The sequence below is a fragment of the Thioalkalivibrio sp. AKL10 genome, assembly GCF_000381845.1.
Classification (GTDB): Bacteria; Pseudomonadota; Gammaproteobacteria; order Ectothiorhodospirales; family Ectothiorhodospiraceae; genus Thioalkalivibrio; species Thioalkalivibrio versutus.
This window is the reverse complement of record NZ_KB907146.1, coordinates 20,001-114,758: the sequence shown is the minus strand read 5'-3', so window position 1 is coordinate 114,758 and position 94,758 is coordinate 20,001. Positions and strand designations below refer to the sequence as shown.

Here is a 94,758-nt window from a genome sequence, read left to right as displayed (position 1 = left end):
CCCCGGCCCGCGCAGCGGGCCGGGGTCGCGGCAGTCGGGCGTGTTTCTTGGGTACTTCTTTGCACGAGCAAAGAAGTACCTCGCGGCGCGCTGGCGAGTCAGCGCCTGGCAGGCGGTCAGACAGAGGCACGTAAACACCCGATGCCGAACCATGGCCAGCCACATCGAGGCAGGCGGCTGGACGGAGCCACGTAAGCGCGGGGCGGTGAACCCGGCCCGACGGGGCGCGGCAGGGGGCGACGCTACAGGGCGTCGAGGACTTCGGAGAGGCGCGAGACGGGAATGACTTCCATTCCCTTGATCGGCTTGCGTGGGGCGTTGGCGGCCGGCGCGATGGCGCGGGTGTAGCCATGCTTGGCCGCTTCGCGCAGGCGTTCCTCGCCATTCGGGACCGGGCGGATCTCGCCGGCCAGGCCGACCTCGCCGAACGCCAGCAGCTCCTGCGGCAGGGCGCGATCACGGAAGCTGGAGAGCGCGGCCGCCAGCATCGGCAGGTCGGCGGCAGTCTCGGTTACGCGTACGCCGCCCACCACGTTGATGAAGACGTCCTGGTCGAACAGGGCCACGCCGCCGTGGCGATGCAGCACGGCCAGGAGCATGGTCAGGCGGTTCTGTTCCAGCCCGACGGTGATCCGCCGCGGCTGCGAGGCATGGCTCTCGGCGACCAGCGCCTGCACCTCGACCAGCAACGGGCGCGTGCCCTCGCGGGTCACCATGACGACGCTGCCGGGCACCGGCCCCTGGTGACGTGACAGGAAGATCGCGGACGGGTTGGAGACCGCCTTCAAGCCGTTCTCCAGCATGGCGAACACGCCCAGCTCGTTCACCGCGCCGAAGCGGTTCTTCACCGCGCGCAGCATGCGATAGCGCCCGTCCGGGTCGCCCTCGAAATAGAGCACCGTATCGACCATGTGTTCCAGCACACGCGGGCCAGCGAGCTGGCCGTCCTTGGTCACGTGCCCGACCAGGATCACGGTGATGCCGCGCTGCTTGGCCATGCGCACCAGGGCCGCGGCGCTTTCGCGCACCTGGCCGACCGAGCCGGGGGCGGACTGCAGCGCAGCGGTGTAGAGCGTCTGGATGGAGTCGATTACCAGTACGCGCGGGCGCTCGCGTTCGCAGGTGGCGATCACGTTCTCGACCTGGGTTTCGGTCAGCAGGCGCAGCCCGTCGACCTCCAGGCCCAGGCGCCGGGCGCGCATGCCGATTTGCTGGGCCGATTCCTCGCCGGTCACGTAGAGCGTGTCGCCGATGGGCAGCATGGCCAGGGTCTGCAGCAGCAGGGTGGACTTGCCGATGCCCGGGTCGCCGCCCAGCAGCACCACTGACCCGTGGACCAGGCCGCCCCCCAGGGCGCGATCCAGCTCCGATAACCCGGTGCTGGTGCGCGGTACCTCGGCCAGCTCGACCTCGCCCAGGCGGGTAATGCCGGCGACCGCGCCGGCGTACCCGCCGCGCGGGCCGGCGCTGGCCGTCGGAGCGGCCTCCTCCAGGGTGTTCCAGGCGCCGCAGTCGCCGCACTGGCCGGCCCACTTGGGGCTGATCGCGCCGCAGGACTGGCATACGTACTGGGTCTTGCTCTTTGCCATCAGGGGGCCTTCTGCGGTGGGGCTTCCGGCAGGTCGGGCGCGACTACGCGCACGGTGCGGATGGTGTTGTTCTTGATCTGGGCGATGTCCATCACCACGCCGTTGATCTTCACGCTCACGGGCGCTTCGGGGATGCTCTCCAGGTGTTCGACGATCAGGCCGCTGAGGGTCTTCGGGCCGTCCTGTGGCAGGTCCAGGCTCAGGGCCCGGTTCAGTTCACGCAGGTGAATGCCGCCGTCGACCATGACCGAGCCGTCGTCCTGACGCAGGAGGTCGTCGCTCATCGCCGGGGAGTCGGTGGTGAACTCGCCGACGATCTCCTCTAGCAGGTCCTCCAGCGTGATCAGCCCCTCGATATCGCCGTACTCGTCCACCACCAGGCCGATCCGCTTCTTCTGTTGCTGGAAGTTGATCAGCTGACGGTTGAGCGCCGTACCTTCGGGAATGAAGTAAGGCGGGGTCAGGACCTGACGCAGATCGTCGGGGGCGAACGCGTCACGCTCGACCAGTGGCAGGACGTCGCGGCGATGGACGAAGCCGACGATGTGGTCCAGCTCGCCCTCCACCACCGGCAGGCGGGTGAAGCTGCCGTGGATCAGTTGGTCCTCGACCTCGTTCCAGGGTTCGTTCAGGTCAATCACCACAATCTCGTTGCGCGGGATCATGATGTCCTCGACCGTGGTGCGCTCCAGATCCAGCAGGTTCAGCAGCATGCGCTGGTGGTTGGCCGGGATCAGCGCGCCGGCCTCGGAGACCACGCTGCGGAGTTCATCGGTGTTCAGTGCGGCGCGCTGGTCGGCATTCATATGGACGCCGAACAGGCGCAGCACGCCGTTCGCCATCAGGTTGATCATCCAGACCACCGGCCACATCACCTTGATCAGTCCAGAGTAGACCCAGGCGGCGGGGTAGGCCACGCGTTCGCTGTGCAGCGCGGCGAGGGTCTTCGGTGCGGTCTCGGCGAAGATCAGCAGGGTCAGGGTCAGCACGCCGGTGGCGATGGCCACGCCGGTATCGCCGAACAGGCGCCACCCGATGAAGGTGGCGATCTGCGCGATCATGATGTTGACGAAATTATTGCCCAGCAGGATCAGTCCGATCAGTCGATCCGGTTTCTCCAGCAGCCGCGCGGCGCGCTGGGCGCCGCGATGGCCGGTCTGCGCGCGGTGGCGCATGCGATAGCGGTTCAACGCCATCAACGCCGTCTCCGAGCCGGAGAAGAACGCCGACAGCAGGAACAGCACCACCAGGGCGCCGAACAGGACGTACAGCGGGATCTCTTGCAAGGGTGCGGCCTGCGGTCAGGGGTGGGCGGACGGGCGGGGCTGCATGCTCGGGATCATTTCAGGCAAGGCCCGCGGGGGTGTCAAGCCGTGGTTACCGCGTTCAGATGCGTCCGAGGATGACTTCCAGTACCAGCTTGGAGCCGAAATAGGCCAGCACCAGCACGACAAAGCCGCCGGTGGTCCAGGCCAGTGCGCGGGTGCCGCGCCAGCCGAGACGCCAGCGGCCAATCAGCAGGGTGGAGAAGATCAGCCAGGCCAGGATCGACAGTGTGGTCTTGTGGACCAGGTGCTGGGCAAACAGATTGTCCACGAACAGCAACCCGGACAGCAGGCTGAGCCCGAGGAACAGCCAGCCGATGAAGATCATCCGGAACAGCCACACCTCCATCGAGAACAACGGCGGCAGGGCGCGCACAAAGCCCGAGGCGTGATGGTTGTGCAGGGCCCGGTGCTGGGCGGCCATCACCGCCGCCTGTGCGGTGGACAGCGCGAGGAACGCCCAGCCCAGTGCCGAGAACAGGATGTGCAGGTCGATCCCGGCCGAGGTGGTATAGCGCGTATCGCCGTCACACAGGAGAGCGGTGAGGGCGGCCAGCGCGGTCAGCGGCAGGATCACGACCCCGAGGATGGCCAGGGGGTGGCGCCAGCTCGTCAGCCATAGCAGTGCGGCCACCAGCCACAGCGAGGCCGACAGCGCATTGCCCAGGCACAGGTTGAGTCCCGTATCGGTCAGCACCATCGGCAGCAGAGCGCCCAGGTGGGCGAGCAGCGCGAGCCCCCACAGGGCCAGGGGCCCCCGCGGCTGGCCCTGTGTCAGCGGCTGCCGGCGGGCGGTGACAACCAGGTAGCCCGCGGTGACGAGATACAGCACGACGGCGAGGAGTCCGATGGCAATGATCATGACGCCGGATTATCGCCGCTCCGCGGGCGGATTGCACATGGTGACGGCCGTTCCGGCGCCAGTTCGGGTGCCCCGCTGTGATCTCTCGACCGGTTGCCCGGCGGTGGGCCTGCATCCCGGAGCGCGAGAGCGGTATACTGTGCGGTCCCGTGGTCGGTGGATGTGCGCCGACCGCCGCTGATTCAGACGAGGACGCGTGATGTTCGACGGCCTTTCCAGCCGCCTGCAGGAGACCATGAAGCGCCTGAAGGGTCAGGCGCGGCTCACGGAGGACAATGTCCAGGACGCCCTGCGCGAGGTGCGCATGGCGCTGCTGGAGGCCGACGTGGCCCTGCCGGTGGTGCGCGAGTTCATCAAGGACGTCAAGGAAAAGGCGCTGGGCAAGGAGGTCATCGGCAGCCTGACCCCCGGCCAGGCCCTGATCAAGGTCGTCCATGACGAACTGATCGCGACCATGGGTGGCGAGAATGCCACGCTGAACCTGGCGCAGCAGCCGCCCGCCGTGGTGCTGGTGGCCGGCCTCCAGGGCGCCGGCAAGACCACCAGTATCGGCAAGCTCGCGCGCCTGTTGCGCGAGCGCGAGAAGAAAAAGGTCGCAGTGGTCAGCTGTGACGTCTATCGTCCGGCGGCAATCCAGCAGTTGGAGACCCTGGCCGGCCAGGTCGAAGTCACGTTCTATCCCAGTGATACCAGCCAGAAGCCCGAGGCGATCGCCAGGGATGCGGTCGCCCGCGCCCGCCGCGAGGGCATCGAGGTCCTGCTGGTGGATACCGCGGGCCGCCTGCATGTCGACGAGGACATGATGGCCGAGGTCCAGGCCCTGCATCAGGCGATCGACCCGATCGAGACCCTGTTCGTGGTCGATTCCATGACCGGGCAGGATGCGGCGAACACCGCACGCGCCTTCGGCGAGGCGCTGCCGCTGACCGGCGTGGTGCTCACCAAGGCGGACGGCGATGCCCGTGGGGGTGCGGCCCTCTCGGTGCGCCAGATCACCGGCGTGCCGATCAAGTTCATTGGCATGGGCGAACGCCCGGATGCCCTGGAGCCGTTCCACCCCGAGCGCATCGCCTCGCGCATCCTCGGCAAGGGCGACGTACTGTCGCTGGTCGAGGAGGCCAGTCGCCAGGTCGACCAGGATCAGGCCGAGAAGCTGACCCGCAAGTTGAAGAAGGGGCGCGGCTTCGACCTGAACGACCTGCGCGACCAGCTGGGCCAGATGCAGAAGATGGGCGGCATGAGCTCCATGCTCGAGAAGCTCCCCGGCGGCGGCAAGCTGCCGGATGCGGTGAAGAATCAGGCCAACGACAAGGAGATCGGTCGCATGATGGCGGTGATCTCGTCGATGACCGAGCGCGAGCGCCGTCACCCGGAGGTGATCAAGGGCTCGCGCAAGCGCCGTATTGCCGCTGGTTCCGGCACCCAGATTCAGGATGTGAATCGTCTGCTCAAGCAACACACCCAAATGAGCAAGGCGATGAAGAAATTCTCCAAGGGCGGCGCATCGAAGATGATGCGGGCCCTGGGGAGCAAGATGGGCGGCATGGGGGGCATGGGGGGCCCCGGCGGCGGGATGCCGTTTCGCTAGCAGAAACTACCTAAAGCACGTGCGTGCGGCGGCCTGGCGCACAAGGGAGACCTGAGCTCTCCCTTGTGTTGTCGGTCGAATTCGTTATAATCGCGCGTTTTCTCGAGAAAACGGACTCACGGGGTTCAACACTACATGGTTACGATTCGCCTGCTACGCCGCGGCGCCAAGAAGCGCCCGTTTTATTCGATCGTGGTTACCGATTCCCGCGCTCGTCGCGATAGCGGCTACAAGGAGCAGATCGGTTTCTTCAACCCGGTGGCCCGCGGTCAGGAAGAACCGCTGCGCATCGATCTGGAGCGCGTGGACCACTGGCTGGGTCACGGCGCCGGCATGTCCGAGCGTGTGAATCACCTGGTCAAGGGTTACCGCAAGCAGCAGCAGTCCGCGGCGGCCTGAGGGCGCCCGGCCGTTGTACTGACGCTTGGCTGCGGTCATGAATGAGGCGGATGAGCGTATCCGCGTCGGGCGTGTGTCCGGGGTCTATGGCGTCAAGGGTTGGGTGCGGGTCTTTTCCGAGACCGCGCCGCGCGCCGCGATCACCGACTTCCCGCAGCTGTGGATGCAGCACGGGAGTGATTGGCGCCTGGTTGACGTCGAGGGCGGCCGCGGCCATGGCCAGGGCGTCGTGATGAAGTTTCACGAAGCCGCGGATCGCGATGGGGCGCACCGGTTGATTGGTGCCGAACTCGCGATCGAGCGGGCCTGGTTGCCACCGGCCGAGGATGGTGCCTACTACTGGGCCGATCTTCTGGGCATGGCTGTCGAGAACAACGACGGCGCGGTGTTGGGAACCATCTCGGGTTTTATCGAGACCGGTGCCAACGACGTGCTGGTAGTCCAGGGGGATCGGGAACGCCTGATCCCCTGGGTTCGCGACCAGTACGTGCTGGACGTGGATCTGGAGGCCCGCCGCGTGCGGGTCGACTGGGACCCGGAATTCTGAAGCGGCGCGGATGCGTTTCGACGTCATCTCGCTGTTTCCGGAGCTGGTCGCAGCGGTTGGCGAATCCGGAGTGACCGGGCGGGCCGTGGAGCGCGGTCAGCTGGAACTGAGATACTGGAATCCGCGTGCCTGGGGCGCCGGTGTTCACCAGGCAGTGGACGACCGGCCATATGGCGGGGGTCCCGGCATGGTGATGCAATACGCGCCGCTGGCGTCCGCGCTGAATGCGGCGCGGGCGGATGCCGAAGCCACGCCGTACGTGATCGCACTGACCCCGCAGGGGCAGCCGATCCGGCAGGCGATGCTGCGTGAACTGGCCGGGCGGCCGCGGGTCGCCTTGGTCTGCGGGCGCTACGAGGGTATCGACGAGCGCTTTATCGAGGCGCAGGTCGACGCGGAGTGGTCGCTGGGCGACTTCGTGCTCTCGGGCGGCGAACTTGCGGCGATGGCGGTGATCGATGGCTGTGCCCGCCTGCTACCCGGGGTTCTGGGGCATGCGGATTCCGCCGAGCAGGACTCGTTCAGTGCGGGGCTTCTGGATTGCCCGCACTACACGCGCCCGGAGACGGTCGCCGGGCGTACCGTGCCGCCGGTCCTGAAGGGGGGCGATCATGGCGCGATCCGGCGCTGGCGCCGCCGCGAGGCACTGGGCAGGACCTGGGCCCGGCGGCCGGACCTGCTGGCCCGGCTGGAACTCGGGGCCGAAGATGCGGCCCTGTTGGACGAATACCGTGCGAGTGGCCATACCGGCGGCTCGCGCACCGAAAGCGATGATTGAGGTCGAGCAATGAATAACGTCATTCAGGAACTGGAAGCCGAGCAGATGAAGTCGGATGTGCCCGCCTTCGGGCCCGGCGATACCTTGGTGGTGCAGGTCAAGGTTCGCGAAGGCGACCGCGAGCGTCTGCAGGCCTTTGAGGGCGCGGTGATCGCCGTGCGCAACCGCGGCCTCAACTCCGCCTTCACCCTGCGCAAGGTCTCCTACGGCAACGGCGTGGAGCGTACCTTCCAGACCCACAGCCCGCAGATCGCCGAGATCAAGGTGAAGCGCCGCGGCAAGGTGCGTCGTTCCAAGCTGTACTACCTGCGCGACCGGACCGGCAAGGCCGCCCGCATCAAGGAAGACGTCAAGGCCGCGAAGTAACGCGACCGGCCGGGGTTCGGCGCATGGCCGAACCCCGGCCACCCCTGGCGTTTCACTATTCGATGTCGGCAGGTCCGATGACCCGCAGCCAGCGCTGTCTCCTCCCCGGAGTCGCGCTGGCTTTTGTGTGGCTGGAATCCGCCGATGGCGAAGTCCTGGCCTGCGACTGGCAGGATCCGGACGACCCCGAGGACCTGGTGCCGTTGGTGGATATCCCGAGCGCGGACCTCCAGGCGCCGCGCTTTGACCCGGAACGCTACGGTCGTGACGCCACGGCCTGGCGCCCGACGTCGGCTGTACCCCCCGGCAGCGCCCATGCGCGCCGGGTGTGGGCCGCCTTGTCGGAGATCCCGGTGGGCGAGGTGCGCACTTACTCCGAGATCGCGACCCGCGTCGGTTCTGCGCCCCGTGCGGTGGGGCAGGCCTGTCGCGCCAACCCCTGGCCCTTGTTCATCCCCTGCCACCGCGTGGTGTCCTCGCGTTTTCGCACCTCCAGCGATGTCGGCGGTTACGCCGGCGATCAGGTTGGAGAGCTGGCCCAGGTGAAACGCCTGCTGCTGGTCCATGAGGGTGTTCTGGGTCGCGATTGACCCTCGGGCGGTTTGTTCGCAGCTCTCCGCTCCCTCCCCGTACTCGCACCTGCGTTGGGTGCTTTTCTCTTTCTAGCCCGCTATTCCGTGGAGGCTGCGTTAGCCCGCCGTGCTCGGGCTGGCCATGGTTCTCGGATATTCGCACGCGACATCAGGGGTTTGTCGCTCAGGGCGCGCCTGAACTGCGCCCGAAAAAAATCTGGAAAGGGGGGAATAATAAAGGGGAAACCATCGTCTGCCCCTCGGTGTTGATCCCCAAGAACCGTTGCAAAACAGCCTTTTAGCAAACGCTAATATAGTCTTTTGTGTTGACAGCGCGGACTCGGGTTCAGCACTCTGCTACACAGGTCCGGGCCAGATCAGTCCCGGGCTCAATCGAAAAAAAACCCGTGTGATGGAGGTTTCCATGTTCAAGAAAGCATTGCTTGCGTTGCCCGTAGCAATGGCTGTTGGGGCTGCGGCTCAGGCCGGCGAATGGCAAGACCCCAATGATGTCCTGCAGAACCTGCTGCAGAACAACCCCGATTCCGCCTACCTGCATCAGAGTGAAATGAACATCATGATGATGCCGGACAACCCGGCCCTGTGGCTGGTCGAGGAAGGCGAGGACCTGTTCTACGCCCAGCGCGGCCCGAACAACGTCTCCCTGGAAGGCTGCGACTTCGGCAAGGGGCCGGGCGAGCTGGACGGCGCCTATGTCGAGCTGCCGCGCTACTTCGAAGACACCGGCAAGGTGATGGACTTCGAAATGCGCCTGGTGCACTGCATGAAGGAGCTGCAGGGCTTTACCAGCGATGATGCCGCCGTCGGCCAGCGTCACGGCAACGGCTCCGACATCATGAAGCTGACCACCTACATTGCCCACCAGTCCTCCGGTATGGCGTGGAATCCGCCGCTGGATCACCCGGAAGAGCAGGCCATGCGCGATGCGGGCGAAAAGCTGTTCTTCCGCCGCGGTGGCGCGATGGACTTCAACTGCGCCAGCTGCCATGGCGATTCCGGCAAGCAGATCCGTGCCTCCGTGCTGCCCGAGATGCGCAATGGGCAGGAATGGACGAAGGCTGTTTCCTGGCCCGCCCACCGCGCCGGTCACGACAACGTGCGTAGCCAGAACCACCGTATCCGTGGTTGCGTGTGGCAGATGCGCCACGCTGGTATCAAGCACGATACCCCGGTCAACACCGCCCTGATCTCGTTCTGGAACGATGCGGCGCGTGGCGAACCGGCCATCCTGCCCGACCTGAAGCGGTAATCTACGGACGCAATAGGAGACACCAAGTATGTTTAAAAAGAATGCTGTTGCGGCCGGCATGGCCGCGTTCGCATCCGTCGCCCTCGCCGCTGGTTGCGCCGTTGCCGATGGAAGCAAGGGTTCGGATGTCGACATCACCGCGATGAGCGCTGACGAGCTGGCCGAGCATCTCATCTTCGAAACGGACAGCTTCCGTGACCAGGAGATGCAGGAAGGCGGTTCCTGGCGTGATCGCATGACCCAGGACGAGCTGCAGAAGGCCTGCTCCATGGAAGGCGATCCGGATGGCGAAACCGCCGGCCGCGTCGTGGCCATGGCGCGTGCCGGCTACGAGCGTCCGGAAGGCGGCGTGGAGCTGGGTGACTGGCGCAAGGGTGCCGAACTGGCGAACTCCGGTTATGGCTACCGCCAGGGTCACAACACGGACAACCACAGTCAGCGTGAGGCGGGCGGCAACTGCTACAACTGCCACGTGTTCGACCCGCGGGTTTCCGAGCAGGGGACCATCGGCCCGAGCCTGCAGAACTACGGTGCCAACCGTGGTACCAGCGAAGCGGTGCTGAATTACGTGCACGAGGTGATTTCCAATCCTCACCAGTACTTCCCGTGCACCGAGATGCCGCGGTTCAACTCCGACCGTCACCAGCTCCTGAGCGACGAGCAGATTAGCCATATCATGGCTTACCTGCTGGATCCGGAGTCGCCGGTCAACAACCAGTAAGCCACACGCTGGTTCTAGGGCAGCCTTCCGGGGCTGCCCTTTTTTGAACCACCGCGGGAGGGCTCGCGGTGGTTTTTCCTGACGGACCCGCGCATGGGTCTATCTACTTTGCGGCCATGGGCCGTTGATCCGGGACCTGTTCTCCATCGGGCCTGGAGGCAGCCGGGCCTACGCCTGGAAGACGCCGGCACGATGATCGGCAAGAAGCGGCAATAGCCGACGCAAGAGGAGACATCAGGGATGCTTAGGAACAAGACAGTTGGGGCGGGCTTGGCCGTTCTGGCGTCCACGGTGCTGATCGCGGGTTGCGATGGCTGGATGGGCGAAACCAGTGGCGAGGTCGACATTACGGCGATGAGCGCCGACGAATTGGCAGATTACCTCGTGCTGGAAACGGACAGTTATCGTTTCGAGCAGGAGGCGCAGGAAGGTGGGTCGGCCCGTGATCGCATGGTGCAGGATGGCATTCAGGCCGCCTGTTCGATCGAGGGCGATCCGGATTCCGGGACCGCAGGCGAGGTGATCGCCATGGCCCGCGAAAGCTACGAGGCGCCGCCGGGTGGTCCGCGCCTGGGCAACTGGCGCCGTGGCGCCGAGTTGGCGCGCTCCGGGTATGGCTACCGTATCGGTCATCGAAACGATGACCATGGTACCCGCGAGGCAGGCGGTAACTGTTACGCCTGCCATCAGATGGATCCGGCCGAGGAGCTTTACGGCACCCTGGGCCCGAGCCTGGCCGGTTACGGGGCCACCCGCGGTAATGACAGTTCGGTGGTGAATTACGTGCACCAGGTGGTGTCCAACCCCCACCAGTACTTCCCGTGCACCAAGATGCCGCGGTTCGGACGCAACAACTTCCTCAGCGAGGAACAGATTGCACACGTCATGGCGTATCTTCTGGATCCGGACTCGCCGGTCAACCAGTAAGCCGTTCACACGGTCGAGGGCGGTCCTTCCGGGCTGCCCTTCTTGAGCCACCGCGGGTACCCTCGCGGTGGCTTTTTGTTTGAGGGACGCATGCTCAGCTACCAACATGACTACCACGCCGGCAATTTTGCCGACGTCCACAAGCACCTGGTCCTGTGGCAGGTTCTGGAATCGCTGCGTGGGCGCGAGAAACCCTTCGTGGCCGTGGACCTGCACGCCGGCGCCGGGGGCTACGACCTGACCAGCGCGCGGGCACGCAAGACCGACGAGGCCACCTCCGGTATCGCACGCCTGTGGTCTGCGGATCCGGTCTGGCCATCCGCGGGACGCACGTTCTTGCAGACGCTGCGGGGGATGCAGCCGAAGCCCCCGCGCCTTACGGAATATCCGGGGTCCCCGTTGCTGATTCAGGCGCGGTTGCGCGAACGCGATCGCCTGATCGCGTGCGAACTCCATCCGGAGGCCTATGATCGGCTGCAGACGCGCCTCGCCGGCGATTCACGCTGCCATGTGCACAAGCGTGACGCGCGCGAGGCCGCGCGAGCGCTGTTTCCGCCGGAGCCACGCCGCGGTCTGGTCCTGCTGGACCCGTCCTACGAGCGCAAGTCGGAGTATCGCGAGGTGGCGGAGATGGTGGCGACCATCCGTCGGCGCTGGAACACCGGGATCATCCTGGTCTGGTACCCCATTCTCGCAGGCCGGCCGGATCACCCGATGCGCGAACAGTTACGCGCCGAGCTGGACGATCCCTGGCTGGTCAGCGAGTTGCGTATCGCTGCCGACCCGGAGCGCCACCTCGGGCTGGCGGGCTCCGGGATGCTCGTGCTGCGTCCGCCGTGGCAGCTGGAGGAGCAGCTTCCGGAGCTGCTCGCGCCGGTCTGGGCACTGCTGGATCCGGAAGGAGCGGGCGGACTTTACCAGGCCGCGGTCCTTGAAAACGGGACAGGCGACCCTACCTTACGACGTGTCGAGAACAATCAAGGGACACGCACGCCATGACCGAAACCCAGACCGAACCCAGCACCGAAACTCGCCGCTTCGAGACCGAGGTCAGCCAGCTTCTGCAGCTGATGATCCACTCGCTTTATTCCAATCGCGAGATCTTCCTGCGTGAGTTGATCTCCAACGGCGCCGATGCCTGTGACAAGCTGCGTTTCGAGGCCCTGGCCCAGCCGGACGCGATCCCGCAGCCGGCGGAGCTGGTGATTGACGTCGAGGTGGACGCGGAGGCGCGGACCGTTACGGTGCGCGACAACGGCATCGGCATGTCACGTGACGAGGTGGTCGAACATATCGGCACCATCGCACGCTCGGGTACCAAGGCGTTTCTAGAGAAGCTGACTGGCGACCAGAAAAAGGATTCTCAGCTGATTGGTCAGTTCGGGGTGGGTTTCTACTCGTCGTTCATCGTCGCCGACCACGTGCGCCTGGAGACGCGCCGCGCCGGCAGCGAACAGGATGCGGGTACCCGCTGGGAGTCGCGTGGCGATGGTGAATACACCATTGCCCCATGCGAGCGCACCGAGGCCGGGACCGAGATCACCCTGACCCTGAAGGAAGACGCTGGCGAGTTTCTCGAGCCCGTGCGTCTGCGCCACATTATCGGGCGCTACTCGGACCATGTGGCGTTCCCGATCCGCATGCGCAAGCAGGACGAGGAGGGCAACTCTACCGACGACTGGGAGACCGTGAACCGTGCCAGCGCGCTGTGGACCCGCTCGAAGAGCGAGATCAGCGACGAGGAATACCGGGAGTTCTACAAGCACGTCGCGCACGACTTCGAGGATCCGGCCGCCTGGACCCACAACCACGTGGAGGGCCGGCAGGAATACACCACGCTGTTCTACATCCCGAAGCGCGCGCCGTTCGACCTTTGGGATCGCGATGCCCGCCACGGTGTAAAGCTCTACGTGAAGCGGGTGTTCATCATGGACGACGCGGACAAGCTGCTGCCCAACTACCTGCGTTTCGTGCGCGGGGTGGTGGACTCGGCGGACCTGCCGCTGAACGTCTCGCGCGAGATCCTGCAGGACAACCGCCTGGTGGACTCGATCCGCTCCGGTTCGGTGAAGAAGATCCTGGGGCTGCTGGAAAGCATCGCCAAGAACGAGCCCGAGGCGTACGCCGAGATCTGGCAGAACTTCGGGCGGGTGCTGAAGGAGGGCCCGGGCGAGGATTTCGCCAACCTGGAGGCGATCGCCAAGTTGCTGCGCTTTGCCAGCACCCATAACAGCGACGACACCCAGAACGTCGCGCTGGCGGATTACCTCGAGCGCATGAAGGAGGGCCAGGAGGCGATCTACCTGATCACTGCCGACAATGCCTCCGCCGCGCGCAACAGCCCGCACCTGGAGATCTTCCGCAAGCACGGGATCGAGGTCCTGTTGCTGTCGGACCGGGTCGACGAGTGGCTGCTGTCCCACCTGCGCGAGTTCGACGGCAAGCCCATCAAGAATGTTGCCAAGGGTGACCTGGACCTGGACAAGATCATCGGCGAGGACGTCGAGCAGAAGGACGAGACCGGCGAACAAGCCGCGGAGGGCGACCTGGGCGATCTGCCGGAACGACTGCAGCAGGCCCTGGGCGACCGCGTGGAGAGCGTGCGGCCCTCGCGGCGGTTGGTGGAGTCCCCGGCCTGTATCGTGCTCGGCGAGCACGAGATGGCCCTGTACCTGCAGGAACTGCTCAAGCAGGCCGGCCAGGAGACCTTCTCCGGCAAACCGGTGCTGGAGGTCAACCCGGGCCATCCGCTGGTCGCACGCCTCAAGGCCGCGGAAGGCGACGAGTTCAACGACCTGGCCTCCTTGCTGTTCGAGCAGTCCCTGCTGGCCGAGGGCGGGCAGCTGGAGGACCCGAGCGGCTTCGTCGCCCGGTTGAACCGACTGCTGTTGCAGAAGGCCGCCTGACCCGGCGGACACCCACCCGCCGGAAACCGCGTGTCCGGCGGGTGGACCTGACGTGGAGCGATATTCCGCGTTACCCTTAAAAGTTCATGTATTAAGAGGGCAAAGCCCATGCAAGTCGCGCAGAACGCCGTGGTGGCCATCCACTACACCCTGACCAACGATGCTGGCGAGAAGATCGACAGCTCCGAAGGCCGCGAGCCGCTGGCCTACCTGCACGGACAAGGCCAGATTGTCCCGGGCCTGGAAAAGGAGCTGGAAGGCAAGGCCGCCGGTGACAAGGTCCAGGCGAAGGTCTCCCCGGAAGAAGGCTATGGCGAGAAGATCGACGCCATGGTTCAGGAGATCCCAATGGAGGCCTTCCAGGGCGTCGAATCCGTCGAGCCGGGGATGCAGTTCCAGGCGCAGACCGAGAACGGCCCGCTGACGGTCACCGTGACCAAGGTCGAGGGCGACACCGCCACGGTCGATGGCAACCATCCGCTGGCCGGCGAGACCCTGAACTTCGACGTCGAGATTGTCGAAGTCCGCGAGGCCTCGGCCGAAGAGCTGGAGCACGGCCACGCCCACGGCGAGGGCGGTCACCAGCACTGATCGCGCCTGGCCGGCGATACCGCCGGCCTAGCCGCCGTTTTCGACCCGCCCCGGTGCCGCCGGGGCGGGTTTTATCGTTTTGGACCCGAGGAAAGTTGACCCGGGCTGCTGCGTATCGATCCGGAGCGAATGGCGCTATATGCGACTGGTATTGCAAACCATTCGCATTAAGGGTAGGGTGCGCTCTGTTCGTGGGCAGTGACTTGGCAATCCGCCGGCCAGCCGCGATAGTCGGATTCCGGGAGATGCGTGACCCATACGCGCCGATGTGCGAGCGGGTTAGCTTCTCTTCGGTCAAGGCGTCTATACATTCGTGTCCTGCGGCGAGCTAGCTCATCCATGACCCACCGTTTTTCCATATCCCCTTCCGGCAGTCGTCGTGCGTTGGCGCTGGGCGTGGCCGTGAGCTTCGCGCTGCACGGCGGGATACTGGGCTCGCTATGGGTGATGCGTGATGCCGCACCGGAGTTGGCTGGCACCCGGGGCGGGGGCATGGAGGCACACTGGGTCGAACTGGACGCAGTGTTGCCTGACCCGACCGGGCAAGAAACGGCGGTCGTTGAACCCGACGCCGTGACCGGGACACTTGAGGAACCGGAACCGGAACCGGAACCGGAACCGGAACCGGAACCGGAACCGGAACCGGAACCAGAGCCGGAACCAGAGCCGGAACCAGAGCCGGAACCAGAGCCGGAACCAGAGCCGGAACCAGAGCCGGAACCAGAGCCGGAACCAGAGCCGGAGCCGGAGCCGGAGCCGGAGCCAGAGCCGGAGCCGGAGCCAGAGCCAGAGCCAGAGCCAGAGCCAGAGCCAGAGCCAGAACCGGAGCCAGAACCGGAGCCAGAACCGGAGCCAGAACCGGAGCCAGAACCGAGTCGTTCGGGCGCGTCCGGGCCGGCCGAAGACCAGGAGCCGGCGACGGAGGCGGCCCCCGGTGGTCCGGTGGGCCAAGAGGACGAGCCCTTCGAGGAGCCGGGGTTCGGGGCGGAGTACCTGAATAACCCGCCGCCGGACTATCCGCGAATCTCGTTGCGCCGAGGGGAGGAGGGTACCGTCCTGCTGCGAGTCCGGGTCTCCGCGCAGGGGCAGCCGCTGGACTGGTCGGTGGAGGAGAGCAGCGGCCACCGGCGCCTGGACGATGCCGCCGAGGCGGCGATCGAGCATTGGGAGTTCGAGCCTGCCCGCCGTGGGGGACGCGCGGTGGAGGGCGTGGTGCTCGTACCGATGGATTTTTCGATTCGATGACAAGGCCGGCGCATGAGGCGCTGCGCAGCCGGGGATGATTGCATGAACGAGTTCGATGTCTTCTACGTGTTTCGCCATGGTGACCCGGTGCTGGTCGCGGTCTTCGCGATCCTGCTGCTGATGTCCGTGGCGACCTGGGCGATTGCCGCGAGCAAGCTGCTGACGCTGATTGGCGTGCGTCGCGACAACCGCGCCGCGTTGGCGGCCTTCGATGCCAGCCAGACGGCGCCGGCCTTCCACGATGCGATCCACGACCAGCGCGGCCCGCTGGCGGTGATCGGTCAGGAGGCGTTTGCCGCGTTCGACGACTACCGCGGGGTGCGTGATGGGTCGGACAAGGCCGAGCAGCGCCTGGACGACCACGTGGTGCGCCGGATTCGCCAGGCGATGGACCGGCAGCTGCTGCGCATGCAGGCCGGCAATATCGTGTTCGCCTCGGTCGGGGCGCTGGCGCCCTTTGTCGGACTCCTCGGTACCGTCTGGGGTATCCATGGCGCCCTGATCGACATCTCACAGGAGTCGTCGGTGTCCATGGATCTGGTGGCGGGCCCGCTCGGCGAGGCCCTGGTGGCGACCGCCGCCGGCCTGGCCGCGGCGATCCCGGCGGTGGCCTTCTTCAACATCTTCAATCGCTCCCAGCGCCTGTTGCATCAGGACTTCGAGGCCTTTGCACACGATGTGCATGCGCTGCTGATGCACTCTGACCTGAAGCCCGGCAATGCTCGCGAGGCGCGTGACCGTCGCACCGATCCGCATGCACTGCCGGACGACGGCCTGCACCAGGAGGGCTAAGCCATGGCCTTCGGACGCATGGGCGACACCAGCGAACCAATGTCGGACATGAACGTGATCCCGCTGGTGGACGTGATGCTGGTGCTGCTGGTGATCTTCATCATCACTGCACCGGTGATTACCCACTCGGTGGACCTGGATCTTCCTCAGGCCACCAGCGAGCCGGTGGACGAGCTGCCGGACAGCGTGACGCTGTCCCTGGACGGAAGCGGCGACCTGTACTGGAACAACGAGTCGGTCTCGCTGGAGCGTCTCCCGGCGCGCCTGCGCGAGGCGCTGGAGACACAACCAGACATCGCGATCTATCTGCGCGCGGATCGTGACACGCGTTACGAACGCCTGGCCCGGGTGATGGCCGAGGTGCGCCAGTCCGGGGTGAGCCGCATGGCCTTCGTCTCCGAACCGGAGGGGGAACAATGAATTCCGGAACGCATCCACCCGGCAAGCCGGCTGTCCGCCAGGATCCGGGTCCGCGCGAGATTGCCAGCGAACAGCTGCTGGGCCCCGCGCGGAAGATCCGCATCTGCCACCGCGGCGAGTGGTACACCCTGCGCCGGACCGCCAACGACAAGCTGATCCTGACCAAGTAAACCCCGTGAAACACCGGCCGCGGTCCACACCGTGGCACCTGCCAGCCAGGGGAGCCTCTCCCTCAGCCAGCCTCCAATCCGCCACCGATCCGCGGCGCCCCGGCGTCCGTGTCGGTGTTGATGCTGGCCAACTCAAGGGAGACAACCATGGCTCGAAACCATCTGGCAAGCCGCCGAATCGCACGACCCGCCGACCACTCGCGCAACTCCGGGGTATGGAGGCGACGTGCCGTCGTACTCGCAATTGCCGGGGCCGTGGGGATTCCCGCGCTGCATGCCGACGAGGCCGCCCCGACAGCCGGCTCCGGAACCGAGGCCTGGCTGGCGCCGGTGCAAATCCTCGGAGACGTGACCGCGACGCAGCGGCTGCCCGGCTCGGCGGCCGTGGTGGGTCGCGAACAGCTGGAAACCGAAGGGACCACGGACATCCACCAGGCGCTCAAGACCGTGCCCGGCGTGTATGTGCAGGAGGAAGACGGGGCGGGTCTGCGCCCCAATATCGGGATCCGTGCGGCGCCTCCGGGCCGCAGCAGCAAGGTGACCCTGATGGAGGACAACGTGCTGATTGCCCCGGCACCGTATTCCAACCCGGCGGCCTATTATTTCCCGACCACGATGCGGATCAACGAGATCGAAGTGCTCAAGGGGGCCCCGCTGTTGCGCCACGGGCCGCAGACCACCGGGGGTGTGATCAATCTGGTATCCACGCCCATCCCCCGGGAACGCGAAGGTTCCATCGAGACGGTGGTGAACGATCGGGGCGGCACCGACGTGCACGCGATGTTCGGGGATCGCTCCGGTGACTGGAGCTACATGGTCGAGACCGTCCAGCGCAACGGGGCCGGCTTCAAGGATATCGATCGCAGCCACCGCGATACCGGCTACGACATCCAGGACTATGTCGGCAAGCTGCGCTGGGATGGCGAGCGCCAGAGCATCGAGGCCAAGGTCCAGTACTCGGAGGAAACGTCCAACGAGACCTATCTTGGCCTGACCGACGCGGATTTCGCGCGTGATCCCAACCGGCGCTATGGCCTGTCCGAGATCGATCAGATGGAGAACGACCACCTCGGTCTGAGCGTCACGCATGACATCGACTGGTCCGAGCGCGTGCGCATGACCACCACGTTGTACCGCAACGAATTCGCCCGAAACTGGTTCAAGCTGGGCGGAGGTGGCGCATTCATTGACGACGCCAATCGGGGCGATGCGAGCGCGCAACGAATCCTCCGGGGCGAGGACGATGTGGCGGGACTGACTTACCGCAACAACAACCGCGAATATGTCTCCGAGGGCATCCAGACCGAACTGGGCATGGACTTCGGGGACCACTGGCTGCGCGTGGGTGCCCGCTACCACCAGGACGAGATGGATCGCTTCCAGCCGGACGACATCTACGATCAGGTGAACGGTTCCCTCGTCTATCAGGAGACCATCCAGCCGACGGGCAGCAACAACCGGTTCGAGGATGCGCAGGCCTGGAGCTTCTGGCTCGCCGACGAGTGGTACGTCAGTGACCGGCTGACCGCCAACCTGCTGCTGCGCTACGAGGATGTCGAGACCTCGCGGACCCAGTATGCCGACACGCAGCGTAACGTCGTGGATTCGCGGCGCTCCAATTCGAGCAGCGTCTGGCTGCCCGGGGCCTCGCTCACCTACGACTTCACGGATCGCTGGCAACTGCTGGCGGGGGTTCACCGTGGGTTTGCTCCCCTGGGGGGCGGTGCGACCGAAGACCAGGACCCGGAAACCAGCACGAACTGGGAACTGGGCGCCCGGTATCAGGGCGACCATGCGTTTGTCGAGGCGATTGGTTTCTACAGCGATTTCTCCGACTTCGTGCAGAACTGCTCGGTGGCGACGCCCTGCTCGGACGGTTCCACCTCCGGGACCTTCACGACCGGGGAGGCGGTCATCTCCGGACTGGAGCTGCGGGCTTCCACGGGGATGGACCTGGGATCCTTCCACGCGCCCCTGGAGGCCAGCTACACCTACACCAGCGCCAAGGCCAGCGCGGACAACCCGGCCTCGGGGCAGCAAGAGGGCGATCGCTTGCAGGGGGTCCCGCGCCACCAGTTCAGCCTTCGAGGGGGCCTCGAGCACGCGAGTGGCTGGAACCACTACGCGGTCGTGAAGTACATCGACGCGACCTGCAACAGCGATGGCTGTAACCGGAGCACGGGCGCATTCGACCGCACCGAGTCGCTGACCACGATCGACCTGGTGAGCCAGTATCCCCTGGGCAGGAACACCGACCTCTATGCCCGGGTGAGCAATGTGCTGGATGAGCAACAAATCATCTCCCGCTCCCCGGACGGTGCCCGGCCCAACGAACCGCGTACGTTCTCGGTCGGGTTGACGCATCGGTTCTGAGCCGGTGTCTCTTGCATCGAAGACCGCACCTTCCTCGGGTGCGGTCTTCTTGTATGGGAAACCGGAATCGGCAGCCCGTCACATTCTGGAGGGCGGGTTTCCGGCAAGACGGATCGTATGTTGGGCTTCCCGGTCGAACGCCCCGAGTGTCCCCGGTTCGACGGGTAACTGTCGGGTACTGGGGGCGAAGCGAGAAAGGACCCTTACGGTAAAGGAGAACACCATGTGGAAATCGCGACTGACGATCCTGATGCTTGCCCTGATGATGGCGCTGGGCAGTGCCACCCTCGCGGGGTGTGACAATCAGGGCCCGGCGGAAGAGGCCGGCGAGAACATCGATGACGCCATGGACGATGCGGGCGATTCGATGGAGGATGCCGGCGACGAGATGGAAGACACCTTCAGCAACTGATTTCCTGCCCTGCAGTACGTGAAAGCCCCGGCACGCGCAGCGTGTCGGGGCTTTTTTGTGGCGGACCAGCGCCAGCTGGTCGCCTGGGTGACGGATCCGGGGCAGGATCAGAGGCGGTCGTCACCCTCGGGTTCCAGGGAGCCGCCCTGCTCGTCCATGCCGTCATCCATCGGGGGCTGCTGCATGTCGCCTTCCGGCGGCTGCTGTTGCTGCATGCCGTCTTGGGGCGGCGGGGCGCTCTGCATGCCACCTTCACCGGTCTCGGGCTGTTCCTGCATCTGTTGCTCTTCGAACTCGTCCATGCCCATGTCGCTGTCGGAGCAGCCCATCAGGAAGACGAGGGGTGCGATGGCCATGGCGGCCAGGATCTTGGTGGAATGTTTCATGGAAACTCCTGTGTATCCGGGGTGAATGTGAACGGAAAAATGACGTTCAATCCAGTTGACCGGAATACCCCCTCATATGTTGCGAGAAGTTCATCACACTCCACCGTTTCGGTGAGGCGATCGTGGCGCTCATCACGTATCCCCGTGCGGTTTGTCGACGCATCACGAACCCGCCGCTACAGTGATGCCCAGGCAATTCACGGACCGTAGTGATGGCGCAATCCTCCCAACCCGACCCCCTCCTCGATCAGGCCCGCTCGGCCTGGGCCCGGGGCGAACATGACGCTGCGATGACCCTTTGGCGCCAGGGTGCCGAGGCGGGTGATCCGCAGTGCGCGTTTAATCTTGGCGTGCTGCTGGACGAGGGGCAGTACCTGCCCCGGGATCCGCTCGAGGCCGCGCAGTGGTACCAGCGCTCAGCCGAGGCCGGCTTCCCGGATGCGGCCTTCAACCTGGCGGTGCTGTTCGAGCAGGGTGATGGGCCGGAGGCGAATCCCAACGAGGCCGCGCGCTGGTTCCATATTGCCGCCGAGCGCGGGAACGCCCAGGCCATGTTCAATCTGGGGCTCAAGTTCGACGAGGGCCGGGGCCTGCCGCAGGACCCGGAACAGGCGGCACAGTGGTACCTGCTGGCGGCCGAGGCCGGTGAGGGGCGTGGTGCGGCCAATCTCGCGCGTCTGTTCGCGATGGGCGAGGGCGTGGAGCGTTCCGACGTGTCGGCGTTCAAGTGGTATGCGATCGCGGCGGAGATGGGGGTTGCGAGCGCCGCGCGGCACCGCGAGCGGGTCGCTCGCGAGCTGAGCCCGGAGCAGCGCCTGCATGCCGGTGAGCGTGCGCAGGAGTGGTTGCAGGGCCATTCGTCGCCCCGTCTGCAATAGCGGGTCGGGCGCTTGCGCTGGGGTGCCCCTGAGACTGAGAAAGGGGCAAGGCGTTGCGGTTGGCGTTGGGCTAGATCACTACGTTCAGTTCGCGGCGCGGCTCTTCGGCCGGGCCGGCCAGGCTGACCGCGAGTTCCACGCGACGGCGCAGGGCCTCGACACCACCACCGCTCAGCGGGCCGCCGTCCGCCGGCATGGCCTCGGCGGAATCATTGCCGCTGCGGAACGCCTCGATCTGGGCCGCCACGCGGGCGCGGGAGGCCATCTCCTGGTCCGATCGCGGGAAGGCCAGTCCCTGATCCTGTTCGGTATCACCGCGCCGGTTGTCGTCCTGTTCCGGGCGGTCTTCGAACGGCCGGCGGGCCGCGCCGGCCTCCGGATCGTTCAGCGGGCGTTCGAAATCCGCCGGGGTGGAGAGTTGGCCCAGGCCCAGCCGGTCGCTTCCGGTCGGGCGTGTGCCGATCGGTATTGCAGCTGAGGGGTTGGAGACTGGGACTTCCATCGTGTGACTCGTCGAGCCCCCTGATCGTTACGTGGCCTTGTCGCCTGGATTCAGGCGCGCACATCCAGCAGTGAGCCGATCATTCGATCTTCGGCCTGCAGGGTCTTCACCGAGGCCTCGATCTGATTCTGGCTGGCGATCATGCCGACCTGGGCGCCCATGCCCTCGCGACTGCCCGCATTCTCGGTGGCCACCGTATGTGCCTGCTGGCGCATGCTGGTCATGCCCTTCTGAATGCCCGCGAGGGAGGTGCTGCCGTCGATCATCGTTTCGAACTCGTTATGGTTTTCGGTTGCAACCCTACGACCGAATTATAGATCAATTAGTTGCACTTCACCGGAAGCCTATCCAGGAAGGCGTCAGGAGGTGCCGAGCAAGCCTTGCAGGCGGGCTTGAACAGCCTCGCGGGCGCCGGCCTGCCGTGCCTGCCATGCAGCCAGATGCTCGCGGCGAGCCTGCCGATCAATCCCTTCCGCCAGACGGGCAAGCACCTCTTCGGCCACCTGTTCGGGGTCCTCGCCGCGGGCGACCAGGCCGGTGTGTTCGGCCGCGATGCGCAGCCGGGTGGCGGCGTCCGGATGGCGCTCGTGCTGCGCCGGGCCGCAGATCACCGCGCTGCCACAGGCCAGTGGCAGCCCCAGGTCCGGAGGGGTCTCGCTGGCGGCCAGGGTGCCACCCGGCAGGGTCACGTCGGCGCAGGTGTAGGCGGCGTGCAGGGTCTCCGGGTCCTCGATGTAGTAGACCCGGTTCTTGCGCGGCACGAAGGACGTCATGAAGCGGTTGTGGCGGATGATCGGCAGGGAGTACTTGATCGCGTCGCGATAGACCGGCTCGTGGCGTGCCGGGTCGGCCGGGGCCAGCAGCAGGATGGCGGCGCTCTTGCGCAGGACCGCGAACAACACGGCGAAGGCGAAGGCCTCCTCGCCCGGGCCAGTATTGGGCGCCAGCAGGATCGGGTGACCCTTCTCGTGGTACTCGCGAAAACGCTCGCAGAACCCGTCATCTCCGGATGGCGCGGGCGGCAGTTCCACCGCGCCGGCGATCGGATCGCCGATCACCTCGACCGGGCCGGAGGGGGTAGCGGCCTCGCGTGCAGCGAAGACCGCATTCCATTCGACGCCTGCCGCGCCGTCACCCTCGGCATTGATCCAGATGCGTGGCACGTGGACCGCGCCGAGGGTGGGCCCCAGGTCCAGATCGCCAGCGTGCAGGGGGCCGATGACCAGGATGGCGCGCGGTTGGAGGCGCGCCAGACGTGTGGCGGCCAGTTCGGGGCGCATCGCCAGGGCCGGGAGGCCGTCGATCAGGTCCTCGGCCTCGCGGTCCTGGCCACAGTCGGTGACGCCGAGGGCGATGGGGCCGACGGACCCGGCCAGCTCCTGCAGCCAGTCGGCGGCGGTCTCCAGAGTGGCCCGCGGGGCCAGGACCAGGATGCGCCCGCTGCTTTCGCCGGGGACGGAGCGGGCGGTGATCCAGGCAGACAAACGTGCGAACATGGTGGGCTGTTATCCGGTCGTCGGGCGAGCGCCGCATTATACGAGGCGCCGCACAGCGCCCGCCACGGGCGGGCTACATGTTGTCTCTAGGGGAATCGCGGAATGGGCATACGCTGGATCATCGGGCTGGTGGTGATGGGGGTCATCCTGGCCCTGGCCATGTGGGTCTATTCCAACCCGGGCGGGATGCGCAGCCAGCAGTTCTCCGACCTGCCCTGGCAGATCGAGGTGGGGGACCGTCAGCGCACGCGGGTGCTGGGGGTCGTTCTGGGCGAGACCACCATGGCCGATTTGATGCACCGCCTGCCGGTGCCGGATATCCGACTGTTCGTGGACGCGGACGGCTCGCGTTCGCTGGAGGCCTATTACGTGAATGCGCGCATCCCGCCGTTCGAGGCCAATCTGATCCTGCGCCCGGATCTGGACGAGGCCGCGCTGGACCGGATTCAGTCCGAAGTCACCTCCGAGCGCCCGATGCCCAGTGGCGCCCGGCGCTACGGGCTGAGCGACAATGCCCTGACCTCGCTGGGCAATGTGCCGATCGTCGAGATGAGCTACATCCCCCGCGCGCAATGGACCGAGGACCTGATCACCCAGCGCTTCGGCGAGCCCCGCGAGCGGATGCGCATCGCCTCCGATCACAGCTACTGGCTCTACCCCGAGGAGGGGTTGGTTATCCTGGTCCCGCGGCGCGGCCGCGTGCTGATGCATTACGTCACCCAGGACCGCTGGGGGCAGACGGTGGAGCGCCTGCGCGACGAGGGGCGGCGCCGTCTGGGCGAGGATCACGGGGATCATGAGTGAGTCGAACCCGACGGATGACCGCCCGTTCTGGGAGCGCCCGCTCGAGAGCCTGACCCATGCCGAGTGGGAGGCCCTGTGCGATGGCTGCGGGCGCTGCTGCCTGCACAAGCTGGAAGACGAGGACTCGGGCGAGCTCGCCTTCACCTGGCTGGCCTGCGATCTGCTCGACTGCGAGACCGGCTACTGCTCCGACTACGCGAACCGCCGCGACTTCGTGCCGGACTGCATCCAGCTGACCCGGAAGGACCTGCCGCACTATCACTGGCTGCCACCGACCTGCGCCTACCGGCTGCGCTTCGAGGGCCACCCTCTGCCAGCCTGGCATCCCCTGCTGAGCGGCGATCCGGAGACGGTCCGCCGCGCCCGCGTTTCAGTGGCCGGGCGCGTGATCCGCGAGCAGGACGCCCCGGACCTGCCACTGATCGACTACGTCGTGGACTGGCCCGGCGAGGTGCCCGAGTCCGCGCGCCTGTGGCGCCCGGTGGTCCGCCTGCCGCGGGAGTAGCCATGCCGGCGGTGGTGGACCTGTTCGTCTACGGGACGCTCAAGCGCGGTTTTGCCAACCACCGTGCATTCTGCGAGCGGGCCCTCCGGATCCGCCCCGCGTCGATCGAAGGCACGATCTTTGACCTGCCGGTGGGCTACCCGGCCGTACAGATCCCCGGTGACAGCATCCTGCTGGAGGCGGGCCCCGATCCCGTGCGTGATGCAGGCCGCCAGCGGCTCGTCCGGAACCCGGTGCCACCCGGGCGGGCCGGGGATGCCTGCGGCCGCGTCCTGGGCGAATGGATCCGCCTGCCCGACCCGGCCTGCACCCTGCCGCCAGTGGACGCCCTCGAAGGCCTGCGCCGCGACGGCCGTGGGGAATATCGCCGCGCGCTGGTTCCCGCCTGGACGGAGGAGGGACCCCGGGCCCTCTGGGTGTACTGGATGCCGCAATTGCCGCCCGATGCGCGCTACCTGCCGGATGGGGCCTGGCCGGCGCGGTCCTGATCCGGGCGGCGCGTTCATTGTGGTCCCGGGACGCCGGCGGCCCGCTCCGAAAGCGGTAGGATGCGATGAGCGCAGCGAATCGCATCGGGTGGCCCATGGGGTGAGTGCCACGTCTTGAACGATGCGATTCGCTGCGCTCATCGCATCCTGCGGTTTCCCTGGTATTCGTGGTTCCGGGGAGGCGCTAGCCGGCGGAGGCGAGGAGTTCGCGGGCGTGGGTGCGGGTGGTCTCGGTGAGCTGGGTGCCGCCGATCAGGCGGGCCAGGGCCTCCACGCGGCGTTCGTCGTCCAGCGGCTGGATCGCGGTGCGGGTGCCGTCCTTGGCGTGGCTCTTTTGTACCTCCAGCTGGTGGTGCGCCTGGGCGGCGACCTGGGCCAGGTGGGTCACGCACAGGACCTGATGGCGCTCGCCCAGGCTGCGCAGCTTGCGCCCGACCACCTCGGCGACGGCGCCACTGATGCCGCTGTCGACCTCGTCGAAGATCAGCGTGGGCACTGTCTGCTGCTCGCTGGCCAGTACCTGTAGCGCCAGCCCGATGCGCGAGAGCTCGCCGCCGGAAGCGACCTTGGCCATCGGCTGCGGCGCAGCACCGGGGTTCGCGGCCACGCGGAATTCAATGTGGTCCACGCCGTGGGCCTGCGGCTTGTCGGCGGGCTCGACCCCGATCTCGAAGTGGCCGCCAGCCATGCCCAGTTCCTGCATGGTCTCGGTGACCGACTGGCCGATGCGGCTGGCGGCCTTCCGGCGGGCCTGAGTGAGTTTCGTGGCAGCGGCATCGAAGGCCTCGCGGGTCTGTTGTTCGCGGGCCTCCAGGGCCTCGACGGTCTGATCGCCGTTTTCCAGGGCATCCAGTTCCGTTTGCAGTTCATCGAACAGGCCCGGCAGGGCCTCGGGGTCGATCCGGTGCTTGCGCGCCAGGCGCAGGTATTCGCTGACGCGAGTATCCAGCTCGGCGAGGCGTTCCGGGTCCAGCTCGATGCCGTCGGCCAGGCGGCGCAGGTGGTCGCCGGCCTCGTCGATCTGGATGCGGGCGGATTCCAGCAGCTCCACCGCCGGACTGACCCGTTCGTCGTGTTGCGCGGCGTCCTGCAGGGCGTGCAGGACCTGGCCCAGCTGCGTGTCCAGCCCGCTGTCCTCCTCGATCTGCTGGCTGGCGGTCTGCAGGGCGGTGAGTACCTCGGTGCCGTGGGCGAGCTGGTTTTGTTCGGTCAGCAGTCGGGGGTATTCGTCCTGTACCGGGGCCAGCTCGGCCAGCTCTCCGCTCTGGAAGCGCAGCAGGTCGAGGCGGTCGGAGGTGTCGGCCTGGGCCTCGCGTGCCTGGTCCAGGGCGCTCGCCGCAGCGCGCCAGGCGCGGTGGGCCTCGCGGACATCGCCCGTCGGGTTGCCGTCGAGGAAGCCGTCCAGCCAGTGGCGCTGGGTATCGCGCTGCAAGAGCTGCTGATGCGCGTGCTGGCCGTGGATGTCCACCAGCCATTCGCCCAGGGTGCGCAGCTGACCCACCGCGACCGGCCGCCCGTTGATCCAGGCGCGGCTCTTCCCCTGGCGGGTCAGCACGCGGCGCAACAGGACGTTTTCGTCGTCCGCCTCGGCCAGGTCCTGTTCGGCCAGCCAGGCGCTGGCCGGGCCCTTGGCGGGCAGGGCGAACTCGGCCGACAGATCGGCCTGTTCGGCACCCTCGCGCACCATGCCGGCGTCGGCGCGGTCGCCCAGCAGTTGGCCGATCACGTCGATCAGGATGGACTTGCCGGCCCCGGTCTCGCCGGTCAGGGCGCTCAGGCCGGTGTCCAGCTCCAGTTCCAGCCGGTCGATGATCGCGAAGTCGCGGATGCTGATCAGATGCAACATGGGATCAGGGCTGCTCGCCCCAGCGCAGCTTGGTGCGGAGCACGCGCAGGAAGTGGTGTTCGCGGGGGTGGATCAGGGTCAGGGCCTGTTCGCGGCGATGGATGCGCAGCAGGTCGCCGGGGGCGAAGTCCACGTTCTCCTGGCCATCCAGTGCGACCTGGGCTGGCGAGCGGCTGCCGCTGGACAGGCGGATCTCGATGGTGGAGCGGCCGCTGACGACCAGCGGGCGGTGATTCAGGCTGTGCGGGCAGACCGGCACCAGCACCATCGCGTCCAGCTGCGGGGTCAGGATCGGCCCTCCGGCGGACAGCGCGTAGGCGGTGGACCCGGTGGGGGTCGCGATCACCAGGCCGTCGGCCCGCAGGCGTCCGACGTCCATGCCGTCGATCGCGGTGTCGAATTCGATAATGCGCACCACGCTCAGCACGTGGAGGACGACGTCATTCAGGGCGATCCCGCGGTGGATGGTGACGCCGTCGCGGATCAGCTCGGCCTCGAGCATGGCCCGGGGTTCGCGCTCGAAGGCGCCATCCAGGACCTCGCCCAGTTCCTCCGGGGCGGTGTCGGGGGAGACATCCACCAGGAAGCCGAGCCGGCCGAGGTTGATCCCCAGCAGCGGGGTGTCGGCATCCGCGGTGACGCGGGCCGTGGCCAGCAGTGTCCCGTCGCCGCCGATCACGATGAGAAGGTCTACCGCGTGGGCCAGCTCGTCCAGCGGCAGGAGCCCGACGCTGTCCGGCCGCTCGAAGCCGTCGATCTCCTGTTCCATGAAGACCTGGCGGCCGCGCTCCTGCAGCAGACCCACCAGGGTCGCGACCAGGGGCGCGGTACGCGAGTCGCTGGACTTGCCGACCAGTCCGACCTTGTTGAAGTCTGGCATCATGCCGGCATTATCCGGAAAAGGGACCGCGACTGCACCCGGGGTTTCTTGACCTGATTCCTGCACGATCCAAGACTGAACCCTTTAAGCACTCGACCGAGTGGAGCGCTGACGATCCATGGAAAACGCAACGATCAATCTGGACGCCAGGGCCCGCACCCTGTTGCGGACCCTGATCGAGAGCTATATCCGGGATGGCCAGCCCGTCGGTTCGCGCACCTTGGCCCGGACCTCTGGCCTCAGTGTGAGCGCCGCCACCGTGCGCAACGTGATGGCGGATCTCGAGGATATGGGGCTGATCCATTCGCCGCATACCTCGGCCGGGCGCATACCGACCCCGGCCGGCTACCGGCTGTTCGTCGACAGCCTGCTGGAGGTGCGCAATCCCTCGCCGGAGGATATCCGTGCGATCCAGTCGGGGTTCGATCCGACTGCCAGCACCCAGGACCTGATGGACGCCACCAGCAACCTGCTGTCGCGGGTCACGCGCATGGCCGGGATGGTGCGCCTGCCGCGGCATCGCAACGTGGCGCTCAGTCAGATCGAGTTCCTGCGCCTGGGCGAGGGCCGCATCCTTGCGATCCTGGTGATCGACGGCAAGGAGGTGCAGAACCGGGTGCTGGAACTGGACCGTGACTTCAGCCAGGACGAACTGCAGCGCATGGCGAACTACCTGAATGCCCATCTGGCCGGCAAGAGCCTGCATGCGGTGCGCGCCGAGCTGTTACGCGAGATGCGTGACGTGCGCGACGACCTGGACGCAATGATGCTGGCGGCGATCGACCTGGGCGAGAAGGCGGTGGGCGACGAGGACCCGGACGACGTGGTCGTGGCTGGCCAGACCCACCTGCTCGGCTACGAGGAGCTGGCGGACATGGCCCGCCTGCGCCAGTTGCTGGAGGCCTTCAACGAGAAGCAGGAAATCCTCGGCATCCTCGACCAGTGCATCCGCGGCGACCGGGTGCAGATCTTCATCGGCCGCGAATCGGGGCTCGACTGGTTCGAGAACTGTTCGGTGGTGACTGCGCCCTACAGTGTCGACGGCGAGGTGGTGGGCGTGCTCGGGGTGATCGGTCCCACGCGGATGTCCTACGACCGGGTGATCCCGATCGTGGACGTGACGGCCCGCCTGCTGGGCTCGGCGCTGGGCGATCACCCGGTGGATGATTCGAAGTAGCGGGCCCTTGAAACCGGGGGGAATGCCCCCAGCATCCAGATAGACAACCCAATCCACCCTGTCCGCCGGTGATCGGCGCGGCGGGCGATTTTGTTTTTCATTGATTTGCGAGGCCAGCATGTCCGAACAGCGGGAATCCCAGGAACAGCCGGAAGAACTCGAGACCCGGAACGACGAGGCCCCCGAGGCCGAGGGTGGCACGGATGATCGGCTGCAGGAGCTCGAGGCCCTGGCCGAAGAGCGCCGCGACCAGGCCCTGCGGGCCCAGGCCGAGCTGGAGAACCAGCGCCGCCGCTTCGAGCGCGAGCTGGAGAACGCGCACAAGTACGCAATGGAGAAGTTCGCTGCCGAAATGCTGGAGGTGGGCGACTCGCTGGAACTGGGGCTGCAGGCGGCGCGCGAGTCCAAGGATGTCGAGCGCATCATCGAGGGCGCCGAGCTGACCCTGAAGAACCTGACCCGGGTGTTCGAGAAGTTCGGCATCCAGTCCGAGGACCCGACCGGCCAGCGCTTCGATCCGGAGCGTCACCAGGCGATGTCCATGCAGGAAGACCCGGAGAACCCGCCGAACACCGTGGTGGCCACCATGCAGAAGGGGTACCGGTTGCAGGACCGCGTGCTGCGCCCGGCGATGGTGGTGGTCTCCAAGGCGCCGACCTCGCCGAACATCGACGAAAGCGCCTGACACCGTCTTTTCGGGCCGGTTTTCGGGGTATCGGACACGCTGCCCCTTGAAAACCCGGCCCGGGGCCCCAGATTCCCGTACAAGTTGGCAGAGAAACACGCTCTGCAGCGCAAAATTTTTCGCATCAGGAGATTTCAGTCATGGGCAAGATCATTGGTATTGACCTCGGGACCACCAACTCCTGCGTCGCCGTAATGGAAGGCGACCAGGCCAAGGTCATCGAGAACGCGGAAGGCACCCGCACCACCCCGTCCATCGTCGCGTTCAGTGACGACGGCGAGGTGCTGGTTGGCCAGTCCGCGAAGCGCCAGGCGGTCACCAACCCCCAGAACACCGTGTTCGCTTCCAAGCGCCTGATCGGTCGCAAGTTCCAGGAAGACGAGGTCCAGAAGGACATCAAGCTTGTTTCCTACAACATCGTGAAAGCCGACAACGGTGATGCCTGGATCGAGGTGCAGGGCAAGAAGATGGCCCCGCCGGAGATCTCCGCGCGCGTGCTGCAGAAGATGAAGAAGACCGCCGAGGACTATCTCGGCGAAGAGGTTACCGAGGCGGTCATCACCGTCCCGGCGTACTTCAACGACTCCCAGCGTCAGGCGACCAAGGACGCCGGCAAGATCGCCGGGCTCGAGGTCAAGCGCATCATCAACGAGCCGACCGCGGCCGCGCTCGCCTATGGCATGGACAAGCAGCGCGGGGATCGCAAGATCGCCGTGTACGACCTGGGTGGCGGTACCTTCGACGTCTCGATCATCGAGATCGCCGAGGTGGATGGCGAGCACCAGTTCGAGGTGCTGGCGACCAACGGCGACACCTTCCTCGGTGGCGAGGACTTCGACAACCGTCTGATCGACTACCTGGTCGACGAGTTCAAGAAGGACCAGGGCATCGATATCAAGGGCGATCCGCTGGCGATGCAGCGCGTGAAGGAGGCCGCCGAGAAGGCCAAGATCGAGCTGTCCTCCAGCCAGCAGACCGAGGTGAACCTGCCGTACATCACCGCCGACAACACCGGGCCCAAGCACCTGGCGCTGAAGATTACCCGCGCCAAGCTGGAGAGCCTGGTCGATGACCTGGTCAAGCGCTCCATCGAGCCGTGCAAGGTCGCGCTGAAGGATGCCGGCCTGTCCGCCTCCGAGGTGGACGACGTGATCCTGGTCGGTGGCCAGACCCGCATGCCCAAGGTGCAGGAAGCGGTGCAGGCGTTCTTCGGCAAGGAGCCGCGCAAGGACGTGAACCCGGACGAGGCCGTTGCGGTCGGTGCCGCGGTGCAGGCCGGCGTGCTGGGTGGCGACGTCAAGGACGTGCTGCTGCTGGACGTGACCCCGCTGTCGCTCGGGATCGAGACGATGGGTGGCGTGATGACCAAGCTGATCGAGAAGAACACCACGATCCCGACCCGGGCCAATCAGGTGTTCTCCACCGCCGAGGACAACCAGACGGCGGTGACCGTGCACGTGCTGCAGGGTGAGCGCGACATGGCCAGCGCCAACAAGTCGCTGGGTCGCTTCGACCTGCAGGACATCCCGGCCGCGCCGCGTGGTGTGCCGCAGATCGAGGTCACCTTCGACATCGACTCCAACGGCATCCTGAACGTCTCGGCCAAGGACAAGGCGACCGGCAAGGAGAACAAGATCGTCATCAAGGCCTCCTCCGGCCTGTCCGACGAGGAAGTCGAACAGATGGTCAAGGACGCCGAGGCCCACGCCGAGGACGACAAGAAGTTCCAGCAGCTGGTCCAGGCGCGCAACCAGGCTGATGGCCTGGTGCATTCGGCCGAGAAGTCCCTGAAGGATCTGGCAGACCAGGTTTCCGACGACGAGCGCACCGCGATCGAGTCGGCGGTGGCCGAGACCAAGACCGCGATGGAAGGCGACGACCCCGAGGCCATTGAGCAGGCCGCGCAGAAGCTGGCCGAGGTCTCCGGCAAGCTGGCCGAGAAGGCCTATGCCCAGGGCGCGGACGCCGCGGGCGAGGCCGGGGCCGAGCAGGCCGAGGGTGGCCAGCAGGGCGACGATGTCGTGGACGCCGAGTTCGAGGAAGTCGACGACGACCAGAAAAAGCAGGGCTGATGCCACAGCCGGCGGGACGCTATGGCGTCCCGCCGGAACTGTTTGAACGCCGCGCCCGGGGTACTCGTTACTCCGGGCGTTTGCGTGAAGGCATTCCGCGTTCGCGCGCACGAATCAGCAGGGAATGACCATGTCACAACGCGACTATTACGAGGTGCTGGGCGTCTCCAAGGACGCCTCGGCCGCCGATATCAAGAAGGCCTTTCGCCGCCTGGCGATGAAGCACCACCCCGACCGCAACCCCGGGGATGCGGAGGCCGAGGCCAAGTTCAAGGAGGCGCGCGCCGCCTATGACGTCCTCAGCGACGACCAGAAGCGCGCCGCCTACGACCGTTACGGCCATGCCGGCGTGGACGGCTCGGCCGGGGGCTTTGGCGGGGGCGCCGGGGCCTCCAACTTCAGTGACATCTTCGAGGACATCTTTGGCGATATCTTCGGAGGTGGCGGGGGCGGCCGCGGGCAGCGGGCCTATCGTGGCTCCGACCTGCAGTACAACCTGGACCTGACCCTGGAAGAGGCCGTGTTCGGCACCGAGGTGAAGGTCCGTATCCCGACCACCGTCAGCTGCGAGGCCTGTGATGGCTCGGGCGCCGAGCCGGGGACCTCGCCGGAGACCTGCCCGACCTGTAATGGGGTCGGCCAGGTGCGCATCCAGCAGGGCTTCTTCTCGGTGCAGCAGACCTGCCCGCGTTGCGAGGGCGCGGGCAAGGTCGTCTCCAGCCCCTGCAAGTCCTGCCACGGCAAGGGTCGAGTGCAGGAGCAGAACACCCTGGACGTGAAGATCCCGGCCGGGGTGGACAGCGGTGACCGCATCCGCCTGGGAGGCCAGGGCGAGGCCGGCATGAACGGCGGCCCGCCGGGTGATCTGTACGTGCAGGTGCGGGTCAAGCCGCACAAGTTGTTCCGGCGCGAGGGCTCGGATCTGCACTGCGAGGTGCCGGTGTCGTTCGCCACGGCCGCTCTGGGCGGCGATTTGGAAGTGCCGTCGCTGGATGGCCGGGTCAAGCTGAAGGTCCCCGCGGAGACCCAGACCGGCAAGCAGTTCCGGGTCGGTGGCAAGGGCGTGAAGTCCGTGCACGGCGGTGGGGTCGGTGACCTGATCTGCCGCGTGGTGGTGGAGACGCCGATCAACCTGACCAAGGAGCAGAAACAGCTCCTGCGCCAGTTCGAGGAGTCCACCCAGGCTGGCGGTACCAAGCACAGCCCGCAGGCTCACTCCTGGCTGGACGGTGTTAAGGGGTTCTTCGAGGACCTGAACTTCTGGTCCAAGTAGTCCCGCAGGGCAAGGACGATGCTTCGCACAGGCCCCGGTTTTCACCGGGGCCTGTTGCGTTGGGGGCGTGCTCAGCCCTCCATGCAGCCCCTCGCTCTGCGGACTCGATTTTCGTGCCAGACGACAGACACGGGGTTCACGGAGGAAAACGCTGTGCAGGAAGACGGGATGGGCGGCGGCATAAGCGCCGCCGGTTCCTCACACCCCTGGATCTAGCTGTGAATCGCCCTTGACCTGCCCGGCGCCGTGTCCTCTGCGCGTTCTGTGGGAGAAGCCGGAGTCCGCGAAGTCCGCGAGATGGGGGCTCAGGTCGAGGTGAAATCGAAGGTGGGGGCGGGCATCGGTGCCTGCAGGAAGTAGCCCTGAACGAGGTTCACGTTCAGGCTGTAGAGCACGGCGAGCACGCTGGCGTCCTCGACATAGGGCACGATGACCTGCTTGCCCTTGGCATGCGCGGCATCGGTATGTTCGCGGATCAACTGCTGGTTCTCCTCGCTCTCGGCCAGGTTCTTCACGTAGGACGGGTCCAGCTTGATGTGATCCGCCTCCAGATGCTGCAGGAGCTGGAACGGGTTCAGGCCGCTGCCGAAGTCGTCGATGCACAGATGGCCGTGCATTTCCTGCAGCCCGCGGGCGACGTGGATCGCCGGCTTCAGGTGGGTAACCACGGTGGGTTCCTTCAGCTCGACGACCACGTTGTCGGCGGGGATGCGCATGCCGTGCAGGTCGTCGTGCAGCCAGCTGACCACGGAGGGGTCGCCCAGGGAGCCGTTGGTCAGTTTGAGGAAGAACTGGGTGGTCGGGTCTTTCTTCAGCTGTTCCGCCAGCATCTGCAGCGCAGTCTTCAGGACCCAGCGGTCGATGGGTGCCGCCATCTCGGTGCGCTCGGCACTGGGCAGGAAGGCATCCGGCTCGTGGATATGCCCCTCGGCGTCACGCAGGCGCACGAAGACCGAGTAGCGCGGGCGATCGGCACCGTGCAGGTTCACGATCGGCTGATACAGCAGTTCCAGGCGATCGTGTTCCAGGGCGTCCTGAATGCGCAGCTTCCACTGCTGGTCGTTCTGCGCCTGGGTCATCTCGCCCTCTGCGGGACGGAAGAAGCGGTGGTTTCCGCCCCCGGCCTCCACGGCCTCTTGCAGGGCGCGGTCGGCGTGGGTCAGCAGTTCTTCGGTATCCACCGCCGTCTCGTCGGCGATCACGATGCCGGCCGACAGGCTGCAGTTGGTCGAGGCGTTGCCGAGTTCGAAGACACGTCCGGTGACTGCTTCCATCAGACCGTGGATGCGGGCCTCCACCTCGTTGCGCCGGGTGTCGGGGACCACGATCCCGAAGTGCTCGGCCTCCAGGCGTGCGGCGATGGCCGGGTCGGGAAAGTGATCCTCGATCAGCTTGCCGATATCGGCAAGCAGCAGATCGCTCGCGGACATGCCGACGTTGGCCCGGATCTCGGGGAAACGGTCCACCGCAAGGGTGACCAGGGCGAAGGGCTTTTCCGATTGCGCGGCCTGGCTCTGCGCGGTCTCGATCATCCCGGAGAAGTGCTGGCGGTTGTAGAGCCCGGTGACCAGGTCACGCTGCGAGAGGTAGTCGATCTTCTCGGCCAGCTCCGGGTCCTCCTGGGCCGAGTCCAGCAGCACCTGGGTGCAGGCCTCCCCCTCGACGCTGGCGGTGGACAGACGCAGGTTGGCCTCGAACGGCGTGCCGTCAAACGCCTGCAGCTGGAAGGCCTGATGGGTCTGGTCACCTTCCTCGCCACTCTGGAAGCGGCGCAGCAGGCCCTTCAGTTCGTCGCGGCTCTCCGGGGCGATCAGGTCCATCAGCGGCAGGCCTTCCACTTCCTCCGGATCGGCAATCCCGAAGCGCTCGCGCCAGGACGCGTTGGCATAGATGTGCATGCCCTCGTGGACGTAGGCGATGGCGTCGCGCGAGTTGTCCAGCAACAGTTGGCAGCGGCGTTCGGACTCCTGCAGCGATGCGTCCATGCGCCCCATCCGCTGGCGCAGCTGGAACTGCTCGGCAGCGCGCACCGCAAGGATGCCGGCCAGTTCGTGCAGTTCGTGATCGACGACGGCATAGGCGCCGGCCTCGTAGTCGTCTATGCGCGCGGGTTCGGGGCGCTCGGTCATGATGACCAGCGGGGTACGTCGACCGGATGCGTGCAGCGCCGCGTCGACGTGTTCCCGGGTCAGGGCCAGGCCGGGTTCGATCAGGACGATCACGTCGAAGCGCCGGCCCTCCAGCGCCTCGGCCAGGGCGTCGCTACCGGATACCTGCTCCGGCCGGATCGCGCTGCCGCGGGTCCGGATACTGCTGATGACCTCTTCAGCCCGGTTCGGGTTGCTGGTCACGAAGAGCGTGCGAATCGTTTCGTTCATGGGGCTAGTCGTCGCGGTTGCGGGTGGTGAATGGCGGTCCGTCGTCATCCGCGATGGCCGGTCCGTCGGCGGTGTCGGGCGTCTCGCCAGCCGGTTGGCGGACCTCCAGGGCCGTCATGCGGCACCCGACCTCGGTAAACAGCGTAGTGCCCGTGCGCTCGCTGTCCAGTTCCAGAACACGGGCGCGCCTGTTCAGCCAGCAGACGACACGTTGTTCATGATCGAACACCTGCGCCGGCAGGAACAGTACCGCCCCGTCGGCATCGGTGCGCTGCGGGGCGAACAGTCCTGATTGCGGGACCCCCGCCGCCATGCCATTGCGGAAATCCTGAATCTGCATGGGCAGGCAGCGATCGGCGAGAAATTCCACGCCGATGCTGATCAGGCTGCCGGCCCGGTCGTCAAAGCGAATCCAGCGCAGGACCCCGATGGTCCAGCGATGACCATCCACGGCACGCAAGCCGACGAGATCCCCGATCAGCAAGGGCTGTTGGGGGCTGTCCAGGCGCAGACGCACGCCGCCGGCGCCGATGTCGTCCACCTGCCAGTGTTCCGGGGGGTGACGCTTGGTGATCGGTCCCGTGGATTCATCGCGGGCGGCGATCTCGAGCCCGCGCCCGACATCCTCCCAGGCGGTCGCGGCGGTATTCGGCGAGTCGTCCGCAAGTGGCTGCAGGTCACGCTCGCGGACGGAGCGGTGCGGGCTGTCTACCAGGGCGAGATCCGAACCGCGCAGCGCGGCCTTCGACATTTCGAACACGCTGACGCCGCGGTCGCGTTCGTGCAGGGACTTCAGGCCGGTCTCCGGCGCTTCCGCTGCCCTGGTGGTCTCGATCTCGGCCTCACGCCGGCTGCCCATCTCCATCAGCAGAAAATCATGGATACGTTCCAGGCCCATCACGCAGATCCGCTGCAGATCGCTGGCGCTTTCGCGACTGTGACGGCGGGTCGGCAGGTTCGACCACAGGCGCAACAAGTGTTCGGCCAGCGGCTGTCCCTCGCCGCGGCCGCGCGGTTCCAGGTCGTCGGGGCGTTCACGAAGGGCGTCCAGCGCCGGCGTCAGCTCAATGAAGCAGGCGGGTTCGGTCGCCGGCGTCCCGCGCAGGGCCAGGCCCGGGGCGTGGTCGCGGTCGAGATCGCAGCGCAGCACGGGAAGGTCGGGGTGTTGTTCCGGGTCGGGGGCGGGGGTGCAGGCAAGGGGCAGGGTGTTGGCCCAGCGAGCCAGCAAGTCCATTTCGCCCATCTTCATCGCATTGGGGTCGGTGCTGCCCAGTATCATCAGCCGTGCGCTCATGGCTTCGATGCGGTCCACCTCCAGCGGGCCGAAGCGCTTGTCGGTGGCGGGCCGCTCGTCGGCGATTCCCTGCTCACGCGCCAGGCGCAGCACATCGAACAGCCGCTGCCAGTGGCCTGGTGGCACGGACTGGTACAGCCGCCAGTGGTGCATGCTCAGGGTCCCAAGCAGTGCGACTGCGGCCTGCAGGGGCGCCGTCAGGCGTTCCGCATGCCGGTTGTTGTGCGGGTCCACGCGTTCGCGGACCACCAGCAGCTCCGCGGTGAGGAGGGCGCGCACGGCGGCGCTGTAAACATTGGCACGCTTGCGGCTGCGGTTCCCCAGCGGCAGGGGCCGCTGGCGCAGCAGTCGCTCCATGGCCGGGAGTAGCGGCAGGAGATGATCTTCCAGTATTGCGACCAGCGTGGCTCGGGTTCCGGGGCGAAGTACGATCGCGTTCAGCCCGTCGAGGGCCTCGCGGATGCGCTGGATGCCGAGCTCCGGCTCGCTGCCGGGCAGCTCCGCACACCAGGCGTCCAGTGCTTGCGGGGTCTGGTGGGGGAAGCTGTCGGGACCGGCCGGTTGGGTGGGCAGCTCGGGCAGGGCTTGCAGCATGGGCGTGTCCAGTGGTTGCTGGGCCGGTTGCAGGATTCTGGCGCTACTTTAGCAGCAAACCGCGCAATCGGTGTGGGTGCCAGTGGGGCTCATTCATGCGCAGGAAACGGTGTCTGCAGGGTCTTGCCGGGTTCTCCGGCGATCTCGCGCGCCAGTCGCGGGACCAGGTAGCCCGGCAGGCGGGCGTGCAGGGCGCGGTAGAGTTCGCGCGCGCGGGCGTCCGGTACCTCGAAGTGGGCTGTGCCGCGGGTGCGGTCGAGCTGGTGCAGGTAGTAGGGCAGCACGCCCAGGCGGAAGCCGGCCTCCTGGAGTTCAATCAGGGTCTCGGTGTCGTCGTTGATGCCGGCCAGCAGTACTGCCTGGTTGAGGAGCGTGACCCCGGCGGCGCGCAGGCGATCGATCGCGGCATCGGCCGGTGCGGCGAACTCGCGCGGGTGATTCGCGTGCAGCACCAGGATGTGCTGCAGACGGCCCTTGCCGAGCCAGGCCAGCAGGCGGTCGTCGACCCGTTCCGGCAGCACCACCGGCAGGCGTGTATGGATGCGCAGGCGCTCGAGGTGCGGGATGTTTCCGAGCCGGCCCGCCAGCTGTTCCAGGCGGGTATCCGACAGGCTCAGCGGGTCGCCGCCGCTGAGGATGACCTCGCGGATGTCCGGATGCGCCGCAATGTAGTTCAGCGCAGGTTCCCAGTCGTCCCGGGCCGGATTGTGGTCGGCATAGTCGAATTCGCGGCGGAAGCAGTAACGGCAGTGGATGGCGCAGGCCCCGGTGGTCAGCAGGAGGGCACGGCCGTGGTATTTGTGCACCACGCCGGGGGCGGCCAGCGCGTCGTGGTCGCCGACCGGGTCACTGACGAACCCCGGGGACTCGATGGCCTCGCGCGCGTCCGGCAGGGCCTGCAACAGCAGGGGATCCCGCGGGTCGCCGGGATGGATGCGGGCCAGGTAGCTCTCCGGGATGCGGGTGCGAAACAGCCGGTGCCCGGCCTGCATGCCCGGCAGGGCCTCGGGCGGCAGTCCCAGGCGTGCGGCCAGGGTCTCGGGATCGGCGATCGCGCGCGCCAGCGCCTGCTGCCAGGCCGGCGTGGATGCCGGCTCGGGTGGCTGGGTTCCGCGCGGCTCGCGCGTTATCATGACGGGCTTTGTGGGCATGAATCGTTTCCGGACGGGGCGGCATGTCCGCGCCACGCATCATCGAGGGACAGCGCGCAATGGCAACCTACAGTACCAACGAATTCAAGGCCGGTCTCAAGCTCCTGCTGGACGGCGACCCGCAGGCCATCGTGGAGAACGAGTTCGTCAAGCCGGGCAAGGGCCAGGCCTTCAGCCGGGTCAAGCTGCGCAATCTGCGTACCGGCCGGGTGCTGGAGAAGACCTTCAAGTCCGGCGAGTCGGTGGAGGCCGCCGACGTGATGGATACCGAGATGCAGTATCTCTACAACGATGGCGAGTTCTGGCACTTCATGGTGCCGGACACCTTTGAGCAGTATGCCGTCGGCGAGGCCGCACTGGGTGATTCCGGGCAGTGGCTGAAGGAGCAGGATATTTGCACCGTGACCTTGTGGAACGGCGAGCCGCTGTCGGTGGTGCCGCCGTCCTTCACCGAGCTGAAGATCACCCAGTGCGATCCGGGCCTGCGCGGTGACACCGCGCAGGGCGGCACCAAGCCGGCCACGCTGGAAAGCGGCGCGGTGGTCAAGGTTCCGTTGTTCGTCGAAGAGGGCGAGACGGTGAAGGTGGATACCCGCAACGGCGAGTACGTCTCGCGCGTGTGAGCCGGACCCCGGCAGGCCCTGCGACATGACCGACTGGCGTCCGGGTGCGGCGCCGGCCCGCGCGGCGCGCGCCCGCCTCCTGGCCGGGCTGCGGGCGTTCTTCGCGGCCCGCGGGGTGCTCGAGGTCGAGACCCCGATCCTGAGCCGGGGCGCGCCGCAAGATCCAATGCTGGAGAGCTGGGAGGCACAGGCCCCCGGCGGCGAGCGCGGCTACCTGCAGACCTCGCCGGAGTACCCGATGAAGCGCCTGCTGGCGGACGGCGCCCCGGATATCTACCAGATCGCACGGGTGTTCCGCGGGGGTGAATCCGGCCCGCGGCACAACCCCGAATTCACTCTGCTGGAGTGGTATCGCCTGGGCCTGGACCACCACGCACTGGCGCGCGAGGTGGTGGCCCTGATCGCGGACCAGGCCGCGCAGTCTCCCGACTGGCACGCGCCCCGGGGGCGCGAGGCGATCGCCTATGCCGATCTGTTTCGCTCGACTTTGGGGGTGGACCCGGCGGAGACGAATGCCGCGGAGCTGGAACGGGTCGCGGGGGACCACGGGCTGGTCATCCGCGGCGGGCTGGATCGGGACGGCTGGCTGGATGCCCTGATCAGCCTGGTGATCGCGCCGGGCTTCCCGCCGGACCGGCTGACAATCCTGTTCGACTACCCCGAGAGCCAGGCCGTGCTCGCGCGCCCTTGCGCGGACCGGCCGGGCTATGCCGCCCGTTTCGAGCTCTACTGGGGCGACCTGGAGCTGGCCAACGGCTATCACGAGCTGATCGACCCCGCAGTGTTTCGCCAGCGCCGCGAGCGGGACATCGCTCAGCGCCGCGCGCGCGGCCAGCCCCTTCCGCCCGTGGACGATCACCTGGAGGCGGCGCTGGAGTCGGGTCTGCCGGACTGCGCGGGCGTGGCCCTGGGCGTGGACCGGCTGTTGATGCGTCTGTTGGGGGTGTCGCGTATCGATCAGGTGATCGATTTCCCCTGGGCGTGACGAAGCCCACCCGGAGGGCTTGTCGCGGCCGGGATGGCGGCACACTATAGGGGCCGTTGCCGAAGGCTCTCATGCAGGATGGCTGGTCTCAATGTCCCCTTGTCGTTTTTCGCGTCGCCCCGGGCCCCGGTCCGGACCTTCCTGGTGTTTCGTATCCGTCGCTCTGATCCTCTTGTTGTGGCTGGCACCGCTGGCCGCACAGGCCCAGTTCGAGCATCTCCCGGGACCGCTGCAGCGGGCGATCGAGAGCCAGCGTCTGCCGCCGGCAAATGTGGGCCTGTGGGTGCAGCGGATGTCCGATGGCGCGGTCCTCGCGCGCCTGAATGCCGATCAGCCGTACAACCCGGCCTCTACCATCAAGCTGGCTACCTCGCTGGCGGCCTTGCACGAGTTGGGGCCGGAGTACACCTGGACCACCGAGGTGTGGGCCACGCGACCGGTGCGCGACGGTGTATTGCGCGGCGATCTGGTGATCCGCGGGACCGGCGACCCCGGCATGGTCAGCGAGGAGCACTGGCGCATGCTGGGGCAGTTGCGTCAGACCGGGCTGCGGCGCATCGAGGGCAACGTCATCCTCGACGCCTCGCATTTCGAACTGCCTCCGGGCCATCCGGCCGCATTCAATGACCAGCCGCTGCGGGCCTACAACCAGCTGCCCTATGCCCTGCACGTAAACGCCAACGCCCAGCGCTTCCGTGTGCGGCCGGAGCGGCATGGGAACGGGATTGACGTGACCGTGGATCCGCCGCTGCCGGGGCTGACGATCGAGAATCGCCTGCAGCCGTCGCGTGGCAGCTGCGGGGCCTGGCAACGGGGCATTCGCTTTGACGCCGATCCCGAGGCGCAACGCGTGACCCTGTCCGGCGAGTACCCGGTTAACTGCGGGGACTACGAACTGCTGCGTACGGTCCTGACGCCGGAGGCCAATCACGCCGAGATGTTCCGTCTGCACTGGTCGCAGTGGGGCGGTGAGCTGACCGGCGACATTCGCCCCGGCGTGCTGCCGGTGCTGTACGACGAACCGATCCTGCGCCATACCTCGCGGCCGCTGGCGGATCTGATCCGGGTCTCCAACAAGTGGAGCTCCAACGTGATGACCCGCCACCTGCTGCTGACCCTGGGGGCGCGTCACTTTACCCCGCCGGCCACGCTGGAGAAGGGTCAGCAGGCCCTGCTGGAGTCGCTGCGCGGGTTGGGGGTCGAGGTGGGTGGCATGGTGGTCGACAACGGGTCGGGGCTCAGCCGCGAGACCCGCATGACCGCGCGCCAGCTGGGCCAGATCCTCGAGGGCGGATGGCAGCACTCGCACCGTCCGGAATTCCAGTCCTCCCTGGCCCTGGCCGGGCTGGACGGGACCCTGCGCAATCGCTTCCGCAACGGCAGCCAGCGCGACCTGCGCGGGCAGATGCACCTGAAGACGGGGCACCTCAACGAGGTCTCTGCGGTCGCCGGCTACGTGCGCACGCAAGGCGGGGACGACCTGGCCGTGGTGGTGCTGGTCAACGACCCCCGCGCGCATCAGGGCCTCGGCCGGAACCTGCAGGATGCCGTCCTGGAGTGGGCCCACCGCCTTTGACGCCCGGCGTTTATCCACCACGAAGCGCGCACGAAGGGTTAGGTTCGCGCGCTTCGTGGTGAGAAGGCCCTGATTGACCTCAGGGTGAGTCGAGCTTCCAGTTGGACATGATCGGGAGGCGCGAGACATCGACCTCCAGGGCCGTCAGCCAGTGTGCGACCATGCGGTTGGAGTTGTTGCGCAGGGTGTAGGCCTCGGGGTGTTCGACAAAGGCCATGTCCCATTCTGTCGATACCTTGCGGTCATCGTGGCCCGCCTGCCAGATTTCCTCCAGCGCCTCGCGCAGTGCCGTAACCCTGGCCCCGGGGACCGTCAGCAGATGCAGTTCCTCCAGCGGCACGCGCAACTGGGTTGCCGTCGCGTCCTCCAGGTCGGAGCCGGTCAGGGATTGCCGGCCGAGGCCCGCCCGTGTGGGCAGGAACAGCCCGGCCAGCCCCTGCAGGGGGTTGATTCGCCGCTCGACGTAAAACGACCAGTCGCCGTAGGAATAGCGCAGCCAGGCGTCCGGGGTCGCGGTCGGCAGGACCAGACTGGAGTGATGGCCGTGGTCCAGGAGTGCCACAGTGACCGGGTCTTCCGGTTCGGCCGGCGGCTGCAGGGTGACTGCGGCGCAGCCTTGCAGGAGCCACAGGGCGATTACGGCCAGCATCAGATGCTCGAGGCGGAACGTGCCTCGGCCGCGCGGCCTGCAAATGCTGGAATGGCGCACGGGTTGGTCAGTGGTGCTCGAGCTTGCCCAGCTCCGAGAGGATCGAGAGCACCAGCGACTCGCCCTGGGCGTCCATGCCGCGGCACAGCACATCCGGGTCACGCTCGCCGTCCACCAGGCGCTTGGTGATGCCACCCAGACGCGCCATGTTGCCCCCGGCCCGGCTCATCTGTTCGGCCATCTGCGACAGCCAGTGCAGCGACTGGGCGTCTCCGTGGGCCGCGCCGTGGATCATCTGGGCCAGCCCCGGTGCGGCCTGCGCCGGATCGCCGCTTTGCTCGGGATCCGGCAGGGTGGAGGGATCCTGCAGGCCGGCCAGGATCGCCGTCAGGATCACCGTGTCCTCGTCGTCCAGCCCCTGCAGCAGGGACGTGTCGCGTTCGCCTTCGAGCACGCGGCGGATGCGCAGGATCAGCTCGCCCCAGCCGGCCTCGTGGGCCTGGTTCAGCACTGGCTCCAGTTCGCGGCGGGTCTCCGGGTTCTGGGTGGCCTGCACCACCAGGTTGATCAGGCCGGCCTGGGCCTGGCGGATCTGCTGGGCATGTTGCGGTTCGATCATGGTGGGTCTGGCTCTTGGTTGTACGGCGGATTGAAACGGCTTCCGGGGGCCTTCCTGCGTGGTTCCGGTGTCCCTGTTGTGGCGAGGTTAGCATGCCCGGCAGTGCGTTCGGCGAGGGCCTGCGGCACAATGGCGGCTCCATTTTCAGAGGATGTCGTGGTGGAAGAACAGACAGCAGTGGGGCTGTGGGTGGCCCTCGGGATTCTGGCCATCGTGGTTGCCGCCCTCGTGGGTTTCTGGGTGGGCCGCGTCACCAGTGACGAGCGCAAGCTGATCCGCGAGCTGGAAGAGGAACTCGACCGGCGCATGCAGGAACTGACCCGCTACCGCAGCCAGGTCAACGACCATTTCGATCGCACGGCCACGCTGTTCGCGACCATGGCGGGTTCCTACCGCGACCTCTACCACCACCTGGCGCAGAGCGCGGAGGAACTGGCAGACAAGCCGACCCGTGATCGCCTCGAGGACCGGGCCGGGCAGTTGCTGTCGCACATGACGCGCCGTGACTACGGCGCCGGTCCCGGCGAGGCGGCCGGCGGCGCCAACGAATCGGACGCCCAGGACGACGAGCCGACCCCCAAGAGTTCCGAGGGCGAGGCACGCAAGCCGGACGAACGCCCGCGCCCCGACTGACCCGTGACCGCGGAGTCGGTTTGGGATCACCGCGGCGCACAGGAAGGGACGAAGAAAACCTGAAAAGCATCACCCGGTCGGTGTAAAGACTGGATGATGGGCAAGACCGCAACGGAGGCGCAAGACGCTTCCGTCACCGCATTCCTTCCGATCTCCCCGCCTTCATGCGCTTCGTGATGAAAGGCCCTTTGCCCTGGAGCGTGCGCACCGCGCCGGGGTGTGCCCGACGCGCTGCGGGGTGGGATCAGAGGGCGGAGATCTGCGCCCGGATCTGGTTGTCCAGATTCTGGATCCAGTTGTTGTAGTTCGGGTGGATATTGCCGTCCGCGTAGTTCAGGTTGGTGCTGTCCTTGTAGCGAATGCTGTATTCACCCGCCGCATAGGGGATCTCCACTTCGGCGACGTGGTCGCGCAGCGCAAGTCGCCCTTCGAGAAGCCCCGGTTCCACTTCTTCCATGCGCCAGCCCAGCGCTGTTCCGGCGGTGCGGATGGCGCGTTCCATCTGTTCGGCGCTGGGGCGTTCACCCGCAACATCGGTGACCGTGGTATCGCTGACGTTGTGCACGGGGACCGTGCCGCGGCAGCCGGCCAGCGCGATCAGGCTGGCAAACAGGATGACCAGCAACGTCCTGGTATTCATGGCGTTTTCCTTCTGGGATGGGTGCGTCGAGAGTGTAGACATGCGTGCCGGTGGTTTCCAAGGGCGCGGCCCGGAGCGGCACGCCGGGGCCTTCAGCGCACCAGGCCCCGCGAGCGCAACAGCCCCAGCGGGCGCATCCCGCGGCGCAGCAGGTGGCCGGCGACCATGGCGATGATGCGCAGGGTGTCCGCGGTCGCGCGGTAATGGCTGGGGCGGTGGTTCTCCGGGTAGATACAGCGTACCGGGACCACCCGCACCGGGAATCCCAGCCGCTCGGCGACGATCAGGGCCTCGCTTTCGAACACGAAGCAGCGCGCCCGGTGATGACGCAGCTCGAGGCGTCGCAATAGCGCCGCGGGATACAGGCGGAACCCCGACTGCGAATCCTGCAGCGGTTGCCCCGAGGCCCAGGCAATCCAGAAGTCCGCCATGCGGTTGCCGAACAGGCGCAGCGGCGGGGTATGTTCGCGGCCCTTGAGTCGGGCCCCCAGGATCAGCCGCTCGGGGGTCTCGCGCCAGGCGGCGATGAGGGCCGGGATCTCCGTGGTGTCGTGCTGGCCGTCGGCGTCCAGGGTCACCACGGCATCGGCCCCGGTGGCCAGGGCATGCTGCATCCCGGCCCACAACGCGGCCGCCTTGCCGCCATTCTCGGGCTGGCGCAGGACCTCCGCCTGGTCCTCGATCAGGCTTGCGGTCGCATCCTCGGAGCCGTCGTCCACCACGATCACCCGGTCCACGTGGGCGCGGGCGCCAGTGACGACGTCTTCGATGGTGGCGGCCTCGTTGTGGGCCGGGATCAGGGCAACGACGTGGCTCATGGCGGAGTCAGGCGAGGGCGCCGTTGACGCCGATCACCTGACCGGACACGTAGCTGGCGCCCTCGCTGGCGAGGAAGCCGACCACACTCGCGACCTCCGCGGGCTGGCCGGCACGGCGCATGGGTACGACGCTGCGGATACGGTCGGCATCGAAGCTCGAATCGCTCATCGGGCTTTCGATGATCCCGGGGGCGACCGCGTTGGCGGTAATCCCGCGCGAGGCGACCTCTTGGGCCAGCGAGCGAATGGCACCATGGAGCCCGGCCTTGGCCGCTGCATAGTTGGTCTGGCCGCGGTTGCCGATCTGCCCGGCGACGGAGGAGATCGCCACGACCCGGCCCCAGCGGGTGGTGATCATCGGCAGCAGCAGTGGCTGGGTGACGTTGTAGAAGCCGTTCAGTCCGACGTCGACAGGTCGGTCCCACTGTTCGCGGCGCATTCCGGCCAGCGGCGCATCGTCATGGATGCCTGCGTTATGCACCAGGATCTGCACCGGTTGCTCGGCCGCCAGGGGCTCCAGGGCCTCGCGGCAGGCCCCCTCGTCGGTGATGTCGACCACCAGCACGCGGGCCTGGCCGCCGTCGGCGCGGATGGCCGCGGCTGTTGCTTCGGCCGCGTCGGCATTGCGATGGGCGTGCAGGATCACCTCATGGCCAGCCGCGGCCAGGGCTTGGGCAATGGCGGCGCCGATGGCGCCGCTGGCTCCGGTAATCAGGGCGCGTGCAGTCACGGGGTCTTTTCCTCGTCGGCGGGTTGCAGGATCACCGTCGCGCGGGCGCTCAGCACCGGCCGGCCACCGGCGGTGACCCGCAGGTCGTAGATCGAGCTGTGGGTATCCGACAGGATGCGTTCGGCGTGGATCTCCAGCGGGTCGTCGAGGCCGTCGAGACGTTGGACCCGCAGTTGCAGGTTGCGCACGGCCGCCAGGTAGCCGGCCCGGGGCGGGCCGCCATCCGCCAGCAGTGCCCCGTGCACGGCCATGCCCTGGGCGCCGTATTCCAGTGCCCCCAGGGCATGCAGGCCGCCTTCCCCGCGCAGCGGGTTGGCCGGATCCCGGTGGCTGTCGGCACGACAGTGGATGGCGTCGTCGGACCAGGCCTCTACCGAATCCAGCAGGCACATCGCCCCGGCGTGCGGCAGCAGCCGGCAGATGGCGTCGTGATCTAGGGTTTCGGGTCGCGATGGCATGCGCGGGATCTTCCTGATCCGGGCGATTGTTCAGGGCTCGATGCGGATGCTCAGCGACCGGCCCAACGGGGCGTCAAGCGTAACATGGCCGGCCGTGCCCCGGGCCAGTTGCTCCAGCAGCGGCAGGGCGCGTGCCACCGGGTTGCTCGCGCGCAGGGCCTCCAGTTCGTCTGCCCCGCAGCGATCGGCGGTGGCGGGTCCCTTGAGGTCCATCTGCAGCCGCCAGGTGGCGCCCTCCACCGGCCCCAGGCGCAGGGCGACCGCGAACGCATGGTGGATTGGGCGCACGCGGATGAATGTCTCCATCGACGGTACGTCGTAGCAGGTGAGCAGCACCTCGCCACCCTCGCACTGTTGCAGCGTCGCGGCCTCCAGCAAGCCGGCGGCCACCGTGGCGTTGTAGCCGGATACGGCGGTCGCCGGGGCGGGGTTGCGGGTGGCGATCGACCAGTTACCGGCCGGGGCGTTGTGCACCGAATTGTGGAACTGGACCGGCGAAACCACCGGCTCCGGCTGGGTGAGCGCGTCGCAGATGCGATCGATGATGTCCATGTCGCCGGAGGACGAGGCGAACACGCTGCGCAGTTGGCTGCGATCGCTGTCGGTTGTGGCCTCTTCCGCCACCTTCAGGGCCAGGCGAATCGTGGTCGTGGTGCGTCGACGCTCGTTGGCGGGGAGCAGCCGCACGGGTGGGATATTGATCGCATCACCCGCCAGAGGCGCCGTGCCGGCGAGGATGGCGCGGGCGGTCTCGAAGTCGTCCAGTCCCGGGCCCAGCAGTCCGACCGCATGCAGACCGATGGTGTTCATTGCGGTGCCTCCAGCAGCAGGCTGCAGTTGTTTCCGCCGAACCCGAAGGCGTTGACCAGGACCCGCCGAACCGGGCGGTCCTCGGTCTCTGCCCGTGCATCCAGGCCCAGTTCCGGGTCCGGGTGCCGCAGCCCGGCGGTCGCCGGCACGAAGCCGCCGGCCAGGCTGGCCAGTGCCTGCGCGACCCCCACCGCGCCGGCGGCCCCGAGGGTATGCCCGGTCAGGCCCTTGCTGCCCACCGCGCGCGGGGTCGGGCCCAGGCGGTGGATCAGGGCGCGGGCCTCGGAACGGTCGTTGGCCGGGGTCGCGGTGGCATGCATCAGCACATAGTCGATCTCGTCGCCTTGCCGCCCCGCACGGTCCAGGGCTTGCTGTAGTGCCGTCGCGGCCCCCAGGCCTTCCGGGTGCGGGGCGGACATGTGGTGGGCATCGCTGGATTCGCCGTAACCGGTCAGCCGTGCGCCTTGGGCATTCGCGGAGGGGCGCTCCAGCAGGAAGAAGCCGGCGGCCTCGCCGATGGAGATCCCGGTCCGGTCGCGATCCAGTGGGGTGCAGGGCTGCGCGGCGACCAGCTGCAGGGCGTTGAAGCCGTACAGCGTCATGCCGCACAGGCTGTCGACGCCGCCGACCACGGCGGCGTCGCACAGTCCCGCCGCGATGTAGCGCCGGGCATCGGCAAAGACCTTGGCGCTGGACGAGCAGGCAGTGGAGACCACCATGGCGGGGCCGGACAGGCCGAGGCGGGTGGCAACAAAGTCGGCTAGCGAGAACATGTTCTGGGTGTGCTGGTAATCGTAGTCCGGTGGCAGGGCCCCGGTCTGCGGGTCACGACGGTGGTACGCGGCCTCGGTGGCGGCGATCCCGGAGGTGCTGGTGCCCAGAAAAACGGCTACCCGATCGGCCCCGTGGCGCTCCACTGCAGCCGCCACCGCCTCGGCGAAGCCGTCCTGGCGCAACCCCAGCTCGGCCAGTTGGTTGTTGCGACACAGGAACGGGGCCAGGGCGCCCTCGAGGGCGATGGCTTCCACACCCGGCACGCGGCCGATGTAGGTGTCCAGCGTGACGCTTTCCAGGTCGCAGGGGCGCAGGCCGCTGGTGCCGCTGCGCAGGGCCTCGGCGTTGGCGGCGATCCCGGTGCCGGCGGCACTCGTCAGGGTGTGGGCAGTGATGACCAGGGGGTCCATGGACGGGCGTATCTGCGGGTTGTGGCCGGAGGGGTTCCCGGGTGGATTGGGCCAGTTCGGCGTTGCTTCAGGCAGTTTGCCGGCGGCTGGCCTCGGGGGCCAGCAGGGCCGCTGCGAGGAAGGAAAATACCACGCCCAGCACCACCGTGAGGCCCATGGCCTGCAAGACCGGAAGGCTGGACAGGGCCAACAGACCGAACACCACCAGCGTGGACAGCGCACACACGCTGACCGAGCGCAGGTTGCGCAGGCGCGCCGTGGCATCCCGCAGCGGGCGGCTGAAGAACACGGCGTAATCCAGACACAGCCCGGTGATCAGCAGTAACGCGATCAGGTGGAACAGCGACAGCTGGATGCCCAGCAGGATCAGTGTGGCCAGGGTCAGCAGCAACCCGGTGCCCACCGCGGTCAGGATACGCAGGCTGCGTCCCGGCGCCCGGGTGACGACCAGCAGCAGAAGGGCCACTGCGACCATTCCCAGCGCGAGCCGTTGCAGGGCCTCGACGCGAAAGCCGATCACCAGTTCCTCGGAGGCGCGGAAGAAGTCGATGTGGCGGATACCCACCCCGTCCAGTTCCGGCACGCTGGCCAGAGGTGCGTCTTCGGCCCAGCGGGTCAGGGCATCGGGGTCATGGACGCCCTGCAAACGCACCCAGGCGATCCAGCCAGTGCCGTCATCGCGGGGCTGGAGCAGGGGTTCCAGGGCATTGCGCAGCGGCCCGTCGGGAAGGCCCTCGGGTTCCAGAAGGTCTTGCTGGCGGGCCGTCTGGATGTCGTTCACGAAGGGCTCGAAGGCCCCGTCGCGGAACCCCAGCCCTGCGCTCGCCACCTCCAGGCGTTCGCGCAGGGTATCGGGTTCCGGCAACGCGGCCTGACGCTCGTGCTGCAGTGCCCGGCTGGGCAGGACGTTCGCGGCATGGCTGAAGCCGTCCAGGACCTCGGTCTCGCGCAGGGTCTCCAGGCCCGGCGTCAGCGCCTCGCTGCCGCGCAGGGCCTGTTCCGGCGTGTCGCCGCTGACCAGCAGGGCATGGCGGACGTCCGGCAGCCCCAGGGCGCTGCGCAGGTCCTGGTCGAGCGCAACCTGGTCCTCCGGTATCGGGTGCAGGGCGGACAGGCGATCCTCCCAGGGGAAGGGGTCGGCAGTCGCGACCACGGCGATCGCGGCCAGGGCCAGCAGGGCGAGGCCCCAGCGCGCGATGGCAGGGGGCTGGGCGAGACCCGTGGGCAGGGGCAGGCGCAGCGGCGGCAGGCCCTCGCGCTGCAAGCGGGCGGGGACCAGCGTTGGCAGGATCCAGCGGGTGACCACGGCGGCCACGGCCACGCCGGTCAATACGAACAGCCCGAGCTGGGCCATGCCGGAGAACCCGGTCATTGCCATCAGGGCATACACCAGTACCGTGCTGCCGGCTCCCAGGGCAATGGCGGGCCACAGCTCGCGCGCGACCTGCGGGAGGCGCCCGCCGTCGGCCCGTCCGTCGCCGGCCGGTTCACCATCGCCTCGTTGCGCATGGGCGAACAGGTGCAGCGGGTAGTCGAGGGCAATGCCCAGCACGGTGATGCCGAAGGCCAGCGCGATCCCGTGCAGGTGTCCGAAGACCAGCGTAACCACGGCCGCGGCGATCAGGATGCCGCTGGCCAGGGGCACGGCCGCCAGCCAGACCGGGTGCGGATGGCGGAACACCGCCAGCAGCAGGAGGGCCAGCGCGACGCTGGCCCCCGCGGTGATCCAGGTGACCTCGCCGCGGATGGTGGCGCGGGAGTCCACCGCGATCACCGCCGGGCCGGCAATCTGCAGCTGCAGATTCGGTTCGGCGAGGTCGCTGAAGGCCGCGTGCGTGCGTTCGATCAGGGCGGCCTGGGCATCCAGGTCCATGCCGTCGGCCGTGCTGCGCAGCACCAGCAGGGCCCGTCCCCGGTCGGGGGTGACCCAGACGCCTTCGGCGCCGGTCGTCGCCTGGCCACCGCTGGCGGCGAGCTGCTCCAGGACGACCCGCGTCTCCGCGGTGGGGTCGCGCGGAATCAGTTCCCGCGGCAGTTCCGGGACGGCGCTGGCGAGGTCGTCGCGGCGGGCCTCCAGGTGTTCGCTCAGGCGGTCCTGGCTGAAGTGTTCGGCATCGACCCGGGGGCTTAGCAGGTAGCGATGCTCGATCAGGAAATCCAGCGCCGGGTCGTCGGGGTCGAGGCGGCCGTTGTGGATGCCGGCAACATCGGGGGCATCGTCCAGGGCCGCGACCAGTGCATCACTGGCTGCCGCCCGCTCGCGGGCCTCGCCACCGGCGATGGCCAGCAGCAGCATGCGTCCGGCGGGGCCGGCCCCGGGGTCCAGGGCGATCCCGTCCGCGCTGACCGGGTCCGGGGCAAAGCCCTGGAGGTCGGTGACCAGTTCGCCGCGCAGGGTCAGCGTCAGCGTGGCCAGGAGCAGGGCGGCCAGCCAGAGCGTCAGGGCAACGCGGGAGGGGTGTCGGCGCAGCAAGGGCTAGTGGTCCTTCAATGGGATCATTACGGGTTCAGTTGGTCTGTCAACGTTCAGGGCAAGGCGCGGCTCGCAGGCAATGGTCATAGCCCTTTACAAGAGCCGGAACGCGGCCATGGGCGTTGACAGACCAACCCTTCGGGCGTTCCTGTGGCGCTCCGCTGCGGCGTTGCGGCGCTTGCCAAGGGCTGCGGCCATTGCCTGCGCACCGCGCCTTGCAGCGAAACGCCACAGGAGCGCTGAACCCGCAATGATCCCATTGAAGGACCACTAGTCCGCGTACTGCGGCGGTTCGAAACGCATGCGGCTGTGGTGGCCGCCAGCCTCGATGGTGACCAGTTCGCGCAGTTCGCCGCCGGCGCCTCTCAGGGTCAGTTCGGGGACCATGCGGCGCAGGGCACGATCCCGCGGGACGAGTTCGAGGGTCCAGGCGTCGATGTCCCCCGTGACGTCGATCTCGAAGTCGGCCTCCAGCGTCTCGCGGTCGCCGGTCAGCAGGGCACGGAACAACCCGGCCAGGGTGGCCAGGGCAGGCTGTTCGTTGAGGTCGATCTCGCGGCTGGAACCGCGGCGTTCCAGGGTGAGGGTGTCGCCCTCGATGTGCACGGTCTCGCCACGCGGGCCGTCGACCTGGCGGGTAAGGGTATCGGGGGGCTCGAAGGCCAGTGAGCCCGAGCGGGTCTCCGGGAATTCCAGCATCGGGTCGTCGCGGCGTTCTTCGAACGCGAGGGTCGCCGCGCGCTCGGTGGTCAGGGCTTCGAGCAAGGCGCCGAGGGTGTCGTTGGCCAGGGCCGAAACAGGGACGAGCAGGCCCAAGGCCAGGATCAGCGTAATGCCGGACTGGCGGATACGCGGGCCAAAGCCATGGGCTCGCCTATTTGGATGCATCGTCCCAGAAATCATAGAAGTTGAACCAGTTGTAGGGGGCCTCGCGCACCCGCGCCTCGAGGCGATCGGCGTAGCGCTGTACCCAGTGTGCCAGGGCTGCATCGCGCTGCCCGCGCGGGGCCTCGATGGTCTCGGCGAAAGGTTCAAAAAAGATATCGTAGCGGTTGCCCCCGCGATAGAGCCCGAAGCACAGGATCACCGGGACCTTGAGCACCGCGGCCAGCAGCAGCGGGCCTTGCGGGAACAGCGCAGTGTCGCCGAGGAAGTTGCAGGCGACCATCTTGTCGCTCTCGGCGACGCGGTCGCCCAGCGTCGCGATCAGCTCGCCGCGATCCAGGCACTCGCGGGCCTGGATCAGGGTCTCGGTACGCCCCAGCGGGATCACCGAGGCGGCGACCTCGGGGTTCAGGGCCTCCAGGACCTGGGTGATGCTCTGGTTGTGGTCGTTGTACATCAGGACCTTGACCGGAAAGTCGTACTTGCCCACCGCCAGCGCCCGTAGGGCCTCGAAGCTGCCCAGGTGCGCGCCCAGCAGGATCGCGCCGCGGCCACTGTCCACGTGTTCCAGGAAGGTCTCGCGGTTGTGTACCTGGATGTCCAGACAGGCGTCCTTGCCGGCGAGCAGGAAGACGCGGTCGAGGATGACCGCCGCAAAGCAGTGCAGGTGCCGGGCCAAATCGCCCAGGCGCGGTTCGCGCCCCAGGACCCGGCGCAGGTAGTTGCGACTGTGGCGGCGAGACTTTGGTGCGAACAGTAGGAAGTAGGCCGTGATCGGATAGAGCAGGGTGCGGCTGGCGCGGCGCCCGAGATTCAGGGCCACCCAGAGGATGATGCGCAGGGCCAGGGGCGAGCCCCGTTCCGCCTGCTGAAACCAGCCGCGGCTCATGCGTCCGCGGTGTCGTGAGTCGTGATCAGTTGGCCGGCACAAAAGGTGACGGGGGCCTCGCCATCCGCCGCGAGTACGCGGAAGGCCTGACGGCCGCCGTGCCCGGGCGGATCGATCTCGACCCGGAATGCCGTCTCGGGTCCCAGGGGTGCAAGGAACTTGACCTGGGGGAGGGCCTCGACCGGCCCGAGACCGTGGGCGTGGGCCACTGCCGCGACCTGGTCGAGGATGACCACGCCGGGCACCACCGGGTGACCGGGGAAGTGTCCGGGAAGGGATGGGTGACCGGCCCCGATGCGGCGAATGGTGGACTGGATGAGGGTCTGCATCAGGGCGGGCGGCTCAGGCGCACTGGCCGTGGTGGGCGAGCAGGTCCAGCAGGATCTGGCGCGGCAGCTTGCCGGTGGCCGAACGCGGCAGGTGCTCGACGCGGACCAGCGGGCGCGGCAGGAACAGCGGGTCCATGCACTCGGCCAGTGCGGCCTGGATTTCGGCCGCGCTACGATCCGGTGCCACCACCAGGGCGGCCAGCCGGGTCACGCCGTGCGCTTCCTGATCGGTGCCCGGCGGAATGAACACCCCGTCGAGTACCCCGGGGATTGCGTTGAGCCGGCGGTTGAGATCGGCCAGGGAGGCGCGTTTGCCGGCGATGTTCAGTTGATCGGCGAGGCGCCCCTCCATGCGGAAGTGGCCGACGTCCCGGACCTCGATGTGGTCCGGAAGCGGGACCGCTTCGGGGTGCTGGGGTCCCTGGACGCGCGCGAGGCCGTCGTCATTGCGGCGCAGTTGCACCCCGGGGTAGGCCGTCCAGTCGGATTCGCGGGTGGTGCGGCGGGTCGCAATGGCGCCGGCCTCGGTGCAACCGTAGATCTCGTCCAGCCGGCAGCCGAACACCCGTTCGGCCTGGCCGGCCGTTTCCGGGTCCAGGGGCGCGGTTGCGCAGAGGATGCGTTCCGGGGTCGGCCACTCCAGCCCCGCACGCAGGCAGGCGCTCAGATGAAAAGGTGTGGTGACCAGAACGGCCGGGGTGCAGTCCGCCAGTGCGGCACGGATGTCCTCGGGGTAGAACGGGCGTCCGGCGAGCAGGGTGGCGTGCCCCAGCAGGGCGTACAGGAGCGTGGACTCCAGACCGTACATGTGCTGCGGCGGGACCGTGCCGATCAGGGTCGGTCCGGAGCCATCCACCAGATCGAAGCATTCCAGCGCCTGGCAGGTGACAGCATGCAGGGCCTCCCAGCTCCGCGCATGGGCCGTGGGGGTGCCGGTGCTACCGGAGGAGAAGGCCAGAACGGCGGTCTGGTCGGCGGGGATCTCGGGGATCGCCCCGGTGGCCTCGCCCGCTTCGCCGCAGGCGGACACCCGCAGGATCGGGATTGCGATCTCGGCATCCGGGCCGTCGACCAGGGCAGGCGCGTCCGGGTATTGGCTGGCGATCTCGGCCAGGGTAGTGCTCCCGCGGTTCGGGGGCAGCAGATTGACCTGGCCGCGCAGCAGAATGGCGGCAAAGGCGACCGCGAAGTGGTAGCGGTCCTGGCACAGGTTGAAGGCCGCCCGCGCCTGCGGCAGGCGTGCGGCCAGCGCCTGCGCGTCGGCGAGGAAGGCGGCGCGCGAGATCGCCCGATCGCCGATGCGCGCCAGCGGGGCGGGCGTGTCGGCGATCAGTGGTCGAGTGACCTGCGGGGTATCTGTCACGGGTGCCTCAGCATCCGGTGGTGATCGACCCGCGCCAGCTCCATCAGATAGGCCAGGAAGCCGTTGTGCGGCTCGTCGCGCAGGAGCCAGCGGCGCAGCGGATACTCCAGCAGGAACAGGCCGGCCAGCAAAAGGTAGTTGATCCCGTTGGCAAACAGGGCCCAGGTGGTGGCGGTGGCGAACAGCGCCAGCCAGGCGGACACGATCGCCAGTCCGGCACACAGCAGGGCCCAGGTAATGGTGAGGTTGCGCGTGTAGCGGTGCACCGCGGGGGTGTCGGAGGCCCCCATGGCCAGGGCATAGCGCGTGATCAGCGGGGTGGAGTCGCTGCGTAGCGAACGCGCGAACAGAAGCGACAAGAGCCCCATGATGAGTACCGGCAATGCGTACAGCAGCCAGGTGGCCATCCCGCCGAGGAGCAACAGGCTTATGCCCACGGCCAGGCTCGCGGCGAGCACGCCACGTCCGGCGGCGGCCAGCGAGGCCCATGCAGCCACCAGGATCAGGCTGGCCAGGACCGCCAGCGGCACCAACGGGATCTCGAAGGTCACGCCGAGGACGACCGCGACCGGATAACTCAGGGCCACGCAGGCGGCGAGTGGGGTGTTCACGATGTGGCTCGGTTGGCCTCGATATGGGCGCTCAGCGCACGCAAGGACGCGAAGATCTCGCGGTTGTTTTCGTCATCCGACCGGATCTGGACGCCGTAGGCGCGGGAGATGGCCAGGGCCAGCTCCAGGGCATCGATGGAATCCAGCCCCAGCCCTTCACGGAACAGCGCATCTTCCGGCTCGATTTCCTCCGGCGCGACCTCCTCCAGATTAAGGCTGTCCACGATCAGTTGAGCGACTTCCTGTTCGAACGCTGTTTGTGATGGCACGTGTTCCCCCGGTGCAGTGATGTGCGCATTTTGTGATCGCCTCCGAACTTGCCGTTCGCGCGAGGGTCACCCTGCTGTGGGCGCCGATGATACCCACACCCGAGGGGCCGTGGTACCCTCGCGACCAGACCGGGTCGCCTTATCTGGGGTTGCGGGCGGGCAAGCGGAGACGTGATTTGAGACAACCGGGACAGGAAGCCGTAACCGACGGGCGCTGCCAGGTGGTGGTGATCGGAGGAGGCCCCGCCGGCTCCACGGTGGCCTCCCGACTGGCGCAGAAGGGGCGCGACGTGGTGCTGCTGGAAAAGGCCCGGCATCCACGCTTCCACATCGGCGAATCCCTGCTGCCGATGAATATGCCGCTGTTCGAGGAACTGGGCGTGGCCGAGGCCATCGCGGCAATCGGCATCCCCAAGCACGGGGCCGAGTTCACCATCCCCGAGGCGCCCGACGCGCCGCGAACCTATTATTTCGAGCGTGCCCTGAATGAGGATACGCCTGCGTCGGCATGCGAGGTGCGGCGTTCGGAGTTCGACCACCTGCTGCTGGAAAACAGCGCCCGCCTGGGTGTGCGGGTGCTGGAAGAGGTCACTGTGTTCGATGTCGCCCTGGCCGATCCCGCCAAGGGCGGGACCCAGCAGGTCACCGCGCGCGATGCTTCCGGCAACACGCTGGAGTTCGAGGCCGATTTCGTGGTCGACGCCTCCGGTCGCGATACCTTCCTGGCGCGCCGTCTGGACCTGAAGGCGCGCAACCCGGAACACAACAGCGCCGCGATCTTCGGGCACTTCAACAACGTGCCGCGGCGTGCCGGGCGCGATGCCGGCAACATCAGTATCTACTGGTTCCAGCACGGCTGGATCTGGATGATCCCGTTGCGCGACGGGGCGATGAGCGTGGGCGCGGTCTGTTTTCCCGAATACCTGAAGACGCGCAAGACCAAGCCCGAGACGTTCCTGTGGGACACGCTGAAGCTTTGCCCGCCGGCCTTCGAACGCATGCAGGGCGCGGAGCTGGCTGGCCCGGTCAACGCCACCGGCAATTTCTCCTACCGCTCCAGTCAGGCCCACGGCCCGGGTTATCTGCTGGTCGGCGATGCGTTCACCTTTGTCGACCCGGTGTTCTCCAGCGGGGTCTATATCGCGATGTCGGGGGGCTTCCGCGCCGCCGATGCGGTGGATCGCTGCCTGGAGCATCCGGCGCGCTCCGCACGCTATCTGCGTGCTTTTGAGCGCGACGTGCGCCGTGGCGTCCGCCGTTTCTCCTGGTTGATCTATCGTTTCAACAGCCCGGTGATGCGCAAGCTGTTCATGGGTCCGCGCAATACCTTCGGGATGGAGCAGGCGGTGATCTCGCTGCTGGCCGGGGATGTCTACCGCAATACCCGTGTGCAGTGGTCCCTGCGCGCCTTCAAGACGGTGTACTACGTGCAGATGGCGCTGAACCTGCCGCGGGCCCTGGCCTTCTGGGCGCGGCGCCGGCGCAACGCGCGGCTGCACTTCACCGGCGGCACCACGCCCGAAGACGAGGCCTGAGAAGGCTCCCGTGGACGAGGTGCGCGTCGGACTGGGTCGCATCGGGCCGGACGGCCTGGCGACCTTTGCGCTGTCGAATCTGATCATCCTGGCCACCGGCGGCTTGTCCTGGCTGGCGCTGTGGCTCTACACCGTGCACTGGTCGCGGCGGCGGCGCTGCCCCGGGCGCGGGGACTGCATCCTGGTGCTGGGGCAGCAGCTGGAGTCGGGGGCGCCCGGTCCGGGCTATCGCCTGCGCCTGCTGCGTGCCGTGCGTCTGGCGCGCCGGAACCCCGATGCCCGGATCCTGGTGCTGGGCGGGCAGACCTCCGTTGGGGCTCCCAGCGAGGCCGCCGCGGGCGCGGCCTTTCTGCAACACCACGGGATCGCGGCGACGCGCATCCGTACCGAAGACGCCTCGCGGCATACGCTGGAGAATCTGCGCAATGCGCGCGATCTGCTGACGGCGACGGCGGAGGCCGGTGATGCGCCCCTGGTGCTGGTGACCAGTCGCTTCCATCTCGCCCGGGCGGTTGCCATCGCGCGCGGCATGGGATTGCGCGTCTGCCCCTGTCCGGCGGAGCCGGGCTCCACCGTATCGGCGGCGCGACTGGCGCGCGAATGCTGGATGCTGCACTGGTACCACACCGGCCGCACCCTGGCGCGCCTGATCCGCCACCGGGGTATGCTCGAACGGATCAGCTGATGTTCTTCAAGCGCGAAGCGCACGAAGACACGAAGGCGGGCAAGAGCGATCAACAGGGATTCAAGGGGTATGGGCCCGAGGCTATTACCGCCTTGGGTGCAGCCGGTCCTCAGTATGGCCCGTCAGCCTGGATCCTTCCCGTCTCCCGTCAATGCTTTTCCGGTCTGCTGCGTGTGCCTCGTGGTGAACAGCGCCCTCACATCGCGCGGATGCGTTCGCGCTGGGCGGCCAGCTGGTCGCGGGTGGCGTGCATCTCGGCGACGCGGTCGCGTTCCTTTTGCACCACGTCGGCCGGGGCGCGGTCGACGAAGCTCGCGTTGGAAAGCCGCTGCTCGCTCTGTTCGAGGTTCTTGTCGAGCTTGCCGATTTCCTTGTCCAGGCGCGCGAGCTCGGCGTCCTTGTCGATCAGCCCGGCCAGCGGGATCAGCAGCTGCATGTCGTCGACCAGGGCCATCGCGGATTCCGGGGCCTCGTCGGCCGTGTCCAGCCAGGTGACGCTCTCGGGCTTGGCGAGGAACTCCAGCAGGCCGCGGTGGCGGGTGTAGCGCTCCTGGTCGGCGTCGGTCCAGTTCTTTACCAGCACCGGCAGCGGTTTGGCGGGGGCGATGTCCATCTCCGCGCGGATGCGGCGCAGCCCGGTGATGAAGTCCTTCACCCAGTCGAGCTCGGCCGTGGCGGTCGCGTCACGCGGGAAGCCGTCGCGGCCGGGCCAGGGGCGCTGCACCAGGAATTCGATGTCATCCGTGATGCCGGCATGCGGTTTCACGTTGGTCCAGATGGCCTCGGTGATGAACGGGGTCACCGGGTGCAGCAGGCGCAGCAGGGCCTCGAGCACGGTGACCAGGGTATTGCGTGTGGCGCGCTTGACCGCCTCCGGCGTGGCGTCGTCGTTCAGCACTGGCTTGGTCAGCTCCAGGTACCAGTCGCAGTAGTCGTGCCAGGTGAACTCGTAGAGCGTCTGCGCGGCGAGGTCGAAGCGGTAGGCATCGAGCTGCGCCGTGGCGGTCTCGGCAGTGGCGGCCAGGCGGTCAAGGATCCAGCGGTCGGCCAGCGTGCGGTGCTCCGGGGTATCGGTCGCGGCGGAGCAGTCGTGGCCCTCGACGTTCATCAGCACAAAGCGCGAGGCGTTCCACAGCTTGTTGCAGAAGTTGCGGTAGCCCTCGATGCGGCCAAGGTCGAACTTGATATCGCGCCCGGTGGTGGCGAGTGCCGCCAGGGTGAAGCGCAGGGCATCGGTGCCGAAGGCGGGGAAGCCGTCGGGGAAGGCCTTGCGCGTGGCCTTCTCGATCTTCTGCGCCATCTGCGGCTGCATCAGGCCGCGGGTGCGTTTGGCGACCAGGTCGTCGGCGCTGATGCCGTCAATGAGATCGATCGGATCGATCACGTTGCCCTTGGACTTGGACATCTTCTGGCCTTCCGAGTCGCGGATCAGGCCGGTGACGTAGACCTCGCGGAAGGGCACGTCCCCCATGAAATGTTCGCCCATCATGATCATGCGGGCGACCCAGAAGAAGATGATGTCGAAGCCGGTGACCAGCACGCTGGTCGGGTAGAAATCCTGGAGCTCCTGAGTATTCTCCGGCCAGCCGAGGGTGGAGAACGGCCACAGCGCCGAGCTGAACCAGGTGTCCAGCACGTCTTCGTCCTGTTCGAGCACCACGTCTGCGCTCAGGCCATGCTTTGCGCGCACCTCGTCCTCGGAGCGCCCGACGTACACGTTGCCGTCGGTGTCGTACCAGGCCGGGATGCGGTGGCCCCACCAGATCTGGCGCGAGATGCACCAGTCCTCGATGTTGCGCATCCATTCGAAGTAGGTCTTCGACCAGTTTTCCGGCACGAAGCGGATGCGGCCGTCCTCCACTGCCTTGATCGCCGGTTCGGCCAGCGGGCCGGCCTTCACGTACCACTGGTCGGTCAGGTAGGGCTCGACCACGGTGCCGGAGCGGTCGCCGCGCGGGACCATCAGCTTGTGGTCGTCGATCTTTTCGAGCAGTCCTTCTGTATCCAGGTCGTCGACAACCTTCTGCCGGGCCTGGTAGCGGTCCAGCCCGCGATAGGCGGCCGGCACGTTGTCGTTCATGCAGGCGTCGATGGTCAGGATGTTGATCACCGGCAGGTCGTGGCGCTGCCCCATCGCGTAGTCGTTGAAGTCGTGCGCCGGGGTGATCTTCACGCAGCCGGAGCCGAACTCGGCCTCGACGTAGTCGTCGGCGATGATCGGGATCTCGCGCCCGACCAGCGGCAGCCGGATGGTCTTGCCGATCAGGTGCTGGTAGCGCTCGTCCTCCGGATGCACTGCGACGGCGGTGTCGCCCAGCATGGTCTCCGGGCGGGTGGTCGCGACGGTCAGATGGCCAGAGCCGTCGGCCAGCGGATAGCGGAAGTGCCACAGGTGGCCGACCTCTTCCTCGGACAGGACCTCGAGATCGGAGAGCGCGGTGTGCAGCACCGGGTCCCAGTTGACCAGGCGCTTGCCGCGATAGATCAGGCCCTCCTCGTGCAGGCGCACGAAGACCTCGCGCACCGCGTCGGACAGCCCGTCGTCCATGGTGAAGCGCTCGCGCGACCAGTCCATGGAATCGCCCAGGCGGCGCATCTGGCGGGTGATGGTGCCGCCGGATTCGGCCTTCCAGTCCCAGACCGCCTCGAGGAACTTCTCGCGCCCGAGGTCGTGGCGGCCCTTGCCATCGGCGGCCAGCTGGCGTTCGACGACCATCTGGGTGGCGATCCCGGCGTGGTCGGTGCCGCCCTGCCACAGGGTGCGGTCGCCGTGCATCCGCCGATAGCGGATGAGGGTGTCCATCAGGGTGTGCTGGAAGGCATGTCCCATGTGCAGGGTGCCGGTCACGTTCGGTGGCGGCAGCAGGATGCAGTAGTTGGCCTCGCCCGTCGCCGGCGGCGCGAAGACGTTCGCGCCCTCCCAGCGGTCGTACTGGGTCTGTTCGATGCTTTTCGGGTCGAAGCTCTTGTCCATGATCGCGGGCGCGCTCGGGTCGGAGTGTAGGGAAAGCCGCGCATTATAACGGCGCGGCGCGCTGGCCGCCCGGGGGATATGCCGTTGGCCGGCTGTCTGTCGTGCAGGCTGGTCCTGGTTCGTCGTCCGGAGTTTACGGTGGCTTCGGTCCGCCGCTTGCCGAGCGCTCTCTCGCGAGCGCACCGCGAGGTACTTTCTTGCTTGCCCAAGAAAGTACCCTTCGAGGCGCACCCGGATTCCGCCCGGGAACCTTGCTCCAGGGCCCTCGGGCCGGCGGCGCTGAACTCGCTACGCTGCGTTTCGCTCAGACATCCAGCGCCCCATGTCTATTGTTAACTGGCCGGCCCATCACGCCCTCCGCGAGGGGCTCCATACGGGGGAGAAGGTCAAAACAAACGGTACCCCGTAGGGTGCCGTTGAGCGCAGCGAAACGCACCATCTCCCACGCCGTGCGAAACCCTGATGCGATTCGCTACGCTCATCCGCATCCTACCCCCTGGCGCCCGCTACGCGGGCGCGGTACGCCATGGCCGCAGGCCGAGCGTGCCCAGATGCCGGAACAGCCTGCCTCCATCCAATGGCACAGGCCTTCGGACCGCCGTTGTCTTGACCTTCCTCCCCGTTGTCGTCGCGCCGAGTGGAGAGGCTTTTCGCGGGATTGATGTCTGTGGGTGTCGCAGCGTAGCGAGTTCAGCGCCGCCCGCGAAAAGCCTCGGAGCGAGGGAAACCCCGGCCCGCGCAGCGGGCCGGGGTCGCGGCAGTCGGGCGTGTTTCTTGGGTACTTCTTTGCACGAGCAAAGAAGTACCTCGCGGTGCGCTCGCGAGAGAGCGCGTGGCAGGCGGCGGACCGGAGGCACCGTAAACACCGGATGGCGAACCGGGACCAGCCACAACAAGGCAGGCGGTGGACCGGAGGCAATGTAGACACCTGAGGCCGAACTGCGCCCGGGCCCGACGCTGCGAGGACCCTGGTCAGGTGGTGGCGGTGTGGTCGAGCAGGGCGCGGTAGCCGGTGCGGTAGTCGGGATACTGGAGGCGATAGCCACTGGCATGCAGGCGCTTGTTGCAGCAGCGCTTGCCGGAGACTTCGCCCTCGGGCATCGGCGGTGTGCCGGGCGGATCGATCTCCATCGCCTGTGCCAGCCAGGCGAGCAGCTCGTGGCGCAGGGCGGGCTCGTCATCCACGCCCAGATAAATCGGGTCGGGGTCATCCAGATGGAACAAGTGGGTCAGCAGGCCCACGCAGTCATCGCGGTGGATGCGGTTGGTCCAGACCGGCGCTTCGTGCTGACCACGCACGCCCTCGCGTACCTTGCGCAGGTGGTACTCGCGCCCCGGGCCATAGATGCCGCCAAAGCGCACGACCACGCCGGGAAAGGGACTGTCGGCGAGCAACTGCTCGGCTTCCCGCAGGGCGCGCCCGGAGAACCGGGTGGGTTCGGTGGAGCTGGTCTCGTCCACCCAGCGGCCGTCGTCGGCGCCGTAGACCGAGGTGCTGGAGACGAATACAACGCGGCGCGGCCGCTGGCGGGCCCGTTCCAGTGCGGTCAGGGTGTTGCCCAGGCCGTCAACATAGGCGCGACGATAGGCGGGCTCGGTGAACTCGCCCGGGGTGGCGATGAAATAAACCGTGTCGAGCGCCGGCGGCAGCTCCGGCAGGCCGTCCGCGACGCCGAAGTCGCCGGCCAGGGGCTGGATCGACTTGGGGATGTGCTCCGGCCGGCGGCGCAGGCCCCAGACGGAGTGTCCGCCGTGGGCAAGTTGCTGGCCAACGGCACCGCCGAGATCGCCGCAGCCCATGATCAGGATGTTGGCCATTGTTCCCTCCGGGATCGTGATACGCACGCTACCGATTTCGCTGGCGAAAGACCAGTGCCAAAGTGAGGGTTCGACCGTGGGCGATAGCTCGGGCATGCTGACTGGAGCGCAGATGAACGGGAGATGGGGCTTGGGCAAGGCGAGCCGAAAGAAGGTCGATACGTGTGCCTGCGGGTCCGGGCAGGACCGTGCCGCCTGCTGTGGGCCGTATCTGGATGGTACGGCCTCGGCACCCACGGCGGAGGCGCTGATGCGCTCGCGTTATGCCGCGTTTGTGGAAGGGCGTGAGGACTATCTGCTGGCGACCTGGGCGGCCGCGACACGCCCGGCATCCATGGAGCTGGATTCGGAACAGCGCTGGCTGGGGCTCGCGATACGCGCGACCGAGGCGGGTGGGCCGGACGACGAGGCAGGCTGGGTCGAGTTCATTGCCCGGTCACGGGTGCGCGGCCAGGGCGTACGCCTGCACGAGCGTAGTCGTTTTCGCCGCGAAGACGGGCGCTGGGTGTATGTCGACGGGGAGTTTCCGGGCGCATGACAGCCGCTTCGGATGCGGTCGCGTCACCGGTCCATCCGGCATTGCTGGATCGGGTGCTGGAGTGCCTGCGCATGCAGTCGGACGGGCTGACCGAGCACGCCCTGATCACGCAGTTGCGCGACGCGGGCGTGGAGCCGTTTGCCGGTGCGCGGCTGCAGGAGTCGCTGAGCCTGTTCCAGACGCACTTTGTGCTGTTCCACTGCCTGTACCGGCTGCGCGACACGCTGGCGGGGCAGGGCGAATGGTTGCGCATCCACTGCCTGGATATCGGCATCGAGCCTGGGCGGGGCGGCGCGGTCGGCGGGTTGCCGGCGACGCATGATCCACTGCGGGCCTATTACCTTGACCTGGCGCAGCTGGAAACCATGGATGCGGCGGCGGTGGAGGCGCTTCTGGGTGAGTTCTGGTCGCAGCTGGGGCGTGACCAGCAACGCGAGCAGGCGCTGGAGGTGCTGGAGCTTGCGGACCCGGTGGATGCCGACACGATCCGCCGACAGTACCGCCGGATGGCGCAGCGCCACCACCCGGACCGGGGTGGCGACACGGCTAAACTGCAGCGGATCAACGCGGCCCGCTGGGTCCTGCTGGTCCGGGGCTGAGGTTCAGTCGTCCGAGTCCGACATGGTGGTCACGAACGCCTGTTCCACGGTGAAGGTACCCACGCCCTTGTAGTTGGTCTGGGTCCAGCCGTGTTCGGTGAGCCACTCGCTCATCTCGCGGTTCATCGCCGGGTTGCCGCACAGCATTACGCGGTCGTGTTCCGGATCCGCGGGCGGCAGATCCAGGATCTGGCTCAGCTCGCCGGAGCGGAACATGTCGGCGCCACGCTGGTTGTTGTCGTAGGGCTGCTGCGCGATCGGGCAGGCGAAGTCGTGGTTCTCGCGGGTCACGGTCGGCACGTAGCGCAGGCGGTCGCTGATGCGCGACTCGATCTCCTGGCGGTAGGCCAGTTCCTCGACGGTACGCACGCTGTGTACCAGCACTGCATTGTCGAAGTGCTCGAACAGCTCCGGGCTGCGGATAAGCGAGATGAACGGGGCGAGCCCCGTGCCGGTGGCCAGCATGTACAGGGTGCGACCCGGCTGCACGTAGTCGAAGGTGAGCGAGCCGGTGACCTTGGTGTTGATCCAGATTGAATCACCCGGTCCAGCCTCGGCCAGGCGGCTGGTCAGGGCGCCATCCGGCACGTGGATGCTCAGGAATTCCAGTTCCTCGGCCTCGGGTTCGGAGACGATCGAATACGCACGCGGAATCAGCTTGCCCTCGGGGCGCAGCCCCAGGGTCACGAATTGCCCGTTCTTGAATTCCAGACCTTCCGGGCGCGTGGTGGTGAAGCTGAAGGTCTTGTCCGACCAGCGGTGCGTGGAGGTGATTCGTTGTTCCGAATAAGGCATAAGTGCGTGGTTTTCCGATTATTGTTCGGTCCTACGCTAGCAAGTCCGCGCACCGGAAGCGAAAGCGCCGGCAAAAACCAAGGAAAACACTCGGAAATGGGTATCGCTCGTCAGCGGACGTTGCTGTCGATGGGCGTGAGGTGTTGCTCCAGCGGGGCCGGTTCCGACAGGTAGAAGCCCTGTACGAAGTCCAGGCCGATCTCGCGCAGGCGGTCCATGGTCGCGGCTGATTCGACACATTCGGCGATGGTGCGCAGGCCGAGGACATGACCCACGCGGTGAATGGCCGTGACCATGGCCGAGTCCACCGCGTTGTGGGCAATGTCGCGCACGAAGCTGCCGTCGATCTTGATGAAGTCCACCGGCAGGTTCTTCAAGTACCCGAATGACGACAGACCGCTGCCGAAGTCGTCCAGGGAGAAACGACAACCGATGTAGCGCAGGGTGCGGATCAGGCTCTGGGCGCGTTCGTGGTGGCTGATGGCCGCGGTCTCGGTGATCTCGAAGATGATGCAGCGCGGCGGGATCGCGTAGTGCTGCAGGCGCTCGGTGACGAACTCCAGCATGCTCTCCTGCGCCAGCGACTGGCCCGAGAGGTTGATCGCCAGAGTGGGGTCGCAGTGGGATGAGTTCTCGCGCGGCGCACGATGCCGGGCGAGCATGGCGAAGGCGTTGTCGATGATGTGGCGGTCGATATCCGGCATCAGGTGGTAGCGCTCCGCGGCCGGGATGAAGCTGCCCGGCGGGATCAGCCGGCCATCCTCGTCGCGCAGGCGCATCAACACCTCGACATGGGCAAGGTCCGGGGCGACCGGACCCAGCGGGTGGACGGCCTGGCCGAACAGCGCGAAGCGCCCTTCCTCCAGCGCCGAGCGGATGCGGCCGACCCATTCCATCTCCCCGCGTCGGCGGCGCAGGGCCTGGTCGCTGGGCTGCCAGACGTAGACCTGGTTGCGGCCGTTTTCCTTGGCGGCGTAGCAGGCGGAGTCCGCCTGGCTGAGGATCTCGGGCAGGGTCTGTTCCGGGCCGCTGACCGGCACCAGACCGATGCTGACGCCGACATCGAAACGCCGGCCCTCCCATGCGAAGCGCAGGGACTGGACGGTCTCCAGCATCTTCCGGGCAATCGCCTCGGCGCGTTCGGGCGGGCAGTGGCACAGCAGCACGCCGAATTCGTCGCCACCCAGCCGGGCCAGGGTGTCGTTCTCGCGGATCAGGTGCCGCAGGCGCTCGGAGAGTTCCCGCAGGAGCTCGTCGCCGGCCTGGTGACCGCAGGTGTCGTTGATGATCTTGAACTGGTCGAGGTCCATGTAGAACACCGCATGCGGCGTCTCGCCCTCCTCCTGAATGTGCAGGGCCTGGTCCAGCCGCCGCTCGAATTCGCGGCGGTTGCACAGGCCGGTGAGGTCGTCATGGGTCGCCTGATGGTTGAGCTGCTGGGTCATCTGCCACAGCTCGGTGTGGTCGTGCAGCACGACCACCACACCCTGGGCCTCGCGGTTCGGGCGTTGCAGGGGCGAGGCCAGCATGCGTACCACGCGGGTTTCGCCGTCGGCGCGATGCAGTATGCGTTCGGGCGATTCCACGGTACCGCCCAGGTTCAGGCAGTGTTCCACCGGGCGGAGCACGCTGGCCCCCGTCCGGGTGTCTTCCAGGTCCAGCAGTTCGTCCACCAGGCGGCCCTGGGCGCTGGTGGCATCCAGCCCCAGCAGTACCTGGGCGGCGGGGTTCAGGTAGGTCAGGCGCCCGTGGGTGTCTGCGGTGATGACCCCGTCGCTGATCGATTGCAGCGTGGTTAGCAGGCGGTCCCGTTCGGCACCCGTGGCGGCCTCCGCGGCCCGCAGCGAGGTGACGTCCCAGGCCACGCCGAGTGCGCCGTCCGGACCCTTTTCTGGGTCTTTCATGGGGATCCACGAGACGCTGAGATGCGTACCGTTGACGGTGTCCTCGAACTGGAAGGCTTCGCCCGCGAGGGCGCGTTCGGCGGCCTCCAGTGTGCCGGGCTGGTCCGCATAGACGTCGCGGAAATTGCGCCCGACCACCTCGCCGGGGTTCAGACCCAGGGCCTGCAGCCCGGCCCCCTCGGAAAGCGTGAATCGGCCGTCTGCGTCCAGCGCGAACAGGATCAGTGGGGCGTGGCGAATGGTCGCGCCCAGCTGGGTCTCCAGGCTCTTCAGCGCCTGCTCCGACTGACGCTCGCGGGTGATGTCGCGCACGGTCGCGAAGACCTCGAGCTCGCCGTCCGTGCGGATCGCGTTGATGTGCACCTCGGCCGGAAATTCGCCACCGTCACTGCGCCGGTAGCGGCTTTCGAAGTGCGCGGGGAGGCGCTGTTCGGGGTTGGAGTGGGCCTGGTCCACGTCGTCCTGAGTGGCCTGCAGGTCCAGCTCGGTGATGTGCACGCCGCCAGTCAGTTCGGCGCTGGTATAGCCCAGCAGTTCGCAGGCAGCGTAGTTGGCCGCGACGATCCCGCCCTTGCGGTCGAGGACCAGATGAGCCTCGGGCGCCTGTTCGAAGATCCGCTGATAGCGCGTGGTGTCCGGGTGATCGGGCATGGCGGCGGGCTGAACCTTTGGTGGCGGGCCGGGCCCCGCGTCGGGGCGTGATTCGGCACCGGAGTGTCGCCGGTTGCGCCGGCACTGGCAACCTTGGGAGGTGCGGATTTGCCTCTTCCTGGGCGGTTTCTGCTTGCCCGGCTTACCCGGGCGCTTGGGTGAGCCGGGACAGGTTTTCCGTGGACAGGGGCGCGCTGTGCGGGGGGTTGCGCAGTTGTTCGCGCGCCCAGGCGGCGTGTTCGCGCACCAGCTCGGAGGGGTGCTCGGCGCGGGCGGCCAGGGCTGCGTCCGCCTCGGGTGTGGCCGGACCGTTGCCGAGGGCCACAGCGAGGTTGCGTAGCCACTGGGCATGGCCGATTCGGCGAATGGCCATGCCCTCGGTGCGGGCGAGGAAGGTTGCCTCGTCCCAAGCGAACAGCTCGACCAGGGTGGCGCTATCCAGACCGTGGCGGGCGATGAAGTCGGGTTCCGCCGTGACCTCGGCAAAGCGGTTCCAGGGGCAGACCAGCTGGCAGTCGTCGCAGCCGTAGATGCGGTTGCCGATCAGCGGGCGCAGGTCCTCGGGGATCGCACCCTTCAGTTCGATGGTCAGGTAGGAGATGCAGCGGCGGGCGTCCAGGTCGTACGGCCCGCGGAAGGCCTGCGTGGGGCAGACCTCCAGGCAGGCGGTGCACTGGCCGCAGTGCTCGTCCACGGGTTCGTCCAGTGGCAGTGGCAGGTCGGTAAACAACTCCCCGAGGAAGAACCAGGAGCCGCTCTCGCGCGCCAGCAGATTGGTGTTCTTGCCAATCCAGCCCAGCCCGGCGCGGGCGGCCAGGGCCTTTTCCAGGATTGGCGCGCTGTCGGTGAAGGCGCGATAGCCGAACGGCCCGACCTCCGCCTCGATCCGGCGCGCGAGGGTGGTCAGGCGCTTGCGCAGCAGCTTGTGGTAGTCGCGGCCCAGGGCATAGCGCGAGACATAGGCGTGATCGCGTTCGGCCAGCTGGATCGCCGGGCGCCGGGTGGCCGGCGGGAAGTAGTCCATGCGCACGCTGATGATGCGCTGCACGCCGGGCACCAGGGCATCCGGGGCGTGGCGCAGGGGGGCGCGGTCGGCCATCCAGTCCATGTTGCCGTGCGAGCCCTGGGCCAGCCAGTCGTCCAGATGCCGGCGATCCGCCTCGGGCACCTCGGCGGGGGCGATGCGCACGGCCTGGAAGCCGAGCTCGCGTCCCCAGTCGCGGATGCGTTCGGCAAGCTCGGTGGATTGGCGTGGATCGAGGCGCTGAGGCACGATTTCGGCTTCCGCGACGGAGGTGATGGCGTGAATCATGAACCCGACCCACAAGCATTGACCAGCGCACTGTTCGATAACGCGGGCATGCGGGCCCTGGATGCTGCCGGCCTGGCCCTGCCGGGGATGGCGCCGGGCGAGCTGATGGAGCGTGCCGGGCAGGCCCTGTTGACGGTGGTGCGCCGCGACTGGCCGCAGGCCCGTCGCGTCGGGATCCTGTGCGGGCCCGGCAACAACGGCGGAGACGGCTACGTGCTCGCGCGGCTGGCGGCCGAGGCCGGGCTGGAGGTGCGGGTTCATGGCGGCCCTTCGCGGGCACGCCCCGAGTCCGATGGTCGTCAGGCCCACCGGCGCTGGCAGGCGGGCGGCGGCGAGGTCCATGCCCTGGAAAACTTCGACCCGGCGGCCGCGGACCTGTGGGTGGATTGCCTGTTCGGGATCGGCCTGGAGCGGCCGCTGACCGATGCCTACGGCGCGGTGATCGAGTCGCTGAACGCGAGTGGGCGGCAGGTGCTGGCGGCCGATGTGCCCTCGGGCGTGGATATCGATCGCGGCCGGGTCCTGGGGGAGGCGGTCCGGGCCAATCACACCCTGACCATGATCGCCGACAAGCTGGGCCTGCATACCGGGGCCGCGGTCGACCGGGTCGGCCAGGTGGAGGTGGCCCCGCTCGATCTCCCTGCCTCGGTGGCCCATGGCATCGCGCCGGTTGCGCGTTGGGTCGGGCCAGAGGACTGGCGGCAGCGTCTGCCGGTACGCCGCCCGGGGGCGCACAAGGGCGACTGTGGGCATGTGCTGATCGTGGGCGGCGCGCCCGGCTACTCGGGGGCCGCGCGGCTGGCGGCGACGGCCGCCCTGCGCGCCGGGGCCGGCCGTGTGACCCTGGCCACGCACCCCGAACACGCGGCCTGGGCGAACCTGGAACGACCCGAGTTGATGGTGCGTGGCGTGGCGGACGCCAGCGAGTTGCAGGCCCTGATGCGTCGCGTCGATGTCGTCGCGGTGGGGCCGGGATTGGGACAGGACGCCTGGGGTCGCGGCCTGTGGCTGGCGGTGGCGGATGCCGACCTGCCCCGGGTGGTGGATGCCGATGCCCTGAACCTGCTGGCCGAGGCCCCGCGCCGGGGCGAGGACTGGGTGCTGACCCCGCACCCAGGCGAGGCCGCCCGTCTGCAGGGGCAGGACGTGGCCACCGTCGAGGCCGATCGCCCCGGGCAGGTGCGGGCGCTGGCCGCGCGCCTGGGTGGAGTGGTGTTGCTGAAGGGGGCGGGCACGCTGGTCGCCAGTTCGGGTGCGGAGCCGCTGGCCTGTGTCACCGGCGGCCACCCCGGTATGGCCACCGCCGGCAGCGGCGATGTGCTGACCGGCATCATCGCGGCGCTGCGCGGGCAGGGCGCGGATGCGCGCAGCGCCGCGGAGATCGGGGCCGCCTGGCACTGCGCCGCAGCCTGCATCGCGCGTGACCGTCTGGGCGGGGCGCGCGGGATGCTGGCCGGGGATCTGGCCGAAGCCCTGCCGGCCGCGTCCGGGGGTGGGGCATGACGGGGGCAGCGGCCCCTCTGGTCCTCCCGCACCTGGAGGCGACCGAGGCGGCCGGGGCCGCGCTGGTGGCGCTCGACGCCCCGCATATCGTGTTCCTGGAGGGTGATTTGGGTGTCGGCAAGACCACCTGGGTTCGGGGTCTGCTACGCCGGCTCGGGCATGAAGGCGCGGTCCGCAGTCCGACCTACACCCTGGTGGAGCCGTATGCGCTGGCGGGGCGCGAGGTCCTGCACTTCGACCTTTACCGCCTGGGTGATCCCGAAGAACTCGAGTACCTGGGGGTGCGCGAGGCCTTCGGCGGCGATGTCCTGTGGCTGGTGGAGTGGCCGGAGCGCGGTGCGGGCTGGCTGCCGGCGCCGGATCTGGTGGTGCGCCTGGCGCATCGCGAGGGCACAGCCGAAGGCCGGGAGCTGTGGCTGGAGGGGCCGCTGGCGGCGGCCTACCACCGGGTGCTTCGGGATCAGGAGATCGTGACAGGGTGACACGTCGGGGCCGCCCCGCAGTTGGCCCGCCACGCGCACAATGCGCGATATCTCGCTCATAAAGAAAGAAAATTGCTATTGCTTTTCCAGAAAAAGCGTCCACAATGTAGTCAGAACCCCTGATTACAAAGGGAAACGCCGTGGGCCAATCAACATCGCCGGATCTGCGCCGCCGCCAGCTGCTGCGCGCCATGACTGCCCTCGGGCTGGTCGGGATGCCTTTGCCGGCCCTGGCTCGCACGGACGTCCGGCGCGTGCGCATGTCCGTGGATGGCGGAACCACCCGTCTGGTCTTCGACATGGACGGCGAGGCGGAATACTCCATGTTTCACCTGCAGTCTCCCGACCGCCTGGTGGTGGATCTGGAGAACGCGCGGGCCGTGGAAGACCTGACCATCAGCGATAATCCGCGCTCGGCGATCAAGGCCGTGCGCCATGCCGCACGCAATGGCTCCGATCTGCGTGTGGTGTTCGACCTGCGCAAGCCGGTGGAGCCGAGCAGTTTCGTGCTGATGCCGGCACAGGGTGCGCCGCACCGCCTGGTCCTGGATCTGACCAGCGGCGAGACACCCGCCGCGCCGCGCTCGGCGGAGAACAACGGCTCCCGCCGTGGGCGTTCGCAGGAGGACCTGCGCGATGTCGTGGTCGCCATCGATGCCGGTCATGGTGGGCATGATCCGGGTGCCATCGGCCCCGCCGGCACCCGCGAGAAGGACGTGGTCCTGCAGATCTCGAAGCGTCTGGCCGAACGCGTGAACAGCGAGCACGGCATGAAGGCCGTGATGACCCGCAGTGGCGACTACTTCCTGCCCCTGCGCGAGCGCATCGAACGGGCGCGCAAGGCGGACGCCGATATCTTCGTGTCCATCCACGCCGACGCGATCGCCAACCGCAGTGTCCAGGGTTCGTCGGTGTACATGCTGTCCGAGCGCGGGGCCTCCAGCGAGGCTGCGCGGTTCCTGGCCCAGCGCGAGAACCAGGCGGATCTGAGCCTGGGCGGGGTGCCGATCAACGGCAAGGACGATTCCCTGACCAACGTGCTGCTGGATCTGGCCCAGAGCGGGAGCCTGGAGGCCAGCAACACCCTGGCCGAGCGGATGATCGCGGAGCTCCACCGGGTGGGCAAGGTGCGCAAGCCGGAGGTGGAGCGCGCGAACTTTGCGGTCCTGCGCTCGCCGGACGTGCCGTCGGTCCTGGTCGAGGCGGCCTTCATCTCCAATCCCTCCGAGGAGCGCAAGCTGCGCAGCACGACCTTCCAGAACTCGCTGGCGGACGCCCTGCTGACCGGGCTGCGGTCGTACTTCTCCACCCATGCCCGTCCGGGCACGCTGATCGCCGACGGCCAGCCCGACCAGCACATCATCCGGCCGGGCGAGACCCTCTCCGGGATTGCCGATCGCTATCGCCTGTCGCTGGCGGACCTGCGTTCGGCCAACGATGTCCGCGACGACCGCATTTACGCCGGCCAGGTCCTGCGTATCCCCCGCGACTCCTGAGCCCGGAACCTCCGGGCAGCCCGTCACGTCTTGCAGGCGTTGTTCGGCCGCCGGCTAGGCACTCCGGCGCTGCCCCGGTTAGGCTAGGCACCCGGTTCTCGTCTCTCCCAGGTGTCGCGCGTGGCGATCGCAAAGCTCTCCGAACAACTGATCAACCAGATCGCCGCCGGCGAGGTGATCGAGCGCCCGGCCTCGGTGGTCAAGGAACTGCTGGAGAACGCCCTGGATGCCGGGGCGACGCGGGTGGATGTGCGCCTGGAGCAGGGCGGCGTCCGCCTGATCCAGATCAGCGACAACGGCAGCGGGATCTATCGCGACGAGATGCCGCTGGCCCTGTCGCGCCATGCCACCAGCAAGATTGCCTGCATGGACGACCTCGAGGCGTTGCATACGCTGGGCTTTCGCGGCGAGGCCCTGCCCTCGATCGCCTCCGTCTCGCGGCTGTCGCTGACCTCCATGGTGGCGGACGAGCGCAACGGCTGGCGCCTGACCGGGGACGGCTCCGATGTCTTCCGCGAGGCCGCCCCGGCGTCACATCCGGTGGGCACGACCGTCGAGGTCCGCGACCTGTTCTTCAACGTCCCGGCGCGGCGCAAGTTCGTGCGTACCGAACGCACCGAATACAACCACTGCGAGAACGTCATCCGCACTCAGGCGGCCGCCTGTCCCGAGGTCGCCTTCAGCCTGCGCCATAATGACCGCGTCACCCTGGACCTGCCGGCGGCCGACGACCCCGGCGAACGGGTGCGGGCGCTGCTGGGTGATGCCTTTCTCGAGCATGCGACCCCGGTGGACGAACAGCGCGCCGGGCTGGCGCTGTCCGGCTGGCTGGGCTCGCCGACCCAGTCGCGGGCGCAGCCCGATCAGCAATTCTTTTTCGTCAACGGCCGCGCGATCCGCGACCGCGTGCTGGCGGCGGCCGTGCGCAAGGCCTATCAGGACGTGCTCTACCACGGGCGGCATCCGATGTTCGTGCTGGACCTGGAACTGGATCCGACTCAGGTGGATGTGAACGCGCATCCGACCAAGCAGGAGGTGCGCTTTCGCGAGTCGCGCATGGTTCACGACTTCATCTTCCACAGCCTGCACAAGGCGCTTGCCGCGTTGCGTCCGGGGGATTCCGGGCATGCCGCGGCGGTACCCGACATGGGTGCGCCGGCCCCCGCCGGTCGCCCCATGCCCATGCCGGCGCAGGCGGATCGCCCGCTGTCCGGGCTGGGTGTGCCGGGTGCGGGCGGTGGGTACGCGCCCCCTCGCGAACCGCGACTTGAGCCGGTCGGGCGCGATCCAGGCTTTGGTGCGGCCTGGGCCGAGTTCCGCGGGACGTCTGCGGTGGCCGAGGCGCGGCCCGCCGCTTATGACACCCCGATGCCATCCGCCACGTCCGGTGCGCCCGCAGCGGACCCGGACGGCATGCCGCCCCTGGGGTTTGCCCTGGGGCAGGTAGCCGAGACCTTCATCCTGGCCGAGAGCCCCCGCGGCCTGATCGTGGTGGACATGCACGCGGCCCACGAGCGCATCACCTATGAACGTCTCAAGCGCGAATGGGAGGGGGCACGGGTGACCTCGCAGCCGCTGCTGGTGCCGGAGACCCTGGACGTCACCCCGGCCGAGGCCGAACTGGCCGAGGAACGCGCGGGCCTGCTTGGGGAACTCGGCTTCGAGCTCGACCGTGCCGGCCCCGAGACCCTGACCCTGCGCGCGGCGCCCGCGCTGCTGCGCGGCCAGGACACCGCGCAGCTCGTGCGCGATGTCCTGGCGGACCTCGCGGCCGATGGCTACAGCCATCGGGCCGAGGGGGCGATCAACGCGGTACTGGGCACCATTGCCTGCCACGGTTCCGTGCGTTCGGGGCGACGCCTGACCCTGCCCGAGATGAACCAGTTGCTGCGCGACATGGAGGCCACCGAACGTTCCGGCCAGTGCAACCACGGGCGCCCGACCTGGGTGGAGCTGGACCACTCGGCGCTGGACCGGCTGTTCCTGCGAGGACGCTGATGGCCGGACTGGATGGGGGCCGGCCGCCGGTCATCCTGCTGGCCGGTCCCACCGCGAGCGGCAAGACCGCGCTGTCGCTGGCGCTGGCCGAGGCCCTGGACGCGGAGATCGTCAGCGTGGATTCCGCGCTGGTCTATCGCGGCATGGATATCGGCACCGCCAAGCCGGACGCCGCCGAGCGCGCCCGCGCCCCGCATCACCTGCTGGATATCCGCGACCCGGAGGACACCTACAACGCCTCCGACTTTGCCCACGATGCCCGCGCCGCGATCGATGCCATTCATGCCCGCGGCCGGGTCGCCCTGCTGGCGGGCGGCACGCTGCTCTACCTGCGCGCCCTGCTGGACGGCTTCGATCCGATCCCGCCGGTACCGGATGCGGTCCGCGAGTCCGTGCGTGCGCGTCTGGAACACGAGGGCGCCGTGGCCCTCCATGCCGAGCTGGCCACCGTGGACCCGGAGGCCGCCGCGCGCATCCACCCGAACGACCCGCAACGCATCCTGCGCGCCCTGGAGGTGTACGCGGCCAGTGGTCAGCCATTGTCGGGCTTCCAGAGCGGCGCGGCCGCGACGGTCCCGGCGGGCTGGGTGTCGCTGGCCCTGTGGCCGGCGGATCGCGAGCGCCTGCGCATCCGCATCGCCGACCGCTTCGATGCGATGCTGGAGGCCGGCTTCGTCGACGAACTGATGACCCTGACCCGTCGCCGCGGCCTGACCGCGGAGCACCCGTCGCAGCGGGCGGTAGGGTATCGCCAGGGCTGGCAGTGGCTGGCCGGCGAATGCGACTTTGCGACCTTTCGCGAGCGGGCCATCGCCGCGACCCGCCAGCTCGCAAAACGCCAGCTCACCGGGCTGCGGCGCTTCCCCCTGCATGCCCGGTTGAACGCCGAGGACGCAGATTTGTCGCAGGCTCTGCGGGCTATCCAGGCTGCACGGATAGCGGCCCCGGCAGCGGCGATGTCCGAATAACGCCCGGTGTACGCCTGGAACGGCGCCGCGAAGCCGGTATGCTACGCTTCAACCTGACCGTGCGGCGGGCCGACCTCGAGCCGCCGGCGCGGGTCGCGAACCAATAATAACGATCAAGGAACGCACCGATGGCCAAAGGGCAAATGTTGCAGGAACCCTTCCTGAATGCGCTGCGTCGGGACCGGATCCCGGTCTCCATCTACCTGGTGAACGGGATCAAGCTGCAGGGGCAGATCGAATCCTTCGACCAGTTCGTGGTGCTGCTGCGCAGTACGGTCTCGCAGATGGTGTACAAGCACGCCATCTCCACGATCGTGCCGGCCCGTCAGGTGAACATGAATCTCGAGGGCGAGGCAGCGGCCCCCGCCTCCGCCGAGGCCGAGTCCTGAACATGAGTGGAGGTCTCCCCGAGGGAGCCGCTGATTATTGGGCACGTTCGCGCTCGAGTCGCTTTTGTGTGCGAACAAGGCGCGGCGACTGCCGTGCAGTCACTCTGCACAAGGGAGCCGCAACGCTGTGCGTGCCCAAAAGCGGCCGAGCCCCTTCGGGGTTGGTGTCCCCTGTTCCCCGGTCCTGCGTTGCGGCCCTTGCCGGTAGAACCACTACCGGCTGCGCACCGCGCCTTGTTTCGGAAAACAGGGGACACCAACGCGAACGTGTCCAACAATCAGCGGCTCCCTGGCTTGTTTGAGCGTCCGGAGAGTGCCGGCGACGAGCGCGTCGGCAATGGTGCGGTCCTGGTCGCGCTGAATGTCGGGGACAACCCCGATATCGAGGCCCAGGTCCAGGAATTCGACGAGCTCGTGCGCTCCGCCGGGGCCGAGATCATGGCGGTGGTGCGCGGCTCGCGCGACCGGCCGCACCCCAAGCTGTTCGTCGGCGCCGGCAAGGCCGACGAGATCCGCGATGCGGTCGAGGCCTCCGGGGCCGATGTGGTGATCTTCAACCACGCCCTTTCGCCCAGCCAGGAACGCAACCTCGAGGCCCACCTGAAGGCCCGGGTGCTGGATCGCTCCGGCTTGATCCTCGATATCTTCGCCCAGCGCGCCCGCTCCCACGAGGGCAAGCTGCAGGTGGAGCTGGCCCAGTTGCGCCATATGTCCACGCGCCTGGTGCGTGGCTGGACCCACCTCGAGCGGCAAAAGGGCGGGATCGGCCTGCGCGGTCCGGGGGAAACCCAGCTGGAGACCGACCGCCGCCTGCTGGCCGGGCGCATCAAGCACATCGAGCGGCGTCTGGAGAAGGTTGAACGCACCCGCGAACAGGGCCGTCAGGCGCGCCTGCGCAACGAGATCCCCACGGTCTCGCTGGTGGGCTACACCAACGCCGGCAAGTCGACCCTGTTCAATCGCCTCACGCATTCCGACGTCTACCAGGCGGATCAGCTGTTCGCGACCCTGGACCCGACCCTGCGGCGCCTGGATCTGGCCCCGCACCAGTCGCTGATCCTGGCCGACACCGTGGGCTTCGTGCGCGACCTGCCGCATGAGCTGGTCGCCGCGTTCAAGGCGACCCTGACCGAGACCCGCGAGGCGGCGCTGCTACTGCACGTGATCGACGCCGCCGACCCGGAGCGCGAGGCGCGCATCCGCCAGGTCGAGGAGGTGCTCGAGGAGATCGGCGCCGAGGACGTCCCCTGCTGGCGGGTGTACAACAAGATCGACCAGCTGGAGAACCCGGCCGAGGACCCGGACGACCGTTTCGGCATGGCGGACGATGCCTTCTGGCTGTCGGCGCATACCGGCGAGGGTGTGGAGCGCCTGGAGCAGCGTCTGGCCGAGACCTTCACCGAGTCCATGACCCAGGGCTGGGTCGAGCTCCCGGCCTCGGCCGGGCGCCTGCGCGCCCAGCTCTACGAGGAGAAGGCCGTGGAGGCCGAGCAGACCACGCCGGATGGGTCGATCCAGTTGCGCCTGCATGTGCCGAAGCGGCGTTTCGAGCAGCTCTTCCGGGCGGCCGGGCTGGACCCCGAAACCGTCCGCCTGCAATCGGAAGCACCGGGGGCGGCGGCCGCCGACCACTGAAGCCGGCCGCGGCTCGCTTGCGCACGAAAAAGGCCCCGGGTTCAACCGGGGCCTTTTTCGTGGCGTCGATGTCGTCGCGGTTCAGGCGTCGCTCTGGGCGATCGCCTCTCCGTCGGCGCTGGCCAGGTACAGGGTCAGGGTCTCTCCGGCCCGGATGCCGTCGCCGTTCAGCCCGTTCCAGCGCCGCAGGTCGCCGATGCTGACCTGGTGGCGGCGAGCGATGGTCGACAGCGAGTCGCCGGGGCGGACCTCGTACTCGACGCGCTGGCCGTCGGGCCCACGGTCGGGATCGGCGCGCACCACCTTCAGGGTGTCGCCCGGGCGGAGGATCGCGTCCGGGTCCAGGTCGTTGGCGGCGCGCAGGGCGCCGATGGACATGCCGGTGCGCTGGCTGATGTGCCACAGGCTGTCGCCAGCCTGCACCTGATAGTCCTCCGCTAACTGGCTGTTGTCGCCGGCCACCTGCAGCGGAGCCTCTTCGCTCGGGGCGGAGGCCGGCAGGCGCAGGGTCTGACCGGCGCGGATCATGTCGTCGTCGAGGTTGTTCATGTCGCGCAGCACGGCGACGCGGGTGCCGGCGCGCTGGGCAATCCGGCCGAGGTTGTCGCCCGAGCGCACGGTGTATTCGCGGAACCGGAGCAGCGGTTCATCGTTGCGGGTCTCCAGTGCCGCCTCGAGGGTGGGCAGCGCCTCGCGCGGGACGAACAGGTGCTGGGCGCCGCCGGGGTGGGTGGCATGGCGGTGGTAGCCGGGGTTGAGCTGTTTGAGGGTCTCGGTATCCAGGTCGGCGAGCTCCGCGATTAGCGAGAAGTCCGCCTGCTGGCCGGGTTCGATCATCTCCAGCGCGGGTTCGTTGGCGATGGGCGCGATGGCGATGTTGTGGGCATCGGGGTCCAGGAACAGGTGGCGCAGGGCCAGCAGTCGCGGGATGTACGCGGTCGGCTCGGACGGCAGGTCCAGGCTCCAGTAGTCAGTGGGCTCGCCGCGGGCGGCATTGCGGTCGATGGCGCGCTGGATGTTGCCCTGGCCGTAGTTGTAAGCGGCCAGGGCCAGGTACCAGTCGTCGAAGCGTCGATGCAGCGCCTGGAGGTAGTCCAGCGCGGCGAGGGTGGATTTGTAGACGTCGCGGCGGCCGTCGTACCAGTGATCGCGCGACAGATCGAAATAGTCGCCGGTGGCCGGCATGAACTGCCAGATCCCCGCCGCGCGGCTGCGCGAGGTCGCCTGGGCGACGAAGCCGCTCTCCACGATCGGTAGCAGCAGGAGCTCGGCGGGCATGTCGCGCGCCTCGATCTCGGACAGGATGAAGTAGGCGAACGGCTCCGCGCGCCGGGTGCTGTACTCGATGATCCGTGGATGGTCACGGTAGTGCCTGATATAGCGATCCACGCGCTCGTGGTCCAGCGCGTCGTTGAAGCCGAAGCCCAGGCGCGCGCGCTCCCACAGGTCGTCGGTCTCGGCGGCACGTTGCGCGGCGTCGCGCTGCTGGCGTTCCATCGCGGCCTGCACGTCCTCGGTCGTGCGCGGTTCCACGATCGGCCGATCCGCCGCCGAGGTGTCCAGCGTGCGCTCGGAGTCGTGTAGGCTACAGGCAGAGGCGAAGATCGCCGTCAGGCCGAGAATCAGGGCGGTGGTCAGTCGTGTGCGGAGGCGTGGTGTCATGGCGCTGGAGGATAAACCAGAGATGGGGGATCACCAAGACCCATTCCTGACTTGGTTGGCGCACTGGTATGCCCAGCCGCAGGGGCGGAGGGTCCGCGAGCGCTTTCTGGAACGCATTCGGCGCTATGGCGATCCGGGCCCCGGGGGGCTGGCGGTGGAGCTGGCGCCGGTGCCGATCCTGGAGGACAGCGATGCCCTGCAGGCCCCGCTGATCCGGATTGCCTCGGCGCGCCCGGCGCTGCGCATGGACCCCGAGGCCTGGCCGCTGGAGTCCGCCTGTGCCGGGCGCATCGTGCTCGCCCATCCCTGCGCCCAGAGCGAGCAACCGGCGGCGGTGGTGGCCGAGGCGGCCCGGGTGCTGGAGCCCGAGGGACGGGTATTTCTGCTGGAAGGCAACCGCCTGCAACGCGGTGGGCGCAACGGGGTGCGCGCCTCGCCTCTTCCCGAAGGCCTGCGGCGGCGCCAGTATCGCGAGTTGCTGGAGGCGGCGGATCTCGAGGTGCTGGATCAGTGGAGCCTGAGCCTGCTCCCACCGGGGCTGCCCGCCGCCTGGCAGAAACGCCTGGCCACCATGGATGCCTGGACCCTGCGCGGCCTGCCGCCGCTGGCCAGCATGATCCTGACCGTGGCCCACAAGCGGGTGAACATGCCCCTGCGTCCGGAGCCGCGTTTCCGCTTCGCCATGCCCAACCCCGCGATGCGTCCGGGGCTGGTATCCTCGCGCTCCTCTCATTCTGGAGCCCGCCGAACGCATGGCTGACGAACGCGTGTACATCTATACCGACGGGGCCTGCCGTGGAAACCCCGGGCCGGGCGGCTGGGGTGCGATCCTGCGCTTCGACGGGCGCGAGCGCGAGCTCTACGGGGCCGAGGCCGAGACGACCAATAACCGCATGGAGATGACCGCGGCCATCCGCGCGCTGGAGACCCTGAAGCGCCCCTGCAAGGTGGAGCTGGTCACGGATTCCAAATACGTGAAGCAGGGCGTGACCGAGTGGATGCCCGGCTGGAAGCGGCGCAACTGGAAGTCCGCCAGTGGCTCGCCGGTGAAAAACCGTGATCTCTGGGAGGAGCTGGATGCACAGGCCCAGCGCCACGACATCGAGTGGTACTGGGTACGGGGCCACAGCGGTCACCCGGAGAACGAGCGCGCCGACGAACTGGCCAATGCGGGCATTGATGCCCTGCTGGCCGGCGAACCGATCGAGAATTGAAGGAAACCACGATGCGCCAGATCGTGCTGGATACCGAGACCACGGGCCTGGACCCCTCCGACGGCCACCGCATTATCGAGATCGGCTGCCTGGAGCTGGACAACCGCCGCCCCACCGGGCGCAAGCTGCACGAGTTTCTGCAACCGGATCGCGAGATCGACGCCGGCGCGATCGCGGTGCACGGGATCACCAACGAGTTTCTGGCCGACAAGCCTCGATTTGCCGATGTCGTCGATGACTTTGTCGACTTCATTCGTGGGGCCGAACTGATCATTCACAACGCGCCCTTCGATGTCGGCTTCATCAACAACGAGCTGCGCCTGTTGGGCGATGTGGCGCCGGCGTCCGAGGTGGCCGAGGTCAGCACCGTGCTGGATTCGCTGGTGATGGCGCGGCGTATGCACCCGGGGGCGCGCAATTCCCTGGATGCCCTGTGCAAGCGCTACGAGGTGGACGGCTCCGGGCGCACCCTGCACGGGGCGCTGCTCGATGCCGAGCTGCTCGCGGATGTCTATCTGGCGATGACCGGCGGGCAGGTGGCGCTCACCCTGGATTCCGGAGGCGACGGCGATGCCGCGGCCGGCCCGGTCAAGGCGCGTCGCTCGGGCAAGCCGCTGCCGGTGATCGAGCCGACGCCCGAGGAGCAGGCGGCGCACGAGGCGCTGCTGCAGACGCTGGACGAGGCGGCCGGCGGCACCTGCCGCTGGCGCGCCAACGTTTGACCTCATCGCCCGACGCAGGCTCCGTGCCTGTGCAGTCTAGGCACGTTCGTCCAATCGCCTCCCGGGAGAGGCTGGCCCTGGTTCGTCATCCGGTGTTTGCGTGCCTTCGTCCGGCCGCCTGCCAGGCGCTCTCTCGCCAGCGCTCCGCGAGGTACTTTCTTGCTTGCCCAAGAAAGCACCCTTCGAGGCGCACCCGGATTTCGCCCGGGAACCTCGCTCCGGACGCGCTGGGCCGGCGGCGCTGAACTCGCTGCGCCTGCGGCTCCGCTCAGACATCCAGCGCCCCATGTCTATTCTTAACTGGCCGGCCCGAGGACCCTTCCGCAAGGGGCTCCATACGGGAGGGGAAGGTCAAAACAAACGGTATCCCGTAGGGTGCGGTTGAGCGCAGCGAAACGCACCATCTCCCACGCCGTGCGAAACCTTGATGCGATTCGCTGCGCTCATCACATCCTACGCCCCCCGGCGCCCGCTTCGCGGGCGCGGCACGCAACGGCTAGGGGCCGAGCGTGCCGAAGATGTCCGAAGACCTAGCCATCATCCATTGGCAACAACGCTGGGACAGCCGTTGTTTGGACCTACCTCCCCGTTGTCGTCGCGCCGAGTGGAGAGGCTTTTCGCGGGACGATTCTAAATAGACACGGGGCGCTGGATGTCTGAGCGGAGCCGAAGGCGCAGCGAGTTCAGCGCCGCCCGCGAAAAGCCTCGGAGCGAGGGAAACCCCGGCCCGCGCAGCGGGCCGGGGTCGCGGCAGTCGGGCGTGTTTCTTGGGTGCTTCTTTGCACGAGCAAAGAAGCACCTCGCGGCGCGCTGGCGAGTCAGCGCCGGGCAGTATGCGGACCGAAGCCACAGTAAACACCCAACGACGAACCGGGACCAGCCAAAACAAGGCAGGCGGCGGCCCGGAGCCACCGCAAAAGCCAGATGATGGCTCCGGCTAGGGCAGCGCGCTAGCGGATGAGCATGAGGATGCCGGCGAGGATCAGGATGCCGGCGAAGCCGCGGCGGAGGTGGGCGACCGGAAGATGATGGGCCAGCCAGACGCCACCGCGTACGCTGATGGATGTGCCGATCACGACGCCGAGGATGGCCGGCAGGTAGAGATAGCCGAGGGCCCATTCCGGCGCCTGATAGGCCGGGTCGGCCCATTGCGGTAGGGCGAACACCAGGCTGGCACCGATGGAGATCGGCACGCCCAGCGCCGCCGCCGAGCCGATCGCACGGCGCAGCTCCAGCCCCTGACTGACCAGGAACGGCGTGGTCAGCGTGCCGCCGCCGATGCCGATCAGCGAGGAGATCGCACCGATCAATGCCCCGCCGCCCAGCCAGACGCTGCGCCGGGGTACCGGGGCCTCCGGTGGCTGGATGTTCAGGAGCATCCAGATGCCGATCGCCACCTCGAAGGCGCCGAAGATACGCCCCAGGTGGTCGGAGTCGATGCGCGTGGCCAGCCAGGCGCCGATCAGTGCGCCGACGATGATGCCCGGCAGGAGACGGCGTACCGCCGCGCCGTCCACGCCGCCCCGGCGGTGGTGGGCTCGCGCCGACAGGATCGCCGTGGGGATGATCGCGCCCAGCGAGGAGCCGACCGCGAGCTGCACCAGGCTGGCCGAGTCGAAGGCCAGCAGACTGAATACGGCGACGAACACTGGCACCAGGATCAGCCCGCCGCCGATGCCGAACATGCCAGCCGGGATGCCCGCGACCAGGCCCAGCGCCACAAACAGGAGCCCCAGCGCCAGCGGTGACTGGATCAGTGTCTCGGTCATTCGTGCGTAGTGGCGAGTCAGGGCGCAGCGGACCGGCGAACCGTGGGGGTCGCCGGTTCACTGCGCAGGAGAGGCGAGGGCGCGCTCAGAGCGCCTTGAAGGACTTGCGGGCGGCCTCGATGGTCGCGTCGATGTCGGCGTCCGAATGGGCGTTGGACATGAAGCCGGCCTCGAAGGCGCTGGGAGCCAGGTAGATCCCCTCGCCCAGCATCGCGTGGAAGAAGCGGCCGAAGGCGGCGGTATCGCAGGCCGTGGCGCCGGCGAAGTCGGTGACCTTCTGCTCCGAGAAAAACAGCCCGAACATGCCCGGCACCTGGTTGGTGGTCAGGGCCACGCCGGCCTCGCGCGCGGCGTCCTCGAAGCCCGCGACGACCTTCTTCGTACGCGTCTCCAGCTCGTCGTGGAAGCCCGGGCGCGAGAGGATCTCCAGGGTCTTCAGCCCGGCGGTCATCGCGATCGGATTCCCGGACAGGGTGCCGGCCTGGTAGACCGGCCCCAGCGGCGAGAGGTGTTCCATGATGGCGTGCTTGCCGCCAAAGGCCCCGACCGGCATGCCGCCGCCGATGATCTTGCCCAGCGTGGTCAGGTCCGGGGTTACGCCCAGGTAGCCCTGGGCGCAGTTCTTCGACACGCGGAAGCCGGTCATCACCTCGTCGAAGATCAAGACCGCGCCGTGCTGGTCGCAGACCTCGCGCAGGGTCTCGAGGAAGCCCGGCTCGGGCGGGATGCAGTTCATGTTGCCCGCGATGGGCTCGACGATGATGCAGGCGACCTCGTCACCCTTCTCGGCAAAGAACGCGCGCACGCCGTCCGGGTCGTTGTAGGTCAGGGTGCTGGTCAGCGCGGCCAGTTCCTTGGGCACGCCCGGGGAGCTCGGCTGGCCGAGGGTCAGGGCCCCGGAACCGGCCTTCACCAGGAGCGAGTCGCCGTGGCCGTGGTAGTTGCCCTCGAACTTCACGATGCGATCGCGGCCGGTATAGCCACGCGCCAGGCGGATCGCGCTCATGGTCGCCTCGGAGCCCGAGTTGGTCATGCGGACCATATCCATCGACGGCACCAGCTCGCAGACCTTCGCGGCCATGTCGTTCTCCAGCCGCGTGGGGCAGCCGAAGGACAGGCCGTTGTTGCAGGCCTCGCGCACCGCCTCGATCACCTCGGGGTGGGCGTGGCCAGCCACCATCGGGCCCCAGGAACCGATGTAGTCGATATAGCGCTGGCCGTCGGCGTCCCACATGTAGGCGCCGTTGGCGCGGTCCATGAAGATCGGGGTCCCGCCGACGCCCTTGAAGGCGCGCACGGGGGAATTCACGCCGCCGGGGATGTGCTGCTTGGCGGCCTCGAACAGACGCTCGGTTTCCTGCATGACGGTGTCCTGTGATTGTTGGATTCGGGTCGATGAATTCGGGAAGCCCGGCAACCATAGCGACGGCTGCGGGCGGGTGCAAAGGGATCAGTCGAACAGTCCGCTTATCTGACGCGCGGCGGCCTCGGGGTCGGGCGCGGCGCTGATGCCCTGGATCACGGCGAGCAGGTCTGCCCCGGCCGCGACGACCTCGGGGGCGTTCGCCGCCGTGATCCCGCCGATCGCACAGATCGGCAGCTCCAGTGTGGTGCGTGCCTCGCGCAGCAGCTCGAGATCCGCGCGTGCCGCGTCGGGCTTGGTCGGGGAGGGGAACACGGAACCGAAGGCCACATAGCTCGCGCCGGCCACCTGTGCCGAGCGGGCTCGTTCGAGCTCGTTGTAGCAGGAGACGCCGACCACCGCGCCGGGGCCGAGCCGCGCGCGGGCCGCGACCGGGTCCGGGTCGTCACGCCCGAGGTGCACGCCATCGGCCTCGACGCCCGCGGCCAGCTCGGTGTCGTCGTTGATGATGCACAGCGCGCCGTGCGCATGCGCAAGGGCGACCAGTTCGCGGGCGATGGCCTCGCGTGCGGCGCCTGCGAGGGTCTTGTCGCGGAACTGGATCAGGCGCGCACCGCCACGCAGCGCAGCCTTGGCATTGGCGAGGTGTGTGGCGCGTTGGTTCGCGTCCTCCGGGACCGCCGGGGTGATGAAATAGAGCCCGCGCAGGCGGGGGGTATGCTCAGTCGCCATGTGGGCACAGCCGGTTGGGGACGTGCTGGCCGTGGCCGGGGGCGTAGCCCCGTGCGACGGCGTCGTTCATGAAGGCCTGGGCCTCGATCACCGCCGGCTCCAGGTCACGGCCGCGCGCCAGGAAGGCGGCGATCGCCGCAGCCAGGGTGCAGCCGGAGCCGTGGAAGCCGGCCGGATGGCGCGGCAGCTCGAAGGCGCGCATGTGCCCGTCCTCGCGGTACAGGCGGTTGATGATGGGGTCCTGATCGCCGCCTTCGTGGCCGCCGGTGATCAGGACGTTGCGCGCGCCCCGTTCGCGCAGCCGTTGGCCCCACTGGGTGGCATCGTCGGTTCGGGCCAGGCGCGCGGCCTCCGGTCCGTTGGGCGTGATCAGGGTGGCGCGTGGCAGCAGGGCCTCGCGGGTCGCGTCCACCACTGCTTCGGTCGCGAGCGCCCCGCCGCCGCCGGCGACCATCACCGGGTCCAGCACCACCGGGATGTGCGGGTGCTCGGCCAGCAGCGCCGCGACAATTTTTACGTTTTCCACTGAGCCCAGCATGCCGATCTTGATTGCGGCGACGGCAAGATCGGCCAGGGTGACCTCGATCTGGGCGCGCAGCTGTTCCGCAGACAGCACGCTGAAGTCCAGCACGTTGCGGGTGTCCTGCACGGTGATCGCGGTCACGGCCGTACCCCCGTGTACGCCGAGGCGGGTAAAGGTGGTCAGATCGGCCTGCAGGCCGGCGCCGCCACCGGGGTCGGAGCCGGCAATGGTCAGCGCGATCGGGGGATGATTCATGAATGGGGGCTCCCGTGCTAAGGTTGCGCGCGCCCCGGCACCCCCGGGGCGTTCTTGTTCCGCATCCCGGGAGTGTACGCAGCATGAGCAGCGAGTTCGAAGTCGAGTCCCTCCGTCCCCTGGTCGCCGCCGCCGAAGCGGGTGGCACGCTGAACGCAGAGGTCGATCAGGCCCTGGCCGCGCTGGAGCAGGAGTTGAACCGGCTCGCCGGCGAGTTGCAGGTGGAATACGTGGGCCCCGCCGTGGGCATGGCGGACATGCAGGCCGAGCATGTCTATCGGCTGGTCATTCGTCAGCACGAGATCGATGTGACCCGCCACGAGTGGAGCCTGTGGGTCTGCGATGCACTGGATAACTGCGACTTCCGCGCGACCTGGCCGGTGACCGGCGCCGCGCGCCTGCGCCGTAAGCAGGTGGTGGCCGTGGTGCCGGAATTGGTTGCCGGCTATCGCGATGCGGTCGCGGCGGCCGGCAAGGCGGATACCCCTGCGGGGCAGCGCCTTGCCCAGATCGCCAGCGTCTTCAGCTGACGCCGTCGCCCAGGGAGACGCTAATCCATTCGCACGTCCGCGCTCGAGTCGAGTTTACTCGCTGACAAGGCGCGGTGAGCGAAGTGTAGCCGAGCTACATGAGCGAGCCGCAACGCCGTCAGCGGGGCCGAATCCAGAAGGCAAAGGTGGCCGAGCCCTCAAGGGGTTGGCGCCCCATTTTCCCCGATCCAGCGTTGCGCCGCTTGACCGTAGAGTGGCTACGGCACTGCGCACCGCACCTTGTCTCGGGAAAATGGGGCGCCAACGCGGACGTGCAAATGGATCAGCGGCTCCCTAGCGCAACGAGATGACTGGCCAGCCTTGGTTGTGAGCGTGCGCGGCAAGGGCCGGGTCCGGGTCCACTGCGACGGGGTGCCCCACACGTTCCAGTAGCGGGATGTCGTTGCGCGAGTCGCTGTAGAAACTGGCCTGCGCGATGCTGTCCTCGGGATCCGGATGATCCGCGAGGTACTGGCGCAGGCGTTCGATCTTGCCTTCCTGGAAGCAGGGCACCCCGGTCAGGTCGCCGGTAAATTCTCGGCCCTCGCCCTCCTCCGCCAGGGTCGCGATCAGGTGGTCCACGCCCAGCAGGTCGGCAATCGGCTGGGTGACGAACTGGTTGGTCGCGGTGATGATGACCAGTTCGTCACCGGCCTCGCGGTGTCGGGCCAGCAGGGGCGGGGCGCCGGGAGCGATCATTGGCCGGATCAGCGTGTCGATGAAGCGCTCCCTCCAGGCCTCGAGCTGCGCGCGCGGGTGTTCGGCCAGCGGGCTGAAGGCGAAGCGGCAGAATTCGTGGATGTCGAGGGTGCCCGCCACATACTCCTGGTAGAAGCGGTCATTGGTCTCGGCGTGACAGGTCGGGTGGACGGCGCCCACCTCTGCCAGGAACTCGTTCCAGGCGTGATCGCTGTCGCCGGCGAGCAGGGTGTTGTCGAGGTCGAACAGGGCCAGGGCCATGAGGGTGCTCTCGGGTTGGCTTGGATCGGACGCGAGTGTACCGGCGGGCGTCGTCGGCTGCAGCCACAGGCCCCTTTTGGGACCGGCACCGGAGGCATGGTAGGGGCTTTGCCGCCGGGGCACCGGCTGTGGAACAATGCCAGTAATAGAGAAGCGTCTGGCTGATGCAAGTGATTGATTGTGACGGGTATCGCGCAAACGTAGGCATCATCCTGTGCAACGCGGAACAGCAGCTGTTCTGGGGCAAGCGGGTCGGGCAGGCGGCCTGGCAGTTTCCCCAGGGGGGCGTGCATGCGGAAGAAACGCCCGAGGAGGCGATGTTTCGCGAGCTGCACGAGGAGACGGGCCTGTTCCCCCGGCACGTCGAGGTGCTGGGCAGTACCCGCCATTGGCTGCGCTACCGCCTGCCGGAGCGCATGGTCCGGCGCCATCAACGCCCGGTCTGCATCGGCCAGAAACAGCGCTGGTTCCTGCTGCGCATGGTCGGAGACGAGAGCGACGTGGTGCTGGATGCGATGGAAACCCCGGAATTCGATGATTGGCGCTGGATCGACTACTGGCGTCCGGCACGCGAGGTCGTGCACTTCAAGCGCCAGGTCTATCGCCGTGCGCTGTGCGAGCTGGTGCCGCTGATGTTCCCGGAACTCGAACAGGCGCGCGCGCGACGTTCTGGCCGCCGTGGCCCGGCCCAGCCCCAGCCCCGTTCGCCGGTGTCCTCGCGTTGACGGTCCCGAAGCAGCCCTCGATGCTCGAGGTCCTGCGCCGTGTGGTGCAGGAAGTGAACGGTGCCGCGGATTTCTTCGAAGCGCTGCATATCATCGTTACGCGGGTGAAGGCGGCGCTGGAGATCGATGTCTGTTCGATCTACCTGAAGTCGCCGCAGTCGGGGCGCCTGGTGCTGATGGCCTCGGAGGGTCTGCGCGAGGAGTCCATCGGGCAGGTCGAGATGGATCCGTCGGAGGGTCTGGTGGGTCTGGTCGCCTCGCGGGCCGAGCCGGTCAACCTTGACAGCGCTCAGGACCACCCGCGTTTTCGTTATTTCCCGGAGACCGGCGAGGAACACTTCCTCGCGTTTCTGGGGGTCCCGATCATCCACCAGCGCAGCCTGCTGGGCGTACTGGTCGTGCAGCAGCACCAGGCGCGCAAGTTTGATGACGAGCATGTCTCCTTCCTGATCACCCTGGCGGCGCAGCTGGCCGGGGCGATCGCCTATGCCGAGTTCAACGACGAGATCTCCTCCGAGACCCCGTTGATCGGGCATGTGAACGTCGAGGCCACCGGCATTGCCGGCTCGCCGGGCGTGGCCATTGGCCGGGCCGTGGTGGCCTACCGCCTGGCGGACATGGACTCCATCCCGGATCGCGAAGGCGCCGGGGTGGATCACGAACTGGAGCATTTCGGGCAGGCGGTGGCGGAGACCCGCACCGAGATCGAGGACCTGAAGCAGCGCATGGGCGAGGCCCTGGGGCCGGACGAGCAGGTGCTGTTCGATGCCTACCTGATGCTGCTGGGTTCCGACTCTCTGGTGCACAAGACCCAGACGCGCATCCGTAATGGGCAGTGGGCCCCGGCGGCTTTGCGCGACACGGTGCGTGAGAGCGTGCGGGTATTCGAGGATATGGAGGACCCGTACCTGCGCGAGCGGGCGGCGGATGTGCGCGATCTGGGTCGCCGCGTGCTGTCGCACCTGCTGCCGGCCGATCGCAGCCAGGACGAGTTTCCCGATGGCGGCATCCTGGTCGGGGATGACCTGACCGCCTCGCATCTTGCGGAGGTTCCGATCGAGCGGTTGGGGGCCATGGTCTCGGCCAAGGGCACGGGTTCTTCGCACATCGCGATCCTGGCGCGGGCGCTCAACATCCCGGCGGTGATGGGCGTGTCCGAGCTCCCGGTGGGGCGCCTGGAAGGGCGCGAGATCCTGGTTGATGGTTATCGCGGGCGGCTGTTCGTGAACCCCAACGCCGAGCTGCGCGTGGAGTTCGAGCGCCTGGTGCGCGAGGAGCGCGAGCTGGCGGAGGACCTGCGTGCGCTGGCCAAGGACCCGGCCGAGACCCGCGATGGCGTCGCGGTGCCGGTGCTCGCGAACTCGGGGTTGCTGGCGGACATCAAGCCGTCGCTGGAGTCCGGTGCCGAGGGGGTCGGGCTGTACCGTACCGAGGTCCCGTTCATGATCCGCGACCGCTTCCCCGGCGAGGAGGAGCAGGTCCAGCTCTACGAGCAGGTGCTGGCCTCCTTCGACCCCATGCCGGTGACCCTGCGCACCCTGGATATCGGCGGCGACAAGGCCCTGCCATATTTCCCGGTGAAGGAGGACAACCCGTTCCTCGGCTGGCGCGGGATCCGTATCTCGCTGGATCACCCGGAGATCTTCCTGACCCAGCTGCGGGCGATGCTCAAGGCGAGTCGCTCCCACGACAACCTGCAGATCCTGTTCCCGATGATCTCGGCGCTGGACGAGCTGAAGGGGGCGATGACCCTGCTCAACCGGGCGCGCGAGGAGTTGCTGGACGAGGGTTTCCGCATCCCGATGCCGCGCATCGGGGTGATGGTCGAGGTGCCGGCGGCGGTGTACATGTCGGAGATGCTCGCGCGGCGGGTGGACTTCCTGTCCGTGGGCACCAACGACCTGGTCCAGTACCTGCTGGCGGTAGACCGCAACAACGCCCGTGTGGCGCATCTCTACGACACCCTGCACCCGGCCTGCATCCACGCGCTGGAGACGATTACCGACGGTTCGCACCGGGCGGGCAAGCCGGTCAGCGTCTGCGGGGAGATGGCGGCCGACCCGGCCGCGGTGATCCTGCTGCTGGGGATGGGGATCGACAGCCTGAGCGTCAGCGTGTCCTCGATCCCGCGGGTGAAGTGGGTGATCCGCAGTTTCTCCACCGACCGCGCCGAGGCCTTGCTGGCGCAGTGCCGGCTGCTGGAGAACGCCGATCAGATCCGGTCGCTGCTGAACAATGCCCTGGTCCAGGCCGGACTGGGCGGGCTGGTGCGCGCCGGCAAGACCTGACCGCGGCGCTCACCCGTGGCCGGCAGGGGGGGCAAGGGGCGCAGCTCAGGTGCGGCGTGCCCGCCACTGTGCGATCAGCGCACTCAGCAGGAAGATCCCCAGTACCACGCCGATGGCGATGAGCGCATCCACGATGGAGCGGTTGACCACCAGCACGACCACGCCCACCAGAATCGGGACCGGGATCTCGTTGAACCAGCGGTACCAGGTGTGATCACGCCGGTTCAGGTCATCGCGGAAGTCGCGCACGATCTTGCCGCACCAGACGTGATAGGCGACCAGGACGGCAATCAGCGTCAGCTTGAAGTGCATCCACGGCTCGGCCAGATAGAACGAGCGATCCACCAGCATGATCACGCCGAAAAGGATGGTGATCAGCGCGCCGGGGGTCATGATCCCGTAGAACAGCTTGCGCTCCATCACCTTGAAGCGCTCGTGACCGAGGGCGTCCTCGGTCATCGCGTGATAGACGAACAGGCGTGGTAGATAGAACAGCCCGGCGAACCAGGTGACCATGAAGATCACGTGCAGGCTGAGGAACCAGTTATAGGCTTGCATGGCGGTCCTTCTCGGAAACGGGTGCGATGTCCCTGCGCGGGGCGGCTCAGGAGAGCCAGCGTTCCAAGTGGCGTTCGATCTGTTCGAAGTCCGGGTCGCCCAGCTTCTGGTAGACGATGCGGCCATTCGGCGAGATAAGGAAGGTGGTCGGCGTCAGGCGCACGCCGCCATAGGCCTGTGAAAAGGCGTCGTCGCTGTCGTGGATGACCTTGTAGGGCATCCCGCGGTCCTCGCGCATGGCCTCCACGCGGTTGATCGGGTCGTAGGACAGCGCGACCGCCAGCAGCTCGAAGCCCTTGTCGGCGTAGGTGTCGTGCAGGTGGATCAGTTCCGGGATCTCGCGGATGCAGGACGGGCAGTTGGTTGCCCAGAAGGAGATCATCACCGGCCGGCCCTCGTAGTCTTCCAGGGCCACCGGCTCGCCGTCCAGGGTGGTGGCGGCGAAGGCGGGTGCCGGGCGCATGCCGTCGTCGGTCAACCAGATGGTCGCGGCGACGGCGACCAGCGCGATGATGAAGATGCCTCCGAAGATGGCCTTGCGGTCGATCCTGGCTTTGCTCATAGGGGTGTGATCCGTTGATCGAATAGCCTGCATTTGTGGACTGGCCGAAACCGCGTGCGTTCCGTGGTTCCGGCCAAGGCGGTATCATGCCGCAGCATGACGAATGCAACCAACAGCAAACCCATCCGCATCGGGGTTGTCGGGGCCACCGGCTACACCGGCGTGGAACTCCTGCGCCTGCTGGCGCGGCATCCCGCGGCCGATCTTCAGGTGGTGACCTCGCGCGGCGAGGCGGGCACGCCCGTGGCGGATTTGTTCCCCAGCCTGCGCGGCGCGGTGGATGCCGTCTTCCAGGCCCCGGAGGAGGCGACCCTGGGCGAGTGCGACGTGGTCTTTTTCGCCACCCCGCACGGGGTGGCCCACGGCCTGGCCGCGCCGCTGCTTGAGCGGGGCACGCGCATCATCGACCTGTCGGCGGATTTCCGCATCCGCGATCCCGAGCTCTGGGCGCGGTGGTACGGACAGGCGCATGGTGCGCCGCAGTATCTGGACGAGGCCGTGTACGGCCTGCCCGAACTGAACCGGGCGCAGATCCGTGATGCGCGACTGATCGCGGTGCCGGGTTGCTATCCCACGGCGGTGTCGCTGGCGGTGCTGCCTCTGCTGGAGGCCGGTCTGGTCGATCCCGCGGACGTGATCGCGGATGCCAAGAGCGGTGTCAGCGGGGCCGGGCGCAAGGCGCAGATCGGCGGGCTTTTCGCCGAGGTGCAGGAGGACTTTCGCGCCTATGCCAGTGGCGGGCATCGGCATTGGCCGGAGATCCACCAGACGCTCAGTGGCGTGGCCGAGCAGTCGGTCGGGCTGATCTTCCAGCCGCATCTGGTGCCGATGACGCGCGGTATTCACGCGACGCTCTATCTGCGCCCGCAGGTGGCGGACGCGGACTGGCAGGCCTGTTTCGAGCAGCGCTATCGCGACGAGCCGTTCGTGGACGTGATGCCGCCGGGGGCCCATCCGCAAACGGCCAGCGTGCGCGGCACCAATCTTTGTCGCATTGCGCTGGCGCAGCCGCCGCACTCCGGACGGCTGATGGTGCTGTCGGTGATCGACAACCTGGTGAAGGGCGCGGCCGGGCAGGCCGTGCAGAACATGAACCTGATGTTCGGCCAGGCCGAGACAGCCGGTCTGGACGGGCTGCCGGTTTTCCCCTGATGTCCTGGCCTGCCACATGACTACGGGTGTCCCGCGTCCACGTCTGCCCCGGATTCCGCGCATTCCCGCGCGGCGGCGCAGCGGGTCGGGACGCCGCGGCGGGTGGTGGCGCGCGGGGCTGCTGATGCTGATCCTGGTGTTGGTGGCGGGCGGAGCCTGGCTGGTCGAGAACTGGCGCGAGGACATACGGGACACGGTCGATGCGCAACGCGGTATCGAGGGCCTGCGGGATGACCTGGAGCAGGCGCTCGTCGCGCGCCAGGCTGCCGAGGAGGCGCGCCGCCACGCCGAGCAGCAGCTGGAAATGAAGACCGCGGAGCTCGCGGCCTTTTCCGGCGACATCGAGCGCCAGGAGGCCGAGTTGCTGGAGTTGCGCGAGGAGTTGGCGTTTTATCGGCGGCTTGCGGAGGGCGGGGGTGAAGATGCCCTGGGCATCCGGTCGCTGCAGTTGCAGCGCACGGGGCAGTCGGGCGTGTTTGATGTCGTGTTCCAGCTCTACCGCCCGGGGTTGAGTCGTTCGGTGGATTTGCGCTGGGCGCTGGAAGTCGAAGGCTATGCGACCGGGGAAGAGGCGCTGTCCACTTTGGACACCGATGCGCTGGGGCTGGAGAACGATCGCCTGGTCGAGGGGTTTCGGTTGTTGCGCAATCAGCGCGCCCGGATCCATCTTCCGGAGGGCTTCGAGCCGGTCGGGTTGACGCTGAGGGCGAGCGCCGCGAACGACGAGGATCTTGAACCGGTTTCGGAATGGGCCGACTGGGATCGCCTGCTGGAGAGTACGCAATGATGGGACGCAAACGAGGCCGCCGCGCGCGGAAAGTGGATACCCTGGTGGGGCGCCATACAGTGGTCCACGGGGATATCGAGTTTGGAGGCGGGCTGCATATCGAAGGCCGCGTGATCGGGGATATCCGGGCCGCGACCGATTCGTCGGCCGTTCTGGTGGTCGCGGGTGGGGGCGTGGTCGAGGGCCATGTCGCGGTTCCGCACCTGCTGATGAACGGCGAGGTGCGTGGCGATGTCCATGTGGGAGAGCACGTGGAGCTTGGCGAGACGGCCCGTCTGGCCGGTAACCTCTACTACACCGTGCTGCAGATGGCAGAGGGCGCGCAGATCGACGGCTTGCTCAAACGGGTGGAGCATCCCCTCGAGGGCGAGCTGGACGGGACGGGCGAGACCCAGGCCCTGGCCAATCCCACGGAAGATGAGCATTCTTGACTCCGGGGCTCAGTCTTCCGTAGCGTGAATGAAAATGATTATTACAGGAGGCCCCGAATGTCCGAGCCCATGACGTCCGAAGCGGAACTGGACATCGAAATGCCCAGCCCGTTGATCTTTACCGATGCCGCGGCCACCAAGGTGAAGGGGCTGATCGAGGAAGAGAACAACGACAACCTCAAGCTGCGCGTATTCGTCAGCGGGGGCGGTTGTTCCGGCTTTCAGTACGGCTTTACCTTCGACGAGACCGTCGGCGATGGCGACACCCTCGTGGAGAATGGTGGGGTGACCCTGCTGATCGACCCGATGAGCTTCCAGTATCTGGCGGGTGCCGAGATCGACTACTCCGAAGGTCTTGAGGGCGCGCAGTTCGTGATCCGCAATCCGAATGCCACCACGACCTGCGGCTGCGGTTCCAGCTTCTCGGTCTAGAGAGACGCTGACAAGCGGTCAAGAAAGGGCCCGATCCGGGATTCCGGATCGGGCCCTTATTTGTTTCTGGTCGGGGTGAACGGCCCGCGCTAGTGGCTCCCGGGTGCCCGGGGGCCACCGGGGATGATGCACCCAAGTACGCGTGGGCCGCGCGCGCCGGTCACTTCCGGCAGGTTGCCGGGCTCGCCGGCCAGGGTTCGCGCGGCCAGCCAGGCAAAGGCGGCACCCTCCACCTGCTGTGGGGGGACCCCATGGCGTTCGGTGGTCTCCACCAGGGTCGCGGGCAGGGCCTTGGCGAGGCGCTTCATCAGGTGGCGGTTGTGCGCGCCGCCGCCGCACACCAGCAAGCGGGCGGGCGGCTGCATGTGCAGATGTTCCAGCGCGTGCCGCACGCCCTCCACGGTCAGTTCTGCCAGGGTGGCCTGAATGTCCTCGGGCCGGGCTCGGTCCAGGCGGTCGCCAGCCCCGGCACGGAGCCAGGCCGGCGAAAAGTATTCGGGCCCGGTACTCTTTGGCGGAGGGCGCTGGAAGAACGAATCCTGGAGCAGCCGGGTCAGCAGTTCGGGGTCGGGCGTGCCGCTGCGGGCCCATGCGCCGTCATGATCGAACGGCGTCTGATGGTGACGCCGATTCCAGTCGTCCATCAGCGTATTCGCCGGGCCACAGTCGAAGCCGATCACGGGCTGACCCGGCTGCAGCCAGGTGATGTTGGCGATGCCGCCTAGATTGAGGACCGCGCGGGTCTCGTCCGTGGATCCGAACTGCGTAGCGTGAAAGCCGCAGGCCAGTGGTGCCCCCTCGCCGCCGGCAGCAATATCGCGCGGCCGGAACTGCGCCACGGTGTCGATGCCGGTGGCCTCTGCGATGCGGAAGGGATCGCCGATCTGCCAGGTGAAGGGCGGATCGGCGTCCGGGGCGTGGTGCACGGTCTGGCCGTGACTGCCGATCGCCCGGATCGCGGTCGGCGCCAGACCGGTCTGGTCCAGCAGGGCTTGCACGGTACGGGCGAACAGCATGCCGAGCCGCGCATCCAGCGCGCCCAGGTGCCGGTAGCGCAGGGTTTCAGTGGTGGCCGCCGTCGCCAGCTCCTGGGCGAGGTCGTCGGGGTACCCCAGCTGGCAGTGATCCACCACGCGTACCGGCCCGGTCTCGCGGATCTCTGTCAGCACGGCGTCCACGCCGTCCCGGCTGGTGCCGGACATCAGCCCGATAAAGCGTTCCGTCATAGTGGTGATCCTCGCGCGCGCATTATGGGTCGGCGTCCATTCTGGACCACCGCGGCATTTCGCGTCCGTTCGGGGGTCGCGGTATCCTTGCGCGCGACCGGCCAGCCCGGCCGGTCTCTGATCTCGACCAAGGGGCGTCATGGAACTCGAAGACCAGCTGGCCGTTATTCGTCGCGGCACCGATGAAATCCTGCTCGAGGACGATCTTGTCGAGCGCCTCAAGAGTGGCCGCACCCTCCGGGTGAAGGCGGGATTCGATCCCACCGCCCCGGACCTGCATCTGGGGCACACGGTGCTGATCAACAAGCTGCGCCAGCTCCAGGACCTGGGGCACCACATCCTGTTCCTGATTGGCGATTTCACCGGCCGTATTGGTGATCCCTCGGGCAAGAACGCCACGCGTCCGCCGCTGTCCGCCGAGGATATCGAGCGCAACGCCGCAACCTACCGCGAGCAGGTATTCCGCATTCTTGACCCTGAGCGGACCGAGGTCGTCTTCAATTCCACCTGGATGGAGCCGCTAGGGGCCGCAGGCATGGTCCAGCTCGCCTCGCGCCAGACCGTGGCGCGCATGCTCGAGCGCGATGACTTTCACAAGCGTTACACCCAGCATCAGCCGATCGCGATCCACGAATTCCTCTATCCACTCATCCAGGGCTACGACTCGGTGGCGCTGAAGGCCGATATCGAACTGGGCGGCACCGACCAGAAGTTCAACCTCCTGGTGGGCCGCGAGCTGCAGAAGCAGGAGGGGCAACCGCCTCAGGTCATCCTGACCA

General features: G+C 67.7%; 94 protein-coding genes (1 of these 94 cut by a window edge). 52 read left to right on the top strand and 42 right to left on the bottom strand.

Annotation, left to right across the window (positions count from 1 at the left end; all coding sequences use genetic code 11):
- Positions 1–242: 242 nt before the first annotated feature.
- The 3 genes from radA to G333_RS0113695 form a co-directional block, all read right to left on the bottom strand.
- Entirely contained in the window at positions 243–1,589 is a 1,347-nt protein-coding gene (gene radA, locus G333_RS0113705; protein WP_019563611.1) for a DNA repair protein RadA, read from the bottom strand.
- Complete coding sequence (locus G333_RS0113700; RefSeq protein WP_019628703.1) at positions 1,589–2,875, bottom strand: HlyC/CorC family transporter; 1,287 nt, start codon at positions 2,873–2,875, stop codon at positions 1,589–1,591. The genes radA and G333_RS0113700 overlap by 1 nt, the downstream gene beginning before the upstream one ends.
- A gap of 100 nt (positions 2,876–2,975) precedes the next feature.
- Complete coding sequence (locus G333_RS0113695; RefSeq protein WP_019628702.1) at positions 2,976–3,776, bottom strand: inner membrane protein YpjD; 801 nt, start codon at positions 3,774–3,776, stop codon at positions 2,976–2,978.
- Positions 3,777–3,975: 199 nt separating this feature from the next.
- Between G333_RS0113695 and ffh the strand changes: the two genes are divergently transcribed.
- The 18 genes from ffh to G333_RS0113600 all read left to right on the top strand — a co-directional run bounded on the left by ffh (position 3,976) and on the right by G333_RS0113600 (position 19,853).
- Positions 3,976–5,364 (top strand): signal recognition particle protein, encoded by a 1,389-nt coding sequence (ffh, locus tag G333_RS0113690; protein WP_018175870.1) that lies wholly within the window; start codon positions 3,976–3,978, stop codon positions 5,362–5,364.
- Between the two features lie 135 nt (positions 5,365–5,499).
- Positions 5,500–5,763, top strand: a complete 264-nt coding sequence (rpsP, locus tag G333_RS0113685) for a 30S ribosomal protein S16 (protein ID WP_018145315.1) — start codon at positions 5,500–5,502, stop codon at positions 5,761–5,763.
- A 37-nt stretch (positions 5,764–5,800) separates the two neighbouring features.
- Positions 5,801–6,310, top strand: coding sequence for a ribosome maturation factor RimM (rimM, locus tag G333_RS0113680; RefSeq protein WP_019628701.1), 510 nt, complete (start codon positions 5,801–5,803; stop codon positions 6,308–6,310).
- 10 nt (positions 6,311–6,320) lie between these two features.
- On the top strand, positions 6,321–7,088 hold the full coding sequence (gene trmD / locus G333_RS0113675; protein ID WP_018952206.1) for a tRNA (guanosine(37)-N1)-methyltransferase TrmD: 768 nt from the start codon (positions 6,321–6,323) through the stop codon (positions 7,086–7,088).
- Positions 7,089–7,097: 9 nt separating this feature from the next.
- A complete protein-coding gene (gene rplS / locus G333_RS0113670; protein ID WP_018145318.1) occupies positions 7,098–7,454 on the top strand; it encodes a 50S ribosomal protein L19 in 357 nt (118 codons plus the stop codon).
- Between the two features lie 23 nt (positions 7,455–7,477).
- The gene (locus tag G333_RS0113665) at positions 7,478–8,044 is read left to right on the top strand and encodes a methylated-DNA--[protein]-cysteine S-methyltransferase (protein WP_026330525.1); all 567 of its coding nucleotides are present in this window, start codon (positions 7,478–7,480) and stop codon (positions 8,042–8,044) included.
- 442 nt (positions 8,045–8,486) lie between these two features.
- Entirely contained in the window at positions 8,487–9,296 is an 810-nt protein-coding gene (gene soxA / locus G333_RS0113660) for a sulfur oxidation c-type cytochrome SoxA (protein ID WP_018169171.1), read from the top strand.
- Between the two features lie 28 nt (positions 9,297–9,324).
- A complete protein-coding gene (soxX, locus tag G333_RS0113655; protein ID WP_019628699.1) occupies positions 9,325–10,017 on the top strand; it encodes a sulfur oxidation c-type cytochrome SoxX in 693 nt (230 codons plus the stop codon).
- 240 nt (positions 10,018–10,257) lie between these two features.
- Positions 10,258–10,944 (top strand): sulfur oxidation c-type cytochrome SoxX, encoded by a 687-nt coding sequence (gene soxX, locus G333_RS0113650; protein WP_026313007.1) that lies wholly within the window; start codon positions 10,258–10,260, stop codon positions 10,942–10,944.
- A 90-nt stretch (positions 10,945–11,034) separates the two neighbouring features.
- Positions 11,035–11,943, top strand: a complete 909-nt coding sequence (locus G333_RS0113645; protein ID WP_019563605.1) for a 23S rRNA (adenine(2030)-N(6))-methyltransferase RlmJ — start codon at positions 11,035–11,037, stop codon at positions 11,941–11,943.
- Complete coding sequence (gene htpG, locus G333_RS0113640; protein WP_019628698.1) at positions 11,940–13,850, top strand: molecular chaperone HtpG; 1,911 nt, start codon at positions 11,940–11,942, stop codon at positions 13,848–13,850. The genes G333_RS0113645 and htpG overlap by 4 nt, the downstream gene beginning before the upstream one ends.
- A gap of 108 nt (positions 13,851–13,958) precedes the next feature.
- Positions 13,959–14,441 carry a peptidylprolyl isomerase gene (locus G333_RS0113635; protein ID WP_018169167.1) on the top strand — a complete coding sequence of 161 codons (483 nt, stop codon included), beginning with the start codon at positions 13,959–13,961 and terminating at the stop codon, positions 14,439–14,441.
- Between the two features lie 492 nt (positions 14,442–14,933).
- Positions 14,934–15,686, top strand: a complete 753-nt coding sequence (locus G333_RS14990; RefSeq protein WP_369791822.1) for an energy transducer TonB — start codon at positions 14,934–14,936, stop codon at positions 15,684–15,686.
- A 42-nt stretch (positions 15,687–15,728) separates the two neighbouring features.
- Positions 15,729–16,478 (top strand): MotA/TolQ/ExbB proton channel family protein, encoded by a 750-nt coding sequence (locus G333_RS0113620; RefSeq protein WP_018169164.1) that lies wholly within the window; start codon positions 15,729–15,731, stop codon positions 16,476–16,478.
- A gap of 3 nt (positions 16,479–16,481) precedes the next feature.
- On the top strand, positions 16,482–16,898 hold the full coding sequence (locus G333_RS0113615) for a biopolymer transporter ExbD (protein WP_018145328.1): 417 nt from the start codon (positions 16,482–16,484) through the stop codon (positions 16,896–16,898).
- Positions 16,895–17,068, top strand: a complete 174-nt coding sequence (hemP, locus tag G333_RS14985; protein ID WP_019563602.1) for a hemin uptake protein HemP — start codon at positions 16,895–16,897, stop codon at positions 17,066–17,068. Before G333_RS0113615 ends, hemP begins: the two co-directional genes overlap by 4 nt.
- Positions 17,069–17,323: 255 nt before the next feature.
- Positions 17,324–19,441, top strand: a complete 2,118-nt coding sequence (locus G333_RS0113605; protein ID WP_019628696.1) for a TonB-dependent receptor domain-containing protein — start codon at positions 17,324–17,326, stop codon at positions 19,439–19,441.
- Positions 19,442–19,664: 223 nt separating this feature from the next.
- Positions 19,665–19,853 (top strand): hypothetical protein, encoded by a 189-nt coding sequence (locus G333_RS0113600; RefSeq protein ID WP_018145331.1) that lies wholly within the window; start codon positions 19,665–19,667, stop codon positions 19,851–19,853.
- A 107-nt stretch (positions 19,854–19,960) separates the two neighbouring features.
- Here the strand turns inward: G333_RS0113600 and G333_RS0113595 are convergent, their stop codons facing one another.
- Entirely contained in the window at positions 19,961–20,239 is a 279-nt protein-coding gene (locus G333_RS0113595; RefSeq protein ID WP_019567662.1) for a hypothetical protein, read from the bottom strand.
- 212 nt (positions 20,240–20,451) lie between these two features.
- On the opposite strand from G333_RS0113595, the gene G333_RS0113590 reads away from it, so the two are divergent.
- A complete protein-coding gene (locus tag G333_RS0113590; protein WP_018175860.1) occupies positions 20,452–21,117 on the top strand; it encodes a tetratricopeptide repeat protein in 666 nt (221 codons plus the stop codon).
- A 70-nt stretch (positions 21,118–21,187) separates the two neighbouring features.
- On the opposite strand, the gene G333_RS0113585 is transcribed toward G333_RS0113590, so the two are convergent.
- The 3 genes from G333_RS0113585 to G333_RS0113575 all read right to left on the bottom strand — a co-directional run bounded on the left by G333_RS0113585 (position 21,188) and on the right by G333_RS0113575 (position 23,115).
- Complete coding sequence (locus tag G333_RS0113585) at positions 21,188–21,619, bottom strand: hypothetical protein (RefSeq protein ID WP_018952198.1); 432 nt, start codon at positions 21,617–21,619, stop codon at positions 21,188–21,190.
- A 50-nt stretch (positions 21,620–21,669) separates the two neighbouring features.
- Positions 21,670–21,885, bottom strand: coding sequence for a hypothetical protein (locus G333_RS0113580; RefSeq protein ID WP_018145335.1), 216 nt, complete (start codon positions 21,883–21,885; stop codon positions 21,670–21,672).
- A 93-nt stretch (positions 21,886–21,978) separates the two neighbouring features.
- A complete protein-coding gene (locus G333_RS0113575; RefSeq protein WP_019628695.1) occupies positions 21,979–23,115 on the bottom strand; it encodes a hypothetical protein in 1,137 nt (378 codons plus the stop codon).
- Positions 23,116–23,217: 102 nt separating this feature from the next.
- Between G333_RS0113575 and G333_RS0113570 the strand changes: the two genes are divergently transcribed.
- Genes G333_RS0113570 through G333_RS0113560 form a run of 3 tightly spaced genes read left to right on the top strand, consistent with a single transcriptional unit; the run spans position 23,218 to position 24,912 of the window.
- Entirely contained in the window at positions 23,218–23,919 is a 702-nt protein-coding gene (locus G333_RS0113570; protein ID WP_018952196.1) for a hypothetical protein, read from the top strand.
- Positions 23,912–24,424 (top strand): YcgN family cysteine cluster protein, encoded by a 513-nt coding sequence (locus tag G333_RS0113565; protein ID WP_018145338.1) that lies wholly within the window; start codon positions 23,912–23,914, stop codon positions 24,422–24,424. The genes G333_RS0113570 and G333_RS0113565 overlap by 8 nt, the downstream gene beginning before the upstream one ends.
- Positions 24,425–24,426: 2 nt before the next feature.
- Positions 24,427–24,912: a gamma-glutamylcyclotransferase gene (locus G333_RS0113560; protein WP_018952195.1), complete on the top strand. Its 486-nt coding sequence runs from the start codon at positions 24,427–24,429 to the stop codon at positions 24,910–24,912.
- 184 nt (positions 24,913–25,096) lie between these two features.
- On the opposite strand, the gene recN is transcribed toward G333_RS0113560, so the two are convergent.
- Together recN and G333_RS0113550 are read right to left on the bottom strand one after the other, a co-directional pair.
- Positions 25,097–26,758 (bottom strand): DNA repair protein RecN, encoded by a 1,662-nt coding sequence (gene recN, locus G333_RS0113555; protein ID WP_019628694.1) that lies wholly within the window; start codon positions 26,756–26,758, stop codon positions 25,097–25,099.
- A gap of 4 nt (positions 26,759–26,762) precedes the next feature.
- A complete protein-coding gene (locus tag G333_RS0113550) occupies positions 26,763–27,641 on the bottom strand; it encodes an NAD(+) kinase (RefSeq protein ID WP_018169154.1) in 879 nt (292 codons plus the stop codon).
- A gap of 115 nt (positions 27,642–27,756) precedes the next feature.
- Between G333_RS0113550 and hrcA the strand changes: the two genes are divergently transcribed.
- The 4 genes from hrcA to dnaJ all read left to right on the top strand — a co-directional run bounded on the left by hrcA (position 27,757) and on the right by dnaJ (position 32,845).
- On the top strand, positions 27,757–28,815 hold the full coding sequence (hrcA, locus tag G333_RS0113545) for a heat-inducible transcriptional repressor HrcA (protein WP_018175854.1): 1,059 nt from the start codon (positions 27,757–27,759) through the stop codon (positions 28,813–28,815).
- A 118-nt stretch (positions 28,816–28,933) separates the two neighbouring features.
- The gene (grpE, locus tag G333_RS0113540) at positions 28,934–29,500 is read left to right on the top strand and encodes a nucleotide exchange factor GrpE (protein ID WP_018145343.1); all 567 of its coding nucleotides are present in this window, start codon (positions 28,934–28,936) and stop codon (positions 29,498–29,500) included.
- A 140-nt stretch (positions 29,501–29,640) separates the two neighbouring features.
- Entirely contained in the window at positions 29,641–31,572 is a 1,932-nt protein-coding gene (gene dnaK, locus G333_RS0113535; protein WP_018937233.1) for a molecular chaperone DnaK, read from the top strand.
- 124 nt (positions 31,573–31,696) lie between these two features.
- A complete protein-coding gene (dnaJ, locus tag G333_RS0113530; RefSeq protein ID WP_018145345.1) occupies positions 31,697–32,845 on the top strand; it encodes a molecular chaperone DnaJ in 1,149 nt (382 codons plus the stop codon).
- Positions 32,846–33,150: 305 nt separating this feature from the next.
- Here dnaJ and G333_RS0113525 read toward each other — a convergent pair whose 3' ends face one another.
- The 3 genes from G333_RS0113525 to epmB form a co-directional block, all read right to left on the bottom strand.
- Positions 33,151–35,223, bottom strand: coding sequence for an EAL domain-containing protein (locus G333_RS0113525; RefSeq protein ID WP_018937232.1), 2,073 nt, complete (start codon positions 35,221–35,223; stop codon positions 33,151–33,153).
- Between the two features lie 4 nt (positions 35,224–35,227).
- Positions 35,228–37,111, bottom strand: coding sequence for a hypothetical protein (locus tag G333_RS0113520; RefSeq protein WP_019628693.1), 1,884 nt, complete (start codon positions 37,109–37,111; stop codon positions 35,228–35,230).
- 89 nt (positions 37,112–37,200) lie between these two features.
- Positions 37,201–38,244: an EF-P beta-lysylation protein EpmB gene (gene epmB, locus G333_RS0113515; protein WP_019628692.1), complete on the bottom strand. Its 1,044-nt coding sequence runs from the start codon at positions 38,242–38,244 to the stop codon at positions 37,201–37,203.
- A 77-nt stretch (positions 38,245–38,321) separates the two neighbouring features.
- Between epmB and efp the strand changes: the two genes are divergently transcribed.
- The 3 genes from efp (at position 38,322) to dacB (ending at position 41,446) form a co-directional block, all read left to right on the top strand.
- On the top strand, positions 38,322–38,885 hold the full coding sequence (gene efp / locus G333_RS0113510) for an elongation factor P (protein ID WP_026182087.1): 564 nt from the start codon (positions 38,322–38,324) through the stop codon (positions 38,883–38,885).
- Positions 38,886–38,910: 25 nt separating this feature from the next.
- Entirely contained in the window at positions 38,911–39,870 is a 960-nt protein-coding gene (epmA, locus tag G333_RS0113505) for an EF-P lysine aminoacylase EpmA (protein WP_019628691.1), read from the top strand.
- 175 nt (positions 39,871–40,045) lie between these two features.
- Positions 40,046–41,446 (top strand): D-alanyl-D-alanine carboxypeptidase/D-alanyl-D-alanine-endopeptidase, encoded by a 1,401-nt coding sequence (gene dacB, locus G333_RS0113500; protein ID WP_019628690.1) that lies wholly within the window; start codon positions 40,046–40,048, stop codon positions 41,444–41,446.
- Positions 41,447–41,525: 79 nt separating this feature from the next.
- Here dacB and G333_RS0113495 read toward each other — a convergent pair whose 3' ends face one another.
- Positions 41,526–42,095, bottom strand: coding sequence for a hypothetical protein (locus G333_RS0113495; RefSeq protein ID WP_019628689.1), 570 nt, complete (start codon positions 42,093–42,095; stop codon positions 41,526–41,528).
- Positions 42,096–42,162: 67 nt separating this feature from the next.
- Positions 42,163–42,714 (bottom strand): hypothetical protein, encoded by a 552-nt coding sequence (locus tag G333_RS0113490; RefSeq protein WP_018952187.1) that lies wholly within the window; start codon positions 42,712–42,714, stop codon positions 42,163–42,165.
- 159 nt (positions 42,715–42,873) lie between these two features.
- Between G333_RS0113490 and G333_RS0113485 the strand changes: the two genes are divergently transcribed.
- Entirely contained in the window at positions 42,874–43,347 is a 474-nt protein-coding gene (locus tag G333_RS0113485) for a YhcB family protein (protein WP_018145354.1), read from the top strand.
- A 244-nt stretch (positions 43,348–43,591) separates the two neighbouring features.
- On the opposite strand, the gene G333_RS0113480 is transcribed toward G333_RS0113485, so the two are convergent.
- The 13 genes from G333_RS0113480 to G333_RS0113420 form a co-directional block, all read right to left on the bottom strand.
- Positions 43,592–43,987 (bottom strand): hypothetical protein, encoded by a 396-nt coding sequence (locus G333_RS0113480; protein ID WP_018145355.1) that lies wholly within the window; start codon positions 43,985–43,987, stop codon positions 43,592–43,594.
- A gap of 92 nt (positions 43,988–44,079) precedes the next feature.
- A complete protein-coding gene (locus tag G333_RS0113475; protein WP_019628688.1) occupies positions 44,080–44,805 on the bottom strand; it encodes a glycosyltransferase family 2 protein in 726 nt (241 codons plus the stop codon).
- A 7-nt stretch (positions 44,806–44,812) separates the two neighbouring features.
- Complete coding sequence (fabG, locus tag G333_RS0113470) at positions 44,813–45,535, bottom strand: 3-oxoacyl-ACP reductase FabG (RefSeq protein WP_019628687.1); 723 nt, start codon at positions 45,533–45,535, stop codon at positions 44,813–44,815.
- Positions 45,532–45,993, bottom strand: a complete 462-nt coding sequence (locus G333_RS0113465) for a hypothetical protein (protein ID WP_019567679.1) — start codon at positions 45,991–45,993, stop codon at positions 45,532–45,534. The genes fabG and G333_RS0113465 overlap by 4 nt, the downstream gene beginning before the upstream one ends.
- Positions 45,994–46,023: 30 nt before the next feature.
- On the bottom strand, positions 46,024–46,803 hold the full coding sequence (locus G333_RS0113460; RefSeq protein WP_019628686.1) for a beta-ketoacyl synthase chain length factor: 780 nt from the start codon (positions 46,801–46,803) through the stop codon (positions 46,024–46,026).
- The gene (locus G333_RS0113455; protein WP_019628685.1) at positions 46,800–47,987 is read right to left on the bottom strand and encodes a beta-ketoacyl-ACP synthase; all 1,188 of its coding nucleotides are present in this window, start codon (positions 47,985–47,987) and stop codon (positions 46,800–46,802) included. The genes G333_RS0113460 and G333_RS0113455 overlap by 4 nt, the downstream gene beginning before the upstream one ends.
- A 67-nt stretch (positions 47,988–48,054) precedes the next feature.
- The gene (locus tag G333_RS0113450) at positions 48,055–50,460 is read right to left on the bottom strand and encodes an MMPL family transporter (protein ID WP_019628684.1); all 2,406 of its coding nucleotides are present in this window, start codon (positions 50,458–50,460) and stop codon (positions 48,055–48,057) included.
- Between the two features lie 270 nt (positions 50,461–50,730).
- Positions 50,731–51,276 (bottom strand): LolA-related protein, encoded by a 546-nt coding sequence (locus G333_RS0113445; RefSeq protein ID WP_019563581.1) that lies wholly within the window; start codon positions 51,274–51,276, stop codon positions 50,731–50,733.
- A 58-nt stretch (positions 51,277–51,334) separates the two neighbouring features.
- Positions 51,335–52,234, bottom strand: a complete 900-nt coding sequence (locus G333_RS0113440; protein ID WP_019628683.1) for a lipid A biosynthesis acyltransferase — start codon at positions 52,232–52,234, stop codon at positions 51,335–51,337.
- Positions 52,231–52,563: a hypothetical protein gene (locus G333_RS0113435; protein WP_018145364.1), complete on the bottom strand. Its 333-nt coding sequence runs from the start codon at positions 52,561–52,563 to the stop codon at positions 52,231–52,233. Before G333_RS0113435 ends, G333_RS0113440 begins: the two co-directional genes overlap by 4 nt.
- Positions 52,564–52,576: 13 nt before the next feature.
- On the bottom strand, positions 52,577–53,926 hold the full coding sequence (locus G333_RS0113430) for an AMP-binding protein (protein ID WP_019628682.1): 1,350 nt from the start codon (positions 53,924–53,926) through the stop codon (positions 52,577–52,579).
- Entirely contained in the window at positions 53,923–54,537 is a 615-nt protein-coding gene (locus tag G333_RS0113425; protein ID WP_019563578.1) for a hypothetical protein, read from the bottom strand. Before G333_RS0113425 ends, G333_RS0113430 begins: the two co-directional genes overlap by 4 nt.
- The gene (locus G333_RS0113420) at positions 54,534–54,806 is read right to left on the bottom strand and encodes a phosphopantetheine-binding protein (RefSeq protein WP_026182088.1); all 273 of its coding nucleotides are present in this window, start codon (positions 54,804–54,806) and stop codon (positions 54,534–54,536) included. The genes G333_RS0113425 and G333_RS0113420 overlap by 4 nt, the downstream gene beginning before the upstream one ends.
- 221 nt (positions 54,807–55,027) lie before the next feature.
- Here G333_RS0113420 and G333_RS0113415 point away from each other — a divergent pair, with 221 nt between their 5' ends.
- Together G333_RS0113415 and G333_RS0113410 are read left to right on the top strand one after the other, a co-directional pair.
- Entirely contained in the window at positions 55,028–56,341 is a 1,314-nt protein-coding gene (locus tag G333_RS0113415) for an NAD(P)/FAD-dependent oxidoreductase (RefSeq protein ID WP_019563577.1), read from the top strand.
- A 10-nt stretch (positions 56,342–56,351) separates the two neighbouring features.
- On the top strand, positions 56,352–57,026 hold the full coding sequence (locus tag G333_RS0113410; protein WP_026305931.1) for a YdcF family protein: 675 nt from the start codon (positions 56,352–56,354) through the stop codon (positions 57,024–57,026).
- Positions 57,027–57,222: 196 nt separating this feature from the next.
- On the opposite strand, the gene G333_RS0113405 is transcribed toward G333_RS0113410, so the two are convergent.
- Both G333_RS0113405 and G333_RS0113400 read right to left on the bottom strand, forming a co-directional pair.
- Positions 57,223–60,000 (bottom strand): valine--tRNA ligase, encoded by a 2,778-nt coding sequence (locus tag G333_RS0113405; RefSeq protein WP_019628681.1) that lies wholly within the window; start codon positions 59,998–60,000, stop codon positions 57,223–57,225.
- A 972-nt stretch (positions 60,001–60,972) separates the two neighbouring features.
- On the bottom strand, positions 60,973–61,818 hold the full coding sequence (locus G333_RS0113400; RefSeq protein WP_019628680.1) for an SDR family oxidoreductase: 846 nt from the start codon (positions 61,816–61,818) through the stop codon (positions 60,973–60,975).
- A 130-nt stretch (positions 61,819–61,948) separates the two neighbouring features.
- Here G333_RS0113400 and G333_RS0113395 point away from each other — a divergent pair, with 130 nt between their 5' ends.
- Both G333_RS0113395 and G333_RS0113390 read left to right on the top strand, forming a co-directional pair.
- Positions 61,949–62,356 (top strand): YchJ family protein, encoded by a 408-nt coding sequence (locus G333_RS0113395; protein ID WP_019628679.1) that lies wholly within the window; start codon positions 61,949–61,951, stop codon positions 62,354–62,356.
- Complete coding sequence (locus G333_RS0113390; RefSeq protein ID WP_019628678.1) at positions 62,353–62,955, top strand: DNA-J related domain-containing protein; 603 nt, start codon at positions 62,353–62,355, stop codon at positions 62,953–62,955. The genes G333_RS0113395 and G333_RS0113390 overlap by 4 nt, the downstream gene beginning before the upstream one ends.
- A gap of 3 nt (positions 62,956–62,958) precedes the next feature.
- Here the strand turns inward: G333_RS0113390 and G333_RS0113385 are convergent, their stop codons facing one another.
- From G333_RS0113385 to queG, 3 genes are all read right to left on the bottom strand, one after another.
- Complete coding sequence (locus tag G333_RS0113385) at positions 62,959–63,750, bottom strand: ferredoxin--NADP reductase (RefSeq protein WP_018175830.1); 792 nt, start codon at positions 63,748–63,750, stop codon at positions 62,959–62,961.
- Positions 63,751–63,860: 110 nt separating this feature from the next.
- Positions 63,861–66,305, bottom strand: a complete 2,445-nt coding sequence (locus G333_RS0113380; protein WP_019628677.1) for an EAL domain-containing protein — start codon at positions 66,303–66,305, stop codon at positions 63,861–63,863.
- 142 nt (positions 66,306–66,447) lie between these two features.
- On the bottom strand, positions 66,448–67,617 hold the full coding sequence (gene queG / locus G333_RS0113375) for a tRNA epoxyqueuosine(34) reductase QueG (RefSeq protein WP_019628676.1): 1,170 nt from the start codon (positions 67,615–67,617) through the stop codon (positions 66,448–66,450).
- A gap of 18 nt (positions 67,618–67,635) precedes the next feature.
- On the opposite strand from queG, the gene G333_RS0113370 reads away from it, so the two are divergent.
- The 7 genes from G333_RS0113370 (at position 67,636) to hflX (ending at position 76,088) form a co-directional block, all read left to right on the top strand.
- Positions 67,636–69,120: an NAD(P)H-hydrate dehydratase gene (locus G333_RS0113370; protein ID WP_026340968.1), complete on the top strand. Its 1,485-nt coding sequence runs from the start codon at positions 67,636–67,638 to the stop codon at positions 69,118–69,120.
- Positions 69,117–69,602, top strand: coding sequence for a tRNA (adenosine(37)-N6)-threonylcarbamoyltransferase complex ATPase subunit type 1 TsaE (gene tsaE, locus G333_RS0113365; protein WP_019628674.1), 486 nt, complete (start codon positions 69,117–69,119; stop codon positions 69,600–69,602). Before G333_RS0113370 ends, tsaE begins: the two co-directional genes overlap by 4 nt.
- A gap of 191 nt (positions 69,603–69,793) precedes the next feature.
- Positions 69,794–71,098: an N-acetylmuramoyl-L-alanine amidase gene (locus G333_RS0113360; protein ID WP_051080811.1), complete on the top strand. Its 1,305-nt coding sequence runs from the start codon at positions 69,794–69,796 to the stop codon at positions 71,096–71,098.
- 120 nt (positions 71,099–71,218) lie between these two features.
- Positions 71,219–73,096, top strand: coding sequence for a DNA mismatch repair endonuclease MutL (gene mutL / locus G333_RS0113355; RefSeq protein ID WP_019628672.1), 1,878 nt, complete (start codon positions 71,219–71,221; stop codon positions 73,094–73,096).
- The gene (miaA, locus tag G333_RS0113350) at positions 73,096–74,064 is read left to right on the top strand and encodes a tRNA (adenosine(37)-N6)-dimethylallyltransferase MiaA (RefSeq protein ID WP_019628671.1); all 969 of its coding nucleotides are present in this window, start codon (positions 73,096–73,098) and stop codon (positions 74,062–74,064) included. The genes mutL and miaA overlap by 1 nt, the downstream gene beginning before the upstream one ends.
- 128 nt (positions 74,065–74,192) lie before the next feature.
- Positions 74,193–74,453, top strand: a complete 261-nt coding sequence (hfq, locus tag G333_RS0113345; RefSeq protein ID WP_018175824.1) for an RNA chaperone Hfq — start codon at positions 74,193–74,195, stop codon at positions 74,451–74,453.
- A gap of 294 nt (positions 74,454–74,747) precedes the next feature.
- The gene (hflX, locus tag G333_RS0113340) at positions 74,748–76,088 is read left to right on the top strand and encodes a ribosome rescue GTPase HflX (protein ID WP_018175823.1); all 1,341 of its coding nucleotides are present in this window, start codon (positions 74,748–74,750) and stop codon (positions 76,086–76,088) included.
- 81 nt (positions 76,089–76,169) lie between these two features.
- Here the strand turns inward: hflX and G333_RS0113335 are convergent, their stop codons facing one another.
- The gene (locus G333_RS0113335) at positions 76,170–77,750 is read right to left on the bottom strand and encodes a LysM peptidoglycan-binding domain-containing protein (protein ID WP_019628669.1); all 1,581 of its coding nucleotides are present in this window, start codon (positions 77,748–77,750) and stop codon (positions 76,170–76,172) included.
- On the opposite strand from G333_RS0113335, the gene G333_RS0113330 reads away from it, so the two are divergent.
- From G333_RS0113330 to dnaQ, 3 genes are read left to right on the top strand one after another with little or no spacing between them, the layout of a single operon-like run.
- On the top strand, positions 77,749–78,510 hold the full coding sequence (locus G333_RS0113330; RefSeq protein ID WP_018145388.1) for a hypothetical protein: 762 nt from the start codon (positions 77,749–77,751) through the stop codon (positions 78,508–78,510). The genes G333_RS0113335 and G333_RS0113330 overlap by 2 nt on opposite strands.
- Positions 78,503–78,964 carry a ribonuclease HI gene (gene rnhA / locus G333_RS0113325; protein ID WP_018145389.1) on the top strand — a complete coding sequence of 154 codons (462 nt, stop codon included), beginning with the start codon at positions 78,503–78,505 and terminating at the stop codon, positions 78,962–78,964. Before G333_RS0113330 ends, rnhA begins: the two co-directional genes overlap by 8 nt.
- Before the next feature lie 11 nt (positions 78,965–78,975).
- Positions 78,976–79,686, top strand: coding sequence for a DNA polymerase III subunit epsilon (dnaQ, locus tag G333_RS0113320; protein ID WP_019567691.1), 711 nt, complete (start codon positions 78,976–78,978; stop codon positions 79,684–79,686).
- Between the two features lie 268 nt (positions 79,687–79,954).
- Here the strand turns inward: dnaQ and G333_RS15340 are convergent, their stop codons facing one another.
- The 5 genes from G333_RS15340 to thiD all read right to left on the bottom strand — a co-directional run bounded on the left by G333_RS15340 (position 79,955) and on the right by thiD (position 84,328).
- Positions 79,955–80,179 carry a hypothetical protein gene (locus G333_RS15340; RefSeq protein WP_304412422.1) on the bottom strand — a complete coding sequence of 75 codons (225 nt, stop codon included), beginning with the start codon at positions 80,177–80,179 and terminating at the stop codon, positions 79,955–79,957.
- A 457-nt stretch (positions 80,180–80,636) separates the two neighbouring features.
- Complete coding sequence (locus G333_RS0113315; protein WP_019628668.1) at positions 80,637–81,455, bottom strand: sulfite exporter TauE/SafE family protein; 819 nt, start codon at positions 81,453–81,455, stop codon at positions 80,637–80,639.
- 85 nt (positions 81,456–81,540) lie between these two features.
- Positions 81,541–82,818, bottom strand: a complete 1,278-nt coding sequence (gene hemL, locus G333_RS0113310) for a glutamate-1-semialdehyde 2,1-aminomutase (RefSeq protein WP_019628667.1) — start codon at positions 82,816–82,818, stop codon at positions 81,541–81,543.
- A gap of 87 nt (positions 82,819–82,905) precedes the next feature.
- Positions 82,906–83,550: a thiamine phosphate synthase gene (thiE, locus tag G333_RS0113305; RefSeq protein WP_019628666.1), complete on the bottom strand. Its 645-nt coding sequence runs from the start codon at positions 83,548–83,550 to the stop codon at positions 82,906–82,908.
- Entirely contained in the window at positions 83,540–84,328 is a 789-nt protein-coding gene (gene thiD / locus G333_RS0113300; RefSeq protein ID WP_018145284.1) for a bifunctional hydroxymethylpyrimidine kinase/phosphomethylpyrimidine kinase, read from the bottom strand. The genes thiE and thiD overlap by 11 nt, the downstream gene beginning before the upstream one ends.
- Positions 84,329–84,411: 83 nt before the next feature.
- On the opposite strand from thiD, the gene G333_RS0113295 reads away from it, so the two are divergent.
- Positions 84,412–84,858, top strand: coding sequence for a hypothetical protein (locus tag G333_RS0113295; protein WP_018175878.1), 447 nt, complete (start codon positions 84,412–84,414; stop codon positions 84,856–84,858).
- 294 nt (positions 84,859–85,152) lie between these two features.
- Here the strand turns inward: G333_RS0113295 and G333_RS0113290 are convergent, their stop codons facing one another.
- Positions 85,153–85,818, bottom strand: coding sequence for an HAD family phosphatase (locus tag G333_RS0113290; protein ID WP_019628665.1), 666 nt, complete (start codon positions 85,816–85,818; stop codon positions 85,153–85,155).
- A 164-nt stretch (positions 85,819–85,982) separates the two neighbouring features.
- Between G333_RS0113290 and G333_RS0113285 the strand changes: the two genes are divergently transcribed.
- Together G333_RS0113285 and ptsP are read left to right on the top strand one after the other, a co-directional pair.
- Positions 85,983–86,543, top strand: coding sequence for an RNA pyrophosphohydrolase (locus tag G333_RS0113285; protein ID WP_018169060.1), 561 nt, complete (start codon positions 85,983–85,985; stop codon positions 86,541–86,543).
- A 20-nt stretch (positions 86,544–86,563) separates the two neighbouring features.
- Complete coding sequence (ptsP, locus tag G333_RS0113280; protein WP_018145288.1) at positions 86,564–88,831, top strand: phosphoenolpyruvate--protein phosphotransferase; 2,268 nt, start codon at positions 86,564–86,566, stop codon at positions 88,829–88,831.
- Between the two features lie 45 nt (positions 88,832–88,876).
- Here ptsP and G333_RS0113275 read toward each other — a convergent pair whose 3' ends face one another.
- Together G333_RS0113275 and G333_RS0113270 are read right to left on the bottom strand one after the other, a co-directional pair.
- Positions 88,877–89,389: a CopD family protein gene (locus G333_RS0113275; protein ID WP_018937265.1), complete on the bottom strand. Its 513-nt coding sequence runs from the start codon at positions 89,387–89,389 to the stop codon at positions 88,877–88,879.
- A gap of 46 nt (positions 89,390–89,435) precedes the next feature.
- Positions 89,436–89,951 (bottom strand): peroxiredoxin, encoded by a 516-nt coding sequence (locus G333_RS0113270; RefSeq protein ID WP_019628664.1) that lies wholly within the window; start codon positions 89,949–89,951, stop codon positions 89,436–89,438.
- 96 nt (positions 89,952–90,047) lie between these two features.
- Between G333_RS0113270 and argC the strand changes: the two genes are divergently transcribed.
- From argC to erpA, 4 genes are all read left to right on the top strand, one after another.
- Positions 90,048–91,103, top strand: a complete 1,056-nt coding sequence (gene argC / locus G333_RS0113265) for an N-acetyl-gamma-glutamyl-phosphate reductase (RefSeq protein ID WP_019628663.1) — start codon at positions 90,048–90,050, stop codon at positions 91,101–91,103.
- Between the two features lie 124 nt (positions 91,104–91,227).
- Positions 91,228–91,890 (top strand): DUF6776 family protein, encoded by a 663-nt coding sequence (locus tag G333_RS0113260; protein ID WP_019628662.1) that lies wholly within the window; start codon positions 91,228–91,230, stop codon positions 91,888–91,890.
- Complete coding sequence (locus tag G333_RS0113255; protein ID WP_019628661.1) at positions 91,887–92,321, top strand: polymer-forming cytoskeletal protein; 435 nt, start codon at positions 91,887–91,889, stop codon at positions 92,319–92,321. The genes G333_RS0113260 and G333_RS0113255 overlap by 4 nt, the downstream gene beginning before the upstream one ends.
- Before the next feature lie 57 nt (positions 92,322–92,378).
- Positions 92,379–92,753, top strand: a complete 375-nt coding sequence (erpA, locus tag G333_RS0113250) for an iron-sulfur cluster insertion protein ErpA (protein WP_018145294.1) — start codon at positions 92,379–92,381, stop codon at positions 92,751–92,753.
- An 89-nt stretch (positions 92,754–92,842) separates the two neighbouring features.
- Here the strand turns inward: erpA and G333_RS0113245 are convergent, their stop codons facing one another.
- Entirely contained in the window at positions 92,843–93,979 is a 1,137-nt protein-coding gene (locus tag G333_RS0113245; RefSeq protein ID WP_019628660.1) for an anhydro-N-acetylmuramic acid kinase, read from the bottom strand.
- 139 nt (positions 93,980–94,118) lie between these two features.
- On the opposite strand from G333_RS0113245, the gene tyrS reads away from it, so the two are divergent.
- On the top strand, positions 94,119–94,758 hold the 5' portion of the coding sequence (tyrS, locus tag G333_RS0113240; RefSeq protein ID WP_019628659.1) for a tyrosine--tRNA ligase. It continues 566 nt past the right edge of the window; 640 of the gene's 1,206 nt are visible here — the first part of the coding sequence; its start codon is at positions 94,119–94,121; the stop codon falls past the right edge of the window.

Excerpts from the sequence above, each read along its gene's own strand:
- G333_RS0113335 (WP_019628669.1), bottom strand. The coding sequence starts at position 77,750 with ATGACACCACGCCTCCGCACACGACTGACCACCGCCCTGATTCTCGGC.
- epmB (WP_019628692.1), bottom strand. The coding sequence starts at position 38,244 with ATGATAACGCGCGAGCCGCGCGGAACCCAGCCACCCGAGCCGGCATCC.
- G333_RS0113595 (WP_019567662.1), bottom strand. The coding sequence starts at position 20,239 with ATGAAACATTCCACCAAGATCCTGGCCGCCATGGCCATCGCACCCCTC.
- G333_RS0113495 (WP_019628689.1), bottom strand. The coding sequence starts at position 42,095 with ATGCTGGCCGTAATCGCCCTGTGGCTCCTGCAAGGCTGCGCCGCAGTC.
- G333_RS0113460 (WP_019628686.1), bottom strand. The coding sequence starts at position 46,803 with ATGAACACCATCGGTCTGCATGCGGTCGGACTGCTGGGCCCGGGACTG.
- argC (WP_019628663.1), top strand. The coding sequence starts at position 90,048 with ATGACGAATGCAACCAACAGCAAACCCATCCGCATCGGGGTTGTCGGG.
- G333_RS0113295 (WP_018175878.1), top strand. The coding sequence starts at position 84,412 with ATGAGCAGCGAGTTCGAAGTCGAGTCCCTCCGTCCCCTGGTCGCCGCC.
- G333_RS0113635 (WP_018169167.1), top strand. The coding sequence starts at position 13,959 with ATGCAAGTCGCGCAGAACGCCGTGGTGGCCATCCACTACACCCTGACC.
- efp (WP_026182087.1), top strand. The coding sequence starts at position 38,322 with ATGGCAACCTACAGTACCAACGAATTCAAGGCCGGTCTCAAGCTCCTG.
- G333_RS0113455 (WP_019628685.1), bottom strand. The coding sequence starts at position 47,987 with ATGGACCCCCTGGTCATCACTGCCCACACCCTGACGAGTGCCGCCGGC.
- htpG (WP_019628698.1), top strand. The coding sequence starts at position 11,940 with ATGACCGAAACCCAGACCGAACCCAGCACCGAAACTCGCCGCTTCGAG.
- thiD (WP_018145284.1), bottom strand. The coding sequence starts at position 84,328 with ATGAATCATCCCCCGATCGCGCTGACCATTGCCGGCTCCGACCCCGGT.
- G333_RS0113290 (WP_019628665.1), bottom strand. The coding sequence starts at position 85,818 with ATGGCCCTGGCCCTGTTCGACCTCGACAACACCCTGCTCGCCGGCGAC.
- G333_RS0113615 (WP_018145328.1), top strand. The coding sequence starts at position 16,482 with ATGGCCTTCGGACGCATGGGCGACACCAGCGAACCAATGTCGGACATG.
- dnaQ (WP_019567691.1), top strand. The coding sequence starts at position 78,976 with ATGCGCCAGATCGTGCTGGATACCGAGACCACGGGCCTGGACCCCTCC.
- ptsP (WP_018145288.1), top strand. The coding sequence starts at position 86,564 with ATGCTCGAGGTCCTGCGCCGTGTGGTGCAGGAAGTGAACGGTGCCGCG.
- miaA (WP_019628671.1), top strand. The coding sequence starts at position 73,096 with ATGGCCGGACTGGATGGGGGCCGGCCGCCGGTCATCCTGCTGGCCGGT.
- trmD (WP_018952206.1), top strand. The coding sequence starts at position 6,321 with ATGCGTTTCGACGTCATCTCGCTGTTTCCGGAGCTGGTCGCAGCGGTT.
- recN (WP_019628694.1), bottom strand. The coding sequence starts at position 26,758 with ATGTTGCATCTGATCAGCATCCGCGACTTCGCGATCATCGACCGGCTG.
- soxX (WP_019628699.1), top strand. The coding sequence starts at position 9,325 with ATGTTTAAAAAGAATGCTGTTGCGGCCGGCATGGCCGCGTTCGCATCC.
- G333_RS0113665 (WP_026330525.1), top strand. The coding sequence starts at position 7,478 with ATGGCCGAACCCCGGCCACCCCTGGCGTTTCACTATTCGATGTCGGCA.
- G333_RS0113330 (WP_018145388.1), top strand. The coding sequence starts at position 77,749 with ATGGCGCTGGAGGATAAACCAGAGATGGGGGATCACCAAGACCCATTC.
- G333_RS0113520 (WP_019628693.1), bottom strand. The coding sequence starts at position 37,111 with ATGCTGCAAGCCCTGCCCGAGCTGCCCACCCAACCGGCCGGTCCCGAC.
- rpsP (WP_018145315.1), top strand. The coding sequence starts at position 5,500 with ATGGTTACGATTCGCCTGCTACGCCGCGGCGCCAAGAAGCGCCCGTTT.
- G333_RS0113570 (WP_018952196.1), top strand. The coding sequence starts at position 23,218 with ATGGGCATACGCTGGATCATCGGGCTGGTGGTGATGGGGGTCATCCTG.
- hemL (WP_019628667.1), bottom strand. The coding sequence starts at position 82,818 with ATGCAGGAAACCGAGCGTCTGTTCGAGGCCGCCAAGCAGCACATCCCC.
- soxA (WP_018169171.1), top strand. The coding sequence starts at position 8,487 with ATGGCTGTTGGGGCTGCGGCTCAGGCCGGCGAATGGCAAGACCCCAAT.
- rnhA (WP_018145389.1), top strand. The coding sequence starts at position 78,503 with ATGGCTGACGAACGCGTGTACATCTATACCGACGGGGCCTGCCGTGGA.
- G333_RS0113600 (WP_018145331.1), top strand. The coding sequence starts at position 19,665 with ATGTGGAAATCGCGACTGACGATCCTGATGCTTGCCCTGATGATGGCG.
- G333_RS0113560 (WP_018952195.1), top strand. The coding sequence starts at position 24,427 with ATGCCGGCGGTGGTGGACCTGTTCGTCTACGGGACGCTCAAGCGCGGT.
- G333_RS0113315 (WP_019628668.1), bottom strand. The coding sequence starts at position 81,455 with ATGACCGAGACACTGATCCAGTCACCGCTGGCGCTGGGGCTCCTGTTT.
- G333_RS0113590 (WP_018175860.1), top strand. The coding sequence starts at position 20,452 with ATGGCGCAATCCTCCCAACCCGACCCCCTCCTCGATCAGGCCCGCTCG.
- tsaE (WP_019628674.1), top strand. The coding sequence starts at position 69,117 with ATGACGGGGGCAGCGGCCCCTCTGGTCCTCCCGCACCTGGAGGCGACC.
- G333_RS0113580 (WP_018145335.1), bottom strand. The coding sequence starts at position 21,885 with ATGATCGACGGCAGCACCTCCCTCGCGGGCATTCAGAAGGGCATGACC.
- soxX (WP_026313007.1), top strand. The coding sequence starts at position 10,258 with ATGCTTAGGAACAAGACAGTTGGGGCGGGCTTGGCCGTTCTGGCGTCC.
- hrcA (WP_018175854.1), top strand. The coding sequence starts at position 27,757 with ATGGAAAACGCAACGATCAATCTGGACGCCAGGGCCCGCACCCTGTTG.
- G333_RS14990 (WP_369791822.1), top strand. The coding sequence starts at position 14,934 with ATGGAGGCACACTGGGTCGAACTGGACGCAGTGTTGCCTGACCCGACC.
- G333_RS0113565 (WP_018145338.1), top strand. The coding sequence starts at position 23,912 with ATGAGTGAGTCGAACCCGACGGATGACCGCCCGTTCTGGGAGCGCCCG.
- G333_RS0113385 (WP_018175830.1), bottom strand. The coding sequence starts at position 63,750 with ATGCCTTATTCGGAACAACGAATCACCTCCACGCACCGCTGGTCGGAC.
- hemP (WP_019563602.1), top strand. The coding sequence starts at position 16,895 with ATGAATTCCGGAACGCATCCACCCGGCAAGCCGGCTGTCCGCCAGGAT.
- G333_RS0113275 (WP_018937265.1), bottom strand. The coding sequence starts at position 89,389 with ATGCAAGCCTATAACTGGTTCCTCAGCCTGCACGTGATCTTCATGGTC.
- G333_RS0113575 (WP_019628695.1), bottom strand. The coding sequence starts at position 23,115 with ATGTTCGCACGTTTGTCTGCCTGGATCACCGCCCGCTCCGTCCCCGGC.
- G333_RS0113360 (WP_051080811.1), top strand. The coding sequence starts at position 69,794 with ATGACTGCCCTCGGGCTGGTCGGGATGCCTTTGCCGGCCCTGGCTCGC.
- G333_RS0113695 (WP_019628702.1), bottom strand. The coding sequence starts at position 3,776 with ATGATCATTGCCATCGGACTCCTCGCCGTCGTGCTGTATCTCGTCACC.
- G333_RS0113260 (WP_019628662.1), top strand. The coding sequence starts at position 91,228 with ATGCTGATCCTGGTGTTGGTGGCGGGCGGAGCCTGGCTGGTCGAGAAC.
- grpE (WP_018145343.1), top strand. The coding sequence starts at position 28,934 with ATGTCCGAACAGCGGGAATCCCAGGAACAGCCGGAAGAACTCGAGACC.
- G333_RS0113440 (WP_019628683.1), bottom strand. The coding sequence starts at position 52,234 with ATGAGCCGCGGCTGGTTTCAGCAGGCGGAACGGGGCTCGCCCCTGGCC.
- G333_RS0113490 (WP_018952187.1), bottom strand. The coding sequence starts at position 42,714 with ATGATCGAACCGCAACATGCCCAGCAGATCCGCCAGGCCCAGGCCGGC.
- rplS (WP_018145318.1), top strand. The coding sequence starts at position 7,098 with ATGAATAACGTCATTCAGGAACTGGAAGCCGAGCAGATGAAGTCGGAT.
- epmA (WP_019628691.1), top strand. The coding sequence starts at position 38,911 with ATGACCGACTGGCGTCCGGGTGCGGCGCCGGCCCGCGCGGCGCGCGCC.
- G333_RS0113435 (WP_018145364.1), bottom strand. The coding sequence starts at position 52,563 with ATGCAGACCCTCATCCAGTCCACCATTCGCCGCATCGGGGCCGGTCAC.
- rimM (WP_019628701.1), top strand. The coding sequence starts at position 5,801 with ATGAATGAGGCGGATGAGCGTATCCGCGTCGGGCGTGTGTCCGGGGTC.
- G333_RS0113245 (WP_019628660.1), bottom strand. The coding sequence starts at position 93,979 with ATGACGGAACGCTTTATCGGGCTGATGTCCGGCACCAGCCGGGACGGC.
- erpA (WP_018145294.1), top strand. The coding sequence starts at position 92,379 with ATGTCCGAGCCCATGACGTCCGAAGCGGAACTGGACATCGAAATGCCC.
- G333_RS0113480 (WP_018145355.1), bottom strand. The coding sequence starts at position 43,987 with ATGAATACCAGGACGTTGCTGGTCATCCTGTTTGCCAGCCTGATCGCG.
- G333_RS0113465 (WP_019567679.1), bottom strand. The coding sequence starts at position 45,993 with ATGCCATCGCGACCCGAAACCCTAGATCACGACGCCATCTGCCGGCTG.
- queG (WP_019628676.1), bottom strand. The coding sequence starts at position 67,617 with ATGATTCACGCCATCACCTCCGTCGCGGAAGCCGAAATCGTGCCTCAG.
- dnaK (WP_018937233.1), top strand. The coding sequence starts at position 29,641 with ATGGGCAAGATCATTGGTATTGACCTCGGGACCACCAACTCCTGCGTC.
- G333_RS0113285 (WP_018169060.1), top strand. The coding sequence starts at position 85,983 with ATGCAAGTGATTGATTGTGACGGGTATCGCGCAAACGTAGGCATCATC.
- G333_RS0113585 (WP_018952198.1), bottom strand. The coding sequence starts at position 21,619 with ATGGAAGTCCCAGTCTCCAACCCCTCAGCTGCAATACCGATCGGCACA.
- G333_RS0113380 (WP_019628677.1), bottom strand. The coding sequence starts at position 66,305 with ATGCCCGATCACCCGGACACCACGCGCTATCAGCGGATCTTCGAACAG.
- G333_RS0113390 (WP_019628678.1), top strand. The coding sequence starts at position 62,353 with ATGACAGCCGCTTCGGATGCGGTCGCGTCACCGGTCCATCCGGCATTG.
- G333_RS0113400 (WP_019628680.1), bottom strand. The coding sequence starts at position 61,818 with ATGGCCAACATCCTGATCATGGGCTGCGGCGATCTCGGCGGTGCCGTT.
- G333_RS0113255 (WP_019628661.1), top strand. The coding sequence starts at position 91,887 with ATGATGGGACGCAAACGAGGCCGCCGCGCGCGGAAAGTGGATACCCTG.
- G333_RS0113270 (WP_019628664.1), bottom strand. The coding sequence starts at position 89,951 with ATGAGCAAAGCCAGGATCGACCGCAAGGCCATCTTCGGAGGCATCTTC.
- G333_RS0113550 (WP_018169154.1), bottom strand. The coding sequence starts at position 27,641 with ATGATGCCAGACTTCAACAAGGTCGGACTGGTCGGCAAGTCCAGCGAC.
- G333_RS0113645 (WP_019563605.1), top strand. The coding sequence starts at position 11,035 with ATGCTCAGCTACCAACATGACTACCACGCCGGCAATTTTGCCGACGTC.
- thiE (WP_019628666.1), bottom strand. The coding sequence starts at position 83,550 with ATGGCGACTGAGCATACCCCCCGCCTGCGCGGGCTCTATTTCATCACC.
- hfq (WP_018175824.1), top strand. The coding sequence starts at position 74,193 with ATGGCCAAAGGGCAAATGTTGCAGGAACCCTTCCTGAATGCGCTGCGT.
- G333_RS0113405 (WP_019628681.1), bottom strand. The coding sequence starts at position 60,000 with ATGGACAAGAGCTTCGACCCGAAAAGCATCGAACAGACCCAGTACGAC.
- ffh (WP_018175870.1), top strand. The coding sequence starts at position 3,976 with ATGTTCGACGGCCTTTCCAGCCGCCTGCAGGAGACCATGAAGCGCCTG.
- G333_RS0113525 (WP_018937232.1), bottom strand. The coding sequence starts at position 35,223 with ATGAACGAAACGATTCGCACGCTCTTCGTGACCAGCAACCCGAACCGG.
- dnaJ (WP_018145345.1), top strand. The coding sequence starts at position 31,697 with ATGACCATGTCACAACGCGACTATTACGAGGTGCTGGGCGTCTCCAAG.
- G333_RS0113475 (WP_019628688.1), bottom strand. The coding sequence starts at position 44,805 with ATGAGCCACGTCGTTGCCCTGATCCCGGCCCACAACGAGGCCGCCACC.
- G333_RS0113620 (WP_018169164.1), top strand. The coding sequence starts at position 15,729 with ATGAACGAGTTCGATGTCTTCTACGTGTTTCGCCATGGTGACCCGGTG.
- radA (WP_019563611.1), bottom strand. The coding sequence starts at position 1,589 with ATGGCAAAGAGCAAGACCCAGTACGTATGCCAGTCCTGCGGCGCGATC.